This window comes from Erwinia wuhanensis (genome assembly GCF_030484085.1).
Taxonomy (GTDB): Bacteria; Pseudomonadota; Gammaproteobacteria; order Enterobacterales; family Enterobacteriaceae; genus Erwinia; species Erwinia aeris.
The window spans coordinates 228,919-343,464 of record NZ_JAUJUH010000003.1; the positions used below are offsets into that span (position 1 = coordinate 228,919).

107 protein-coding genes (2 of these 107 cut by a window edge) are annotated in these 114,546 nt (G+C 57.1%); 52 read left to right on the top strand and 55 right to left on the bottom strand.

What is annotated here, in order from left to right:
- The 3 genes in view from QZH36_RS08805 to QZH36_RS08815 are tightly spaced (at most 44 nt apart) and all read right to left on the bottom strand, a layout consistent with a single transcriptional unit that may run on beyond the window.
- Positions 1–366 carry the 5' end (the start) of a transketolase gene (locus QZH36_RS08805; RefSeq protein ID WP_253458242.1) on the bottom strand. Its footprint begins 468 nt before the window's first position, so the window shows 366 of its 834 coding nt (coding positions 1–366); it begins with the start codon at positions 364–366; the stop codon falls past the left edge of the window.
- A 12-nt stretch (positions 367–378) separates the two neighbouring features.
- Positions 379–1,677, bottom strand: a complete 1,299-nt coding sequence (locus QZH36_RS08810; protein WP_253458245.1) for an MFS transporter — start codon at positions 1,675–1,677, stop codon at positions 379–381.
- Between the two features lie 44 nt (positions 1,678–1,721).
- Positions 1,722–2,471 (bottom strand): SDR family NAD(P)-dependent oxidoreductase, encoded by a 750-nt coding sequence (locus tag QZH36_RS08815; protein WP_253458248.1) that lies wholly within the window; start codon positions 2,469–2,471, stop codon positions 1,722–1,724.
- A 195-nt stretch (positions 2,472–2,666) separates the two neighbouring features.
- Here QZH36_RS08815 and QZH36_RS08820 point away from each other — a divergent pair, with 195 nt between their 5' ends.
- Entirely contained in the window at positions 2,667–3,575 is a 909-nt protein-coding gene (locus QZH36_RS08820; protein WP_253458250.1) for a LysR substrate-binding domain-containing protein, read from the top strand.
- A gap of 368 nt (positions 3,576–3,943) precedes the next feature.
- On the opposite strand, the gene QZH36_RS08825 is transcribed toward QZH36_RS08820, so the two are convergent.
- Together QZH36_RS08825 and QZH36_RS08830 are read right to left on the bottom strand one after the other, a co-directional pair.
- On the bottom strand, positions 3,944–4,249 hold the full coding sequence (locus tag QZH36_RS08825) for a putative quinol monooxygenase (protein ID WP_253458253.1): 306 nt from the start codon (positions 4,247–4,249) through the stop codon (positions 3,944–3,946).
- A gap of 32 nt (positions 4,250–4,281) precedes the next feature.
- Positions 4,282–4,860, bottom strand: coding sequence for an NAD(P)H-dependent oxidoreductase (locus tag QZH36_RS08830; protein ID WP_125287216.1), 579 nt, complete (start codon positions 4,858–4,860; stop codon positions 4,282–4,284).
- Between the two features lie 228 nt (positions 4,861–5,088).
- On the opposite strand from QZH36_RS08830, the gene parC reads away from it, so the two are divergent.
- From parC to ftsP, 3 genes are all read left to right on the top strand, one after another.
- A complete protein-coding gene (gene parC / locus QZH36_RS08835) occupies positions 5,089–7,362 on the top strand; it encodes a DNA topoisomerase IV subunit A (RefSeq protein WP_253458256.1) in 2,274 nt (757 codons plus the stop codon).
- 135 nt (positions 7,363–7,497) lie between these two features.
- Entirely contained in the window at positions 7,498–8,235 is a 738-nt protein-coding gene (locus tag QZH36_RS08840) for a 1-acylglycerol-3-phosphate O-acyltransferase (RefSeq protein WP_253458259.1), read from the top strand.
- 88 nt (positions 8,236–8,323) lie between these two features.
- Complete coding sequence (gene ftsP, locus QZH36_RS08845) at positions 8,324–9,739, top strand: cell division protein FtsP (protein ID WP_253458262.1); 1,416 nt, start codon at positions 8,324–8,326, stop codon at positions 9,737–9,739.
- 123 nt (positions 9,740–9,862) lie between these two features.
- Here ftsP and QZH36_RS08850 read toward each other — a convergent pair whose 3' ends face one another.
- The gene (locus QZH36_RS08850; protein ID WP_301730004.1) at positions 9,863–10,132 is read right to left on the bottom strand and encodes a YdgH/BhsA/McbA family protein; all 270 of its coding nucleotides are present in this window, start codon (positions 10,130–10,132) and stop codon (positions 9,863–9,865) included.
- A 408-nt stretch (positions 10,133–10,540) separates the two neighbouring features.
- Positions 10,541–11,365 carry a 2,5-didehydrogluconate reductase DkgA gene (gene dkgA / locus QZH36_RS08855; protein ID WP_125287221.1) on the bottom strand — a complete coding sequence of 275 codons (825 nt, stop codon included), beginning with the start codon at positions 11,363–11,365 and terminating at the stop codon, positions 10,541–10,543.
- A 264-nt stretch (positions 11,366–11,629) separates the two neighbouring features.
- Here dkgA and QZH36_RS08860 point away from each other — a divergent pair, with 264 nt between their 5' ends.
- A complete protein-coding gene (locus QZH36_RS08860; RefSeq protein ID WP_125287222.1) occupies positions 11,630–12,523 on the top strand; it encodes an AraC family transcriptional regulator in 894 nt (297 codons plus the stop codon).
- A gap of 36 nt (positions 12,524–12,559) precedes the next feature.
- On the opposite strand, the gene QZH36_RS08865 is transcribed toward QZH36_RS08860, so the two are convergent.
- Positions 12,560–13,216 carry a DedA family protein gene (locus QZH36_RS08865; protein ID WP_253458269.1) on the bottom strand — a complete coding sequence of 219 codons (657 nt, stop codon included), beginning with the start codon at positions 13,214–13,216 and terminating at the stop codon, positions 12,560–12,562.
- 90 nt (positions 13,217–13,306) lie between these two features.
- Positions 13,307–14,509, bottom strand: a complete 1,203-nt coding sequence (metC, locus tag QZH36_RS08870; protein ID WP_301730005.1) for a cystathionine beta-lyase — start codon at positions 14,507–14,509, stop codon at positions 13,307–13,309.
- 243 nt (positions 14,510–14,752) lie between these two features.
- On the opposite strand from metC, the gene exbB reads away from it, so the two are divergent.
- Together exbB and exbD are read left to right on the top strand one after the other, a co-directional pair.
- Positions 14,753–15,478, top strand: coding sequence for a tol-pal system-associated acyl-CoA thioesterase (gene exbB / locus QZH36_RS08875; protein ID WP_253458276.1), 726 nt, complete (start codon positions 14,753–14,755; stop codon positions 15,476–15,478).
- A gap of 5 nt (positions 15,479–15,483) precedes the next feature.
- The gene (gene exbD, locus QZH36_RS08880; RefSeq protein WP_301250630.1) at positions 15,484–15,906 is read left to right on the top strand and encodes a TonB system transport protein ExbD; all 423 of its coding nucleotides are present in this window, start codon (positions 15,484–15,486) and stop codon (positions 15,904–15,906) included.
- A 105-nt stretch (positions 15,907–16,011) separates the two neighbouring features.
- On the opposite strand, the gene QZH36_RS08885 is transcribed toward exbD, so the two are convergent.
- The 6 genes from QZH36_RS08885 to QZH36_RS08910 all read right to left on the bottom strand — a co-directional run bounded on the left by QZH36_RS08885 (position 16,012) and on the right by QZH36_RS08910 (position 22,721).
- Positions 16,012–17,331, bottom strand: a complete 1,320-nt coding sequence (locus tag QZH36_RS08885) for an MFS transporter (RefSeq protein ID WP_253458282.1) — start codon at positions 17,329–17,331, stop codon at positions 16,012–16,014.
- A 139-nt stretch (positions 17,332–17,470) separates the two neighbouring features.
- Complete coding sequence (locus QZH36_RS08890) at positions 17,471–18,469, bottom strand: Csu type fimbrial protein (protein ID WP_301730006.1); 999 nt, start codon at positions 18,467–18,469, stop codon at positions 17,471–17,473.
- Positions 18,466–20,862, bottom strand: coding sequence for a fimbria/pilus outer membrane usher protein (locus QZH36_RS08895; protein ID WP_301730007.1), 2,397 nt, complete (start codon positions 20,860–20,862; stop codon positions 18,466–18,468). The genes QZH36_RS08890 and QZH36_RS08895 overlap by 4 nt, the downstream gene beginning before the upstream one ends.
- A 3-nt stretch (positions 20,863–20,865) precedes the next feature.
- The gene (locus tag QZH36_RS08900) at positions 20,866–21,582 is read right to left on the bottom strand and encodes a fimbrial biogenesis chaperone (protein WP_253458288.1); all 717 of its coding nucleotides are present in this window, start codon (positions 21,580–21,582) and stop codon (positions 20,866–20,868) included.
- Between the two features lie 18 nt (positions 21,583–21,600).
- Positions 21,601–22,080 (bottom strand): Csu type fimbrial protein, encoded by a 480-nt coding sequence (locus QZH36_RS08905; RefSeq protein ID WP_301730157.1) that lies wholly within the window; start codon positions 22,078–22,080, stop codon positions 21,601–21,603.
- 74 nt (positions 22,081–22,154) lie between these two features.
- Positions 22,155–22,721: a spore coat protein U domain-containing protein gene (locus QZH36_RS08910; RefSeq protein WP_125287232.1), complete on the bottom strand. Its 567-nt coding sequence runs from the start codon at positions 22,719–22,721 to the stop codon at positions 22,155–22,157.
- Positions 22,722–23,259: 538 nt separating this feature from the next.
- Here QZH36_RS08910 and QZH36_RS08915 point away from each other — a divergent pair.
- Both QZH36_RS08915 and QZH36_RS08920 read left to right on the top strand, forming a co-directional pair.
- Positions 23,260–25,392, top strand: coding sequence for a putative bifunctional diguanylate cyclase/phosphodiesterase (locus tag QZH36_RS08915; protein WP_301730008.1), 2,133 nt, complete (start codon positions 23,260–23,262; stop codon positions 25,390–25,392).
- 57 nt (positions 25,393–25,449) lie between these two features.
- Entirely contained in the window at positions 25,450–26,877 is a 1,428-nt protein-coding gene (locus QZH36_RS08920) for an aminotransferase-like domain-containing protein (protein WP_253458292.1), read from the top strand.
- Positions 26,878–26,881: 4 nt separating this feature from the next.
- Here the strand turns inward: QZH36_RS08920 and QZH36_RS08925 are convergent, their stop codons facing one another.
- Positions 26,882–27,364: a YlaC family protein gene (locus tag QZH36_RS08925; RefSeq protein WP_125287235.1), complete on the bottom strand. Its 483-nt coding sequence runs from the start codon at positions 27,362–27,364 to the stop codon at positions 26,882–26,884.
- A gap of 644 nt (positions 27,365–28,008) precedes the next feature.
- Between QZH36_RS08925 and QZH36_RS08930 the strand changes: the two genes are divergently transcribed.
- From QZH36_RS08930 to QZH36_RS08985, 12 genes are all read left to right on the top strand, one after another.
- Positions 28,009–28,911, top strand: coding sequence for a hypothetical protein (locus tag QZH36_RS08930; RefSeq protein WP_301730009.1), 903 nt, complete (start codon positions 28,009–28,011; stop codon positions 28,909–28,911).
- 682 nt (positions 28,912–29,593) lie between these two features.
- Entirely contained in the window at positions 29,594–30,178 is a 585-nt protein-coding gene (locus tag QZH36_RS08935; protein WP_253458298.1) for a cupin domain-containing protein, read from the top strand.
- Positions 30,179–30,531: 353 nt separating this feature from the next.
- Positions 30,532–32,187 carry a malonate decarboxylase subunit alpha gene (gene mdcA / locus QZH36_RS08940; RefSeq protein ID WP_253458301.1) on the top strand — a complete coding sequence of 552 codons (1,656 nt, stop codon included), beginning with the start codon at positions 30,532–30,534 and terminating at the stop codon, positions 32,185–32,187.
- Positions 32,187–33,044, top strand: a complete 858-nt coding sequence (locus QZH36_RS08945; RefSeq protein WP_253458304.1) for a triphosphoribosyl-dephospho-CoA synthase — start codon at positions 32,187–32,189, stop codon at positions 33,042–33,044. Before mdcA ends, QZH36_RS08945 begins: the two co-directional genes overlap by 1 nt.
- 9 nt (positions 33,045–33,053) lie before the next feature.
- The gene (gene mdcC / locus QZH36_RS08950) at positions 33,054–33,353 is read left to right on the top strand and encodes a malonate decarboxylase acyl carrier protein (protein ID WP_253458307.1); all 300 of its coding nucleotides are present in this window, start codon (positions 33,054–33,056) and stop codon (positions 33,351–33,353) included.
- Positions 33,346–34,182, top strand: a complete 837-nt coding sequence (locus QZH36_RS08955) for a biotin-independent malonate decarboxylase subunit beta (protein WP_253458311.1) — start codon at positions 33,346–33,348, stop codon at positions 34,180–34,182. Before mdcC ends, QZH36_RS08955 begins: the two co-directional genes overlap by 8 nt.
- A complete protein-coding gene (gene mdcE, locus QZH36_RS08960; RefSeq protein WP_253458315.1) occupies positions 34,179–34,970 on the top strand; it encodes a biotin-independent malonate decarboxylase subunit gamma in 792 nt (263 codons plus the stop codon). Before QZH36_RS08955 ends, mdcE begins: the two co-directional genes overlap by 4 nt.
- Before the next feature lie 57 nt (positions 34,971–35,027).
- A complete protein-coding gene (locus QZH36_RS08965; RefSeq protein WP_253458318.1) occupies positions 35,028–35,984 on the top strand; it encodes an AEC family transporter in 957 nt (318 codons plus the stop codon).
- A gap of 2 nt (positions 35,985–35,986) precedes the next feature.
- Entirely contained in the window at positions 35,987–36,589 is a 603-nt protein-coding gene (locus tag QZH36_RS08970) for a malonate decarboxylase holo-ACP synthase (RefSeq protein WP_301730011.1), read from the top strand.
- The gene (gene mdcH / locus QZH36_RS08975; RefSeq protein ID WP_301730012.1) at positions 36,586–37,491 is read left to right on the top strand and encodes a malonate decarboxylase subunit epsilon; all 906 of its coding nucleotides are present in this window, start codon (positions 36,586–36,588) and stop codon (positions 37,489–37,491) included. Before QZH36_RS08970 ends, mdcH begins: the two co-directional genes overlap by 4 nt.
- Positions 37,492–37,982: 491 nt before the next feature.
- On the top strand, positions 37,983–39,209 hold the full coding sequence (locus QZH36_RS08980) for a cupin domain-containing protein (protein WP_301730013.1): 1,227 nt from the start codon (positions 37,983–37,985) through the stop codon (positions 39,207–39,209).
- A gap of 137 nt (positions 39,210–39,346) precedes the next feature.
- Positions 39,347–40,618: an acid phosphatase gene (locus tag QZH36_RS08985; protein ID WP_301730014.1), complete on the top strand. Its 1,272-nt coding sequence runs from the start codon at positions 39,347–39,349 to the stop codon at positions 40,616–40,618.
- Between the two features lie 41 nt (positions 40,619–40,659).
- Here QZH36_RS08985 and QZH36_RS08990 read toward each other — a convergent pair whose 3' ends face one another.
- From QZH36_RS08990 to QZH36_RS09000, 3 genes are all read right to left on the bottom strand, one after another.
- Complete coding sequence (locus QZH36_RS08990; protein ID WP_253458326.1) at positions 40,660–41,187, bottom strand: OmpH/Skp family outer membrane protein; 528 nt, start codon at positions 41,185–41,187, stop codon at positions 40,660–40,662.
- 144 nt (positions 41,188–41,331) lie between these two features.
- Positions 41,332–42,858, bottom strand: a complete 1,527-nt coding sequence (gene abgT / locus QZH36_RS08995) for a p-aminobenzoyl-glutamate transporter (RefSeq protein ID WP_253458327.1) — start codon at positions 42,856–42,858, stop codon at positions 41,332–41,334.
- 264 nt (positions 42,859–43,122) lie between these two features.
- Positions 43,123–44,436, bottom strand: a complete 1,314-nt coding sequence (locus tag QZH36_RS09000) for a M20 family metallo-hydrolase (protein ID WP_253458329.1) — start codon at positions 44,434–44,436, stop codon at positions 43,123–43,125.
- 126 nt (positions 44,437–44,562) lie between these two features.
- On the opposite strand from QZH36_RS09000, the gene QZH36_RS09005 reads away from it, so the two are divergent.
- From QZH36_RS09005 to QZH36_RS09015, 3 genes are all read left to right on the top strand, one after another.
- Entirely contained in the window at positions 44,563–45,474 is a 912-nt protein-coding gene (locus QZH36_RS09005; RefSeq protein WP_301730015.1) for a LysR family transcriptional regulator, read from the top strand.
- 68 nt (positions 45,475–45,542) lie between these two features.
- Positions 45,543–45,977, top strand: coding sequence for an SRPBCC family protein (locus tag QZH36_RS09010; protein ID WP_253458333.1), 435 nt, complete (start codon positions 45,543–45,545; stop codon positions 45,975–45,977).
- A gap of 15 nt (positions 45,978–45,992) precedes the next feature.
- On the top strand, positions 45,993–46,484 hold the full coding sequence (locus QZH36_RS09015; protein ID WP_253458336.1) for a GNAT family N-acetyltransferase: 492 nt from the start codon (positions 45,993–45,995) through the stop codon (positions 46,482–46,484).
- A 106-nt stretch (positions 46,485–46,590) separates the two neighbouring features.
- Here QZH36_RS09015 and ftnA read toward each other — a convergent pair whose 3' ends face one another.
- Positions 46,591–47,097 (bottom strand): non-heme ferritin, encoded by a 507-nt coding sequence (gene ftnA / locus QZH36_RS09020; RefSeq protein WP_253458339.1) that lies wholly within the window; start codon positions 47,095–47,097, stop codon positions 46,591–46,593.
- A gap of 522 nt (positions 47,098–47,619) precedes the next feature.
- On the opposite strand from ftnA, the gene QZH36_RS09025 reads away from it, so the two are divergent.
- Positions 47,620–47,868, top strand: coding sequence for a helix-turn-helix domain-containing protein (locus tag QZH36_RS09025; protein WP_253458341.1), 249 nt, complete (start codon positions 47,620–47,622; stop codon positions 47,866–47,868).
- 18 nt (positions 47,869–47,886) lie between these two features.
- On the opposite strand, the gene QZH36_RS09030 is transcribed toward QZH36_RS09025, so the two are convergent.
- The 9 genes from QZH36_RS09030 to QZH36_RS09070 all read right to left on the bottom strand — a co-directional run bounded on the left by QZH36_RS09030 (position 47,887) and on the right by QZH36_RS09070 (position 57,926).
- A complete protein-coding gene (locus QZH36_RS09030; RefSeq protein ID WP_301730016.1) occupies positions 47,887–49,530 on the bottom strand; it encodes a methyl-accepting chemotaxis protein in 1,644 nt (547 codons plus the stop codon).
- A gap of 136 nt (positions 49,531–49,666) precedes the next feature.
- Complete coding sequence (locus tag QZH36_RS09035; RefSeq protein ID WP_301730017.1) at positions 49,667–52,135, bottom strand: insulinase family protein; 2,469 nt, start codon at positions 52,133–52,135, stop codon at positions 49,667–49,669.
- The gene (pqqE, locus tag QZH36_RS09040) at positions 52,132–53,265 is read right to left on the bottom strand and encodes a pyrroloquinoline quinone biosynthesis protein PqqE (RefSeq protein ID WP_253458351.1); all 1,134 of its coding nucleotides are present in this window, start codon (positions 53,263–53,265) and stop codon (positions 52,132–52,134) included. Before pqqE ends, QZH36_RS09035 begins: the two co-directional genes overlap by 4 nt.
- A complete protein-coding gene (pqqD, locus tag QZH36_RS09045) occupies positions 53,252–53,536 on the bottom strand; it encodes a pyrroloquinoline quinone biosynthesis peptide chaperone PqqD (protein ID WP_125287256.1) in 285 nt (94 codons plus the stop codon). The genes pqqE and pqqD overlap by 14 nt, the downstream gene beginning before the upstream one ends.
- Positions 53,536–54,288 carry a pyrroloquinoline-quinone synthase PqqC gene (pqqC, locus tag QZH36_RS09050; RefSeq protein WP_253458354.1) on the bottom strand — a complete coding sequence of 251 codons (753 nt, stop codon included), beginning with the start codon at positions 54,286–54,288 and terminating at the stop codon, positions 53,536–53,538. The genes pqqD and pqqC overlap by 1 nt, the downstream gene beginning before the upstream one ends.
- A 7-nt stretch (positions 54,289–54,295) precedes the next feature.
- On the bottom strand, positions 54,296–55,207 hold the full coding sequence (pqqB, locus tag QZH36_RS09055) for a pyrroloquinoline quinone biosynthesis protein PqqB (RefSeq protein WP_301730018.1): 912 nt from the start codon (positions 55,205–55,207) through the stop codon (positions 54,296–54,298).
- A gap of 52 nt (positions 55,208–55,259) precedes the next feature.
- Positions 55,260–55,331, bottom strand: coding sequence for a pyrroloquinoline quinone precursor peptide PqqA (pqqA, locus tag QZH36_RS09060; RefSeq protein WP_071789594.1), 72 nt, complete (start codon positions 55,329–55,331; stop codon positions 55,260–55,262).
- A 154-nt stretch (positions 55,332–55,485) separates the two neighbouring features.
- Positions 55,486–56,526 carry a dipeptidase gene (locus QZH36_RS09065; protein WP_301730019.1) on the bottom strand — a complete coding sequence of 347 codons (1,041 nt, stop codon included), beginning with the start codon at positions 56,524–56,526 and terminating at the stop codon, positions 55,486–55,488.
- A gap of 440 nt (positions 56,527–56,966) precedes the next feature.
- Positions 56,967–57,926, bottom strand: coding sequence for an AraC family transcriptional regulator (locus QZH36_RS09070; protein WP_301250612.1), 960 nt, complete (start codon positions 57,924–57,926; stop codon positions 56,967–56,969).
- A gap of 107 nt (positions 57,927–58,033) precedes the next feature.
- Here QZH36_RS09070 and QZH36_RS09075 point away from each other — a divergent pair, with 107 nt between their 5' ends.
- On the top strand, positions 58,034–59,209 hold the full coding sequence (locus QZH36_RS09075; RefSeq protein WP_301730020.1) for an MFS transporter: 1,176 nt from the start codon (positions 58,034–58,036) through the stop codon (positions 59,207–59,209).
- 117 nt (positions 59,210–59,326) lie between these two features.
- Here the strand turns inward: QZH36_RS09075 and QZH36_RS09080 are convergent, their stop codons facing one another.
- The 3 genes from QZH36_RS09080 to QZH36_RS09090 all read right to left on the bottom strand — a co-directional run bounded on the left by QZH36_RS09080 (position 59,327) and on the right by QZH36_RS09090 (position 60,762).
- The gene (locus QZH36_RS09080; protein WP_253458365.1) at positions 59,327–59,515 is read right to left on the bottom strand and encodes a YjfB family protein; all 189 of its coding nucleotides are present in this window, start codon (positions 59,513–59,515) and stop codon (positions 59,327–59,329) included.
- 450 nt (positions 59,516–59,965) lie between these two features.
- On the bottom strand, positions 59,966–60,403 hold the full coding sequence (locus tag QZH36_RS09085) for a Shiga toxin A subunit (protein WP_301730021.1): 438 nt from the start codon (positions 60,401–60,403) through the stop codon (positions 59,966–59,968).
- Positions 60,400–60,762 carry a tlde1 domain-containing protein gene (locus QZH36_RS09090; protein ID WP_301730022.1) on the bottom strand — a complete coding sequence of 121 codons (363 nt, stop codon included), beginning with the start codon at positions 60,760–60,762 and terminating at the stop codon, positions 60,400–60,402. Before QZH36_RS09090 ends, QZH36_RS09085 begins: the two co-directional genes overlap by 4 nt.
- 1,066 nt (positions 60,763–61,828) lie before the next feature.
- On the opposite strand from QZH36_RS09090, the gene QZH36_RS09095 reads away from it, so the two are divergent.
- A complete protein-coding gene (locus QZH36_RS09095) occupies positions 61,829–62,194 on the top strand; it encodes a phage holin family protein (RefSeq protein ID WP_301730023.1) in 366 nt (121 codons plus the stop codon).
- A 430-nt stretch (positions 62,195–62,624) separates the two neighbouring features.
- Here QZH36_RS09095 and QZH36_RS09100 read toward each other — a convergent pair whose 3' ends face one another.
- Positions 62,625–63,206 (bottom strand): DUF4142 domain-containing protein, encoded by a 582-nt coding sequence (locus QZH36_RS09100; RefSeq protein ID WP_301730024.1) that lies wholly within the window; start codon positions 63,204–63,206, stop codon positions 62,625–62,627.
- A gap of 609 nt (positions 63,207–63,815) precedes the next feature.
- Between QZH36_RS09100 and QZH36_RS09105 the strand changes: the two genes are divergently transcribed.
- Positions 63,816–64,859 carry an NAD-dependent epimerase/dehydratase family protein gene (locus QZH36_RS09105; RefSeq protein ID WP_253458375.1) on the top strand — a complete coding sequence of 348 codons (1,044 nt, stop codon included), beginning with the start codon at positions 63,816–63,818 and terminating at the stop codon, positions 64,857–64,859.
- 87 nt (positions 64,860–64,946) lie between these two features.
- On the opposite strand, the gene QZH36_RS09110 is transcribed toward QZH36_RS09105, so the two are convergent.
- The 3 genes from QZH36_RS09110 to QZH36_RS09120 all read right to left on the bottom strand — a co-directional run bounded on the left by QZH36_RS09110 (position 64,947) and on the right by QZH36_RS09120 (position 66,133).
- The gene (locus tag QZH36_RS09110; RefSeq protein ID WP_301730025.1) at positions 64,947–65,180 is read right to left on the bottom strand and encodes an ATP-binding cassette domain-containing protein; all 234 of its coding nucleotides are present in this window, start codon (positions 65,178–65,180) and stop codon (positions 64,947–64,949) included.
- Between the two features lie 202 nt (positions 65,181–65,382).
- A complete protein-coding gene (locus QZH36_RS09115) occupies positions 65,383–65,622 on the bottom strand; it encodes a hypothetical protein (RefSeq protein WP_253458380.1) in 240 nt (79 codons plus the stop codon).
- Positions 65,591–66,133 (bottom strand): hypothetical protein, encoded by a 543-nt coding sequence (locus tag QZH36_RS09120; protein WP_301730026.1) that lies wholly within the window; start codon positions 66,131–66,133, stop codon positions 65,591–65,593. Before QZH36_RS09120 ends, QZH36_RS09115 begins: the two co-directional genes overlap by 32 nt.
- Positions 66,134–66,414: 281 nt before the next feature.
- On the opposite strand from QZH36_RS09120, the gene QZH36_RS09125 reads away from it, so the two are divergent.
- Positions 66,415–66,729: a DUF6678 family protein gene (locus QZH36_RS09125; protein ID WP_301730027.1), complete on the top strand. Its 315-nt coding sequence runs from the start codon at positions 66,415–66,417 to the stop codon at positions 66,727–66,729.
- Between the two features lie 506 nt (positions 66,730–67,235).
- On the opposite strand, the gene QZH36_RS09130 is transcribed toward QZH36_RS09125, so the two are convergent.
- Positions 67,236–68,453: an MFS transporter gene (locus tag QZH36_RS09130; RefSeq protein WP_253458388.1), complete on the bottom strand. Its 1,218-nt coding sequence runs from the start codon at positions 68,451–68,453 to the stop codon at positions 67,236–67,238.
- A gap of 205 nt (positions 68,454–68,658) precedes the next feature.
- Entirely contained in the window at positions 68,659–68,934 is a 276-nt protein-coding gene (locus QZH36_RS09135) for an Rdx family protein (protein WP_253458390.1), read from the bottom strand.
- 245 nt (positions 68,935–69,179) lie between these two features.
- Here QZH36_RS09135 and QZH36_RS09140 point away from each other — a divergent pair, with 245 nt between their 5' ends.
- The 5 genes from QZH36_RS09140 (at position 69,180) to QZH36_RS09160 (ending at position 75,264) form a co-directional block, all read left to right on the top strand.
- Positions 69,180–71,552: a TonB-dependent receptor domain-containing protein gene (locus QZH36_RS09140; RefSeq protein WP_301730028.1), complete on the top strand. Its 2,373-nt coding sequence runs from the start codon at positions 69,180–69,182 to the stop codon at positions 71,550–71,552.
- Positions 71,553–71,659: 107 nt separating this feature from the next.
- Positions 71,660–72,688: a hemin-degrading factor gene (locus tag QZH36_RS09145; protein WP_301730029.1), complete on the top strand. Its 1,029-nt coding sequence runs from the start codon at positions 71,660–71,662 to the stop codon at positions 72,686–72,688.
- Positions 72,685–73,503, top strand: a complete 819-nt coding sequence (locus QZH36_RS09150; protein ID WP_253458396.1) for a heme/hemin ABC transporter substrate-binding protein — start codon at positions 72,685–72,687, stop codon at positions 73,501–73,503. The genes QZH36_RS09145 and QZH36_RS09150 overlap by 4 nt, the downstream gene beginning before the upstream one ends.
- Entirely contained in the window at positions 73,500–74,498 is a 999-nt protein-coding gene (locus QZH36_RS09155; RefSeq protein ID WP_301250606.1) for a FecCD family ABC transporter permease, read from the top strand. The genes QZH36_RS09150 and QZH36_RS09155 overlap by 4 nt, the downstream gene beginning before the upstream one ends.
- Positions 74,491–75,264: a heme ABC transporter ATP-binding protein gene (locus QZH36_RS09160; protein ID WP_301250605.1), complete on the top strand. Its 774-nt coding sequence runs from the start codon at positions 74,491–74,493 to the stop codon at positions 75,262–75,264. The genes QZH36_RS09155 and QZH36_RS09160 overlap by 8 nt, the downstream gene beginning before the upstream one ends.
- Before the next feature lie 8 nt (positions 75,265–75,272).
- On the opposite strand, the gene mrdA2 is transcribed toward QZH36_RS09160, so the two are convergent.
- Positions 75,273–77,168: a peptidoglycan DD-transpeptidase MrdA2 gene (gene mrdA2, locus QZH36_RS09165; protein ID WP_253458402.1), complete on the bottom strand. Its 1,896-nt coding sequence runs from the start codon at positions 77,166–77,168 to the stop codon at positions 75,273–75,275.
- Positions 77,169–77,764: 596 nt separating this feature from the next.
- Between mrdA2 and QZH36_RS09170 the strand changes: the two genes are divergently transcribed.
- On the top strand, positions 77,765–78,865 hold the full coding sequence (locus QZH36_RS09170; protein ID WP_253458406.1) for an NADH:flavin oxidoreductase/NADH oxidase: 1,101 nt from the start codon (positions 77,765–77,767) through the stop codon (positions 78,863–78,865).
- 37 nt (positions 78,866–78,902) lie between these two features.
- On the opposite strand, the gene QZH36_RS09175 is transcribed toward QZH36_RS09170, so the two are convergent.
- The 7 genes from QZH36_RS09175 to QZH36_RS09205 all read right to left on the bottom strand — a co-directional run bounded on the left by QZH36_RS09175 (position 78,903) and on the right by QZH36_RS09205 (position 87,011).
- A complete protein-coding gene (locus QZH36_RS09175) occupies positions 78,903–79,541 on the bottom strand; it encodes a helix-turn-helix domain-containing protein (protein ID WP_253458409.1) in 639 nt (212 codons plus the stop codon).
- A 52-nt stretch (positions 79,542–79,593) separates the two neighbouring features.
- A complete protein-coding gene (locus QZH36_RS09180; protein ID WP_301730030.1) occupies positions 79,594–80,736 on the bottom strand; it encodes a fimbrial protein in 1,143 nt (380 codons plus the stop codon).
- A 14-nt stretch (positions 80,737–80,750) separates the two neighbouring features.
- On the bottom strand, positions 80,751–83,381 hold the full coding sequence (locus QZH36_RS09185; protein ID WP_301730031.1) for a fimbria/pilus outer membrane usher protein: 2,631 nt from the start codon (positions 83,379–83,381) through the stop codon (positions 80,751–80,753).
- 71 nt (positions 83,382–83,452) lie between these two features.
- Positions 83,453–84,154, bottom strand: a complete 702-nt coding sequence (locus QZH36_RS09190; protein ID WP_301730033.1) for a fimbrial biogenesis chaperone — start codon at positions 84,152–84,154, stop codon at positions 83,453–83,455.
- Between the two features lie 50 nt (positions 84,155–84,204).
- On the bottom strand, positions 84,205–84,774 hold the full coding sequence (locus QZH36_RS09195; protein ID WP_301730034.1) for a fimbrial protein: 570 nt from the start codon (positions 84,772–84,774) through the stop codon (positions 84,205–84,207).
- Positions 84,775–84,869: 95 nt separating this feature from the next.
- Positions 84,870–85,277, bottom strand: coding sequence for a winged helix-turn-helix domain-containing protein (locus tag QZH36_RS09200; RefSeq protein ID WP_253458423.1), 408 nt, complete (start codon positions 85,275–85,277; stop codon positions 84,870–84,872).
- A 657-nt stretch (positions 85,278–85,934) separates the two neighbouring features.
- Positions 85,935–87,011, bottom strand: coding sequence for a tartrate dehydrogenase (locus QZH36_RS09205; RefSeq protein WP_301730035.1), 1,077 nt, complete (start codon positions 87,009–87,011; stop codon positions 85,935–85,937).
- 82 nt (positions 87,012–87,093) lie between these two features.
- Here QZH36_RS09205 and QZH36_RS09210 point away from each other — a divergent pair, with 82 nt between their 5' ends.
- A complete protein-coding gene (locus QZH36_RS09210; protein ID WP_301730036.1) occupies positions 87,094–88,026 on the top strand; it encodes a LysR family transcriptional regulator in 933 nt (310 codons plus the stop codon).
- Between the two features lie 710 nt (positions 88,027–88,736).
- Here the strand turns inward: QZH36_RS09210 and QZH36_RS09215 are convergent.
- Positions 88,737–89,078: a hypothetical protein gene (locus QZH36_RS09215; RefSeq protein ID WP_301730037.1), complete on the bottom strand. Its 342-nt coding sequence runs from the start codon at positions 89,076–89,078 to the stop codon at positions 88,737–88,739.
- A gap of 194 nt (positions 89,079–89,272) precedes the next feature.
- On the opposite strand from QZH36_RS09215, the gene QZH36_RS09220 reads away from it, so the two are divergent.
- Positions 89,273–90,070 (top strand): arylamine N-acetyltransferase family protein, encoded by a 798-nt coding sequence (locus tag QZH36_RS09220; RefSeq protein WP_301730038.1) that lies wholly within the window; start codon positions 89,273–89,275, stop codon positions 90,068–90,070.
- A 69-nt stretch (positions 90,071–90,139) separates the two neighbouring features.
- On the opposite strand, the gene QZH36_RS09225 is transcribed toward QZH36_RS09220, so the two are convergent.
- Together QZH36_RS09225 and pdxR are read right to left on the bottom strand one after the other, a co-directional pair.
- Positions 90,140–90,406, bottom strand: coding sequence for a hypothetical protein (locus QZH36_RS09225; protein ID WP_253458441.1), 267 nt, complete (start codon positions 90,404–90,406; stop codon positions 90,140–90,142).
- A gap of 393 nt (positions 90,407–90,799) precedes the next feature.
- Positions 90,800–92,272 (bottom strand): MocR-like pyridoxine biosynthesis transcription factor PdxR, encoded by a 1,473-nt coding sequence (pdxR, locus tag QZH36_RS09230; RefSeq protein WP_301730040.1) that lies wholly within the window; start codon positions 92,270–92,272, stop codon positions 90,800–90,802.
- Between the two features lie 109 nt (positions 92,273–92,381).
- Between pdxR and QZH36_RS09235 the strand changes: the two genes are divergently transcribed.
- The gene (locus QZH36_RS09235) at positions 92,382–93,641 is read left to right on the top strand and encodes a 4-aminobutyrate--2-oxoglutarate transaminase (protein ID WP_301730041.1); all 1,260 of its coding nucleotides are present in this window, start codon (positions 92,382–92,384) and stop codon (positions 93,639–93,641) included.
- Between the two features lie 100 nt (positions 93,642–93,741).
- Here QZH36_RS09235 and QZH36_RS09240 read toward each other — a convergent pair whose 3' ends face one another.
- Positions 93,742–95,118 carry an APC family permease gene (locus tag QZH36_RS09240; protein WP_301730042.1) on the bottom strand — a complete coding sequence of 459 codons (1,377 nt, stop codon included), beginning with the start codon at positions 95,116–95,118 and terminating at the stop codon, positions 93,742–93,744.
- 218 nt (positions 95,119–95,336) lie between these two features.
- Positions 95,337–96,752: a glutamine synthetase family protein gene (locus QZH36_RS09245; RefSeq protein ID WP_253458453.1), complete on the bottom strand. Its 1,416-nt coding sequence runs from the start codon at positions 96,750–96,752 to the stop codon at positions 95,337–95,339.
- A 218-nt stretch (positions 96,753–96,970) separates the two neighbouring features.
- Between QZH36_RS09245 and puuD the strand changes: the two genes are divergently transcribed.
- The 3 genes from puuD (at position 96,971) to QZH36_RS09260 (ending at position 99,745) form a co-directional block, all read left to right on the top strand.
- Positions 96,971–97,735 (top strand): gamma-glutamyl-gamma-aminobutyrate hydrolase, encoded by a 765-nt coding sequence (gene puuD, locus QZH36_RS09250; protein WP_301250593.1) that lies wholly within the window; start codon positions 96,971–96,973, stop codon positions 97,733–97,735.
- A gap of 23 nt (positions 97,736–97,758) precedes the next feature.
- Positions 97,759–98,316, top strand: coding sequence for an HTH-type transcriptional regulator PuuR (gene puuR, locus QZH36_RS09255; protein ID WP_253458460.1), 558 nt, complete (start codon positions 97,759–97,761; stop codon positions 98,314–98,316).
- A gap of 148 nt (positions 98,317–98,464) precedes the next feature.
- On the top strand, positions 98,465–99,745 hold the full coding sequence (locus QZH36_RS09260) for an NAD(P)/FAD-dependent oxidoreductase (protein ID WP_301730043.1): 1,281 nt from the start codon (positions 98,465–98,467) through the stop codon (positions 99,743–99,745).
- 51 nt (positions 99,746–99,796) lie between these two features.
- Here QZH36_RS09260 and queF read toward each other — a convergent pair whose 3' ends face one another.
- From queF to QZH36_RS09275, 3 genes are read right to left on the bottom strand one after another with little or no spacing between them, the layout of a single operon-like run.
- The gene (gene queF, locus QZH36_RS09265; protein ID WP_301250592.1) at positions 99,797–100,624 is read right to left on the bottom strand and encodes an NADPH-dependent 7-cyano-7-deazaguanine reductase QueF; all 828 of its coding nucleotides are present in this window, start codon (positions 100,622–100,624) and stop codon (positions 99,797–99,799) included.
- Complete coding sequence (locus QZH36_RS09270) at positions 100,621–101,508, bottom strand: queuosine precursor transporter (protein ID WP_253458470.1); 888 nt, start codon at positions 101,506–101,508, stop codon at positions 100,621–100,623. The genes queF and QZH36_RS09270 overlap by 4 nt, the downstream gene beginning before the upstream one ends.
- 18 nt (positions 101,509–101,526) lie before the next feature.
- Positions 101,527–102,123, bottom strand: a complete 597-nt coding sequence (locus tag QZH36_RS09275) for a helix-turn-helix domain-containing protein (protein ID WP_301730044.1) — start codon at positions 102,121–102,123, stop codon at positions 101,527–101,529.
- A 48-nt stretch (positions 102,124–102,171) separates the two neighbouring features.
- Here QZH36_RS09275 and QZH36_RS09280 point away from each other — a divergent pair, with 48 nt between their 5' ends.
- Complete coding sequence (locus tag QZH36_RS09280; RefSeq protein ID WP_301250590.1) at positions 102,172–102,489, top strand: hypothetical protein; 318 nt, start codon at positions 102,172–102,174, stop codon at positions 102,487–102,489.
- 563 nt (positions 102,490–103,052) lie between these two features.
- Positions 103,053–103,886 carry an alpha/beta hydrolase gene (locus QZH36_RS09285; protein ID WP_253458479.1) on the top strand — a complete coding sequence of 278 codons (834 nt, stop codon included), beginning with the start codon at positions 103,053–103,055 and terminating at the stop codon, positions 103,884–103,886.
- Between the two features lie 128 nt (positions 103,887–104,014).
- On the opposite strand, the gene QZH36_RS09290 is transcribed toward QZH36_RS09285, so the two are convergent.
- Positions 104,015–104,920 carry a LysR family transcriptional regulator gene (locus QZH36_RS09290; RefSeq protein WP_301730045.1) on the bottom strand — a complete coding sequence of 302 codons (906 nt, stop codon included), beginning with the start codon at positions 104,918–104,920 and terminating at the stop codon, positions 104,015–104,017.
- A 163-nt stretch (positions 104,921–105,083) separates the two neighbouring features.
- On the opposite strand from QZH36_RS09290, the gene QZH36_RS09295 reads away from it, so the two are divergent.
- The 9 genes from QZH36_RS09295 to QZH36_RS09335 all read left to right on the top strand — a co-directional run.
- Positions 105,084–105,647, top strand: a complete 564-nt coding sequence (locus QZH36_RS09295; protein ID WP_301250588.1) for an NAD(P)H-dependent oxidoreductase — start codon at positions 105,084–105,086, stop codon at positions 105,645–105,647.
- Between the two features lie 26 nt (positions 105,648–105,673).
- Positions 105,674–106,687: an aldo/keto reductase gene (locus tag QZH36_RS09300; RefSeq protein ID WP_253458495.1), complete on the top strand. Its 1,014-nt coding sequence runs from the start codon at positions 105,674–105,676 to the stop codon at positions 106,685–106,687.
- A 54-nt stretch (positions 106,688–106,741) separates the two neighbouring features.
- A complete protein-coding gene (locus QZH36_RS09305) occupies positions 106,742–107,482 on the top strand; it encodes a putative quinol monooxygenase (RefSeq protein WP_301730158.1) in 741 nt (246 codons plus the stop codon).
- Positions 107,483–107,522: 40 nt separating this feature from the next.
- A complete protein-coding gene (locus QZH36_RS09310) occupies positions 107,523–108,326 on the top strand; it encodes a carboxymuconolactone decarboxylase family protein (RefSeq protein WP_253458499.1) in 804 nt (267 codons plus the stop codon).
- 693 nt (positions 108,327–109,019) lie between these two features.
- Complete coding sequence (gene tssB, locus QZH36_RS09315) at positions 109,020–109,517, top strand: type VI secretion system contractile sheath small subunit (RefSeq protein WP_253458501.1); 498 nt, start codon at positions 109,020–109,022, stop codon at positions 109,515–109,517.
- A gap of 147 nt (positions 109,518–109,664) precedes the next feature.
- Positions 109,665–111,212 carry a type VI secretion system contractile sheath large subunit gene (gene tssC, locus QZH36_RS09320; protein ID WP_301250584.1) on the top strand — a complete coding sequence of 516 codons (1,548 nt, stop codon included), beginning with the start codon at positions 109,665–109,667 and terminating at the stop codon, positions 111,210–111,212.
- Positions 111,213–111,224: 12 nt separating this feature from the next.
- Positions 111,225–112,559, top strand: a complete 1,335-nt coding sequence (gene tssK / locus QZH36_RS09325) for a type VI secretion system baseplate subunit TssK (RefSeq protein ID WP_301730046.1) — start codon at positions 111,225–111,227, stop codon at positions 112,557–112,559.
- Positions 112,556–113,230, top strand: coding sequence for a type VI secretion system protein TssL, short form (tssL, locus tag QZH36_RS09330; protein WP_301730047.1), 675 nt, complete (start codon positions 112,556–112,558; stop codon positions 113,228–113,230). The genes tssK and tssL overlap by 4 nt, the downstream gene beginning before the upstream one ends.
- Positions 113,227–114,546: the 5' portion of an OmpA family protein gene (locus tag QZH36_RS09335; RefSeq protein WP_301730048.1), read on the top strand. 363 nt of this gene lie beyond the right edge of the window; only the first 1,320 of its 1,683 coding nucleotides appear in the window; its start codon is at positions 113,227–113,229; the stop codon falls past the right edge of the window. The genes tssL and QZH36_RS09335 overlap by 4 nt, the downstream gene beginning before the upstream one ends.

The following is a 114,546-nucleotide window of genomic DNA, read 5'->3' on the forward strand; positions in this document are numbered from 1 at the left end:
CCCAAGCGAGCCGCCGGTGATCTCCATACCGGGCGTATAAGCGGCCATGCCGGACATCGGCAGGCGGCTCTCGTCGCTGCCATAGGTTTCGCGCTCGGCCTCGGGCAGCACGCCCGCTTCCAGCAGCGCGGCGTACAGCGCAATAGCGTAGTGGCCGATAGAAAGGTAAAAACGGTCGCGCGCTTCCCATTCCGGCTCCTCAGGACGAAAATTGAGCGCGTGAAAATAGCTGACGGCCAGCAAATCGGCAGCGCCTAACGCCTGGCCGATATAGCCCTGACCCTGAACCTGTCCCATTAACAGCGCATGACGACGGATATTGTTTGCGCGCTGTTTGAGCGTAAGTGTGGCAGAAACGCTGTTCATCTTATCTCCTGATTAACGGTTAACGTCTGCTGCGCGAATACGCAGCACGCAGAGCGCGCCGAGCAGCAGAACAGCAGCAATAAAATAGATGCCCGAAGCGGGCGAACCGGTGGCGGTGGTGATAGAACCGATCAGCCACGGTGAAAAGAAGCCCGCCAGATTCGCGATACAGTTCACCGCGGCAATGCCTGCCGCCGCCGAGACGCCGCCGAGCAGGTTGGTCGGCAGCATCCAGAACAGGGAAGAGGCGGAAAGGATGCCGGCGGCGGCCACGCAGAGGAAAAACAGCGAGGCCGGTACGCTGTGACCCAGCGACGTCGCCAGCGTCAGCCCGACCACGCCGATCGCCATGGGCACGATCAGATGCCAGCGCCGCTCGCGATGCCGGTCGCCGCTGCGGCCCGCCATCAGCATAAAAACGATGGCGCAGAGATAGGGCAGGCTGGTCAGCAGGCCAATATGCAGCGGCTCGCGGATGCCGGAGTTTCTGACCAGCGTCGGCAGCCAGAAGGTCAGCGCATACTGGCCCATCACCACGCAAAAGTAGATCAGCGCCAGCAGCCACAGCCGCCTGTCGGCCACAAAAGCTTTCACCGTGCCGTGATGCGCTTTTTGCTGATTATCCTCATCCAAATCGGCACGCACCATGCGCTTTTCGCTCTCGTCCAGCCAGGGCGCCTGCTCAACGCGATCCTTGAGCACCATCAGCACCACAAAGCCCATCAGCATGGTCGGAATCGCTTCCAGTACGAACATCCACTGCCAGCCTGCCCAGCCGTGAAAACCGGCGAAGGCTTCCATAATCCAGCCGGAAAGCGGGCCGCCGATCATGCCGGAAAGCGGGATCGCCACAAACCACAGCACCGTCATGCGGGCGCGGCGATGCGAGGGGAACCAGTAGGTGAGATAAAGCAGCAGGCCCGGCGCCAGACCGGCTTCGGCCACGCCGAGAAAAAAGCGCAGCAGATAAAACTGCCAGGCCGTTTCCACAAAGGCGAACAGGCCGGAAATCAGCCCCCAGGTGATCATGATGCGGGCAATCCAGCGGCGTGCGCCGACGCGATGCAGGATGAGATTGCTGGGTACTTCAAAAAAGAAGTAGCCGATAAAGAAAATACCCGCCCCCAGGCCGTACACCGTTTCGCTCAGGGCCAGATCGTCCATCATTTGCAGCTTGGCGAAGCCGACGTTAACCCGGTCGAGATAGGCGCAAAGATAGCAAAGCATTAAAAACGGCATCAGCCGCCAGGCGATTTTGCGATAGGTCGCATCGCGCGCGACGGTCGTCGCGCTGAGATTAAGCGTTGTCATAATCTTCACTCCCGGAGTGAAAGAAGCCTGCTGGAAGGAGCCGATCAGTGGATCAACATGCCGCCGTTAACGTCCAGCGTGATGCCGGTCAGGTAGCTGGCGAGATCGCTGGCAAGGAACAGCGCGGCGTTAGCCACGTCGTCTGCCGCGCCCAGGCGGCCAAGCGGGATGCCGTCGATAATGGCGTGACGCCGCTCGTCCTGCAGCAGGCCGCCGGTAATATCGGTCTGGATCAGGCCCGGCGTCAGCGCGTTGACGCGGATCTGGTCCGGGCCAAACTCGCGCGCCATCGCTTTGGTTAAGCCCAGCACGCCCGCTTTCGCCGCGCTGTAGTGCGGGCCGCCGAAAATGCCGCCGCCGCGCTGGGCGGAAACGGAAGAGAGGCAAACAATACTGCCGCCGCCTTGCTGCTGCATGGTTGGGATCACCGCCTGTGACATCAGCAGCGTGCCGCGCAGATTGACGTCCAGGATACGGTTATAGTCTTCGATGCTGATTTCCAGCGTTTTTACCGGCTGCGTAATGCCTGCGTTATTTACCAGCACGTCGATGCGGCCAAACTCGCTGACCACGCGGGAAACGGCCTGGCGCACCGCAGCGGGATCGGTGACATTGGCCGCCAGGCCCAGATGACCGGCACCCAGCTCTTCAGCCGCATGTCGCGCCGCGTTCTCATCCAGATCCAGAATCACCACCTGCGCGCCGTGACGGGCGAAACAGGCGGCGGTGGCACGGCCAATACCGCGTTGAGAGGCGGCGCCCGTAATAATCGCAACTTTATTTTTCAGCAACATAATCCACTCCGTAATAATCTTTTTTAGTGGTTCGGTATCGCTACCGGCAGGGTCACATTCAGAATTGGAAATTACGGCTAAACTGGCAATGCAAAAAAATTCATTCGATGCTGAATAGAAAGATGGATTTGATGCAGTTAACATTTCTCGCGGAAAAAAGCGGGCATCTGTCACAAAATTCATTTAAGGAGCCGCATGGAAAAACACGCAGATTTTTGCCCTTCGATAAAATCGCTCAGGATTTTTGAAGAAGTTGCGCATTACGGCAATGTGGCGCGTGCGGCGGAAGAAGTGAATATTACCGCCTCTGCTGCCAGCCATCAGCTGGCAAAACTGGAAAAAGAGCTGGGCTGCCTGCTGTTCAACCGCTCGCCCAAAGGCATGACGTTAACGCTGGCCGGTGAAAACTATCTGAAAGAAATCAGCCCGTTGCTGCTGGGGCTGACCCAGGCCAGCACCCGTCTCGGTAATGAGAAAGCGCGCAGCGCGCTGCGCATTCACTGCGCGCCCAGTTTTGGTTTGCTCTGGCTGCTGCCGCGCCTGCATAAATTCCGCGAGCGCTATCCTGCAATACAGGTCACGCTTTCCTGTTCCTACGAAAATTTATCTTTCAGCCGTGACAATATTGATATTGCGGTGCGCCACGGCTTTCCCGACTGGAAATCACTGGAAGTTAAAACCATCCGCCATGAAAAAATGTCGGTATTAGCATCGCCCGATTATTTGATAAAGCATCCGGTCGCGACGCCGGCGGAATTAATTAATCATGCGCTAATCCTTTCCGAGTCGCCTTTAATTCAGTGGCCGCAGTGGTTTGCCGCGATGCAATTAGCGCAGCCGACCAAAGACTGGCTGTTTCGCTTCGATCGTTCTTATATGAGCCTGGAGGCGGCAAGGCTGGGGCACGGTGTGGTGTTTGAAAGCGAGCTGCTGGCGGCAGAATATTTGCGTAGCGGCACGCTGGTCAGGGTGTTTGGCGACGAATGCAGCCTGCCGGTGAACGCGCATCATCTGGTCTGGCCGCGCGGCTTTGCCCGCTTTCCCCGCGTAAGCCATTTCCTGCAGTGGAGCAGCGAGCAGCTGGAAGCATCGCCACCGGCGTGACCTTGCCGGGCAGCCCCCGAACGGTATCGATAATAGAGCGGACGGCGCGGCTATCGCTATGACGGCAAGCCACAAAAAAAGGGGGCGAACCCGGTTCGTCCCTTCAGACTGCTGACAAAGCCAGCGGGTTCGTGCGGACTGAATTTTTTTACAGCGAAACGGCAGCTTCGCAGCAGCAGTGGCTGAGCGGATAAGCGGACCGTTTTCGCGCATGGACGCGCGAAACGAGCCCCCACGGATGGGTTTACGGCGTGTCCGTGTTCCGATCTGCCTCTGCTGCTTTCCACCGACCCGCACGCGACTTGATGACAGTGGATGAGTTTGTCAGCAACCTCAAGGGACGAACTCGGTTCGTCCCTTCTTACTCTTTACGCCGGTTCCAGCACGAAAATCCTCACGTCCAGCACGTCATCTTTAATGCGGCCGCGGTGCTGCTCCATATGCGCGGCCTGCTGATGCCGTTCCAGATGCCGTAAGGAATCCCACTGCTCGACCATAAACACCGAGTCGGGCGAGTTCTGTTTCCACGGCACCTGCGCTTGGTGATCCACCAGCATCCGGTAGCTGCCGCAGCCTTCTTCCTCTAACACCGTCGGGATTACTTGTTCAATCGCCTGCATGACCGCACGGCGGCGGCCGGGCCTGACACAAATTTCAGCAATCACGGTGAGCATGGTCTTTCCTTTTAAGAGAACGGTCTTAACAGTTAAGCAAAGATCTGGCCCAGATGTGTCCGATAACGCTCGATATCGCGTGGGACATCCGGCTGCTTGATCACATCGTTGCAGATAAAGGTCGGCAGCGCTTCCATTCCCAGGAACTGATTCGCCTTGTGGAAGTGCAGGTAAAGCCCGTCCACGCCCACGCCTTCAAAGAACTGGTCGGGATCGGTAAAGGCTTCCAGCGGCGCGTTCCACGTCAGGGAAAGCATATATTTTTTACCCTGAACCAGCCCGCCGGAACCATACTTCTTCGAGGCGTCGGAGCGCGTGCGGCCGTCGCTGGCGTACAGGGTGCCGTGGCCTTCGGTAAAGACCTCATCGATATATTTTTTCAGGATCCACGGTTCGCCCATCCACCAGCCCGGCATCTGATAGATAACCGTGTCGGCGGCCAGATATTTTTGGATCTCGTCGGCCACCACGTAGCCGTTGTCCACCACGGTAACGTCAACCTGATGACCGGCTTCGCGCAGGTAAGTCGCGGCCACGTCGGTCAGCGTATGGTTCAGCTCGCCTTTGGAATGGGCAAAGGTTTTTCCGGCGTCAATAATAAAAATGCGCATCTTCTTCTCCAGTATTCAAAACTGGCCTCAGTGTACGCGCGAAGGCAGGGGTTAAAAATGAGTTTTTGATCACAATACTTTTGCGCTGTGAGCAATAATCACGCCACGCAGGAAAGCGTATGCCGTCACGGTTATCTGTGACAGAAGCGGCCCGGATAAGGTACTATTCCCGCCAAACGGCCCCGATGTGGCGTGCCCGTGACGCCATGATGTGAGGAACAAAAAGTAATGAGCGATTTGACTCAGGATGGGGCAGAGCGTCGCGCTCTGCATAAGTTTACGGAAGAGGCCTATCTCAACTATTCCATGTACGTCATCATGGATCGTGCGCTTCCGTATATCGGCGATGGCCTGAAGCCGGTGCAGCGCCGTATCGTCTACGCGATGTCGGAGCTGGGCCTGAACAACAGCGCCAAGTTTAAAAAATCGGCCCGTACCGTGGGCGACGTGCTGGGTAAATATCATCCGCACGGCGACAGCGCCTGTTATGAGGCGATGGTGCTGATGGCGCAGCCTTTCTCTTACCGCTATCCGCTGGTGGACGGTCAGGGAAACTGGGGCGCGCCGGACGATCCGAAATCCTTTGCGGCGATGCGTTACACCGAGTCACGCCTGTCAAAATATGCCGAGCTGCTGTTAGGCGAGCTGGGCCAGGGCACCGTGGATTACGTGCCGAACTTTGACGGCACCATGCAGGAGCCGGCAATGCTGCCCGCGCGCCTGCCGAATATCCTGCTTAACGGCACCACGGGGATTGCGGTGGGGATGGCGACGGATATTCCGCCGCACAACCTGCGCGAAGTCGCCAACGCGGCCATCAAGCTAATCGATGCGCCGAAAACCACGCTCGATGAGCTGCTGGATATCGTGCAGGGGCCGGACTATCCGACCGAAGCGGAAATCATCACGCCGCGCGCCGAGATCCGCAAAATCTATCAGAACGGCCGTGGCTCCGTGCGTATGCGCGCGGTGTGGAAGAAAGAAGAGGGCGACGTGGTTATTACCGCGCTGCCGCACCAGGTTTCCGGCGCGCGCGTGCTGGAGCAGATAGCCGCGCAGATGCGCAATAAAAAGCTGCCGATGGTGGAAGACTTGCGCGATGAGTCCGATCACGAAAGCCCGACGCGTCTGGTGATTGTGCCGCGCTCCAACCGGGTGGATATGGAACAGGTAATGAACCATCTGTTCGCCACCACCGATTTGGAAAAAAGCTATCGCATCAACCTGAATATGATCGGGCTGGATAACCGTCCGGCGGTAAAAAACCTGCTTGAAATCATCAGCGAATGGCTGGTTTATCGCCGCGACACCGTGCGTCGCCGCCTGAATTTCCGGCTGGAAAAAGTGCTGAAGCGCCTGCATATTCTGGAAGGCCTGCTGGTCGCCTTCCTCAATATCGATGAGGTGATCCACATTATCCGCAGCGAAGACGAGCCGAAGCAGGTGCTGGTTTCGCGCTTCGGCATCAGCGAAACCCAGGCGGAAGCGATCCTGGAACTGAAGCTGCGTCATCTTGCCAAACTGGAAGAGATGAAGATCCGCGGCGAGCAGGACGAGCTGGGCAAAGAGCGCGACCGTTTACAGGGCATTCTGGCTTCAGAACGTAAAATGAATACGCTGCTGAAAAAAGAGCTACAGGCCGACAGCGAAGCCTATGGCGACGATCGTCGTTCGCCGCTGCGCGAGCGCGAAGAGGCCAAAGCGATCAGCGAAAACGAGCTGGTGCCGTCCGAGCCGGTGACTATTGTGCTGTCGCAGATGGGCTGGGTGCGCAGCGCCAAGGGACACGATATCGATCCGGGCGGCCTGAGCTATAAGGCGGGCGACAGCTATCGCGCGGCGGCGCGCGGCAAGAGCAACCAGCCGGTGGCCTTTATCGACTCCACCGGTCGTAGCTATACGCTCGATCCGGTGACGCTGCCTTCCGCGCGCGGGCAGGGCGAGCCGTTGACCGGCAAGCTGACGCCGCCGCCGGGCGCGGTGGTGGAGCAGGTACTGATGGAGGCGGACGATCAGAAGCTGCTGCTGGCGTCGGATGCGGGCTACGGCTTCGTCTGCACCTTCAGCGATCTGGTGTCGCGCAACCGTGCCGGTAAAGCGCTGCTGACGCTACCGCAGAATGCCAAAGTGATGACGCCGCAGGCGATCCATCACGAGGACGACCTGCTGCTGGCGATCACCGCCGCAGGCAGGATGCTGATGTTCCCGGTGGCCGATCTGCCGCAGCTGTCCAAAGGCAAGGGCAACAAGATTGTCTCAATCCCGGCGGCGGAAGCGGCGGCGGGCGACGACAAGCTGGCCTGGCTGCTGCTGCTGACGCCGCAAACCGCCATCACGCTGCACGTCGGCAAACGCAAGCTGACGCTGCGACCGGAAGACCTGCAGAAGTTCCGTGCCGAGCGCGGCCGTCGCGGCACGCTGCTGCCGCGTGGCCTGCAGCGTATCGATCGGGTAGAGGTGGACGGGCCTGCACGGCCTGAGGCCAGTGAAAGCGAAGAGTGATCCGGGCCGCGCCGCGCGGTGAAAAGCAGCATAGCCTGCTGATTTCAGGATATACTTCACCCGGCGCGCCCGATAAGGCGTAATGCCGGAGCGCCTGCCTTAAGGCGTCTCCGGCCCGGCAATAATGAGGATGTGATGCTGTCAATTTTTCGGATCGTCGTGACGATCGTTTATTCAATCCTGGTGTGCATTTTCGGCTGCATCTGGTGTTTGTTCAGTCCCCGTAATCCCCGCCACGTGGCGACGTTTGGCCATCTGTTCGGTCGCCTGTCGCCGCTGTTTGGTCTGAAGGTGGAAATCCGCAAGCCGGCAGGGGCGGAAAACTATCCTAATGCGATCTACATCGCCAACCATCAGAACAACTACGATATGATCACGGCGGCAAAAGTCGTACAGCCAACCACGGTGACGGTAGGCAAAAAAACGCTGCTGTGGGTGCCGTTCTTTGGCCTGCTTTACTGGCTGACCGGCAACCTGTTGATCGACCGTGACAACCGCAACAAAGCGCACGGCACCATTAACCAGCTGATCGACCAGTTTAAAAAGAAGAAGATCTCCTTCTGGATGTTCCCGGAAGGGACGCGCAGCCGCGGACGCGGGCTGTTGCCGTTTAAAACCGGCGCGTTTCACGCCGCTATGGCCGCAGGCGTACCTATTATTCCTATCGTGGTCAGCAATACGCACGATAAAATCAAGCTGAACCGGCTGCATAACGGTCTGGTGATCATTGAGATGCTGCCGCCGATCGATACCGCCGCCTTCGCCGATCAATCCGTGCGCAAGCTGGCGACCCATTGCCGCGAGCTGATGATGGAGAAGCTGGCTGAACTCAACGCGGAAGTCGCCGCGCGGGAAGCCGCAGGCGAAAAGTAAACCGATCGCCTCGCGGTCGGCACACGGCAAACAATCATAAAAAATGGATAGCGGCCCGCCGGGCCGCATTTTGGGTTACGGAGTTTTTATGTCCTTCAGTCGACGTCAGTTTATTCAGGCATCGGGCATAGCGCTGTGCGCCAGTGCGCTGCCTGCACGCGTACACGCCGCAGGGCCGGGTAATCCTTTGCCGGTGCCGCCGCTTATCGAATCCCGCCGTGGACAGCCTATCTTTTTGACGCTGCAACGCAGCCACTGGTCGTTTACCAGCGGCAGCAAGGCGCAGGTGTGGGGCTTTAACGGGCTCTACCTGGGGCCGACGGTCAGGGTCTGGAGCGGCGATGACGTCAAGCTCATCTACAGCAACCGGCTGAACGAAGCGGTGGCGATGACCGTTGGCGGGCTTCAGGTGCCGGGCGCGCTCGCCGGCGGCGCGGCGCGCATGATGTCGCCTGGCGTCGACTGGGCGCCGGTGATCCCGGTGCGTCAGGCCGCCGCGACCTGCTGGTATCACGCCAACACGCCTGGTCATATGGCGGAGCACGTTTACAACGGCCTGGCGGGTATGTGGCTGGTAGAAGACGAGGTCAGCAAAACGCTGCCGCTGCCGAACCACTACGGCGTGGATGATTTTCCGCTGATTATTCAGGACAAGCGTATCGATAACTTCGGTTCGCCGGACTACAGCCCGCCAGCTAACGGCGGTTTTGTGGGCGATACCCTGCTGGTGAACGGCACGCAGAATCCCTATGTGGAAGTCTCTCGCGGCTGGGTACGCCTGCGGTTGCTTAACGCTTCAAACTCGCGTCGCTACCAGCTCGCCATGAGCGACAAGCGGCCTTTTAACGTCATCGCCAGCGATCAGGGCTTTTTGCCCGCGCCTGTGGCGGTGCAGCAGCTTTCTCTGGCGCCGGGCGAGCGCCGGGAAATCCTGGTGGATATGAGCCAGGGCGACGAGGTGTCGATCACGGCGGGTCAGGCGGCAGGCATTGTCGACAGGCTGCGCGGGCTGTTCGAGCCGTCGAGCATTCTGACCTCGACGCTGGTGCTGACGCTGCGTCCGACCGGCCTGCTGCCGCTGGTGACCGACACGCTGCCGATGCGTCTGCTGGCCGATCAGGTCATCGAAGGCGGCGTCAGCCGTACGCGCGAATTCCGTCTGGGCGACTCGGAGCCGGGCATCAACGGCGCGCTGTGGGATTTGGGCCGCATCGACGTCCAGGCGCAGCAGGGCAGCTTTGAACGCTGGATTATTCATGCCGACCTGCCGCAGGCGTTTCATATTCAGGGCGTGATGTTTTTGATTAAGAACGTCAACGGCGCACAGCCGATGGCGGAAGATCGCGGCTGGAAGGATACCGTCTGGGTTGACGGCAGCGTGGAGCTGTTTGTCTCCTTTACGCAGTCCTCTTCCGATCACTTCCCGTTTGTCTACTATAGCCAGACGCTGGAAATGGCCGATCGCGGAACGGCGGGCCAGCTGCAGGTACAGCCGGCGCCGTAGCGTAAAGCGCTGGTTGACCAGAGCGGCCAGCCAGCGAGGTTTTGCAAGGATCAAGTCAGTCGGCGCGCCCGACGGGAACCAAAGAAAGCGGGGCGAATTAAGGCAGGGAGGGCTGAGGAACGATTATTTCTTTTCCAGTACGATAGCCGTACCGCGCCAGTGGCTGGAATTGCCAGGACGGTCCAGCGAGGTAATATACATATATTCGCCGCCTTTTTTATCCACTTCCGTGCGCAGTGCCTCAAGCGCTTTTGATTTTCCACCCATCACGTTAGAAATGGATACGCGTTCTTTTTTAACGTAATTATCCAGTTCGTTACGCGGCACGATCTGTGCGGCAAAAGCGGAACCCGTCATCAGCAACAGCAGGACAGCCGAAATAATCTTTTTCATTAAGCTTCTCCAGTAAATTAATCAGAAATATTTTCGGATTCAGTATACTGATTTTGTGAGCAATATAATTCGGTTATTAATAATAAGAAATACCGGTTTGATTAGCTAAACCTATTATAAATACTACCAATGCATTATTTTTTAAATTTGGCGTAAACATTTATTAGCAAATTAAATTTACCTTGCTGTATTTGTTCGCTTTTCAGAGGAGGGTAAAGTCTTTGCCGCTGCCGGCGCTTAATAATAATATTAACATTATTCAGAAAAAATAATGGAGGTGGTTTATCTGAGGTTTAAATTAACAGGGCATTACGTAAACAGTTCTTGTTTCTTAATGCATGATAAAGGCAGGTCGCGCGTCAAAAAGGCGGCCGCCCGTCTGTTTTCTGTCAACGGGCGGCCGGGCGCTTAGTTCAGCTCGTCAGGGTTGGGGCCAAGACGGTTGCCGGCATCCAGCGAGGCGATTTCACTAATTTCCGGTTTTTCCAGGCGGAAATCGAACACTTTAAAGTTTTCTTCAATGCGGGAAGGCGTGACCGATTTCGGGATCACCACCAGGCCGCTGTCCAGGTGCCAGCGAATAACAATCTGCGCAGGCGTCTTGCCATATTTTTTCGCCAGCGTTTTGATCACGGCCTGATCGAACACGCCTTTACCACCCTGCGCCAGCGGGCTCCAGGATTCGGTCTGGATCTGATGCATGGCGTTCCAGGCGTGCAGCGTGCGCTGTTGCAGCATAGGGTGCAGCTCGATCTGGTTGATCACCGGACGCACGCCCGTTTCATCTATCAGCCGTTTCAGGTGCGCTTCCTGGAAGTTACAGACGCCGATGCTTTTAGTCAGCCCCTGTTTTTGCAGCTCGATCATCGCTTTCCAGGCGTCAACGTAGTTGTCCTTCGCCGGGCAAGGCCAGTGCATCAGATAGAGATCGACGCTTTCCAGCTGCAATTTCTTCAGGCTGGTTTCCAGCGCCTGCGGCGCGTTCAGCTGATCGTCATTCCACAGCTTGGTGGTCACGAAGATATCGTCGCGCGCGACCGACGTTTCCTGTAGCGCCTGACCGATGCCCTCTTCGTTTTTATAGATGGCGGCGGTATCGATCGAGCGATAGCCCACATCGAGCGCTTTCAGCGCAGCCTGACGCGCTTCGTCAATGCTTGCCTGCCAGACGCCCAGGCCGAGCTGGGGCATCATATTGCCATCGTGAAGCTTGATTACGGGTTGCTCTGCCATTGTTCTCTCCTTTGCAGCCAGGGGGGCCGACGCCTCTGCGCCGGCAAGTAACGCTAAGTCTGGTTAAGACTGCTGGTCTTAGTTTAGTTGAAATTATTAACCCTTTGCGCAATTCGGATTATTGAGCCAATAGCCAGCGTAGCGGCCAGTCCCGGTATATATCCTGCCCGTTTCTGCTTTCTTCTTGCCTGTTTCTCCAGGAGGCTGGACGATTACGCCAGGCTTCGGCATGATGCCAGCTCTGCTTTTTTTCAGGTGAACATCATGGATCGCACTATGCTGTGCGCCCGGCTTGCCCGCCAGGTCGTGCAACTGATCGACGCAAAACCGGATGTGCAGACGCTGCTGCCCGATATCCGGCTTTTCCACGCCAGCCAGCCCAGCGGGCGCACGCCGGTGCTCTATTCCTCCGGTATCGTGATCCTGTTTCAGGGCAGAAAAACCGGCTATCTGGGCAACCATGTTTTCCATTACGACGCCACGGAATACCTGATGCTGACCGTGCCGCTGGCGGTAGAGTGCGAGACGTTCGCCACGCCGGAAGCGCCGCTGGCGGGCATGCTGCTGAATGTCGATCCGGTTAAGCTTCAGGATCTGCTGATTGATATCGGCGATGACGACAGCTTTCAGCCGCAGCCGCAGACGCGCGGCATTCACTCGTCGCCGCTGACCGAGCCGATGCTTTGTGCGGCGGAACGTCTGCTGGATGCGATGGCGGATCCGCGCGACGCGCGCGTGCTTGGCCCGCAAATCGTGCGGGAAATTCTCTATCACGTGCTGCTGGGGCCGTGCGGCGGCGCGCTGATGGCGCTGGTCAGTCGGCACACGCAGTTCAGCCAGATAGCGCGGGCGCTGCGGCGCATCGAGCATCACTATACCGACAACCTGAGCGTGGAGCGGCTGGCGGCTGAGGTGAATATGAGCGTCTCCGCCTTTCATCACAACTTTAAAGCCGTCACCAGCACCTCGCCGTTGCAGTATCTGAAAAGCTATCGACTGCATCAGGCGCGAATGCTGATGCTGCATGAAGGCCTGAAGGCCAGCGCGGCGGCGATGCGGGTCGGCTATGAAAGTGCCTCGCAGTTTTCCCGCGAGTTTAAGCGCTATTTTGGCGTCACGCCGGGGGAAGAGATCGGCAGAATGCGTCAGATGGAATAAGAGGGCCGCCGGGCGACCCTCGGAAGGCGGGGTGCGCTAAGCGACTTTTTTCCGCTTAAAGAACAGCGCGAGGCTGCCAATCAGGCCGATGCAAAGCAGCGCCAGCGGCAGGATCATCAGAATGGACATCACCTGATCCTCATGGCGCTTGATAAAGGGCACCTGGCTTATCGCATAACCCAGCGAGACCAGGATGCCGACCCACAGCAGGCCGCTGAGCCAGTTAAAAAACTGGAAGCGCGTCTGCGTCAGGCCGGAAATGCCCGCCATGGTCGGCAGCAGCGTCCGCACGAAGGCCAGAAAGCGGCCAATCAGCAGCGCCATCAGCCCGTGCCGGTGAAACAGGCTCCAGGCGCGCTGGTGATACTGCGCGGGCAGGTGCATCAGCCAGCCTTTGACCAGGCGGGTATTGCCCAGCCAGCGGCCCTGCAGGTAGCTCAGCCAGCAGCCCAGGCTGGCCGCCAGCGTCAGGATGGCAACGGTAGGAATAAAGCCCATCACGCCCTTGGCGATCATCGCGCCGGCCAGCAGCAGTAAACTGTCGCCGGGCAGAAAGGCGGCGGGCAGCAAACCATTTTCCAGCAGCAGCGTGAGAAACATAATTCCGTAAACGATCCAGATTACATCGGGATTGGCGAGGGCAGCAAAATCCTGATGCCAAAGCGCCTGCACAATCTCATGGAGTACCGCCATTTTTTATCCTGTTTACCGCATCAATAGCACTAGTGTACTCGTAAATGGCCTGTCACAACGTGGTACAGGCCAGAGCTGTTGCCTTTTTGTTTAATTTTTTGACGATCCCGCGACGCGCGCGAAACCGGCGGCCAAATCCGCCAGCAAATCGTCAACATTTTCCAGCCCTATATGCAGCCGGATCAGCGTGCCGCTGAAGTCAACGCCGCCTGCCGGACGGATGGCGGCCAGCTCGTCGGGCTGGTTCGCCAGAATAAGCGATTCAAAACCGCCCCAGGAGTAGGCCATGCTGAAATGTTCAAAGTGGTCAAGGAAATCGGCCAGCTGCCGATCGCTCAGCCGCGCCTTCAGTACAAAGGAGAACAGGCCGCTGCTGCCGGTAAAATCCCGCCGCCAGAACTCGTGGCCCTTGCACTGCGGCAGCGCCGGATGGTTAACCACGGCCACTTCCGGGCGCTCGGCCAGCCAGCGCGCGACCCGCAGCCCGCTTTCTTCGTGCTGGCGCAGACGTACTGCCAGCGTGCGCAGGCCGCGGCTGGCCATATAGGCGGTGTCCGCGTCCACCATTTGCCCCATCAGATAAGAGTTTTCACGCAGCTGCGCCCAGCAGCGTTCGTTGGCGACGGCGGTGCCGATCATCGCGTCGGAATGACCAATCAGATATTTAGTCCCGGCCTGAATGGAAATATCGATACCAAAATCCAGCGCGCGGAACAGAATGCCCGCCGCCCAGGTGTTATCGATCATAATGACCGCTTCCGGCGCTTTGGCCCGCACGGCCGCCACGATGGCTGGAATGTCCTGCACTTCCATCGTAATGGAAGCCGGCGATTCCAGAAAAACGACCCGCGTTTCCGGCTTCACCAGGTCGCCGATTTCCGCGCCGGCGGTATGGCTGTACCAGGTGGTGGTCACGTTCATTTTACTGAGGATTTTGCTACAGAAATCCTGGGTCGGTTCATAGACGGAACCGGCCATCAGCACGTTATCCCCGGCGGAAACAAAAGCGAGAATGGCATTGGCGACCGCCGCCGCACCGCAGGGATAAAGCACGCAGCCCGCGCCGCCCTCCAGCTCGGTCATGGCTTCCTGCAGCGAGAAATGGGTCAGGGTGCCGCGACGACCATAAAACAGTTCGCCTTCCGCTCGCCCGGCCGTGGCGCGTTTCTTCTCGGCCACGCTGTCGAACACCAGCGAGGAGGCGCGCTGAATAACGCTGTTAACGGCACCCTGGGTATAGCGTTTACGGCGGCCGGCGCTGATTAACGCCGTTTCAATATGTTTACTGGTCATCGGTCTGCTCGGTTTAAGGATCTCGCTTAACGTTAACACGGCTGGCGGCGGGGCGAAATTCGTCATCCCGCTACGTGACAAAGTTTCAGGAAAAACCCTGGCGATAAAAAGGAGATGGCGGGAAAAGTGTAAAAAGTATTGCGTTAAGGGTAAATAGTAATGATAACTACTATCAATTCGGGTTCGATTTGGTATGATCCGACCTGTATTTTCGCTATCGGTAACTGACGTTGGAGAGACAGCGTGACGAATGATTTGATGCAGACGGACCTCTCCGTCTGGGGCATGTATCACCATGCGGACATCGTGGTAAAAGTGGTAATGATCGGTCTGCTGCTGGCTTCGGTCGTTACCTGGGCTATCTTCTTCAGCAAGAGCGCGGAGCTCAGCTCGGCGAAACGCCGCCTGAAGCGCGAGCAGCAGGCGCTGGCGGGCGTTCGTTCCCTGCAGGAAGCGAGCGATATCAGCGCCACGTTTAACGCTAACAGCCTGACCACGCAGCTGTTGAAAGAAGCCGAAAACGAACTGGAGCTGTCGCAGCAGTCCGCCGACAACGACGGCATTAAAGAGCGCACCTCGTTCCGTCTGGAGCGCCGCGTCGCCTTCTTCAGCCGCCACGCCGGTCGCGGCAATGGTTTTCTGGCTACTATCGGTGCTATCGCGCCGTTTGTCGGCCTGTTCGGCACCGTTTGGGGCATCATGAACAGCTTTATCGGTATCGCCCAGACGCAGACCACGAACCTTGCGGTAGTTGCGCCCGGCATCGCAGAAGCGCTGCTGGCCACGGCTGTCGGCCTGTTCGCTGCGATTCCGGCCGTAGTGATCTATAACGTCTTTGCCCGTACGATCGCCAGCTATAAAGCCTCGCTGGGCGACGTCGCCGCGCAGATTATGCTGCTGCAAAGCCGCGATCTGGATCTGGCCGCCAGCGCGCCGCAGCATCCAACGCAGAAGCTGCGGGTAGGGTAAGCGTCATGGCCATGCGATTAAATGAAGATCTCGATAGCAACGGCGAAATGCATGAAATCAACGTTACGCCGTTTATCGACGTGATGCTGGTGCTGCTGATTATCTTTATGGTCGCTGCGCCGCTGGCTACCGTTGACGTTCGCGTCAATCTGCCAGCCTCTACCAGCAAGCCTCAGCCGCGCCCGGAAAAACCGGTCTACCTCTCAATCAAAGCGGATAAACAGCTGTTTATCGGCAATGAGGCCGTGACGCAGGAAACGCTGCTGTCGGCGCTGGAAAGCCAGACGCAGGGCAATAAAGACGCCACTATCTTCTTCCAGGCGGATAAATCGGTGGATTACGAAACGCTGATGGGCGTGATGGACAAGCTGCGTCAGGCGGGCTATCTGAAGATTGGGCTGATGGGCATGGAAACCGTCGCGAAATAATCGGCATCAGAAAATAAAAAATCCGTAACGATCGTTGCGGATTTTTTTTGCTTAAAATTTGAGGCAGGCGGCCGCAGCCCTTGCGCCACGGCCGCACCTGCGGCGCTACATTTGCGCCACAGGCTCGCTGGTCTGGCGGGTTTGATACTGCTGCACCAGGCGTTTGATCAGCAGCGTGCCGAGCAGGCCGCAAACGGCAGCGAAGGTCAGCCAGACGCCGGGCATCGCCTTGTCGCCGGTGGCGTGGATCAGATAGCTGGACATCGCTGGCGTAAAGCCGCCGAACAGCGCCGTCGCCAGGCTGTAGGCCAGCGAAAAGCCGGTCGCGCGCACCTCTGCGGGCATCACTTCCGCCAGATAGACCACCATCGCACCGTTATAGCTGGCGTAGAGAAACGACAGCCACAGCTCGGCCTCCAGCAGATGAGAGAAGGTTGGCGAGCCGACCAGCCAGTGCAGCACCGGCCAGGCGGTGGCGATCATCAGTACGGTAAACAGGATCAGCAGCGGACGACGGCCGTAGCGATCGGAGACGGCGCCCATAATCGGCAGCCAGATCAGGTTTGACAGGCCAACGCACAGCGTCACCAAAAAGCTCTGCTTATCGCTCATCATCAGCACCGTTTTCCCAAAGGTCGGGGTAAACGCGGTGATCATATAAAACATCACGGTGGTGGTGACCACCATCAGCATCCCTGCCAGCACCAGCGCCCAGTTGCTGGCGACGCCGCGCACGATCTGACGCATGGAAGGGTGCACCTTACGCTGGCTGAAGGCTTCGGTCTCTTCCAGCATTCTCCTGACCCAGAACAGGAAAGGCACAATCAGGCAGCCGATGAAAAAGGGAATACGCCAGCCCCAGTCGGTCACCTGATCTTTCGCCAGCAGATGGTTCAGCCCCAGGCCCAGCAGCGCGGCGAAAATCACGGCGACCTGCTGGCTGCCGGACTGCCAGCTGACAAAAAAGCCCTTGCGGTTTTTCGGCGCGATCTCGCTAAGATAGACCGAAACGCCGCCCAGCTCCACGCCCGCCGAGAAGCCCTGCAACAGACGGCCCAGCAGGATCAGGATTGGCGCCGCCGCGCCCAGCGTGTTGTAGCCCGGCACGATAGCAATGGTTAAGGTGCCGATCGCCATCAGGCCCAGCGTCAGCAGCAGCCCTTTACGCCGTCCGTGATGGTCAATATAAGAGCCGAGGATAATCGCGCCCAGTGGCCTCATCAGGAAACCTGCGCCGAACGTCATCAGCGTTAACATTAGCGAGGCGAAAGGATCGTCACCCGGAAAAAAGGTTTTGGCAATCGCCGTGGCGTAGTAACCAAACACCATAAAGTCGTACATTTCCAGGAAGTTGCCGCTGGTCACATTGAAGATGGTGCGGGCGCTGCCCTGCGGCTTTTTCGCCGAAGAAGAAAAAGATGTCATAGCCTGTCCTTTCAGTTTTTCTTATCTTTTATCGCGCCCGCGCGGACATTAATGTGACAGGCATCACCGTTAAGGCGCCGGATGTATACGTATTGGTAACAAATAATTAACAATGCACTATCCGGGGGCAAACCGTGCCCTAAAAAGAGAGATCCACCACCACGCTGTCGCTATAGTTGCCCGCAGGCGGCGTGGCCTGCGAAGTCAGTATGCGCGCCGTATAATTAAAAGTGCGGGTCAGGCCGTCGGTGGTAATGCTGTTGGCCGCCGAGCTGGCGACGCGCTCCGTACCTGTCGGCCCCCAGCGCGAGGTCGTGGCGTTTTTATAAATTTCATAGGCGAGCCGGTTGTTGCCGCTGGCCATATAGCGCTGCGCGCCAACCGCATAGCCGCCGTTGCTCAGGCCAACCGTGTAGGTGCTGCCTTTAGTGCAGATCACATTAATGGACTGCGAAACCGCGTTAAAACTGCCGACCAGCGGCGCGCTGCCAAAGCTGACGTTAGGCGCGGTAATAGTGGTGCAGTCGTTGGTGACCACCAGCGTGGTGGTGATGGGCACCGTGCCGGAACCGGTCTGCTGACTGCCCAACAAACAGGCGCCCAGCGCGCCAATGCCGGTACAGATGTTATAGCTGACCAGAATATTCAGCGTCACCGTGTAGGTACCGGCGGCCACCACCTGGCCGGTCAGCGTCCTCAGATAAAGCGGGATAGCGAAGTTCTGTCCGCCGCCTGTTCCCAGCAAATTAAGCAGCTGCGCCTGGCTGAAGTTGACCGTAGTGCCGCCGATCAGCATCTCGGTGGCGCAGGCCGTGTCGCTGCATACGCGCAGCGGAATAAGATCCGTCCCGGCGCTGGAGGTTTTCAGCGCGCCGCGCGTGCTGCTGGTGTAGGTGGCGCTGGCCAGCTGAAACCGGATGTAATCGCTGGACAGCAGCGACAGCACGCTGCCCGAACCGCAGTTGACGTTAACGGTGGCGGTGGTGTTGCTCACCGTGGTGTTTACCGTAAAAGAGCTGACGCTGCCAAAGGTAGCCGTAGAGGTCGGCAGCGTGCAGGCCGCCCAGCCGGATAGCGAGCAGAGCATCAGCAGCGAAAACAGCGCCAGGTGAAAGATCGATCTTATTGGCAAAGTCATGGTGAGGTTCCTGAGGCAGCGGAAAGGGCGCAGGTCAGCGGCCCGTAAGTTTGTAGCGACGTCGGGCGACCGCCCGGCACGTCGAGCTTCGCTTCGCAATGGCGTCCGTCCGGCGTTTCCGCGCGGAAAGGGTTAACGGCAGCCAGGTTTTCCATCCAGACGATACCGTCCCAGCCGACATAGGTCGTCGCGGCGCCCGCGCGAATAATTTGGGTGGAAACGGGCAGCGGTTCGCCGTTCTGGTCGTGCAGGATCACGCTGGCCGCGCGCAGCGGTTCAATCGGGAAATGCAGCAGATAGCCGCTGTTGCGCTTGACGGCAAAACGCTGCTCGACGCTGGAGGTGGTCATATCGGCCGGCAGATCCAGCGTGTCGATATCATATTTGGCCGGATAATAGGAGCTGATGCCCGGCACCAGCAGATGGCCGCCGGCGTCCGTTTTGCCCATCAGCTGGTTTTCGTAGCGCACGTTGATATTGGGATAGTCGGTTTTCACCACCACAAAGGCATCGTTAACCTCATTGGCAGCAAAGTAGCTGCCGTCCATCAGCACCAGCGAGCCGCTCACGTCGGCCCATTCGGTGGTGTAATCGCCATCGCCGTAGAAGCCCGCTGAAGTCTCAATCTTCTGGTTGCGCCAGCTCAGGCTGGCCTGCTTATAGTCGCCGCCGCTGCTCTGGTTGGCCCAGGAGGCGTCGTAAGCCAGCCCGCCGTCGGTAGGCATGGAGCGCGAAACCGTTACGCGCTGCGAAGTGGTGCCCTGCTGGTCGCGATCCAGACTCAGGCTGGCGTTGCCGCGCTCGCTGAACGGGATCACCAGCGAAATGGTGCCCGTCCAGTCGCCCTGTCGCTGGTCGCGGCTGGCGGAAACGTAAAGGCTGCTGTTGCCCCAAATATTTTTGCTCCAGGAAAGGTTCCACAGCTGGGTGCGGTCGCCGCTGCCGCTGACGATGTCGATAAAGGCCGCGCCAAGGCTGCCGAAGCGATCGAGCGAGACGCTGGCGCTGTACTGGGCGCTGCGGCGGCTAAGGGTGTATTCCGTGCCCGCCAGGCCGCTGTTGCGATCGCCGTACAGCGCCAGGTTGCTGAAGCCCGCCGAGCGGATAATATGCTGCGTGCCGATGTTAAAGCGGCTGTTGCTGTACTGATAGCCCCAGCTGTATTGATTGCCATGTTCGCCGCTCATCTGGCTTTGCGCCAGCGCCGCATTGACCACGCCGAGCGACCCCAGCCTGACCTGGCCGCCCGCGCCGCCCAGCGCCAGCGCGTCCGCACCTTCGGCATGGCTTTCCAGCGTCAGCCAGTCGGTCAGGCCATAGCGCAAGGAGCCGCTGGCGGCGGCGGAGCCATAGTCAAAGCTTTTGATGCCGTAATTATTGCGCAGCGCCCCGGCGGAAAAAGAGAAGTCAGAGAGGCCGGGCTTCAGCAGGCTGCTGGAGACGTAAAAGGGCATGGTGGTGGAGACGCGTCGGCCTGCGGCGTCGGTCGTTACCACTACCGCTTCGCCCGCGCCGTTAACAAACGGCATATTGGTCATCGACCAGGGGCCGGGCTGTACGTCATTGCTGCTGTTCTTATAGCCGTTGACGAAGAGATCGACCGTGGAAGGTACCGCCGCCTGGCCGGAGAAAGAGGGCAGCGGATAGGTCACCAGATCCGGGCGCACGGAGAAGTCGCGCGCGATCTGAATGCCGCCCAGCCGCACGCTGCTGCTCCACGCCAGTGAATCGGTGATCAGATCGCCCACGCGCCAGCTCAGCGAACGGGTTTCATCCTGATTGCTCCAGTAAGTGTCATAGCGCAGATAGCCCTCGTTCTGCGAGCCTGCCGTCTGGCCGGAAAGCTGCTGCTGCCAGACGCCGTTGCTGGAAAACTGCCCCAGCGTGCCAAACAGGCGAAACTCGTTAAAGGCGGAAAGGCGGCTGCCGCTGGCAGAGGTACGGCTGGTGTAGAGATCGTAGTTAAACAGCGCGCCGGTAGAGGTTCTGCCAGGAAAGCGCGGGCCGTTCCGCTCCTCGTTATTCAGTTTCTGGCGCGGCAGCCAGCCGGGCGGCACCGTCAGCAAGAGGCGCTGGCGGGCCTGATCGTAGTCGGCTTTGACCTGCGGCATGGCGGAAACATCCATCATCGACGAGGTGATCAGCGCCGAAGGGATGCCGGCCCGCTGCAAATCGCCGGCGCGCAGATAGTAATGGTTATCACGGAATTCCACCGGCACGACCTGGCCGTTGTCCTGCTCGTTGATCACCAGCCCCAGCATATATTGCTGGCTGGCGCCCGGCGCGTTTGGCGACGGCGGCGGCGGCAATGTGGAATAGGTTTCCGCGCGACCGGCTGAAGAGAGCAGGTAGCTTAACAGGCAGAGGGCCAGGGAGCAGCGGCGCCCGTTCATCGGCTAGCGCGCAGAGCTGCCGCTGCGCCAGGTCTGGTTATTATCCAGTTCCGCGCTGAGCTGCGAGCGGTCAGACGCCGGGAAATTAAGCGGAAACGTATTGCTCGATCGCGCCAGCACGTAGCCGAACAGGCTGTTTGACAGCGTCCGGCCGCCCAGCGAAACGTTGCTTAGCCGCGCGTGGCCGCTGCCGTTATTGGTAATAAGCAGCGCTGACTTACCGTTCTGATTAACGAGGCGCCAGCTAAGGTCGGGGCGGGCCGTGTCGGCTGAAAGGCCTTCGCCATAGGTAAACAGCGGCACGGAATAGCGCATCTGGAAATTAAGGCCCGCCTGATTTTCGCCAGGCTGCTGCGGCGTAGGGATCTCATCCAGCAGCACCCGGTAAGCCCGCTCCTCGCCTTTGGGCGGCGGGGTCTGGTTAATCAGCCTGACCAGCTGCTTCTGGCCCGGCTCTATCCTTACCAGCGGCGGGCTGGCGACCACCGTTTGCTGCGTCTGATACTGTTCGTGTCCGTCCTGCTGCTGCCAGGTGAAAACCCTGACCTGCATCAGCGTGGTCGCTGCGCCGCGATTCTCCAGCCACAGCTCGGTGGCTTTATCGCCGCTGTGGATTTTCGGATCGATGGGCCAGATCAGCACCGAATTTCCTGCCCACGCGGGCAGCAGTGAGCTAACCGTCAGTCCGGCCAGCAGTGTGAAAATACGTAGCGTCTTCATGAAATACTTTCTCCCTGTTTACCAACTCAGCGTCACCGTCAGCGTGTCGCTGTAAGTCCCGGCCCGCCGAACGCCGCTCATCTGCAGCCGACCGTATATCGGCAGCGTGATGTTATTGGCGTTATTGTAGGTCAGCGCCACGTTCTGATTGACCGGGATCGCACTTGCCGCACTGGCGGTGGCGCTGGTGTAAAGCGCATAGGCCACTAAATCGGTGTTATTAGCAATTTTAAGATTACGCGTGCTGGAATAATTACTGCCGCCGTTAATGCTCATGCTTAGCGCAGTGCCCGGCGTACAGGCCAGCGTAATCGTGGAGCTTTGAACAAAGCTGGCGCTGGCAGAAGCCGAACCGACGCCGGGGCGGGTGCCGAAGTTCAGCGTGCCGAACACGCCGGTATTGGTGCCGGAAATCACGCAGCCGTTCACTACCGACGCCGTCACCTGAAAAGTCTGCGTCGGCAGCGCTCCGGCCGGAAAGCTGATACAGCAAACCACGACACAAAGCGGGCTAAGCCAGCCCGCCGATGTTCTTTCCTGCCCCGACACGACGTGCTCCCTGCCGCCGTCAATCAGTAGTTCACGGCAACGTTAATCGTATCGGTATAGGTACCTGCCGGGATCGCTGCGTTAAAACCGCCGCCGGTAATACGACCGTAAATCGGGTAGTTGTCGCCATTGGTCGGATCCGTGGTGCCCGTGCTGGTCAGGTTAGTGTTGTTAGCGATGGGCGTGGTATAGGAAGTGGAGTTATAGAGCGTATAGGCAATGCCCTGCGTGGCGTTGCTGCCCAGCACCAGATAGCGAGGCTGCGCGGTTACTTCGCCAAACACGGTAGCGGGCGCGGCGTTGCTGCTGGTGAGCTGCACGTTATAGGTTTGACCAGTGGTGCAGCGCACAAAGATGCCGTTGCCCAGCGCGCCAACTAAGGTGGCGTTCAGGGTATCAAAGGTCGCGGCGCTGCTACCAAAGTCTAAGGTACCGAAGTTAACACCGGTGGTGGCGGTCTGGCCATTGACCAGGCAACCCGTGGTCAGGACCAGCGTGGCGTTGATAGTTCCCGTCGTGGTGGCGGCAAAGCCGGAAGAGGCCACGCCGAGACCCAAGCCGCAGCCCAGCAAAAAAAGCTTCATTTTCATAATCATTCCTTACCGATCAGACCAATGGAAGTGCTTTTTCGCCCGGTGTAAAAGCGTAAAAAATGGCCGCGATGCAGGTAAAACGCAGAGCCGGAAAGAGCTATGTTGGCCGCTATCCACGATAAAAGCCAGATTGACCAATTTCTGTTATGTTTAAAACTATAGAACAGCCTTGAACGCTGAGCTAAGCGAAACGCAAAATTTTGTTAATGAGTTGAAACAAAAGCAGACCTGCTTGCTGTAGCATGAAAAAAGACGCCTGACAAAAAATAATCAGCGCTGGCCCTGGGTTTTGCTGGGCAAAAAAAAGAGCGGATGCTAAGGTCGTTAAGCAAAAAAAACAGATAATAAACCCGTTTAATTATAAGGGGATAGATGGGTTAAGCCCGAGTCCGCAGCCGGGCATGGCCGCTTTATGCCACCAGGGGTAAAGTTGACTACTCTTTAGCCGATACCGTAATTGTTGAAATCGATTTATCAGCTTTATTATTCCCTTACCCGGTGCCAGTAATCTGGCTTTTGCTTCAGAGATTTGCATATGCTTATGAGCTCCTACGACCAGCTACTGGTTATCGTCTCCATCTTTGTTGCCTTCCTGGCATCCTATACCGCGCTGGATATGGCGGGCAGGGTGGCAACCTCTACGGGGAAAGCGGCCCGCGTCTGGCTGGTTGGCGGTGGCTTTGCGATGGGCATCGGCATCTGGTCTATGCATTTTATCGGCATGCTGGCGATGAACCTGGCGATGGTGATGAGCTACGATCCGCTGCTCACGCTGATTTCCATGTTTGTAGCCGTAGTCGCCTCGATTTTTGCGCTGTGGATTGTCTGCTACGGTGAACTGGTCTTTGCCCGTCTGATGGTCGGCGCGCTGGCGATGGCCACCGGCGTGGTGGCGATGCACTATATCGGCATGGCCGCGCTGATGTTTGAACCGGGTATCGTCTGGGACTGGCGCTGGATTGCGGTGTCGATAGCGATCGCGCTGGGCGCCTCAACGGCCGCGCTGTGGCTGGCGTTTAAGCTACGTCAGGGCGAAGGGCATTTAGCGCTGCTGCGCGCCGGCGCGGCGCTGATTATGGGCGCCGCCATCGCCGGGATGCACTACAGCGGCATGGCGGCGGCCAGCTTCCCGATGGGCAGCCACGCCACGCAGATGGGCGTGAACAGCAGTTGGCTGGCGATGCTGGTCGTGGTGGTGACGCTCTCTATTTTGGGTATTACGCTGGTGGTTTCCACGCTCGACGCGCGCCTGCAGGCCAGAACGTCGGTACTGGCTTCTTCGCTGGCGGAAGCCAACCGCGAGCTGGCCCAGCTGGCGCTGCACGACAACTTAACCCGCCTGCCTAACCGTATTCTGCTGGAAGATCGCCTCGATCAGGCGCTGAGCAAGGCCGTGCGGGAAGAGACCGCTTTCGCGCTGATGTTTATGGATCTGGACGGTTTTAAGGCCGTTAACGATGCGTTTGGTCACCACGTTGGCGATAACCTGCTGGTCGCGGTCACCGAGCGGATGAAAAATTTACTGATCGGGCACCATACGCTGGCGCGACTGGGCGGCGACGAGTTTGTGCTGCTGGTGGAAATCAGCGAGCCGAACGATGCCGCCGCCGTGGCCGATATGCTGGTCAAGGCTATCGACGAGCCGTTTTTGATTTCGCGTTACGAGCTGGTGGTGTCGCTGAGCATCGGTATTGCGGTCTATCCGGGCGACGGCAACGACGAGCGGGAACTGATGTTCAACGCCGATGCCGCTATGTACCACACCAAAAACAACGGCCGTAACGGCTATAACTTCTTCCAGCCGTCGATGAACACCATCGCGCAAAACCAGCTACAGCTGATCAACGATCTCTGGCTGGCGCAGGAGCACGACGAGCTGCGCCTGTTCTACCAGCCGAAATTTTGCGCGCCGCAGGGCCCTATCGTCGGGTTTGAAGCGCTAATCCGCTGGCAGCATCCGCAGCGCGGGCTGCTGTCGCCCGACATTTTTCTGCCGCTGGCGGAAAAAACCGGGCTGATCGTCAGCATCGGCAACTGGGTGATTAACGAAGCCTGTCGCCAGCTGAGCGTCTGGCATCGAATGGGCAATACGCAATGGTCGATAGCGGTCAACCTGTCGTCGCTCCAGTTTGAGCAGGCCGGACTGGTGGAAACGGTGGTCGCCGCGCTGAAGAAACATCAGATTTCGCCAGAGCTGCTGACGCTGGAAGTGACCGAGACTACCGCCATGCGCGATCCCGACGAAAGCGTGCGTATTTTAACCGAGCTGACCGAACTGGGCGTGAAAGCCTCGATTGACGATTTCGGTACCGGCTATTCCAGCCTGCTTTATCTGAAACGTCTGCCCGCCAGCGAGCTGAAAATCGATCGCGCCTTCGTTAACGAGCTGAATACGCAGAGCGAAGACGCCACTATCGTTACCGCTATCGTGGCGCTGGCGCAGACGCTGAACCTGAAAGTGGTGGCGGAAGGCGTAGAGACGGAAGAGCAGCAGGCCTTTCTCACCGGCCTGGGCTGCAACTCGCTACAGGGCTATCTGCTGGGCAAACCGGTTCCCCCTGAGCAGGTGCCGCACCTGAAGCTGTATGCGGGCAACCACGAGTCCAACCGCACGCCGGAACAGAAAAAAGCGGCGGAGGAGAAGATCCCGGTGTCAAAAGCTGTTTAATCGCAGCCCGGCTAACTATAATAGTTGCTCATTCCTGAGCACGGGCCTGTAACAGTTTTGGCAAAATATCTGCAGTTAATCGACCAAATCCAGCAGCAGATCGCCAGTGAGATCTGGCTGCCGGGCGAAAAACTCCCCTCGCTGCGCGAGCAGGTGGCGCAGAGCGGGATGAGCCTGATGACCGTTATGCACGCCTATCAGGTGCTGGAGAGCCAGGGCTGGATCGTCTCCCGGCCGCAGTCCGGCTACTACGTAGCGCCACGGGCGGAATTTCTCAGCCAGCCCGCCAGCCACCAGAAGGTGCAGCTCACGGAATCGGTCGATATCAACGACTTTATTTTTGAGGTGTTACAGGCGTGTCGCGACCCGGACATCATGCCTTTCGGCTCCGCCTTTCCCGATCCTGAACTCTTTCCGCAGCGCCAGCTGATGCGCTCGCTTTCCGCCGTTTCGCACTCGTTAAAACCGGCGGACGCCTTAAACAACCTGCCGCCGGGCAACGAGGCGCTGCGCAAAACGCTATCCAAGCGCTATGCGTTACAGGGCATACAGGTTTCGCCAGAAGAGATCGTGATCACCAACGGCGCGATGGAGGCGTTGAACCTGAGCCTTCAGGCGGTCACCGCGCCCGGCGACTGGGTGGTGGTGGAAAACCCCTGTTTTTACGGCGCGCTACAGGCTATCGAGCGGCTTCAGCTCAAGGCTGTCGCTATCGCCTCGCATCCGCAGCACGGCATCGATCTGACGGAGCTGGCCGCCACGCTGGCGAAGCTGCCGGTTAAAGCGTGCTGGATGATGTCGAATCAGCAGAACCCGCTAGGCTGCACGCTAAGCCGCGAGAAAAAGCAGGAGCTGGTGGCGCTGCTGGAGGCGCATCAGGTGACGCTGATCGAGGACGATGTGTATAGCGAACTCTGGTTCGGCAGCGAAAAACCGCTGCCGGCAAAGGCGTTTGAGAAACAGGACAGCGTGCTGCACTGCTCTTCTTTTTCTAAAAATCTGGTGGCGGGGTTTCGCGTGGGCTGGGTGGCGGCGGGCAGACACGCGCAGCGCATCCAGCGACTGCAATTAATGAGCACTATCTCAACCAGCGCGCCGATGCAGCTGGCGCTGGTCGACTACCTGGGCAGCCGCAGCTACGACGTGCATTTACGCCGGCTGCGCCAGCGGCTGGAGCAGCGCAAAAGCCTGGCGCGGCAGTCGCTGCGGCGGCATCTGCCCGCCAGCGCCAAAATCAACGACTCCCAGGGCGGCTACTTTTTATGGATCGAGCTGCCGGAAGCGGTTAACACCACCGAGCTGTACTATCGGGCGCTGCGCGAGAAAATCAGTATCGCGCCCGGTAAAATGTTTTCTACCAGCGAGCAGTATGCCAACTATTTTCGTTTTAATACGGCCTGGGAATGGAATGACTCGCGGGAGGCGGCGGTAGCGACGCTGGGCAGGTTGATTGCGGAAATGCTTCAGGGCCAGCGCTGGCCCTGACATATCAGACGGCAGAGGCGCGTTTTTGGCCCCAGGTCAGATGATAAACGTCGTAAAAATCGACTTCGCCTTTCAGCTGCAGCAGCTTTTGAATGCCTTGCTTAACGTTGTCCGGCACCTGGCTGCTGGCAAGGATATCCTGGATCGCCTTGTCGGACAGGGTACGCACATAATACCATTCGCCGTTATAGCACACGCGCAGATCGAGCGTATCGATATCCTCAAAGCGGTAGCGCGGATTGACATCCAGCAGCATCAGGCCGCTCATCAGCAGCACGAAAAAAGTGGCGCCCCAGAACGCAGGCCAGCCCAGAAACTCCGTGGTAAAAATCAGCGCCACGGTCAGGGCGTAGCAGACATACATCGACGCCCATAAGCCGGGATGACTTTTCAGAAAATTGAAGCTGAAACGCGGTCGGTTATCGCGCTGTTCTTCACGATTAAGGGTGTCGATTTCGCGCAGCAGGATCTGTTTAACGTCTTCCACTCTGAACCTCCTCTTGGTACAGGCATCAGTAGACCACACCTGGCGCAAGAAGGGCAGACACAGTTAATGCGAATAAAGCTATAACAGTTGCCCATATAACAAAATTAACGTTCTTGTTACCAGAACGCGTCAGAACGGCCGCCGACTGCCGCAGGCGGAGCGCGCGGGGTGAAATGCCGATGGGATCGCCGCCGCAGCCGGAACAACAGCCTCTTTCAATTTATATACCTCTTTTTTTTCGGCATAAATAAGTTAATCGATAACGGGATCTATTATCACCAGGGGAAATAAATTGCCTGAAAGCGCAAGAAACATAATGAAAAAAGCGAGTGGCGCCTTGAAAAAGGCGGGCGACAGAAATCTGTCCGCGCCAGGTGCTAATACGCTTTTGTTTAATTTAATTACAGGTTTAGGCAATTAAAATGCGTGACGTGCCGATTTGTTATGGCCGCTGGCTTGTTATATGTTTGTACTCTCTTAATAACGGATGAAGCACCAGGTTAATTCTGTTTTTAAATATTAAGCTGCCTTCAAATAAACAGATAACAAGTTAAATCAGGTAAGGATTGCCAGGATGAAAATAGGGAAATATTGTTTTTTTGTTAATTATTTTGCTCAATCCAACCCGGGGCGGCGTGACAACGATGAAAAATAATTTTGCCAGCATCCATAGCAGAAAAGAAAATGGTACGGATAGCGCACGATCATTATTAACGGAAGGCGTGACGGCCAGCGTCTGGACGCCCGATTACGTTCTGCGCCTGCGGCAAAACATTCATCTCTGCGGCTGCTCTGGCTGCGACGGCGCCTCGCCGCTGCTGCAGTTTCGCTGGAATAACCACGTGCGCCACAGCGCGGATATCAGCTGCAACCGGGCGGCGGCGGAAATCCTGAGCCTGACGGCGTCCTGTACCCTGAGCGTCAGCGAAGACCTGGCCGAACATTTACCCGAACTCTCCGCAGAGCGTTTACAGATGAATCAGCACTGCCTGCGGCTGTTTGCCGCTTTCCGGACTGAGCCTGTGCTGTTGCTCTATGCGCTGTACGGTTTTATTCGCCAGTCTGGCCCGCTTGACCCGGAGCGGCGGGCCGCGCTGCTGGAGACGTGGCTACAGCCCGCTGGCCGCCAGCGGCTGGTGCAGGATTTTTGCCTGCAGCAGGATGAACACGGCTTTCCGCCGGTCGCCGGGCAACGTCTGGAGGCGCTGCCGATATGGTTACTGGTGGATAGCGACGCCAGACTGCACAAGCTGAAAGCGATGCGGAAAAAGGGTGAGGAGACGCTACGGCAGACGTGGCGCGGCCTGCAAAAAGCGAGCAGCGCGCGACGAAAGATCCTCGGTAATTTTCTGTTTTATGAACTCTGCCATAACTTTTTTCCCGGTCATCTCGTTACCGACTGGGAGAATAATTTTGCCGACCTTTGCCGGCGTGCCCTTAGCCTGCTCCTGCTGCTGACGGCGGTTTCACCTGAACTGGATAAAGAAAGCTTGAGCGCGCTTTTTGCCGCCAGCCATCGGGCTGCGCGCAGGGAAGCTTTTTCATAACAGGCGGCGGGCGGCCGTGAACAGGCGCCCGCTTCGGGCAGCTATAAACCGAGCCAGGCAATCAGGGTAAGCAGCATTATGTTCTGCATCAGGCACGGCGAGCGCCAGAGGCGGGCAATCGGTGGCTTCTGCGGTGGGTTTCCGCTTCTCTTTGCGGGAGCGCACAGGAGCAGTGGCCGTCACCGGCGCGTGCGTTTCCGGCAGCAGGATCGGACAGTATGCCAGAGTCATCGGCCGCTTTAACCGATATTGCCCAGCTTTCGCTGCTCGGCCGTTTCACAATGCAGCAGCGATGCTGAATCCGGATCAACCAGCCCGTGATGAATCAGATAGCGAGCAACCATGAACCACCCTCCTGGTTAGCCAGGGGCATTAGCGCGGTTTTCCCATTTTTCCGTTGATCAATCCCTTATGTTTATTAAGTGATTAAGCCGCCGTTTAATTTTATTTTCTTCTTTTTAAAACCAGCCTGTTTTTACTAAATCGTTTTTTTTGGCAGGCGCGTGGGCTATTTTCGGAATGCAAAATGGCCTTACATTTTGCCTCCGAGGCAGGCAGGCGAATAATTTGAGTTAAGTGGAGAAAAATTAAGAAGTTATGTGATCAAAAACCGATCGTAATGATTGCATCTTTGCCGCCAGGTGCCACAATTAATTAACACCGAAATTACAGGAGGCATCTTATGCTAACCCATGCTGGTAACCTGCTTGCGATGATGTCTTTTGCAGCCGGCACCTTTTCTGCGGGTATGTCGAACAATCCGCAATATATGACCTTTCAGCCAGCCAGCGGCGTGCCGAACAATCCGCTGCCGCTGATTATTTATCCGCGCGCGGTGCCGGGTGAGGTGGAAGATGTGGCGGCCTGGTTTGAAGAAACGTTCGCCAGCCATCGCTGGACGCCGCGCTGGCGCTATCCGATTTATCCCTATACCCACTATCATCCCAACACCCATGAGCTGCTGGGTATCGGCGCTGGCTGGGCGCAAATCCTTTTCGGCGGCGAAACGGGCAGGGCGGTCACCGTTCACGCGGGCGATGCGATCCTGATCCCGGCAGGCGTTGGCCATCAGCAGCTGGCGGCCAGCGAAGATTTTTTTGCCGTCGGCGCCTATCCACAGGGCATGGAGCCGGTGACGCGACGCAGCGATCTGGAAGATGTGGAAGCCTCGCTACTGGCTATTAAGCGCGTACCTGTACCGCAGCACGATCCCCTCACCGGCGGTGAAGGCGCGGTGACTGAAATCTGGCATCCTTTACAGAACTGATCCATTCCCTTCTTCTCAGCGCGTCTGCCCCGTCAGGCGCGCTTTGCCAAATATTTTTTTAATAATGTCTCTTTTTTAGACGGGTACTGGCGTACGCGTCTCTTTGCCGAAGCGGGCCGCATCCACAGCGCAGCACTGGCCCGGCGCCACAGGTTCTGCCGCTAAAACAGCGCCACGCCCGGCAGGGCCAGCGGCAAGCTGTGAAAAAAATATTTTGTCATCGCTGGTTACCCAATTGTTTTTTCATCGGTTTGCGCAATCTTTCACCGGCGGCTACCTTCAAATTCATCCGCCGGATCGGCGCTGTCGTCTGCATAAGCCGATCCCCCGCCTACTGCGTTACGGAGGTTTACATGCTGCCGGGACAAACGTCCAACCGCGTATGGGATACACGTCGAAGTGAAAAAAAACGCCGCATCGAGCAGCTCGGTATCAACGGCAAGGTGCTGCCGACCGACGATCTGGTCGATTTGCTACAGAGGCTGATCGCGCCGGGCGATCGCGTGGTGCTGGAAGGTAATAACCAGAAACAGGCGGACTTTTTGTCACGTAGCCTGGCCGAAGTTAATCCGGAGATCGTGCACGATCTGCATATGATCATGCCCAGCGTCGGACGCAGCGAGCATCTGGATCTGTTTGAAAAGGGGATCGCGCGCAAGCTGGATTTCTCTTTCTCCGGGCCGCAGAGCCTGCGTATTTCTCAGCTGCTGGAAGATGGCCAGCTGGAAATCGGCGCCATCCATACCTATGTCGAACTCTATGCGCGGCTTTATGTCGATCTCGCACCTAACGTGGCGCTGATTGCCGGCTATAAAGCCGATCGCAAGGGCAATCTCTACACCGGGCCGAGTACGGAAGACACGCCCGCGCTGGTGGAGGCCGCCGCTTTTCACGACGGCATCGTTATCGCTCAGGTCAACGAACTGGTCGATGACGAGTGCGATCTGCCGCGCGTCGATATTCCGGGATCCTGGATCGATTATGTCGTCGTCGCCGACAAACCCTTCTTTATCGAACCGCTGTTTACCCGCGATCCGCGCCTGATCAAACAGGAGCATATCCTGATGGCAATGCTGGCGATCAAGGGGATCTATGCCGAGCATCAGGTGCAGTCGCTGAACCACGGCATCGGGTTCAACACCGCCGCCATCGAGCTGCTGCTGCCGACCTATGGCGAAAAGCTGGGGCTGAAAGGCAAAATCTGCCGCCACTGGACGCTGAACCCGCATCCCACGCTGATCCCGGCAATAGAGAGCGGCTGGGTTGAAAGCGTGCACTGCTTTGGCGGCGAGCTGGGCATGGAAAACTATGTCGCGGCGCGTCCCGACGTTTTCTTTACCGGCGCCGACGGCTCAATGCGATCCAACCGCGCGTTTTGCCAGCTGGCGGGGCAGTACGCGGTCGATATGTTTATCGGCTCCACGCTCCAGGTCGACGGCCTGGCTAACTCCTCGACCGTGACGCGCAGTCGGCTTTCCGGCTTCGGCGGCGCGCCGAATATGGGGCACGATCCGCACGGCCGTCGCCACGCCACGCCTGCCTGGCTGGCGATGATTGACGAGCCGGATCCGCTGGCGCGCGGCCGCAAGCTGGTAGTGCAGATGGTGGAAACCTTCCAGGGCGGCGGCAAGCCGACCTTTGTTGAAAAGCTGGATGCGGTCGACGTGGCGAAAGCCTCAGGGATGCCGCTGGCGCCGGTGATGATTTACGGCGATGACGTCACCCACGTGTTGACCGAAGAGGGCATCGCCTATCTCTATCGCGCCAAATCGCTGGAGGAGCGCCGCGCAATGGTGGCGGCGGTGGCGGGCATTACCGATATCGGCCTGGGCGTGGACGCGAAAAGAGTGGCCGATCTACGCCGCGAGGGCAAAGTCGCCTTCCCGGAAGATTTAGGCATTCGCCGTACCGAAGCCACCCGTTCGCTGCTGGCGGCGGGCAGCGTGGCGGAGCTGGTCGAATGGTCGGACGGGCTTTATCAGCCGCCGGCTAAGTTCCGGAGCTGGTAATGAAACCTTCTTCATGTTCGCTGAGCGATATTGAGCGGCAGGCCGCGCGGCTGGCGGAGCTGGCCACGCGCTGCCTGATCGACGAAGCCCGGCTGACGCCCAAGCCCGGCCTGGTCGATGGCAGAGGCAGCGGCGCGCATCGGGATCTGACGCTGGCGCTGATGGAGGCCTCGGCGCGCAGCCTGACGCCCGCGTTTTATGCTCTGGCGCTGCACTGCTGGCAGCGTCCGGCGGATATCGCGCTGCGGCAGCAGGTAGGCAGGCTGGGGCGTGAAGGCGAACGGCAGATGATGCAGGCGACGCGCGGCGTCAACACCCATCGCGGCGCGCTCTGGGCAACCGGCCTGCTGGTCAGCGCCAGCGCCATGCTGGCAGGTGAGGGCAGCGAGCGTCAGGTCGCGCAGGCGGCGGCCAGTCTGGCACAGCTGCCGGATGACGAGGCACCGAAACTCTTCAGCAAAGGGCTGCGCGCGACGCGCCGTTATCAGGTGCCCGGCGCGCGCGAAGAGGCGCAGCAGGGCTTTCCCCACATTATGCAACTTGGGCTGCCGCAGCTAAGGCACAGCAGGCACGACGGGGCGACGGAAGCGCAGGCACAGCTGAACGCGCTGATGGCGATCATGAGTTCGCTCAGCGATACCTGCGTACTTTCCCGCGCCGGGCTTTACGGGCTGGTGGCGATGCAGAACGGCGCGCGCGCCGTGCTGGATGCCGGAGGGGCGCAAACGCCGCACGGGCAGCGCGCGCTGGCCAGGCTGGACGCACACATGCTGTCGCTGAACGCCTCGCCCGGCGGCGCCGCCGATTTACTTGCCGCCACGCTGTTTGTAGACAGGCTGGGCGACACCACTTTCTGAGAGGATTTTATGGAACAGATCACGTTTACCCTGTCGGCCACGCGACAGCTCAGCGGTAAAGCGCTGGCGGGCGTGGTGGGCTCGGGCGATATGGAAGTGCTGTTTGTGGCCGGAGCGGGCCAGCAGCTGACGGTCAACCTGACCACCTCCGTCGACAACAGCGGAACACGCTGGCGGGCGCTTTTCGATCGCCTGAGCGCGTTTTCCGGGCTGCCGGCGGGCGAGATGACCATTCACGATTTCGGTGCGACGCCTGGCGTGGCGCGTATTCGTATTGAGCAGGTTTTTGAGGAGGCCGCAGATGCGTGATGACAGCAGCTTTATCGAACTTAAGGCCCGCCAGCGCGCACGGCTGCTGCTGGACGAAGGCAGCGGACGCGAGCTGCTCGATCCTTTTGACGGCATTATGTCGCCCTGGCTGCCTGCGCAGGGCATCGTGCCGCAGGCCGATGACGGCATGGTGGTGATGAAAGGCACCATCGACGGTCAGCCAGCGGTGGTCGTCGCCATTGAAGGATCGTTTCAGGGCGGCAGCATGGGCGAAGTTTCCGGCGCGAAAATGGCGACGGCGCTGGAGCTGGCTGCCGAAGATAACCGCAAAGGTATCCCGACGCGGGCGGTGCTTTGCCTGGAAACCGGCGGCGTGCGCCTTCAGGAAGCCAACCTCGGCCTGGCGGCCATTGCGGATATCCACGCCGCTATCGTCGATCTGCGTCGCTATACGCCGGTGATCGGCATCATCGCTGGTACGGTCGGCTGCTTTGGCGGGATGTCTATTGCCGCCGGGCTGTGCAGCTCGCTGATCGTCACCCGTGAAGCGAGGCTCGGCCTCAACGGCCCGCAGGTTATCGAACAGGAGGCGGGTATTGCGGAATACGATTCCCGCGACCGGCCTTTTATCTGGAGCATGACCGGCGGCGAAGCGCGCTATCGCAGCGGGCTGGCCGACGTGCTGGTGCCCGACGGCGCCAATGCGGTGAAAAAAGCGATGAACGAAGCGATCGCGCGCGGCGTGCCCGCACAGCATCGTTCGGACGAGTACAGCTACTATCTGCCGCGCCTGAGCGAAATGAACACCGAGCGACAGGCCGATGCGCAGCAGGTTAACGAAGTCTATGCAAGGGAGGATCGCGGATGAGCGTCAGTCGTGGTGAAAAATGGCTCAGCCTGTTAACCAACGGGGCTGAAAGGCTGGGCGGGCTTTGCCCTTCGGTGCAGGCGGCCGATGCGGCGCTGGGCGAAGAAACCGCGCGTTATATTGCGGTGGTGCCGGACGAGCAAAACCACTTTCCGCGCGCCGCTAAAGGCGAGGTCGGCCTGCTGGAAGGCTGGACGCTGGCCAAAGTCATCGATGAAGCGATCGTGGCGGATGCGGATAAAGCGCAGAAGCGGGCGATTGTGGCGGTGATTGACGTACCAAGCCAGGCCTATGGCCGTCGCGAAGAGGCGTTCGGCATCCACCAGGCGCTGGCGGCGGCGGTAGGCGCCTATGCCAAAGCGAGGCTGGCCGGACACCCGGTGATCGGGCTGATCGTCGGTAAAGCGATGTCCGGCGCGTTTCTGGCGCACGGCTACCAGGCAAACCGGCTGATCGCCTTTAACGATCCGGGCGTGATGGTGCACGCAATGGGCAAAGCGGCGGCGGCGCGCATCACCTTACGCAGCATCGAGGCGCTGGAACAGCTGGCACAGACCATTGCGCCAATGGCTTACGACATCGGCAACTACCAGACGCTGGGTCTGCTGGAAGAGCTGCTGGATATCGCCTCGCCGGATGCGCCTGAAGATGACGATGTTCAGCGGGTTCGCGCATCGCTGGAGCAGGCGGTCAGCTCGGCGCGTAAAGATCCCGCTCTTCATCGCCTTAAGGGCGAAAACCGCCGCAGCTCCGCGCTGGTGCGCGAAAAAATGCGCGCGGCCTGGTAATCCAGCAAGACAGCGGGCAATCCTGCCCTGACGCGTTCAGCCTGCGAGGCGCAAGTTATGACTTACGTGATCGTTCATGCTCTGGCTCCAATTTTCGTCATTATGCTGTTGGGTTTTTACGCCGGTAAGGCAAAGAAGGTCGATAACCACAACGTTGCCCTGCTGAACGTTTTCGTCATGGACTTCGCCCTGCCGGCGGCGCTGTTTACCGCCACGGTGCAAACGCCCTGGGCAGGTATCGTCGGGCAGGCGCCGCTGGTAGTGGTGCTGGTGCTGGCGATGTGGATAGCCTACGCCGCCATCTATTTTCTCTGCACCCGCGTGTTTCACAAAGCGCCGCAGGATGCCGCCGTGCTGACGCTGACCGTCGCGCTGCCCAACTACGCCGCGCTGGGGTTGCCGATCCTCGGCAGCGTGCTCGGCTCAACGCCCGAAACCTCGCTGTCGGTCGCCGTGTCGATAGCCTGTGGCTCGGTGCTGATGACGCCGTTTTGCCTGCTGATCCTCGAGCGTGAAAAAGCGAAAACCGAGGGCACGCAGCACTCCAGCGCCGCGATGCTGCCAATACTGATGTGGCGATCCGTGATTAAGCCTATCGTCTGGTGTCCGCTGCTGGGCGTGGTGCTTTCCGCCTTTGGCTTTCATATGCCGGAGCTGCTGCTCTCTACCATCCGGCCGCTGGGACTGGCCGCTACCGCGACGGCGCTGTTTCTGACCGGGCTGATCCTCTCCGCACGTCAGATCAGGATCAATCAGGCGGTGATCGTCGCCAGCGTGACTAAACTGCTTATTCAGCCCTTTATCGCCTGGGGCATTGTGCTGGCGCTGGGGCTGCACGGCCCGCTGGCGATCACCTCGATCCTGATGATCGCGCTGGCGGCGGGTTTCTTCGGCGTGGTGTTCGGCAATCGCTTCGGCGTGGAGTCGCCGGATGCGGAAGCCACTCTGCTGATCACCTCCGTGCTGAGCATAGTGACGCTGCCGCTGTTTATTTCATTAACCGCAGGAATGTAGAGATGGATGTTCGGCCGCACGATCTGCTCTGGCTGAGCGATCGTGAAGCATTGCAGGGCGATTTGCCTGAATGGGTCGCCCACTGGCAGCCGGCTTTGCCGCTGGTGGTGCGACGCGACAGGGATGCGCAGGGACGTATTCCCGTCGGCGTACGCGGCCCGGCCCGTCATCAGCGCGCGGCGGGCTGGGTTGACGCTGCGGCTGTGGTGCGCGTGCTGTCGCCGGAAGCGCTTATCGATCGGCTGCCGCACACCCCTTTTCATACTTTGCCGCCCGTTCAGGCGGCGCTGCGGCTTGCGCAGAGAGACTGGCCGTGGGCATGGGGCGTCACCGGCAGCCTGGGCTATGCGCTGGCGACCGGCGAAGCCGTAATGCACGCGGGCAGCGATCTGGATTTACTGATCCGCGCGCCTGAGCCGCCCGCCGCATCGGCGTTGCAGCGCTGGCAAAGCCTTTGCGCCAGCCTGCCTTGCCGTGCCGATACGCAGCTGGAAACCAGGCTGGGCGGTTTTGCGCTGGCGGAGTGGCTGCGCGACGGCAAAGTGCTGTTGAAAACCGATGGCGGCCCTTTCCTGACCGCCGCGCCATGGGAGACGCCGCGATGAAAATCTTACTGACCTTTCCCGGACAGGGGCCGCAGCGGCCCGGCATGCTGCAAAATTTGCCTCAGGGCGAGGCAATCCTGAGAGAGGCCAGCGAAGCGCTGAATGAAGATGCCTCGGCGCTGGATTCGGCAGAGGCGCTACGGCATACGCGCGCGGTACAGCTGTGCCTGCTGATTGCGGGCGTGGCGCACGCGCGGGAGCTGGAGCGACAGGGCCTGGCGTTTGCGATGACCAGCGGTTTATCCATTGGCGCCTATCCTGCGGCGGTAGTCGCGGGCGCGCTGGCCTTCGACGACGCGTTACGGCTGGTGGCGCTGCGTGGGCAGCTGATGGAGCAGGCTTATCCGGCAGGCTACGGCCTGACCGCGATTATCGGCCTGACCCAGAGCGAGCTGGAGCCGCTGCTGGGAGAAGAGAGCTGGCTGGCCAATATCAACGCGGAACGGCAGCTGGTGATTGCGGGCAGCGAGGCGGCGATGCAGGCTACGGCGGAAAGGGCGAAAGCCGCAGGCGCGCAGAAAACGCACCGGCTGGCGGTCAGCGTGCCTTCGCACTGCGCGCTGCTGGCGGAACCGGCGGCAAAGCTGGCGGAGGCGTTTAAAGCGGTAAAGATTGTTCGCCCGCGTCGCGCCTGGCTGAGCAGCAGCAGCGGCCGCGTGCTCTGGCAGCCGGCGCAGATAGCGGATGACCTCGCGTATAATATGTCGCGCACGGTGCGCTGGCATGAGGCGATGATAGCGGCCAACGAGCGCGACGTCCGGCTGGCGATTGAGGTGCCGCCCGGCGCGGTGCTGACCGGCCTGACCCGGCAGGCTTTCAGCGAAGGCGAAGCGCTTTCCCTGGAGCAGGGCGGCTACGAGCTGGCGTTAACGCTGGCGAAGCGGTTGCAGGCGCGCGGCTGAGCGTTGCGCCCGGGGCAGGATGACCAGCTCTTACCGCCCGGTAAACAGCGACAAAGGCTGCGCGACAGGATGAGCGGTACTGATCATCCGGCAAACAGCGGTAAAGGTTGCGCCACAGGCCCGTGCGGTCGTGTCCGCAGCGTGATAATAGCGCCGCGATATTTTTCGTTCTGCGTAACCACGTAACCAGGTGTTGCGCTCTTCTCCTCCCTCTTAATAAAAATAATTGATGACGAAACGGTCAGGGCGGACATTGCTGCTGGCAAAAACGTTTAACAAAGCTGTAACGTCATGATTATGTTGTCGCGTAGACCAAATTTTATAAATTTATCTGAACTACTAACAAAATTATTTGATGTGTTATTGCTTACATTTCAGCATTTTTAAGCTTTTCCCCGGTTAGGTTCTGTTGATTTTTGTGTAGTTAAGCTTAAGTTCGCGTCCGCTATGCAGCGTGGCGCGTCTTAACCACTCGACACAAGGAAGCAGACATGAATCCTATTACTCGTCGCAGCTTTATGACCTTTGCCGCCGGCAGCACCGTTGCGTTGGCGGCTGGCTCCGTTCATGCTCACGATCGCACCGTGGCCGCGCAACCCTGGACAGGCCAGATGGGCGGCAGCGATCCCGGCCCGCACGATCCGCTGCGTCAGGGAGAAAATCCCGATATCGTCAATCCGCCCGCTACCGACAGTGGCACGCTGCCCAACCTGCGTTTTTCCTATAGCGATTCGCACGTGCGTAAAGGCAGCGGCGGCTGGACGCGACAGATCACCGAGCGCGAGCTGGGCGTTTCCAAAAGCATTGCCGGCGTTAATATGCGCCTTAACAGCGGCGGCATCCGCGAGCTGCACTGGCATAAAGAGGGCGAGTGGGCCTATATGCTGTACGGCAAGGCGCGCATCACCGCGCTGGACGTCGACGGCCACTGGTTTGTGGACGACGTCGGCGTGGGCGATCTCTGGTATTTCCCCTCCGGCGTGCCGCACTCGATACAGGGGCTTGGCCCGGACGGCTGCGAGTTCCTGCTGGCGTTTGATAACGGCGGCTTTGACGAAGACAGCACTTTTCTGCTCAGCGACTGGTTTAAGCACGTGCCGCCGGAAGTGCTGGCGAAAAACTTTGGCGTGCCGGTGGAAACCTTCAGCAAGCTTCCTTCACCGGCCGATGAGTATATCTTCGCCGCCACACCGCCGGGCGATCTGCAAAAGGACGCCATTGCGGGCGCGACCCGTTCCACCACCGCTTTCAGTCACCGGATGCTGGCGCAGCAGCCCATCACGCTAAAGGGCGGCACGGTGCGGATTACCGATTCCTCCCTTTTTAAGGTGTCAAAAACCATCGCGGCGGCGCTGGTGGAGCTGCAGCCGGGCGCGATGCGCGAGCTACACTGGCATCCCAATACCGACGAGTGGCAATACTACCTGGAAGGCGAAGGACGGATGGGCGTGTTTGCTTCTTCGGGCCAGGCACGCACCTTCGATTTTCGCGCGGGCGATGTCGGCTACGTGCCTTTTGCGATGGGCCACTATGTGGAAAACACCGGCGACAAGCCGCTGCGTTTTCTGGAGCTGTTTAAAAGCAGCTACTACGCGGATATCTCGCTGAATCAGTGGCTGGCCTCGACGCCGCCGCAGCTGGTACGCCAGCATCTGCATCTCGACGACGCTTTTATGCAGGCGCTGGATAAAAGCAAAAAGCCGGTGGTCGGCGGCTAAAGAACCCGGCAGGCCGCAGGGAGGCGGCCCGATCGCTGTGCCAATTCGTTTCAAAATATAAGTTGTCACTTTCCTGTCATCAACCTCTTCCAGCATAAAAGCCGATAAAGCTAACCGACGTAAATTAAGGAACTTTTATGCGCTTTCGTTATTCTCTGCTGGCCAGCGCGCTGCTGCTGGCGCAGGCTGCTCAGGCAAAAACCACGCCCGTTGACTTCGATAGCATCCAGAGGATTGTTGAAACCACCACGCCCGCCAGCAGCGATGCCCGGTTCGCGGCCTTTGACGCTCAAATCCAGCAAGATCTGATCGGCGCGTTGCAGGGCGATGCCGCGAAGCTGACGCGCGCGCAGCTGGAGAAAACCGCGCAGAGCGATAAGCTGGCGGATCGCGGCTGGCTGAAGGCGAGCGGCTACGACTTTGCTAAAAAAGCCAATCAGCAGGCGGGCATCGCGCTACTAAGCGCTTTCACCACGCTGCCGAAAAGCGAGCTGGACGCCAGCATGCAGCGCGTGGCGCAGGTTAACCTCGATGCGACCGACGGCCAGCGTCGCCAGGCGATTATTGATGCGGAAGGGCAAAACCATCTGTTTTTTCTGGCCGACGCGCTGGGGCCGAAGCTGGGTCAGGCCTTTCTGAACGCCTACACCAAAGGCGAGATGGGTAAGGCGGCGGCGCTGATCAAGGCCAGCGAAGTCAGCACCGGCGCGGCCAAAGCGCACTTTAACTATCCACGTCCTTTCCTGATGCCGGGCAACACTATCCATGCGGTGCCGGATACGGCAGTGGTGAAAGATAACCAGCCCTATCAGGCGAACGAAGGATCTTTCCCCAGCGGCCACACCAATACGGCATGGACCGATGCGCTGCTGCTGGGCGAAATGGTGCCGGAACGCTTTGTACCACTGATGGATCGCGCCGCGCGCTACGGCTATTCGCGCATGGTGCTGGGCGTGCACTATCCGATCGATCTGATTGGCTCCCGTATGGTGGCGCAGCGTAACGTGGCGCACTATCTCAACGATGCAAAGTATCGCCCGCTGTTTGCTGAAGCGAAGCAGCAGCTGCGCGACGCGCTGGAGAAAGAGTGCGGCACCTCGCTCGCCGAATGTGCGAAACCGGCTGGCGCGGCCGATCCTTACGCCGCGCCGCAGATGCAGCAGTTTGCACGCTTTGCCATGACCTGGGATCTGCCGCAGGAGAAAGTGAAGCAGGAAGCGGTTGTGGTGCCGGAAGGCGCTGAGGTGCTGCTGGAAGCGGCGCTGCCGCAGCTGAGCGCGCAGCAGCGTCGGCAAAGGATGGTGGCGACCGCTATCGCCGCAGGCTATCCGCTTTCCGGCACCACGCCGGAGCAGAACTTCTGGCAGCGGCTGGATCTGTCAGCGGCGGCTGATATGCATAAAGGATAAAAAAGGGGCGACCATCGCCCCGGTTCCTGTGTAATACGGCGCTATTTTTGCGTACTGGCTTCTGCCGCCGTTGGCTCCTCGCTTTTAACGCCGATTTTTGGCAGCGCGCCGAAATCGAGGGTTTTCCCTTTCAGCTCTTTCGCCAGCGCTTCGCTGATATCCGCCTCCGGCGCAAAGGCCAGTGCGGCCTGCGCAGGCAGGATCGCCAGCAGCTGGTGCTGCTTGCGGTACTTTCCGGCCGCCTCCGCTATCGCTTTCAGCGCGACGCCGTTAGCCCGGCGCTGCTCATGCTGCCACTCCAGATCCAGCAGCTGCCGATCGGCCAGCAGCGCGCTGCGTCGTTTCTCCTCCGGCAGCCTGGCGCCGTTTTCCTGCGCCATCTTCAGACCCTGTCGGAGCTGTTGATCGACCGTCTGCAGCCGCGTTTTCAGCTGCTCCGCCAGCCCTGAATCCTGCATGACTTTATCAGGATTAATAAATTTCACCGGCCGCGTCTCTTGCCGATCGCAGCCCGCGAGCAGCGTGATAATTGCAAGACTCAGAGCCAGCACACTGATTTTTGGCTTCATTTCCTCTCCTTGTAGCCAGTTTCGGCATTTCCCTGCACGGGTTCCTTCAAACGCTCCGACTATAAACGATAGCGCGTCCGGTAGCCGATATTTCCACCTTGTCCGTTGATTCACATCAACTTTATAGCTGTTGTTCCATCGGGATCAGGTCGGCATTGTCGGCCATACGCCGGGACCGATAGGCAGGCCGAGCGCGTACCACGCCAGCAGCAGCAGGATCCAGACGCAAAAAAACAGCAGCGGGTAGGGCGCAATCAGGACGTAATAGGTGCCCAGCTGCGCATCCTTGCGGTAGCGCTGCAAAAAGCCCAGAAACAGCGGCAGAAAAGGCGACATCGGCGCCAGCGGCAGCACGGCCGAATCCGCAATACGGAAAATCATCTGCGCAAAAGCGGGATGAAAGCCCAGCAGCATAAACATCGGCACGAAAATAGGCGCCAGAATCGACCAGATTGCCGAACCGCTGGCGATAAACATGCAGAGCAGCGCAGAGAGGAACATCAGGCCGATAAAGGCGGGCGCGCCGGTCATCTCTGCTTTTTCAAGCAGATCGGTCAGCCCCACGGCCATAAACTTGCCCATGTTGCTCCAGTTAAAAAAGGCTACAAACTGCGCCAGCGGAAAGACCATCACGATAAAACCGGCCATGCTTTTCATCGGCTCAATCAACAGCTGCGGGATGTCGTTGGGTCGCTGGATCTGCCTGGTCGCCACGCCGTAGGCTATCCCGGCCACAAAAAAGAACAGGATAATCAGCGGCACGATGCCCTGAATAAAAGGCGAGGGGATCACGCTGCCCGTCTGCGGATGACGCAGCGGTGCACCTTCCGGCACCACCAGCAGCGCCACCAGCGCGATAAACACCAGCGAAGCGATGCCGCTGATGCGCAGACCGCGATTTTGCAGCGGCGTCAGCTTCGCCAGTCCGTCCTGCGATTCGCCGCGCCAGGCGGGCAGGCGCGGCTCGATAAACTTGTCGGTCAGCAGACCGCCCGCCAGGGTTAAAGCCACCACCGAGCTGGCCATAAAAAACCAGTTATCCAGCACGCTGACGTGCACAGTATCGCTGACCGCCTTCGCCGCCTCGGTACTGATGCCGGAAAGCAGCACGTCGGTAGTGACGATCAGCAAATTGGCGGTAAAACCGGAACCGACGCCCGCAATAGCCGCCATCAGCCCGGCGACCGGATGACGGCCCACGGCGATAAACATCAGCGCCCCCAGCGGCGGCATCACCACCAGCGCGGCATCGGACGAGATATGGCTGAAAAAGGCGATAAACAGCACCATATAGCTGGCGTAGCGGGCGCTGACAAATGACGCCATTTTATGCATCAGCGCCTGAAGCAGGCCCACTTTTTCCGCCAGGCCCGCGCCGATCATCAGCGCCAGGATCGATCCCAGCGGTGTAAACCCGCTGAAATTTTTAATGATCCCCGGCAGGATCCATTGCAAACCCGCCACGCTCAGCAGGTTTTTAACGCGAATGACCTCGCCGTTGGCGGGATTGATCACCGAAACGTCCAGCCACGACAGCACGGCGGTTGCCGCCATCAGCACGATAATCAGATAAACGAACAGTAAGAACGGGTTGGGCACCTTGTTGCCGATGCGCTCAACCCAGCTGAAGACTCTGCCGGGACTTTTTCCTGGCGCGGTTGTATCACTCATGTTTTACCCTCTGTTGTGTTGGCTTTTTTATTGTCGGGCTGGGATCGGGCCCAGCCTCGGGCAGCGTCTGCGACGCCTTGCTGCAAAAGCACGTGCAAAAACCGTGCCTTACTGCCGGTGCGGTGCTATCTCCGCACGCGGCTTGTTACGTCATTAGTGCACCTGGCGATTAAAGCGGTGCGGTGCTGTCTCCGCGCGCGGCTTGTTACGCCGTTGGTGCGCCTGGCGATGAAAGCGGTGCGGTGCTGTCGCCATACGCGGTCGTTACTCGTTGGTAAAGCTGTCGATATGAAAGGCGAGGGCGGCCAACGTTTTGACCGCCGTCGCCATCACCGCCTCGTCAAAGTCGAATTTCTCATTGTGATGACCGGCGCTTAGCTGCGTGCCGAAAATGATGTAGGAAGCCTGGCCGCCGCGCGCCTTGACCCGCTCCATCATATAGGTGGCGTCTTCAGAACCGGCGGGCTGGCCCCGACTGTCGACCAGCGAGGTCAGCTCCGGAATGCGCGCGGCCTGCTGGCGGATATAGTTCACCCAGGGCCGGGTCGGCTGGCAGCTGCGCGCCGCGCCCATCAGCTTTACCTCGTGCTGCACGTCATACATCGCCGCCGCGCCCGCCACCACTCGCAGCGCCTGCTGATAGATAAAATCATTGATGTCGTTGGTGGCGCCGCGCGTTTCCACCTTCAGCAGCGCGCGATCGGCCACGACGTTGCGCCCGGTTCCCGCCTGCAGCACGCCTACGTTAATACGCGAGCTGCCGCCGCTGTGCTGCGGCAGGTTATGCAGCGCCAGCGTGGCCTGCGCCGCCGCCAGCAGCGCGTTTTTGCCTTCTTCCGGCCGCGCGCCCGCGTGCGAGGCTACGCCGCGAAAAGCGATATCCATTTTGGTGGTCGCCAGAAAGGTATCGCTACCGCACACCAGCTCTCCGGCCGGCACGCCGGTGCCGATATGAATGGCGGTAAAAAAATCCACGTCATCCAGCACGCCCGCTTCCACCATCGATTTTGCGCCGCGCGTGCCTTCTTCGGCCGGCTGGAAAATCAGTTTGACGGTGCCGCACAGCCGCGAGGAAAACTGCTTCAGCACCTGCGCCACGCCCAGCCCAATCGCGGTATGACCGTCATGGCCGCAGGCGTGCATCATGCCTTCGTTGCAGGAAGCGAATCCTTCAGCGAAAGGGCGATGCGCCTGCGCCTGCATTTCCACCACGTCCAGCGCGTCCATATCAACGCGAAACGCCATCACCGGGCCGGGACGCCCGGTCGCCAGCGTCGCGACGATGCCGCAAAAGCCGCCGGAAAAGTGCGGCAGCCACTGCGGCAGCGCGCCCTGGGCCAATGCCCGCTGCTCCTGCTGCGCCAGCACCTCCGCAGCAGGCACTCCCATGCGCGCCTCCGCTTTAATCACCTCTTTGCCCAGCTGTAGCGACCAGCCCAGGCGGTGCAGCTCTTCGGCCACCAGCGTGGCGGTGCGGAATTCAAGCCAGCCGGACTCGGCGAACTTATGCAAATCGCGACGCCAGTGTTGCAGGCGGGGAGAGATCTCTTTTACAAAATCGGTTACGGCTTGCTCCATTTCTGGTTCCTTTAATAGCAGTACAAAAAATGCTGGTTTATCGACTCTACACAGTGGTTTCGGCGCGCAGAAGATGACAATATCTTTTGACTGATAAACAACGGTTATCACCCACAAGGAGGTTTTATGCCCGCATCGATCAAGCTGCACCAGCTTCGTGCATTTGTGGAAGTGACGCGTCAGGGCAGTATCCGGGCGGCAAGCCGGGTGGCGAAGCTTTCGCAGCCCGCGCTCTCTAAATCGGTGCAGGAACTGGAAGAAGCGCTGGGTGCGCCGCTGTTTATCCGGCAGCGGCAGGGCGTTCAGCTTACGGCGACAGGCAAAGATTTTTTTCGTCACGCCAGCCTGATCCTGGAGGAGCTGCGGGTCGCGCAGGAAGAGGTCCAGCAGCGGCTGGGCCAGGCGGGCGGCTCGGTCAATATCGGCGTGGGCGGCAGCATCGCCCGCACGCTGATGCCAAAGGTGATAACTCAGTTTCATCACCTCTTTCCCGAAGTCAGCGTGCGCATCCTGGAGGGCCAGCTGGTGACCTTGCTGCCGGAGCTGCGTCAGGGCGAACTGGATTTCACCATCAATACCTGGTCTCCCGGCCATCAGGACAACGAGCTGAGCTACGAAACGCTGATGGAGCGCGACTACTGCGTGGTGGTACGCAAAGGCCATCCGCTGGCGAACGCCACCTCGCTGGAAGCGCTGCGCCACTGTAGCTGGACCATGCCTTCGCCCAACGGCAGCTACTATCAGCTGTTGCAGGATCTCTTCGCCGACAGCGGCCCGCCGCCCGCTATCACCATCACCTGCGAAACTTTTATGGCCTGCGCCAGCCTGCTGGCCCAGAGCGATTTCGTCAGCATCCTGTCGCAGGATTTTTTTACCGATCCGCTGGTCGGCCATCGGCTGGTGGCGCTAAAGCTGCGGGAAAAAATGCCCAGGGCGACCTTCTGCCTGATCCGACGTAAAGATACCGCGCTGACGCCGATGGGCGCGCAGCTGGCCAGGCTGTTTCGCCAGCAGAGCCAGGCGCTGGTGCTGGCTTAGCTCTGACGGTCAACGGGAAAGAGCAGCAACATGCTAAAGTTAAATTTTTACGCTAAGAGGTTTCTACTATGTCGCACTCGTCCTATACCAGCCGCATCATTACCGCCACGCCAGAACAAATCTGGCCGCTGATTGCCGATTTTAACGGCCTGCCGAAAATCCATCCGGCTATCTCCTCCAGCGAGCTGGAAGATGGCGCTACCGAAAGCAAGGTCGGCGTGGTCAGAAAGCTGACGCTGCCCGATGGCATAGTGCGCGAGCGCCTTGTAAAGCTGGATAAAGCCAATTGGGAGCTGCACTACGCGATTCTGGACGGCATCATGCCGGTCACGGATTACGTGGCGGTGGTGAAGCTGACGCCGAAAAACGACGGCACCACGCTGGCGGAATGGTGGGCGGATTTCAAGGTTGAGGCGGGCCATGATGAACAGGAAGTGGCGCAGAGCATCAGTGAAGGCGTCTTCGCCACCTGTCTGCAAAACGTCGCGCAACAGGCTGGCTGAGTAAGGATCTTCGCCATGACGACGCGATTTATCGTGCAGCGCTACCATCCTCGCTACCAGGCGGGGGTAAAAGATCTGATCCTGCCGATCCAGAATCACGAGTTCGGTATCGCGATTTCGGCAGAGCAGCAGCCGGATCTCAGCGATATCCCGACCTTTTATCAGCAGGGTGCGGGCGATTTCTGGCTGGCGACGGTCGACGATCGGGTTGTTGGCTGTATCGGCCTGAAGGATATCGGCGAGCAGCAGGCCGCGCTGCGGAAAATGTTCGTGGCGGAAGACTGGCGAGGCAGGGAGCACGGCGTGGCCAATAGCCTGCTGCAAACGCTGCTCGCGCACGCTCGCGAGCGGCAGCTCCGTGACGTCTGGCTGGGCACCACCGCGAAATTTCTGGCGGCGCATCGTTTTTACGAGAAGCACGGCTTTAGCGAAGTGGCGCAAGCCGCGCTACCGGCCGCTTTCCCCGTGATGAAGGTGGACACAAAGTTCTACCGGCTGGCGCTGTAGCAGAAAAGCAGCCGGTTTTTGCCGCCAGTCACCAGCTTGACTGCGCCCTGCTGACCGGGCACGGTTTTGTCAACATCCTCAGGGGCGAACGCTTCGCCCCTTTTACTCAGGCCTGCTCGCCTGAGGTGCTCATCTGCATCAGATCTTTATCAACAAAGAACAGCCCTTTACCGCTGGTGCCGACCAGTGCCAGCTTATCCAGCACGGATTTGAACAGCTTCTCTTCTTCATGCTGTTCGGCCACGTACCACTGCAGGAAGTTAAAGGTAGAGTAATCCTGCGACGTCATTGCCGCATGCGCCAGCTCGTTGATTTTTGCGGTAATCAGCTGCTCGTGCTCGTAGGCCTGTTCCAGCACGTTGTTCAGCGAGTCAAAGGTCACCGGCGGCGCGGCGATGCTGCCCAGCACCGGCATGGCGCCGGTATCGCTCAGGTAGTTGAACAGGCGCTGCATATGCTGCATCTCTTCGCGGGAGTGCTCGCGCAGAAAGGCGGCGGCCCCCTCAAACCCTTTGTCGGCGCACCAGGCGCTCATCTGCAAATAGAGGTTGGCGGAAAAGAATTCCAGGTTTAACTGATCGTTCAGGCGAGCGGTCATTTCGGCAGTCAGCATAGCGGCTCCAGATATTAACAGGCAAAATAATTATTTGCCGCATTATGCACGGGAAGCAGAGAAATAAAAACCGCAGAAAAATATATTTTATATTTATCTGCGGCGAAAAATAAGGAGTGATAATTATTATCATCCTTTCTCATGTTGGGGCCTGCTGTAATGGTTTTGATAATTATTCTTGTTAGCTATTCGTTTTAAAAAAGGCGTCCTTTTAAGAGTATGCATAAGCTATACGAATTACTTGTTTACTTAATGATTTGAAAGGGTTTTTCATTGGTTAAATTCGTTTTTTTGGCGGAATAAATATTTAAAAACGCGCTTTTTAGCTGTATAACAGGGAAAGAATAAACGCCGCTTTTTGCAAAAATATAATAGTGGCGGTTGCGTGCGTTATCGCTGCTGTCTGGCGCCCTGCCGACGTGGCTGGACATCGTCAACGGCCGATAACGACGTGAAGCAGATAAATGATATGACGGGCGGCTCAGCCGCGGACAACGGTTTAACTCATAAAAGGGATGCATAATGGAGCTAAAGGACTGGCATACCGCAGACATTATCGCTGCGTTAAAAAAAAGAGGCACAAACTTATCCGCGCTTTCACGGCAGGCGGGACTGGCGTCCTCGACGCTGGCTAACGCGCTGCGCCGTCCGTGGCCGAAAGGCGAGCGGCTGATTGCTGAAGCGCTGGACATCGCTCCCGAGAAAATATGGCCGACACGCTATCAGCATCCGGTGCGGCCACATAAGTATCACAATCAGAACGGCCGGTAAGCCGTCGGCGACGCTCGCTTAAAACGTTTCCCAGTTTCCTTCACCGGCTGCCGGCTGCGTTTTTTTCAGGGCTTTTTCGGCAGGTTTTGCGGCGCGCGCGCGCGCGTGGCCGGTCTGAAACACGGCAACGGCCTGAGCCAGACGGGTTGCCTGGTCCTCCAGCGACGCGGCGGCGGCGGCCGATTGCTGTACCAGCGAAGCGTTCTGCTGCGTGACCCGATCCATCTCCGTGACCGCCTGGCCAATTTGATCGATGCCGCGACTCTGTTCGTCAGAGGCGGAAGCGATCTCTGCCATAATGGCGGTGACGCGTCCCACGGCATCGACGATATCGTGCATGGTTTCTCCGGCGGTGGTGACCTGTAGCGAACCGGCGTCGACGCGGCTGACGGATGCTTCAATCAGCGTCTTGATCTCTTTCGCCGCCTGGGCGCTGCGCTGGGCCAGATTGCGCACTTCGCCCGCGACCACGGCAAAGCCACGGCCCTGTTCGCCCGCGCGGGCAGCTTCCACGGCGGCGTTAAGCGCCAGGATATTGGTCTGGAAAGCGATGCCGTCAATCACGCTGATGATATCGGCGATTTTCTTCGAGCTGCCGGCGATATCGCTCATGGTTTGCACCACGCCGTCCACCACCTTGCCGCCTTTGATTGCGGTTTGCGACGCGCTCGACGCCAGCTGTGAGGCCTGACGCGCGTTTTCTGCGTTCAGCTTCACCGTGGCGGTCAGCTCTTCCATGCTGGCTGCGGTCTGCTCCAGCGAGGCGGCCTGCTGCTCGGTACGGGCGGAGAGATCGTTGTTGCCCATCGAAATTTCGCTCGCGCCGGTGTAGATGGCGTCAGAGCTTTCCCGCACGTGGCTGACGGTAACGGTCAGCGCCTGCTGCATGGCGGAAAGATGGGCGGCCAGCCTAGCTATTTCGCTGCGGCCTTCCACCGTCAGCGTGCGGGTCAGCTCGCCTTCGGCAATGTGCTGAATATGCTCCTCAACCTGCTTCAGCGGCCGCAGCAGCACTTCCTTAATCACTTTCCAGATGACCAGCACCAGCACCAGCAGCAGCAGGATCACTGCCGCCAGCGTCCACATCATATTCGTAAAGCCCTGCTGATTGACCTCAATGCCCGTCGCCAGCAGCTTCGCGTTCTGTTCGCGCCACTGGTTATAGCTGGCTTTCAGGCCGTCCTGCGCCTGCTGCGCATCCAGATTGCCGTAAGCCTCGTAGTTATTCGCGCCGAGAAACTGGACAGACTGCTTCATGGTGTCATGCATCTGCTGATAGCTGCTGGCCACGCTGGCCGTTATCTCGCTGCTTTGTCCGGGCTGCGCAGGAGCACGCTGATAACGTTCAAAGTGCGCCTGCGCCTCGTTAAGCAGGGCAGTGGCGTTGGTCAGCAGCTTGTCGATGGCCGCCAGCGTGGCCGGATCGGTTTGCTTTTTCAGAATACGGATAGCGGCACGGTTAATGGTGACGCGCGTTTCAAGCAGCGTCTGCCAGGTGTCGCTGAGCTGGTTCTGCTGCTGCGTCAGCACGCTGGCGTGGTTGAAATTCTCTTTGTCCTGGCTAATAGCGTTAAATGAGAGCGCGCTGGAAACCAGCAGCAGCCCGCTGAAAATAACCAACATGATAACGATGCTGGTCACAACTTTAATATTTTTTAGCATACTGCGTACTCGGAAAGGGGAGTCGATAAAGGCTTATCGGTAGTCACGCAGGGAAACTTTATGGCGCGCGGGCGTCAGACGGTGAATAAAATATAAGCTGAATCGATTAGCGTGAGCGCCTGGCAAAAAATTTGCTTTAGGCGCTGTTGCTCAGCCGCCACCAGCGGGCGCAACTGGCGGTCAGCTGTCGATAAGCCTGACGTAGCCGATCGGGCGAGGGCCGGGCAAAACTGAACGGCAGGTTAAGCTGCTGATAGAGCCAGTGAGCGGTAATGTGCTCGCGGTTTTTCGGCACGCTTTCGGACAGGGCAGGCAGCAATGACAGCCAGCTGGCGGCAAGCGTTTCGGTGGTCTGGCTATCTACCGTTGCCGCCATATCGGCGATAAACCGATCGATATGTCCGAACAGTTCTGCCGTGCTTAAAGCGGGTGATTGCAGCGCAAACAGCAGGCCGGCCTGTCCGGCGGTCTGATGAAAACGGCAGCTGACCACGTAGCCGACGTTGGCCTCGACCCGCAGCCGTTGAAAAAAGCGCGGCTCAAACAGCGTGGCGAGCAGCTGCCAGCTGGCAAAGCAGACCGCGCTGGCCTCGGCGAGCGGGCAGAACACCAACACCGCCGCATCACGGCTTGCCGTCGGGCAGGAATAGTGCGGCTGCGTGGGGAAAACGTGCGGCGGTGACTGCGTCGGTTCGACCGCGCCCGGCAGTTTGGTCAGCAGCTGCGCCAGGCCTGCTGCGCTGTTGACCGCGCCGCCGTAAAGCGTGGCCTGCCAGCGTAGCGCCGACAGCGCATCCGCTGACGTGCTGTTCAGCAAATCGGGCAGGTGCGCCAGCAGACAGCGGATGGCGATATCGTCAGCCTGCTGCGCCTGATAAAAAAGCCGTTCGCCAAAAGCCTGGGTGGCGGCTGGCGGATCCGTCAGCGCCTGTATGGCCCGATCCAGCGTAGCGGCCAGTAATGCATCTTGACCGCTGAGCCGCAGCTGCCACAGACCGTGCTGGCGGGAAAAGGCCAGCTCGCCGCCGCCGTGCAGCGCATCGCCCATCGCGGGCTGAAGCGCGGCCTCGATCAGCGCGGCGGTACGTCGATCTGGCAGAAGGCCAGGCTGGACGCTAAGCAGCAGCGTTGGTTCGACCGGCGCGGCAACCAACGCCAGCGCGCTTTTCGCTACCGGTAACGCGGGCGTGACGGGCGTGGAGGCTGGCGAGTAGAAATGCAGGGCGGGCGGCGTTTCCGGCTCCGGCTCCGCCTGCGGCCAGTCGATAGCCGCCAGCCGTAGCGTAAAGCCCTGCGCGCGGACGGACGGCGCGCTGACCGCAGGCGATACCCACAGCCGGCTGAGGCTTTGCGGCAGGGGTAGCGGCGTGGTCGACTGCGCAGGCGGAAAACCCAGCGCCAGATCGCGTAGCTGGTCGAGAGGAGAAAGCTGGCTGAAACGCCGCTGCGTGAGGCTGGCATAGTGCGCCCGCTGCTGCTGCGTCAGGCCAGAAAGCTGCGCCAGCCAGCGGCGGAACAGCGCTTCTATACGGGCGCACTGCGCCAGCTGAAGGCCGCTCAGCTGAAAGCGCACGCTGGCTACCGACTGCCGCGCGCTGCGGTAAGGCTCCAGCAGCGAAATATCGTCGCACAGCCCCTGTTCGCGCAGCGTCGCCAGCAAACTGCCTGACGCTTTGTCGGTCAGCAGCTCGCGCAGCAGCGTCAGGCTGGCGGGCTGCGGGTCGTTGAGGAGAAAACTCAGCTGGAGATGCTGCGCTGCGGCGCTTTGCAGCGCAAAAGCCCGCTGTGGGGCCAGCCGTAACAGCGGCGGCGCGGCAGGCAAGGTTTCTGCGCGAGCAAAAGCCCTTGGTGCGGTCGGCCGTAACAGCGGCGGCGCGGCAGGCGCGGTTTCTGCGCGAGCAAAAGCCCTTGTTGCGGTCGGCTGTAACAGCGGCGGCGCGGCAGGCACGGTTTCTGCACGAGCAAAAGCCGCCGCGGCCTCTTCGGCCATGGCTTCCAGCTCCTGCAGCGGCTGCGGGCCGCTCAGCCAGAGTTCCAGATTGCCGGTATGGAACCAGCATTGATGCCAGTCCCGCAGCGCCTGCTGGAGCGCGACCGCGTCGTCGCCGAAATGGCGCTGGCTGCCGACGTGAAAATCGTGCAGGGGATGGGGCGCGGCGAAGGCCTGGCTCAGCGCCGCCTCGCACAGCGTCGGGCCATGGCTTTGCAGCATCCGATACTCCGCCTCGATCGCGGCCGCTTCTGCGGTAATCGCCTCGGTAGCCAGCAGCGGGCGCGCCAGCATATCAGACAGCCTGCACAGCGCCTGCCCCAGCCGCTCGGGAGCGATCTCCACAAACCAGGCGGTGAAATGTGCCTGAGTGGTGGCGTTAAGCCGCGCGCCGTGGGCGGGCGCCCAGGCCATCAGCCGCTGCTCCTGCTGATAACCGGCGCTGCCGGCGAACAGCACATGCTCCAGCAGATGCGCCAGGCCCGGCCAGCGTGCGGGTTCGTCAAGGCTACCGGCGGAAAGCCGGAACAGCGCCGCCGCCCGCGCGGCTTCCGGCTCGTGGATCAGCGTGATCCGCAGGCCGTTTGCTACGCGGGAAGAGGAATGACCGTTCACGCTTCGGTTTTAAAGATCAGCTGTGAATTGGTGCGGTTGCGGAACTGCAGCTGGCTGATTTGAATATTGCTGCAGTTGGCCTGCTCACGCGCCTCAAGGATCTGGCCATGATGCGGCGATTTGGCGCAGACGGGATCGGCATTGTCCGCGTTGCCGGTCAGCATAAAGGCCTGGCAGCGGCAGCCGCCGAAATCCTTCTCTTTTTCAGAGCACGAGCGGCAGGGTTCCGGCATCCAGTCGAAGCCGCGATATTTGTTAAAGCCGAACGAGTCGTACCAGATTTCCTGGAGCGTATGCTCCAGCACCGATGGGAAGGCGATCGGCAGCTGGCGCGCGCTGTGGCACGGCAGCGCCATGCCTTCCGGCGTCACGCTCAGGAAAATCGCGCCCCAGCCGCCCATACAGCCTTTCGGCCGCTCTTCATAGTAGTCGGGCGTCACGAACAGCAGGTTAGCGAAGTTGCTGTTGTCCTTCATTTTTTCGCGGTAGCGCTGCACCACAGCTTCGGCGCTGGCGATCTGCTCGCGGGTAGGCAGCAGGCCCTCGCGGTTCAGCTGCGCCCAGCCGTAAAACTGGCAGGTCGCCAGCTCGACGTCGTCGGCCTCCAGCTCGATCGCCAGTTCAATAATGCGATCGATCTGGTCGATGTTATGGCGATGCAGCACAAAGTTCAGCACCATCGGGTAGCCGTGCGCCTTGACCGCTTTCGCCATCGCCAGCTTTTGCTGGAAGGCTTTTTGCGATCCCGCCAGCGCCGCGTTCAGCGTCTCGTCGCTTGCCTGGAAGCTGATCTGGATATGATCGAGACCCGCTTCGGCAAAGGCGTCGATCTTTTTCTCGGTCAGGCCAATGCCGGAGGTGATCAGGTTGGTGTAAAAACCCAGATCCCGCGCGGCACGGATCAGCTCGGGCAGATCTTTACGCACCAGCGGCTCGCCGCCGGAAAAGCCCAGCTGGACGGCGCCCATCTGGCGGGCCTGTTTAAAAACTTCTATCCATTGCGCCGTGGTCAGCTCCTGCTCCTGCCGGGCGAAATCCAGCGGGTTTGAGCAGTAGGGGCACTGCAACGGACAGCGATAGGTCAGCTCCGCCAGCAGCCAGAGCGGCGGATTAGGCTTAAGCGAGTTCACGGAAAATTATCCACTTCTGTTCGACGGCCTGCATAAAAAACGCTTTGACGTCCTCATCCACGCCGCCCGCATCGGGAAAACGAGCGTTCAGTTCGGCAATCAGCGCGGCAAGCGGGCGTTTACCGTCCACCAGCTGCAAAATCGCGGTGGCGCTCTCGTTCAGCTTCGCCATGCCTTCCGGGTACAGGATCACGTGGCAATCCTGCGTCGGCTCCCACTGCAGGCGGTAGCCACGGCGAAACGCAGGTATCTGCTGGTCGTTAAGGGTCATTACAGCAATCTCTCTTTATGCCAGACGGGCTGGTCGGTCACGGTATGGTAAGGCGGACGATGCAGCGCGTAGGCCAGGGTCATAGCGTCCAGCATACTCCACAGAATATCCAGCTTGAACTGCAAAATAGACAGCATACGCTGCTGCTGTTCGGCCGTGGTGAAGTAGTCCAGCGCCAGCGCCAGCCCGTGCTCGACGTCGCGGTTAGCCTGGCTCAGGCGGCCGCGAAAATAGCCGTAGCCTTCGGCTTCGATCCACTTATAGTGCTGTGGCCAGCTGTCCAGGCGCGACTGGTGGATTTCCGGCGCAAACAGCTCGGTCAGCGAGCTACAGGCCGCTTCCTGCCATACCGCGCGGCGGGCGAAGTTAACGTAAGCATCCACGGCGAAACGCACGCCGGGCAGCACCATCTCTTCCGACAGCAGCGTCTCGCGCTTGAGGCCGACCGCTTCGCCCAGGCGCAGCCAGGCTTCAATCCCGCCTTCGCTGCCCTGATGACCGTCGTGATCCAGAATACGCTGTACCCACTTGCGGCGCGTCTGCGGATCCGGGCAGTTCGCCATAATGGCGGCGTCCTTCAGCGGAATACTGGTCTGGTAGTAAAAACGGTTCGCCACCCACCCCTGGATCTGCTCACGCGTCGCCTGGCCGTTGTGCATGGCGATATGGTAAGGATGATGGATATGGTAATAAGCGCCTTTGGCGCGTAGCGCCTGCTCGAACGCTTCGCGCGTCATGGGAGTCTGTTGCATGATTTTCTCACAGGTCGATACGCATACCGTCCCAGCTGACTTCGATGCCGTGCTGCGTCAGCGCCTGACGTTCAGCCGACTCTTCATCCAGGATCGGGTTAGTATTGTTGATATGAATAAGGATTTTGCGCTCGGCGGGCAGCGAAGCCAGCAGCGCTATCAGGCCCTGCTCTTCGGCCAGCGCCAGATGGCCCATATCCTTACCGGTATTGCGGCCCACGCCGGTTGTCGCCAGCTCGTTATCCTGCCACAGCGTGCCGTCGATCAGCAGGCAGTCGGCTTTTTGCAACCAGCCCAATAGCTCGCTGTCCGGCTCGCCCAGACCGGGCGCATACATCAGCGTTTTTCCGCTGCGGGTATCTTCAATAAACAGCGCGACATTGTGGCCGGGCAGCGGTCTGCCGCGATACTGCGAATAGGGCGGCGCGTTGCTGAGCAGCGGGATGGCGGTAAACCGCAGCGCCGGACAGACCGCCACGGAGAAAGGTTCGCCGGGCTGAATCGCGTGATGCACCAGGCCGCCGTTCCAGTGCGAAAGCATGGTAAAGATGGGGAAACCGGTGGTGAGATCGTCGTGTACTTCCGGCGTGCACCAGACCTGATGCGGACAGCCCTCGCGCAGGCTCAGCAGGCCGGTGGTGTGATCGATCTGACTGTCGGTCAGGATAATCGAGCCGATAACGGTGCCGCGCAGGACGTCTTTCTTATTCAGCGCGGGCGTGGCGGCGATCTGATGAGCGATATCCGGCGAGGCGTTGCACAGCACAAAATCGACGCCGTCGTCGCTGATGGCGATGGAAGATTGCGTACGCGCCGACGTTTTCAGCGTGCCGTTACGCACGCCCTGACAGTTTCGGCAGTTGCAGTTCCACTGGGGAAAACCGCCGCCGGCCGCAGAGCCAAGAACGTTAATTTGCATGTGTAGACCAGAAAAAAAGAGAGGAAATGCCCACCTGAGTGGGCATAAGGGCTTAGCGGTTGGAGATGTACAGCGTCACTTCCAGGCCTAAGCGTAAATCAACAAACGTTGGTTTAGTCCACATAGCGGAGCTCCTCATGGTGTTAAGGGAAAAATCTGCCCGTTAAGTTCGGCAGGTAAACAGCTTATTGTCAAATATCGCCCTGCGGCGGCGCAAATGTTGCACCTGTGTCACAGTGATATCAACCCTGTAAGCCGCAGGGATTAACGGGGGAGCGTTATTCTCCCCAGGTTTTCTTCAGCACACGTAGCCAGTTACGCCAGCAAATCTTATCGATCAGTTCGGGCGAATAGCCCGCCTGCTGCATTAAATCGACCAGCTTCGGCAGTCCGGCCGCGTCGCCCAGTTCGTCCGGCACGCTGATGCCGTCAAAGTCAGAACCGAAGCCGACGCGATCTTCGCCCAGCTTTTCCAACAGCGCATCAAGATGCTGCACAATCTGCGCCAGCGGCGTATCGCTGTCGCGCTTGCCGTCGGCGCGCAGAAACGCATTGCCAAAGTTGACGCCGACAAAGCCGTCGCTCTGCGCAATTGCGGCCAGCTGAGCGTCGGTTAAATTACGCGGCTGCGGGCAAAGCGCATGAACATTGGAATGGGTGGCGACCAGTGGCGCATCGCTGATCTCCGCCACCTGCCAGAAAGATTTCTCATTCATATGCGACAAATCGATCAGCAGCTTTTTCTGATTAAGCACGCGCAGCAGATTGATCCCGACAGGCGTCAGCCCGTCGCCGCTGTCCGGCGAGCCGGGAAAACCGCCGGTCACGCCGGTGCCGAAGCGATTTTGCAGATTCCACAGCGGGCCGACGCTGCGCAGGCCGGCAGCGACCCAGCGGTCAAGCTGGCTGCACTCGTCATCCAGCGCCTCTGCGCCTTCGATATGCAGCACCATCGCCAGCACGCCCTGCGCGATACAGCGCTCGATCTCGCTGGCGTTGCGGCAGATACGGGCCTGCCCGGCTGAGCGATCGGCAATCTGATGCAGCAGGGCTATCTGCGCTTCGGTAATCGCCAGCGGATCGTGATCCTCTTCCTGCCAGACCGTATTGCTTTGCTTCACGTACTGCGCTGGCGGCACAAACACCGCAAACAGGCCGCCGGCAAAGCCGCCCTGGCGCATTCGCGGCATATCCAGGTGACCGTGCATCGTGCCGTGCAGGAAATCCGCCACGGCATCGCCTGTTTCCTGCATCCACAGGCGCAGCAGAAGATCGTTATGGCCGTCAAAAACGGGTTGAGCAGAGGTCAATAGCGTCATTGTTATGAATCAGAAGGTACATTGTTAAATAAATGATACCTCAAAGCGCCGTGCCGGGCCTGCTGAAAAGTGCGGTTATGGCGCTAAAACGCATTAAACGGCAGGGAAAAGTGTAAAGAATTGCGGTAAGGGTAAAGAGGATGTTGGAGAGGACAGGGAAGAACAAAGCTGCCGATGAGTGCCGCCTACGGTGTTAAAGCTCTTGACGTATAAATCTCAGCAGTTGTTCATTCACTCCCTTCGGGCTTCTGGCGCGCTGATATGCCGCACGATAAGGCGGTGGCGGTTGAGCAAATCCGCCCTTCGCTGACCGGACGCGGCCTGACCCGCTCGCCAAAAGACAGTATGCAGCCGTCGGTTAAAAACCTGGGCGACAGCGTGATGGATAGGGTACGCCTCCTGTTTTTTGTAGTATGCAGGAAGGAGCCGCTTACAGGCCGTCAGGCCTGCTGCTCCGCTCTTCGGCTCTCTTCCGCCCGCAGGGCGCCCGGCGTGGTGCCGGTGGTGCGCTTAAACGCCCGGCTGAAAGCGGCCAGCGAGCCGTAGCCCAGCCGCCAGGCAACGCTCTCTATCGCTTCGCCGTCGCGGCCAATCCACTGCGCCGCCAGCTGCATACGCAAATTGGTCAGATAGCGTACCGGCGTCATGCCGGTGACCGCCAGAAAGCGTTCGGCAAAGACCGAGCGCGAGCTGCCCATCTCTGCCGCCAGCTGCGCAACCGTCCAGTTTTTGCCGGGATCGCGGTGTAGCGCCACCAGCGCTTTGCCTAACTTAGGATCGCGCAGCGCCTCCAGCCAGCCGCCCGCCGCGCCACAGCCCGATTCCACCCAGCCGCGTACGATAAACGCCGCGACCACATCCGCCAGCCGCGCCAGGATGCCCGCATAGCCCGCTCTTTTGCCCAGCGATTCCCGCTCCATCGCTTCCAGCATCGGCTGCACTTCCGGATATTTATGGATCAGCGTATCCGCCAGCAGCACTTCCGGCATCGAGCCGATCAGCATCTGCATACCGCCCAGGTCGAACTCCATACAGCCGCTGAATATCAGCGTGGTTTCTTCGGTGGACGCGCAGTCTTTAATACAGCAGACGTTGCCGCAAACCGGCGTGGTATTGAAAGCGCGGATGTCCTTGCAGGCCACATCGGGCGAGGAGAGCAGCACATGATCGCTGCCGTGCGGCAGCAGCAGCGCATCGCCCGTATTCAGGGTGCGCAGCTGGCCGTTCTGCGTCCGCAGCAGCACCGGGCCGCGGCTGACGAAGTGGAACTGCGCGCGGCCCGGCGCTTTAACAAAGCCAACGCCAAACGGCGCGGCGAGTTCGATACGCCGATACTGTAGCCCCAGCAGGCGCATCCCGTAGAGCAGCTCGCTGGTGAGATCGTGGCCTTCTGTGGTCATGGCAGCGCTTCCCGGACGATTAATCAATAATGACGGATTTTACATCATAGACCATCCGACACCAGCGCTTTAATCTTGCTGCCATCGAACGATTAAAGAGATTTTCTATGACAACACCAATAAAGCCTCAGTGGGGAGCCGTGTTCTCTATGGCGCTGGGCGTATTTGGCCTGGTAACCGCCGAGTTCCTGCCCGCCAGCCTGTTAACGCCGATGGCGGCCAGCCTGGGCGTGACGGAAGGCATGACCGGCCAGGCGGTGACCGTGACGGCCATTTTCGCGTTGGTAACCAGTTTCTTCAGCGCTTCCCTGACCAGCAAGCTGGATCGCCGTGGCGTGATGTTGCTGTTTTCCGTAATGCTGATCGTTTCTAACCTGCTGGTCGCCTTCGCGCCGAACCTGACCTTTATTCTGGCGGGACGAGTGATTTTAGGTATTGCCATCGGCGGCTTCTGGACGCTGGCGGCGGCAACCGCTATGCGGCTGGTGCCGGAAGCGATGATCCCGCGCGCGCTCTCCATTGTTTTTAGCGGCGTGTCGGTTGCTACCATCGTTGCGGCGCCGATGGGCAGCTATTTCGGTCATCTGATCGGCTGGCGTAACGTGTTTGTCGCTGCGGCGGCCATCGGCGTGCTGGCGCTGGGCTGGCAGCTGGCGGCATTGCCAAAAATGCCGCCTAATCCGCTGGCTAAAAACAGCTCGATCCTGTCGTTGATTAAGCGTCCGGGCATGCAGACCGCGCTGCTGGCGATTATTCTGGTTTTCTCCGGCCATTTCGCCTTCTTTACCTATCTGCGACCTTTCCTGGAGAGCGTAACCGGCGTGGACGTCAACGGGCTTTCCGCTATTCTGCTGGGCTTTGGCGTGGCGAACTTCGCCGGTACGCTGCTGGCGGGCCTGCTGCTGGAGCGTAATCTGCATCTGACGCTGATCGGCATGCCGCTGGCGATGGGGCTGATGGGCGTGGCGCTGGTGGGATTAGGTTCCGCGCCGGTGATGGACGCGCTGCTAGTCGCGCTGTGGGGCATGGCGTTTGGCGCCGTGCCGGTTGCCTGGTCAACGTGGATCACCCGCACCATGCCGGAAGAGGCGGAAAGCGGCGGCGGTTTGCTGGTGGCGGCTATTCAGCTGGCTATCACTATCGGCGCAGCGGCCGGCGGTATGATCTTTAACGTTACCGGCGCTAAAGGCGTGTTTATGGGTAGCGCGCTGCTGTTATTGCTGGCGACCATGACCATCTTTATGGCGCTGCGCGTGAAAGCACCCGTGCAGGACGGCGTATAAAACAAGCCGGTGCGGTAGCTGATGCCGATCGGTTAATGATGCTGTAGTGGTGCAGAAATCCGGAAACTTCCTGTTTCCGGATTTTTTTTACGTCGTGCTCAGGATTGTTGCCGCTAATCAGGCGGTGGTATTGATGTTGCGACCGACTGCGGGGTTGGCAGGTAACTGAGGGATGGAATCAATGATCCCGGCCGCCACAGACTGCTGATTATCCAGGGCTTTCTTTAGTACGAGCGTGCTTACTTTGTTACCGAGTTCCATGTTATCAAGGCCGGTAGCCAGTGATGCAATTTGTGATACATCCATCTTGCTCTCCTGATTAATATGACTGCCCAAAGGGTAAAAAAGGCTTTCAGAAGCCTGAAAAAGCTATCGGCATTTGAGCGCAAATCTTTAGCGATACCCTGCGGAGCAGGCATGGCGGCGTGGTGCGGGCGCGTCTTGTTTATAGCGGCCTGAAAGCGTTGCGTGGTGAGGTTTTGCTGGTTGTTAAGCCGCAGGCAGCCAGCTGGGTAAATGCCTGGTCGTGCTGTCGAAGTTGGCGTTTGAGGCGTATTGCCGTTCGGCGGCCACAACCGCCTGGTGCTCAAATGCTGGTATCAGAGCTGAACCAATCGTCCTGGCCACGCAACGGAAAGCCTTTTTTGAAAAGCTGGTGGCGAAATGTGAGATCAAAGAAAGCTATGCTGACACACAGTTCAGAAATGTGACGCGTTAATGGTAAAAAGCCCCTGCGCCAATACACAGGGGCAATAATCAAAACTCGCGCTTGACAATAATATAACCATTAAAATTGACAGAGCACTCGTCATCATTAATTAATAGCGAAGCTAAAGTGACAATGTGTTTATTTTTGTGGTTAATATAATCATACTTTACAATTATATTTTTAGCATTACTTTCCATAAACATTTGTTTTCCTTTATCGAGCGAAAAAAAATGTGTTGATTCTGTACTATAGTTCTTTCTTGCCAGAGTTTCAGCAAGCTCAGGCGTTACATTGTTAGTACTCAGGAGTGACAACTTTGTTTTATCAACTAAAATGTCACTTTCTTTGATATCTAAATCTGCAACAAGAGCATCGGTCATACTTACCCCGACGTTTCTGTTAATATCAAGGCATGATTCAGGTGTTACGCCCGCAGATGCATTAGCACAGATAATAAAGGTAAAAAGAGCGGAGTTTTTTATCATTTCACAATTAACTCCTGATCATGACTTTCAGCAATCTTTTTCCTGTCATATAACCTGGTAACAATACAACCGTTAGATGCTGTCCCTTTACCATTATCACCATGAATAAGGAAACCATCCCGGTCACACATGCTATTCCCTGGATGAGAAGTTAAACGTATGACATGTTTCCCCGCTTTTGGATGCGTGGCTTGCATTCGCCCAATATGGTATTTGCCTCGAGGCAGAGGGCCTTTAAATTTAACGCATTCAAATGCTACATCATCTTTATACCCCGGCGTACCAGCATACATAGCCTTAAACTGGAACTTACCATTCAGGTAAAAAGATTTAGTCATCACTTCATAAACCCATGTCATTGTTACTCTCCTTGTTTACACCAACTGTTGATTTACTCCTGCAACATGCATTTTAAACAGAATTCATTTACTGGTTTCTATAGCAGATAAAGAAAATTGAAGGATCTTATAACAATAATCAAAAGAGGGATTGATTTTGTCCGAAATTGGCATAGTATCTCTCCAAAGTAGGATTTCTGTGCATACGCCACTTACGAATTGCAAACCTCGCCACGGCGGGGTTTTTTGCTGTTAGCCCTGTGGCAAACGCGGCATACAATTATCACTGTGATGCTTCAGTCCACTTTTAACATTACTCTTTTAATTTGTGATGGTGCTCAACCTTTTTTGTTTTTTTATTTAATTGTCGCTCCAAAAATTTCTTAATTTATTTTTATTAAAAGTATAACTTTCTGTATATATTGTTTTTATTGTAGTTTTAGGTAAATGGTTACATAGATTGACGAATCCCTGACAAAAGAGTAAACCTGTTTATGCCTTATCAAGAAGCAAATGGTGGGGCATATATTTAGGTTGATAATTGGAGGGATGATAGCCGGATCATTGGGCGGTTTGGCTGGTATAGCCGTAGGGCTGGCTGGTGGCGTTATCTCTGGTGGATGTTTCAAGAATAGCGGCAACGGCGGAGGCGGTGGTTCCGGTTCAAACAATTCAAATTGTTTTGGCGACTCTTGTTCCTTTTAAGGGCGCTTAAAGTGAAAGTGAAAGAGAAATTGATTTACTGCCTCGCTATTTTTTTTGGGGTGCTTCTGGCATCATCGCTATTGAGTGGTGCAAAGGTAATGTTTACTAATTGGTATGCATTCCCTGAAGAAATATCACGCTTCAGTATAATGATGATTTGCTATATTGGTGTGGTTAAATTTATTCATTTTATTTTTTCTATCTTGATTAAGAAATAAATGTAATTCATATAACAAATTTCACTTTAAATATTATATTATATGGCCGCCAGGTGCGGCCTTTTCAATGCTTGTTAAAATGGCTATTTGTTTATAAAAGGAAAACTTTCCACGTATATATTGCAGGCTTACTTCGGCGGGCCTTTTTTATTTAAAGTTTTTATATGACAGAACAGTTAAGCACCGGTGCAACCTCCGGATCAGTCGCTGGCTGGGGGCTCATTACTTCCGCGCTGGCAGGTTTTATAACGTCAGTAGATTATTCAATCACATTCGGAGCACTTGCGGACGCGATCTGTTTTGTCGTCACCGGGCTAATCCTTTTTTATGGCAATTTTGCGCTGCTTTGGCTTTTCGGGCATTACAAGGCGTCGGCATGGCAGGCCACAGCCGTGAACCTAAGCAAATGGCGACGCAGCAAATATAAATACTCAATAGATTTACAGCGGCTTTTGCATATTTTTTCCACGAAAGGCCGGCCGCAAAATACGTTGGTAGCGTCAAATATGAAAAACCACACGCTTGCCTGAAAGCAGCTCTACGTCCAGGGCGGTTTTGTGATAAAAGAGGGCGCCTTTTGTAACCGCTTATACGGGGTTATGGTGACAGGCAGTAATATGAGCCGATCCCGGCTGTATTTACTGCTTCCAGGCTAGTCGGGGGAAGCTGCGCCAGGATAAGAATTGCTGTCCTGAGCGCATATTTTAGTGATGTCCGTTGGGAGCCAGAAGCGTTCCTTCGCCATGATTCCGTATATCCTGTCGAACAGCTGTCTGGTATTAACACATGCAGTGAACGTCCGTTTGCGACCACGCAGGTGCAAGCATTGAACGGCACGCTTAGAGTAAAGATGCCGCCCGTTCTGCGGCACCAGCAACAATGATGCCTCCGTGCCTTTCAGCGATATGTTGAACAAGGCCCGTGCCTGCTCGAAGGGCAGTCGCCCACTGAACAACCTGTTTACTTACCTGCCGACATCGACATCTGCTGGGCAGACTTCAGGTGCTGCTCAACAACCGGCGTATGCGCGTCGGCCAGGGCCTTCACATCCGCATCCTTAATCTGCATGGCGTCACTTTTTAGCTTCGCCAGCACCATCTTGTGGTCTTTAGTGCCGGCGTTTTCCATATACATCTTGTCAAATGCGTTGCCGCTCTGCTTTTCCAGTTTGGCGGCTATGGCCTTGTGGCTGGCGTCCGGCTCAGTCGGCAGCGTCACGCCCTTTTGCTGGGCGACGGCCTGTACTTTGGTCAAGGCGGCGCCGTGATCTTCGACCATCTGCTGAGCGAATGCTTTGACATCGCTGCTTTGGGCCTTGCTCAGCGCGAGCTTGGCAGCGGCGATTTCATTGATATTGGCCTGCGCCATGTCTTTCACCGCTTTTTCGTCGCCGGCACTGAGTTTGGCGCTCGATCCTGCCTGGCCCGCGGCGACATTCTGCGCGGCGCTCGTTGGCGTCTGGGCCTGCACGCCGACAGTGTTGAACATAGCGGCCACTGCCGATACGGCCAGCAGCATTTTCAGGGTTTTACTCTTTTGCATGTTGTTCTCCTGATGGTCGTGGGTAGGGTGGGTATTTGGGAACTAACCGTGCTCAGATTCGTAGGTAAATTACACCAGCAATGGTCAGTATAGTGGATCATCGGGGCGAGTCAGGGTCTGCAACGAGAACGGCAGCAAATGATGGAGGCAAAAAAGCGGGAATGGCACCTGTGTCACGCGCCAGAAGTTGATAGGGGCGTAGGCGGCAGGCCGGAAAATTCTGTGCTGTAAACGTGTACAGAGAGAAACGTTTCTGTGGCCCTGCGCCTGTTCATCATTGTTTGACTCATTCTGTTATATAGATCACTTTTTAATAACAGCGTTCGGGCACGGCGCCGTTTTCCGGCAGCGGTAAACCCTTTGTATGCTGCTGCCGGGTACCGGCAGGGCCAGAGGCCGAGAGCATAATAAATTTTTGATAAAAATCAGGGTCGTTTTTCGGAAGAGAAGAGCTGTATCGCCCGATTTTTTGCAGAAAAGCTGTCGGCTTTTGGCCTGAATGATGCGTCCGGGACGAGGAAAAGACGATCCGCTCAATTTTCTGCCTGGGCCTGCTGCGCCCGAAAAACGCAGCTACATTTTGTTATCTGAAACCAAGCGGAGAACTGTATGAATAACAAGCACGTATTGCTGGTCGGTGCAAGCGGCGTAGTTGGCTTTGCCGCTCATGATTCCTTCCATAAAGCGGGCTGGCAAATCACGACTCTTGGGCGTTCGCCGCACAGCCCTCATTCTTCTCCTCATATCAGCGCCGACCTGACCTCTTCAGAGGATCTTAAACAACACCGCGAAGCGTTTGAAACGGTGACGCATATCTTTTACGCGGCGTTGCGCCAGGATCCTAATCCGGGCGTGGAAGCGGATATTAATGCGCTGATGTTTGAAAACCTGATCGGCGCAGTGCGCTCGTCAGGCAATGCGTTGCAGCATATTATCTTTATTCAGGGCGGCAAGGTTTATGGCGCTCATCTGGGCGTTTACCGCACCCCGGCACGGGAAGAGGACAGCCGGCATTTTCCGCCTAACCTCTATTTCCGGCATGAAGACTATGCGAAGAAGATTGGCGAGGAAGGTATCGGCTGGACTGCGCTACGCCCGGATATTGTTATCGGCCACTCATTCGGATCGCCCATGAACCTGGGAAATCTGATCGGCGTGTACGGGACGATTTGCCGCGAAACGGGAACCGCTCTGCATTTCCCCGGCCCGGATGACGCCTATCGCAATACGCTGGTGAATATCACCGACAGCCGCATTCTGGGGCAAAGCGCTATCTGGGCTGCCGAAAACGCCAAATTCGGCGCGTTCAATATCACCAATGGCGACGTGTTTCGCTGGTGTCATGTCTGGCCAAAACTGGCTGACTGGTTCGGTGTGCCGGTCGGCGAGGCGCAGCCTGTCTCGCTTAGCGAACGTCTCAGCGGGCTTAAGCCTCTCTGGTCATCCATCGCCGATAAGGCGCAGCTGAAGGAGAAGAATATCGATAAGCTGGCGCTGGGCGGATTTGGTGATTTCATCTTCCATGTGCAGAAAGATGCCATATTTGACGTCACCAAAGCGCGCCGGGAAGGATTTGACGCCATGATCAGGCGCTCCGATGACGTGTTGATCGAGCATCTGGAAGCCATGCGCAGCAGTAAACTTATTCCCTGATATGCAAGGCAGCCCGCCGTCTGGCAGGCTGCCGATCCACTCTTGCGGCTGGCTTTGCAACGGCTGAGTTAATGCCCTGATAATCGCTCAGGAAACGATGCTTACAGAAATGCTGAGGTGTCTGAAAAAGTTGTCAGGTATCGCTTTCTCCAGAATCTGCGCCCAATCCATCAACCAGATAATATCAGCCATATCGCGCCACTTTATCGTGACATCTTCCTGCGCCAGACCGCGCATAACACTGAGCACCTTTCCGACTATCTCCGGAGCAAGCGCTGTGGTCTGGTCATCAAACCGCCTTACCGGTAGCTGCATCGCCACGCATTACTGCTGTCCGGCTGCTATCTGCGCCAGATAAGCGTCTAATCTCTGCCAGAAGCAGGCATTGCTTACAAATATATAGCAACCGGCAAAGTACAAATAACTGATGAGCCAAATGGCTAACTAAGTGCGCAGAATTTTTTTGAAAAAGATAAGTACAGGTTGGAATAGAGCGCATAAAAAAGCCCCTTTCGGGGCTCTTTTATGCGCTATACATCCCCTGCTTCTTTGGGCGACCCCCGCCAAAGACTGAGGAACGTTTAACTCGAAGGCTACTATCACTGGATGCCACATAGCGACCATTGACAATTTTAATCTCGCCGGAAGCAAGCTTCTCTCTCACATCTCGACCTGCTGCTGCCTGCAGACGTTTGCCCATTTCAAGAGTAAGGCGTTCCACTGCGGCGTTGTTAAGGCTGGTAACTTTGAGTTGTGACGACATAACTTCTTCCTCCTGCGTCTATATCGGTATATGCGTTCCAACCGATAAACGGGCTGAACAGCCTGCTTGTACGGTGCCCCTGAAGACCGAGTGCTCGCGAATAAATTACTGAAAGATCAGTGCCTCGCTCATGCTCTCTATCTTCCGCGGCGCTGAAAACATATGCACCTGCATCGCAAATATTATAATGGTCATAAATTATACTTGCAACGTTTTGGAGCACACGCCCACCCGCTAATCCGTCAAACTTAACATGCTTAAAGCCTAAAGGTGAGTCTGTTACCGGGTCAATAGTGTCAAATAGTACTGCCCAGACACTATTGTTCTGTGGGAAACGAAACTGTGGGAACGCATGATTCAACTTTATATGTTTTGATTCTAAATCTGCCAGCGTCGGCAATTCTTGAAAGCCGATCCCGTAGAGTTGCCCGCAATATAAAAACTTGCGATAGACCATCCCTCCCGCCAGAGAGTCATCGAAGGGATCTGGCCACTGTATCCGATTGTTCACCTGGCTTCTCCTTGCCGCAAACTGATAACTATTCAACCAAATGGCAGTAAATTAAACAAAATAAAAGTTACCTAACCCCAATTATTCAGATCCAAAGAAATTTGCTCTTTATAATCCTATGTTAACTATGTATGGAATCACAAATCTTCATTAAATGCTTCTAAATGTGCGCTTTTCGCTCGTAGCATACGGGGAGCGCCTGGCGCCTGTCCACTTAGAGCCAGGGCGTTGCTAACCGCGTAGTATAGTAATCTGTAGGAAGCTGGTGCCTGGAGGTTTAAATGCTTTATAGCTGCATGAATGATACAAAATGGAATGAAATCCGTCTGGCAATGGTGAACATGACATCGCCTCCTTTATGGAAAACAACCTCTCTCGATGGCTATGGATCCGCAGTGGATGGCGAATGGTTTTACCATTTCAACGTGGGCGGCTATTCGGATATCCACTATCTTGATATTTTGACAAATTCAGTTGAGCAGCACGCGGAAGTTGGCGTTATTCTTCGCGCTATTCATCTTCCCGGTATTGAAACTTCAACCGGCTACAGGATTTTTGGATACGCGGATCCGGCCAGCTATATAGGGTATCTTTAGTTGGGCAGCATCAATAAGCGGCCAACGGGATTATTAATAACAGGATGAAATTTGCATTCGGTTCTCACCAGAAAATGTTGGAAAATCAATTAAATATAATATTTACACTAAATTTCGATGGTCAATTGATAAGAGAAAAATTTTTTTGAGAACAAAATGATGAAACATGAACTTTGGACAAATGAAGAAGGGCTGAATTTTTTTGTCTTGCAGGCCCACAGGGGAATTCTGCTCGTCAATTACTGGAGCCAGGCTACAGATTAGTGTGGGCATGTGATGCAGATTCTCATCTTGAAGCAATGAAAAAATATTATGCGTTTCGTCGCTGGGGAAAATATCAGGCTGATTTCCCTGAACAGGATAGTAAGACCTATAAAGAAATGGGATGGGAATGAAAAATTATAACGGCCATAACAGAGCGACCCTGTATTTTGATTTTCCCATGACGTCCGCTCCCACAAAGCGGACGTCACTTAAACATTCAGGGAACCCGATCACGCCATCTTTTAAATCAAATCGGTGGCGCCAATCGCGCTTTTTTTACGGTCGGCCACTTCCTTCAGCAGGGCGAAAGCAAAGATCACCATCCCCATCAGCGGCAGAACGGCGCCATAGCTGGCGGTCTGCGTCATCGGATAGCCCTGCTGCACCACCCAGGCACCCAGAAACGCACCCAGCGCGTTGGCGATATTAAAGGCGGAGTGATTCAGCGTCGCGGCGAGCGTTTGCGCTTTTCCGGCCACCTGCATCAGACGCACCTGTAGCGGCGCGCACAGCGCCAGATTGGTGCCGATCAGGAAAGCCCCCAGCAGCAGGCCGCTGACGGAAGAGACCATCAGCGGGAACAGGGTCAGCACCAGCACGCTCCAGGCCAGAATACAAAAAATAGAGAGCATGATTTTGCGGTCGGCCAGCTTGCCGCCAGCCAGATTGCCCAACACCATGCCCAGACCAAAAGCGAACAGCACCACCGGCAGCCAGAGCGTAGAGAGGTGCGCGGCCAGCGTCAGGATCGGCGTGATATAGCTGATCACGGCAAACATGCCGCCAAAGCCGATAGCCGCGATGCCCAGCGTCAGCCAGATGCGGCTGTTCGCCAGCCCGCGGATCTCTTTCAGCGGCGAGCTTTGCGCTTCCTCATGCTGCTGTGGGAAAAGTTTAAAAATCAGCAGCGCATCGGCCAGCGACAGCAGCGACACGCAGGCAAAGGCCCAGCGCCAGTCCAGGTGTTCGCCCAGCAGCGTCGCCGCGGGATTCCCCAGCAATGAGGCCAGCGTCAGGCCGAGCATGACTTTGCCCACCGCCTGACCGCGCCGGTTTTCTTCCACCAGCGAAGCGGCCGCCAGCGCCGCCACGCCAAGAAAAGCGCCGTGCGGCAGGCCGCTAAGAAAACGGGAAATCACCAGCGCGTGGGCGCTGTCCGCCAGCATGCTGCTGACGTTGCCGCCTAAAAATAGCGTGATAAAAATCATCAGCTGATGCTTGCGGCTAAGGCGCGCGGTGCTCAGGGAAAACAGCGGCGCGCCGATCACCACGCCCAGCGCGTAGTAGCTGATAAAACGGCTGCCTTCGGCCAGGCTGACGTGCATCGCTGCGCTGACCTGCGGCAGCAGGCCCATGATCACAAATTCGCTCAGGCCGATGGCGAAGGCGCCCAGCGCCAGGGCAAACAGCAGCGGGCCGACGGCGCGCGCCGCAGGGGAAGTTGGGTTTTCAATAGTCATAAAAAGTCTTAATAAGAGAGGCTAAAACCTGTGCACAACGCGTGACGGGGACGATGAGGGCAGGGCAGGCAAGAGTAGTTATTATTGCCGGCTGGCAGCGTGCCGCCGGAAGGCGCTGAGTTTACCGTGTAGCGGCAGGGATAAACAAGCCGGGCCGCGTGGATGGCCCGTCAAAACGTTAGCGCAGGGCGCTTTATTCGGCTGGCTATCTGTCTATATGACCCAAATCCCGCTCGGGAAAACAGTAGTTCCGCACGCGCTGCTTCAGCTCTTTCACTTCCGGAAAGCCGCCATCCACTTTGCGATCCCACAGCAGATGACCGTCAACGGCAATTTGATAGATGCCGCCCGTGCCCGGCACCAGCGTGACCGAAGCTAAATCGGTGCCAAAAGTATGCAGTAGCTCCTGCGCCATCCAGCCCGCGCGCAGCAGCCAGTTGCATTGGGAGCAGTAGTGAATAGTGATGGCAGGCGTTGTCATTAGCGTAGTCCGGCAAAAAAGGGGAGCACCATCTTCTGGTCGGTGAGAGGCGCTGTCAAGCCCGCAACTGCTTGCCTTTTCCCGGATTGTGAATTCTTTATGGAGATTGTTGATAACATAAATCAATATGATTATCATTCGCATTTATTAAGGTCAGGGATCGACTATAACCAGGCGCGGCGGGCGTCAGTAACGCTTTTGGCAGTGATGTGAGTCGATACTAATAAAGAAAAAGGCTTACCAGCATGTACAAGAATCAGTGTTCTCAGGGAATTTTCCATCGATCCGTGCTGTTTACGGCACTGGCGGCGGCCGGTTTATCATCAGGTGCGCAGGCGGCGGACGCGCGTGCCGCAAATGAGCAGCTGACCGTTGCCGACACGCACAGCGAACCACAGATGGTGGTCACCGCGCCCCGACAGGTAAAAGAGGCGGGCAGCCAGACCACCCTCACCGCAGCGGAAATGCAAAAAAAAGGGGCTAACGACTTCGGCTCGGTAATGCGTTATGAACCGTTGATCGGCGCGACCGGTGCCAGCGGCGGATCGGGCGCGGGCAAAAGCGGTTTCGATCGCGGCGGCTATACCGGCTACAACATTCGCGGCCTGGAAAGCAACCGCGTGGGGCTGGAGGTGGACGGCATTCCGCAGCCGGAAGCGGCCGGGCGCAGCTACGCCAGCCGCGCAGGTCTGAACACCTTCGGCATTGGCCGCGATTATATCGATCCTTATCTCTACGGTCTGGTAGAGATAGAATCCGGCGCGACCTCTACGGAAAAAGCCAACAACGCCATTGGCGGCGCGGTCTCCTTCCTGCCGAAATCGGCAGATGACTACCTGTCGCCCTATAAATCGACTTATTTCGGCTATCAGTCCGACTACGACTCCGCCAACCGCAGCTGGCACAACGGCATAACCGCTGCGGCAGGTGATGCCACGCTGCGCGGCGTGTTCGTTTACAGCCGTCGCGACGGCCAGCAAACGCGCAATAACAGCGATACGCTGGCGGCTTATCCGGCCAACTGGCATTCAAACGCGCTGCTGGCTTCCGGCATCTGGCAGCCCAACGACGAGCACAAGCTGACCGGCACCGTCGATTATTATGACAAAACCAACCACACCCATTACGACTCGTGGGACAGCAGCGGCAACACCATCTGGGGAACCGCGCAGCAGCAAAGCAATACCCGCCGCTGGGGCATCAGCCTGAAGGATGAGTGGACGCCGACCAGCGATTTGCTCGACAGCCTGACCTCCCGACTTTATTACCAGCAGACGCAGGCGCACGACAATACCCTGATGCCTGCCAGCGCGACGGCGATGGAGCGGGTTTATTCCGATTACAATGTGGAGATCTGGGGCGTGGAAACCCGGCTGATAAAAACCTTGGGACGCCACGAGCTGAGCGGCGGCCTGAACGCGACCGTCACCGACACGCAGCGGCCGTTCCGCCAGACGCCTGCGCCCAGCCAGTACAGCGTCATCATGCAGCCGCAGGCCGACAGCCGCGGCTATCTGGCGGGCGGTTACCTTCAGGATAAAATCCACTTCGATCTGAACGGTCACGACTTCAGCGCGGTGCCGGGCGTGCGTATCGCTTACCAAAGCATCAGGCCGCAAAACCTGAGCAGCCTGGCCACCGGCAGCACGGCTATTACCGAAGCGGATCTGCAAAAGCTTTACGGGCAGAAAAATAGCGATACGCAGGTGCTGCCATCGCTGAGCCTGAACTACGATCTGACGCCGGATCTGATGACGTATGTGCTCTACAAGCGCGGCGCGCAGTTCCCCAACGCCAGCCAGCTGTACGGCTCCTGGAACCTCGGCTCCAGCTATGCGGGATCCGCGCAGTACGCGCTGATCGGCAACAGCGCGTTAAAAACGGAAACCAGCGATAACCTGGAGTGGGGGCTGAAAGGCGAGGCGGCGAAAGGCGTATCGCTGAATGCCGCCATGTTCTACAACACCTACGACAACTTTATTGCCTATACCCGCTACACGCGCGCCGGCAGTCCGGCGAAGTTCAGCCGGGTGCCGTCGAATATTTACACTATCTATCAGGCAGAAAACCGTGATAAAGCTTTTATCTGGGGCGGCCAGCTTAGCACCAGGCTTGATGTCGGCAGCTGGTTTAGCGAGGTTAACGGCCTGAGCGCCACCTTTGCGCTGGGCTACAGCGAAGGCAAATCAAAATCCAGCTACGCTGGCGACAGCTATGTCGATTTAGACAGCGTGGCGCCGGTCAAAGCGATAGTGGGCGTAGCCTGGGACGATCCGGCAAAAGTCTACGGCGCTGCGGTAACGGCGACCTTTGTTAAGGGCAAGCGGGCGACCGAAACCAATCGCGAAAGCTACAGCAACAGCGGCGCGGCGCTGGCCGGGTCGGACGAGGAATACAGCCGCGTGCCGGGTTACGGCATGGTGGATATGACCGCCTGGTGGCAGGCGGCGAAAAACGTGCGCGTCAGCGGCGGTATCTATAACCTGACCGATCGTAAATATTGGGATTATCTGAGCAGCCGCAACCTGACGGAAAGCACGCGACAGGATGCCTTTGATAAAGCGCTGGCGGTGATGCCGGGCCGCACCTTCCAGCTGGGCGTCAATGTGGATTTCTGACCGCCTTAACTTTGCCCCGAGCTCGAGGCTTAATGGCGTAGCGGTAATGCCGGTTTCACAGTTAAGGCAACTTTGCCCCGCGCGCGGGGCTTAATGGAGAACAAGCGATGAACCTTTTACAGCGTTACAGGCAGCTTAAAGCCGACCACCCAAAAAAATACGCCCGCGACCTGGCCGCGCTGCTGGACGTCAGCGAAGCCGAGCTGACCCATGCCCGCACCGCTTTCGACGCGGCGGCGCTGCGACCGGATTTCAGTGCGCTGCTGGCCGCGCTGGAAGCGGTGGGCGAAACCAAATCGATTACCCGCAACGCCTTTGCCGTGCATGAACAAATTGGCCGCTACGAGAATTTGCATCTGGGCGGCCACGCCGGGCTGGTTCTGAACCCGCGCGCGCTGGATCAGCGGATCTTTCCGCAGCGCTGGAAAAGCGCCTATGCGTTGCGTGAGGAGACGGCGCGCGGCGAACGTCACAGCATTCAGATTTTTGACGCGCACGGCGACGCGGTACTGAAAATTTACGCCACGCCCAACACCGATATGGCGGCCTGGCAGGCGCTGATCGCCGACTATCGCCTGACGGAAACGCCGGAGCTGGAGGTGATCCCGGTGATGCCCACCAGCATTAGTCCGCAGCCTGACAGCGCGGCTATTGAACAGCAATGGCGGGCGATGACTAACGTGCATCAGTTTTTCGGCCTGCTGAACCGGCACGGCGTTTCGCGCCAGCAGGCTTTCCGCGCCGTTCCCGACGATCTGGCGCAGCGGGTGGACAACAGCGCGCCCGGCGAGCTGCTACGGCAGGCCAGCCAGGACGGCAACGAGATCATGATTTTCGTCGGCAATCGCGGCTGCGTGCAGATCTTTACCGGCGTGGTGGAGAAGCCGGTGTGGAGGGAAAACTGGCTGAACATTTTCAATCCCACCTTTACGCTGCATCTGATGGCGGATCGCATAGCGGAAAGCTGGATCACCCGTAAGCCCACGGCTGACGGCTTTGTCACCAGCCTGGAGCTGTTTGCCGCCGACGGCACGCAGATCGCCCAGCTGTTTGGTCAGCGCACCGAGGGCCAGCCGGAACAGGCGCGCTGGCGCGAGCAGATCGCCGGGCTGACGAAGCAAGGAGCGACGGTATGAGGCTGTGGCTGATAGCGCTGCTGGCGCTGCCTTTTGCGCTGATGGCGGAAGAGCGAGTGGTAACGATCGGCGGCGACGTCACTGAGATTGTCTACGCGCTGGACGCCCAGCAAACTTTGGTAGCACGGGACTCCACCAGCCTGCGGCCCGCGCTGGCGACCAAACTGCCGGACGTGGGCTATATGCGTCAGCTGAATGCGGAAGGCATCCTGGCGATGCGGCCCACGCTGGTTATCGCCAGCGAGCTGGCTAAACCCTCGCTGGCCTTACAGCAGGTTGAGCAGGCCGGGGTCAGGGTGGTCACGGTAACGGGCGAGCCGACGCTCCAGGCGATCCATAAAAAAATCGCTACCGTTGCAGGCGCGCTGCATAAAGAAGAGGAAGGCAAAGCGCTGGACGCCAGGCTGGACAGCCAGCTGGCCGCAATGGCGAAAAAACCGCTGCCGGTCAAAGTGCTGTTTATCCTTAATCATAGCGGCATGAAGGCGATGGCGGCGGGAACGGAGACGGCGGCGGACAGCGCCATTCGCAGCGCGGGGCTGATTAACGCCATGGGGCAGGTGCCGCGCTACCAGCCGTTGACCCAGGAAGGTATCGTGGCCAGCGCGCCGCAGCTGGTGGTGATTGGCAAAGACGGCCTGAAGGCGATGGGCGATGAAGAGCGTATCTGGCAGCTGCCGGGACTGGCGCTGACGCCTGCGGGCAAGCAGCGCAACCTGCTGGTGGTGGACGATATGGCGCTGCTGGGCTTTGGTCTGCAAACGCCGGGCGCTATCGGCAAACTGCGTAAAGCGGCGGAAGCGACGCTGCCATGAGGAAAATGACGTCGCGCGGGCTGGGGATCATGCTTGCGCTGACGGTGGCGACGGCGCTGTTTGCTGCCAGCATGGGCGCGATGCGGCTGTCGCTGCCGATGGTCTGGCAGGCGTCCGCCGACAGCCTGGTCTGGCAGATTTGGTGGACTATCCGCCTGCCGCGCGTGCTGCTGGCGGTGCTGGTCGGCAGCGCGCTGGCGGTTTCCGGCGCGACCCTGCAGGGGCTGTTTCGCAATCCGCTGGCCGATCCCGGCCTGTTGGGGATCAGCAGCGGCGCGTCGCTGGCGCTGGCGCTGGCCGTAGTGATGCCGCTGACGCTGCCTGCCGTGCTGGCTTTATGGTGGCCGATGCTGGCCGCCTTTGTCGGCAGCCTGGCCGTGACCCTGATGATTTTTTTGCTCAGCCGTCACGGCCGCACCACGCTCTCTCGCCTGCTGCTGGCGGGCATCGCTATCAACGCGCTCTGCGGCGCAGCGGTCGGCTTGCTCTCCTGGATCGGCAACGATCAGCAGCTGCGTCAGCTTTCGCTGTGGGGTATGGGATCGCTGGGACAGGCGCAGTGGTCAACGGTGCTGGCCAGCGCCGCGTTGATCCTGCCGGCGCTGCTGGCGACGCAGTGGCAGGCAAAGCGGCTCAATCTGCTGCAGCTGGGTGATGAAGAGGCGCACTATCTGGGCGTCGATGTGCAACGCACGCAGCGCATCGTACTGGTGCTCAGCGCGCTGATGGTGGCCGCAGCGGTGGCGGTCAGCGGCGTGATCGGTTTTATCGGCCTGGTGGTGCCGCACCTGATCCGGCTGGGCACCGGCGGCGATCATCGCTGGCTGCTGCCCGCTTCGGCGCTGCTCGGCGCCATACTGCTGCTGATAGCCGATACGCTGGCGCGCACGCTGGTGGCGCCTGCCGAAATGCCGGTTGGCCTGCTGACCAGCCTGCTGGGCGCGCCGTGGTTCTTATGGCTGATTTTGCGTCGGCGGGAGGGCGAATATGACTGATGCTTTACAGGCGCTCGATCTTTCCTGCCGCTCAGGGGCGCGGCTGCTGATCGATCGGGTTTCGCTGACGCTGACGCCGGGCGAAATGGTCGCTCTGATTGGCCCGAACGGGGCGGGGAAATCCACGCTGCTGCGGCTGCTGACGGGCTATCTCTCGCCGGATTCAGGTCAGTGCCTGCTGAACGGCCAGGCGCTGGATAGCTGGCCGCGCGATCGGCTGGCGCGCGTCAGGGCGGTGATGAGGCAGCAAAGCCACGTCGAGTTTCCGCTCAGCGTGCGCGAGGTGGTGGCGATGGGACGTGCGCCCTGGCCTGGCCGAGCCAGTGCGTCGATGCTGGACGAAGTGATGCAGCTGACCGGCTGCGACGAGCTGGCCACGCGCGACTATCGACGGCTTTCCGGCGGCGAACAGCAGCGTGTGCAGCTGGCGAGGGCGCTGGCGCAGCTCTGGCACGACGATGGCCCGCGCGGCTGGTTATTTTTAGACGAGCCGACCTCGGCGCTGGATCTCTACCATCAGCAGCATGCGCTGCGTTTGCTGCATCGACTCAGCCGTAAAGGGCAGCTGGCGGTTTGCTGCGTGCTGCACGATCTGAACCTGGCGGCGCTGTGGTCCGACAGCATGCTGCTGCTGCACGAGGGCAGGCGAGTCGCCAGCGGCACGCCAGCGGAAGTGATGACCGAACCGACGCTGACGCGCTGGTATCGGGCCGAGCTACAGGTTTATCATCACGGCCCCACGCCGCAGCTTATGCTGCGGCGCTAGCGGCCGGGCTATTGCGCGGTCAGGTTGCTCTGTGGATCGGCGGTAGGGGCCATCGGTTTAACATCCGGCGGCAGGAAGATGTGGTCGAGAATATTTCTTACCAGCGGCGCGGCCGTGACGCCGTTGATGCCGCCGTTTTCCAGGATCAGCGCTATCGCCACTTTGGGCTTATCGAAAGGCGCAAAGGCGGTATAGAAAATATGGTCGCGCAGGCGGATCGGGATCGTTTTGGCGTTGTAGATCTGATTCTGCTTCAGGCCGAACACCTGCGAGGTGCCGCTTTTCGCCGCAATGCCGTAAGGCGCGGTATGGAAATATTTATAGCCGGTGCCGTTTGGCGCGTTGGCCATGCCGAACATGGCGCGGCGTACGATCCCCCAGTACGGCGAGTCAGGATCGCCGACCTGCTGAGCGGGCAGCGTCGGCTGCCAAAGGCTGACGTTTTTACCCTGTTTTTCCTCATACATCAGGTGAGGCTGGATAACGCGCCCGTTATTAATAAGCGTGGCCATCGCTTTCACCATCTGGATTGGCGTGGCAATCCAGTAGCCCTGGCCGATGCCGACGGAAACGGTATCGCCCTGATACCAGCTCTTTTTATGCACCTTTTGCTTCCATTCGCGGCCTGGCAGCAGGCCGTTGTACTCCTCGTTGAGATCGATGCCGGTGGATTTACCGTAGCCGAACTGGCTGAGCATGGTATGAATGCGATCGATACCCATCATAAAGGCCACCTGATAAAAGAAGGTGTCCGCCGACTCTTCTATCGCGCGGGTTACGTCCAGCATCCCGTGTCCGGTTTTTTTCCAGTCGCGGTATTTGCGCTCGGTGCCCGGTAGCGTCCAGGTCGGCGCGCCGTAGAAGCTGGTTTGCGGCGTAATGACGTGATTCAGCAGTGCCGACATCGCCATATAAGGCTTAACGGTGGAGGCTGGCGGATAAAGCCCTTGGGTTACGCGGTTGATAAGCGGCAGATCTTTATTAGCCAACAGCGACTTGTAGGCTTTATAGCTGATGCCCTTCACAAAAGGGTTGGGATCGTAGCTGGGACTGGACACCATCGCCAGCACCTCGCCGGTTTTGGGATTTTCAATCAGGACGGCGGCCCGCTGGCCTGGCAGCTGCGTCTCCACGTACTGCTGTAAAGGAAGATCCAGCGTCAAATAAATATTTTTACCGGCAACGGGCGGCACCTCTTTCAGCACGCGGATCACCCGGCCGTGGTTATCCACTTCCACTTCCTGATAGCCGGTTTTGCCATGCAGTACCGATTCGTAATAACCTTCAATCCCCTGTTTGCCAATATTATGGTCGGCGGCGTAGTTCTCGCTAATCCCTTCTTTATCCAGCCTTTTATAATCGCTGTCGTTTATTTTAGAGACGTACCCCACCACGTGTGCCAGATCCGGGCCGTAGGGGTACTGGCGATCTTCATAACTGTTGATATCGACGCCGGTATACTTGAATTGATTAACAGAGAAACGGGCCACTTCTTCCGCCGATAGCTCGGTTTTCAACACCACCGGCTTGTAGCGGCTGGCGTTGTGCAGATTATGGGTAAACGTCTCGATATCGTCGGCAGAAAGATCGACTATTGGCGTCAGTTCAGCCAGTAACGCCTTCATATCATGCACTTTATAAGGCACAACTTCGATGTCATACCAGGTAACATTTTTTACCAGCGGCGTACCGTTACGGTCGAAAATAATCCCACGCGTGGGCGCGATGGGGATCATCTTGATATCGTTTTGATTGGAGCGCGTTTGATAGTACTGATTTTGCTCAATCTGCAGATGCCAGAGATTGATGCCAAGCGTGACAAAACCCGCCAGCACAACGCCAAAGGCCACCAGTGCCCTGCGAACAAACAGCTTTTCTTCTTCTGCAAAATCTCTGAATTTCATTCACTGCCAATCAGGTAGTCTTTTATTTACCCGCTACATGATAGAGATTACGCAACAAATCACGACCTGAAAGATGCGTCCCGGCCAGGTAAAGTGTGACATTTGTTGAAGTTGTAACAGAATGGCTGCCTTTTTTAAAAGAGTGATGATTATTACCGCTGCCGCTGCTCATAAATAATATTTATTTTTTCCGCCTTCTGGCGAAAATTTATGACCATTAAACGAGAATGCTGTTTCTGCTGATAACGCGCCGTGACTATAAAATTCAAATTATTTTTCCGCTCTGTTTATTATTTTTGGCTATCAGCCATACGCGGCTAATTCGACGTGGGCGTTTTATATTTTTTACGAACAGGCCTCTTTGGAGCAGTCTGAGTCCGTTACCCAAATTTATTGCTGATTTTGCCTGGCCTGCGGAAAGCCGCCTGCGTTAAGCGGAAAAGATCGGCCTGTGACCACGGCTGACGCTGATACCCACCCTGCGTACAGCATCAGCATTAACCGCTTAGTGAAGTTGCCAGCATTGGCGTAATAATCGACCGACATGACGTTGTCATCAGGCAACCTGTTTTACCGCCATCCATTAAGAGGTTTTTATGTCAGGGTTATTTTCCCCTTTTACCTTAAAAGACGTGACGTTACGCAACCGTATCGCCGTACCGCCAATGTGTCAGTACAGCGCTGAAGATGGGCTGAGCAACGAGTGGCACCGCGTTCATTATGCCAGCCTGGCCCGTGGCGGCGCAGGTCTGGTGATTGTCGAGGCGACGGCGGTTGCGCCGGAAGGGCGTATCACGCCCGGCTGCCTCGGTATCTGGAACGACGAGCAGGCTGAGAAACTGGCGATCATCGCCCGTGATATCAAGGCGGCAGGCGCGGTGCCGGGTATTCAGATTGCCCATGCGGGCCGCAAAGCCAGCGCTAACCGTCCGTGGGAAGGCGACGATCATATCGCGAAAACCGACCCGCGCGGCTGGGAAACGCTGTCGCCGTCCGCTACCGCTTTCGGTGCTAACCTGCCGCAGGTGCCGCACGAAATGACGCTGGAAGAGATTGCCCGCGTTCGCGATGATTTTGCCGTGGCGGCACAGCGCGCGCGTGATGCCGGCTTCGAGTGGCTGGAGCTGCATTTCGCACATGGCTATCTGGCACAGAGCTTCTTCTCCGTGCACGCTAACCAGCGTCAGGATCAATATGGCGGCGATTTCGAAGGGCGCAGCCGCTTCCTGCTGGAAACGCTGGCTGCCGTACGTACACAGTGGCCGGATAACCTGCCGCTGACGGCGCGTTTCGGCGTGATTGAATACGACGGTCGTGACGAAGAGACGCTGACAGAGGCGATTACGCTGACGAAAAAATTCCGCGAAGGCGGCCTGGATCTGCTCAGCGTCAGCATCGGCTTCTCCACGCCGGACGCTAATATTCCGTGGGGCCCCGCTTTCCTGGCGCCAGTTGCCGAGCGCGTGCGCCGTGAAGCGGATATTCCGGTGGCTTCCGCGTGGGGTATTGATGCGCCGTTAATTGCTAACGAAGCCGTTGAGAAAGGTCAGCTGGATCTGGTCATGGTTGGTAAAGCACACCTGGCCAACCCTAACTGGTCCTATCAGGCCGCGCGGGCGCTGAAAAAAGAGCAGCCTTCATGGGTGCTGCCAGCGCCTTATGCACACTGGCTGGAGCGCTATCGCGTTAGCGAGTAAAACCCTGGCAGAAGGTCTGGCGACCTTCTGCCGCTTTCTACTGTAGCCGGGAAAGCGACGATGCTGCGCGCCACGATGGCGGATCCCGCAACCCCAGATAGCTCTTGTTGAAGCCGGAATAAAGATTAAGAATTTCTTTATAGCAGACCAGTGCCATATCGTTGATTTTCATCATCCCCAGTTTGCGTACCGCATTCTGCTTATGCGAGCTAATTGTTTTAACCGAAATATTAAGTTTTCGGGAAATAAAGATAGCCGAGTGGCCGGAAGCCAGCTCTTTCAGGATCAGCGTTTCCTTTCGGGAGAGCTGATTGTAGTGTGAAGCTTCATAGTTCGGGATAGCTTTTAATAAAGGAATGTATTTTTTAAAGGTGCTTTTCTTGGAGATAAGCCAGTAAGGATGAAAGCCTTTATGCTCATCCTGTAAGGGAAGGTCGACAATAAAAACAATATTGATACCGAAATAATCAATATTTTTCGCCATGCCCAGTTTGGTATGGCAATTAGTAAAGTTGATATCAATGATCACGGTATCTTCTTTTGTTAACTTACCGGGGCGGAATTGAGTTAGCCAGCCTTCATAGCTAAATCCTTGCATCGCTATGCCATTTGCCGCCAGAAAGTATTTTAGCCCGGCCACAAAGTACATATCGTCGGAAATAACATATATGCACATAAATCCCTCTTTATCCTGTCCCTGTTACAGCTGAAAAAAAACCTCGCTTTTTTCAGTAGTAGTTAATGGTAAATGTAACGGTCGCATCTGCTCTTCCTGCACTTACGGTCGATTCGGTCTGAATGTAACGAGCGACAAGCGGCATAGACTGCGTGGTCGCCGCACTGTTTTGCATGCTGTAATCCTTGCTGCTGGCAAAATCTACCAGCAAGGGAGAAGCATCAGATTTATTGCCATAAGCCATCTGAATGCCGACGCCTGTGGCGCTGCCGCTGCCCGTTTTTATGCCAAGAATACCGTTAGCGCTGTCAATAATGGCGGTATTAGGTGACAGCGTCAGATTTAAAATGTTGTTGGTGATAGCACCCATGCCGCTGGCGCCGTTGTCGGAAGTCCAGGTATTTCTGCCGTCGTTCAGCGTCCCGTAAAAGCGAGGGCAGTTAACTAAGTTAATGGTGGCATCTTTCCATTCGGTGGTTTTCCCTGTTCCCGTAAAATACTCAGCGATGTCATATTTTCCCATCTCGACGGTGACGTCCGGCGTTTGACAGGTTTGCGAAACGATATTTATCGCCCCGGAAAAGTTCAGGCTCCCTAAATTTATCGCCGAAATACCCGGCGCCTCAAAATCATATTTCACCGTAGGCAGCTGCGATCCGATAAGCGTGCCGGGTGTGATCGTGCCGGTTTTAATCAGCACCACGTCAAATTCAAAGCCGCCTTGCGCTTGCCAAACGTTACTGTCGTATTGAGTTTCTCCCTGCCATGGCTGATAGCTGAAAGGAACGGAATAGTAGGTCAGGTTATAGGTATAAATAGCTATGCCTATACCCGCTACGCCGGTTTCATACACTTTGCCGGCGCGAAACGAGCTGTCTGACCAGTCGGACGCATTGTTAGGCAGATCGCTGTAATACCAGTTAATAGTGGGTTGATAGCTCTGTGTATTATCGCAATAAATATTTGTAGGCCGGGAGGGCTTAAAATACTGGCGATAAATAACGGTGCCGTTACTGACCCCTGGCCCGATGGTCAGATTGCTGCTTTGTAAGGGCAGCGTAAAATTCATAACGCCATAGCCTTTTTGCAGGCTACAGCTCAAGGCAAAAGCCTGCTGGCTCCAGACCGTGGCCATAGCCAGCAGAGCGAGTAACGGGGCGGACCGGCAATATTTTTGTATTAAACGACTCTTCATGTCTTCAATCCGTATTAACTGTGACTTTGACGGGATGTCGGCGGCGCCTCTGCCATGGTTCCCTCTGGCTGCGCGGTTTTTTCAATGGCTTCGCAAACGCTTTCAAAACGCGGTATTTCACGCTGGCGGTCGGTTTCCGCCTGCGGCATCAGGATATAGCTCAGGCTGCATTGCATATCCGGCGCGTCTCCCCATTTAACACGCAGCTTGTCCCGCTGCGCCTGGACGCGTGCATAGACTTCGCCGCCCTGGCCGACGGTACCGACATGGTTGCCCTTGCTGTCCAGCACCTCGGCACCGAAGGCCACAGGCTCACCCTGGAAGGTGGCCGCAATCAGCACCGCTGTGCCGCTGCGCGTGCCGTATTTCAGCTTCACTACGGCGCCTGATAACGGCGCTACTTTCAGCGAGGTGGTATCCAGCTCCACATCGCTGGCGGCCCCGCCAGGATCCAGCGTGACTTCGTTCAGCTGATAGGGATCCAGATAGGGCACGGCAGCGTAGCCGTTCCAGTCAACGTGAACGCCAGGATAGGACGAAACGCTGGCGCCCTGGGCGCCTTTGGCCTCGACCAGCGCGAAGGTATCTGAGGTGTAAGGCGTTAGCGTCACGCCGCCGGAATGGCCAATAACGGTGCCGCTCATCCCGCCAGACGCGCTGTAATAGTTGCTGCCTTTGCCGTACGAAGCGCTCAAAGAAGAAACGGCGCTGCGCCATGTACCATTAACCGTGCCGCTGCTGCCCGTGCCCTGATTGGCGTTGGCGGCGCTGACGCCGTAAGAAAACTGGCCAAGCTTACCGCCCGTGCCGGATATGGCTGCCTGTTCTGAGGTTCGCCCGTTGCTGTTATGCGCTAAATCAACACGCAGCTGGGGCGTGTAGCTGCTGCTGTTGCCCAGCGGCAGGCTGAAGTTCAGCAGATAGTTGTTCTCGGCCTCGCCGTACAGCGTCCAGGTGCGGTTAACGCTAAGACCCCATGAGAGATTTTTATAGCGATTGTTGTAGCCCAGCTGGTACTGCTTGCTGTTGCCTTCGCGGTTCCAGTAATCCTGTAGCGAGCTGCTGGCGTAAAGGGTTCCCCAGCGTTCCGGCAGCCCTTGACTGACCGTAGCGATAAAACGGTTTTTGGCGCGCCAGATTGCGCTGGTTGACAGCCCGTCGGCAACCGCTTCCCGCGTCTGCATCGCCGTCATAAATCCCATATAGCCGCTGGTGGAAAAACGGTAGGCCGCCAGCGACACTTTGCTGCTGGTAGCGCTGACGGTTTTGCTGTAGCTGAGCTGAAAGCTCTGCCCGCTCATGGATGTCGTCGTATCTTCGGCGGTCCCGCCCAGATAGGTGCGGGCCTGAGTGGCATCCAGCGCAAAAGCGCCGATTTCGGTACCAAGCGCCAGGCCCGATTGCAGCGCATAGTAGTTCTGACTCGCCTGGAAACCGCCATAGGCGGTAAGCATATTGGTCAGGCCATATTGCAGCGTAGCCTGATAAAGGGCGGGCTTTTCCGACAGCGAGCTGCTGCGCAGCCTGCCGGCGGTAACGGAGTAGCGGCTGTTGCCCGGCCTGAGCAGCTGGGCGACAGAGGAGTAGGGCACTTCAAAATATTGTTCGCTGCCGTCAGACTCGCGAACGGTGACCGCTAAATTACCACCGTAGCCGGTGGGATAGAGGTCGTTAATCAAAAACTCGCCCGGCGGCACGGTGGTTTCGTAAATAACCTGGCTGCCCTGACGTACGGTCACCCTGGCGTTAGTGCGCGCCACGCCGTGGATCTCTGGCGCATAGCCGCGCAGCGAGTTCGGCAGCATTCTTTCATCACTTGCCAGCTGTACGCCGGAAAAAGGCAGCGTTTCAAACAGCAAGCCTGAGGTATTCGCCTGGCCAGCCAGCAGACGGCTTTCCAGGGCGGGAATATCCCGCTGCACATAGGTATTAAGGGCGCTATATTTTTTCTGGCCGTGCTCAACCCAGTTCCAGCTGCCGTTATGGCGCAGATACCAGCTGGCGATATTTAATCCCGCCCGGATGCTGGCATAGACGGATTGATAGCGGGTTCCCCCGCTTTCGCTGGTGTAGGCGCTGGCATTATAAGCCAGTAGCGCTGCCGGAATGCCGCTGTCCCAGCGGTCCTTGCTTATCGCTCCTCGCGCGTTTCGCGCCATATAAATTTGCGGAACGATAATATCAAGCCGCTGTTCGTTACTGTCGTAATTGACGGCGATCTCGGGAATTTTTTTCTTCAGATCGTAACAGCCCCGGCCGCGCTCATCCTGCTCAAAAAAATTTGCGGGTATCCGGCCTGCATCGAAGGCGATTCTTTTTATCAGCTCTTCTTTTAAGCAGGGCAGAACGTTTTTGTTCTTATCGGCGCTGAATTCAATATCGTAATTTCCCAGCAGGTCATTATTAACGTAAACCGCCGTTCGATAGATGCCGGGCAACGCCGCCGCACCGTTAGCGAAGCGGCCGAGATCGATAGCGCTGCCGTCGCTGACGTTAAGAAATGTAGGATCGAACTCAACATTTTTGGCAACTTCCTGCGGTGCAGAAGGGGAAGGTTCGATCGCATAGGCTGAAGAAATAAAAGGAAGGAGCAACACCAGCTGCGCTTGCTTCCATCTTTTTCCTTGTGGCGAGGCGTTTTCCATAAAAATCCTTTTTATAAAAAACCTGATTAAGCGTCATTAATCTGTCCCGATGACGTAGAGTAGAATATCCATTAATTGACTTGCGCATCGACGCTGATAGAGGCGCCATAATCATTGATATAATTTACCTTTATTTTTTCCCCAGGGTTTGCTGCGGCAGTAAAGCTGGCTTCAGAAAAAGGCGCGATCGTATCTGCCTCGGTATTTTTATCGTTAATAACTATATTGGTCAGCGAGATATAATAAGGCGTAGGATTATTGGCTATCAGCTGCTGCCCGTTTTTTTTCCAGACAATTTTTTGTGCGGCATCGTTAGCGTTTCCTTTCAAACCGACGGGACGGAAAAAGAATTTAATGCGCGAGCGAAAGGCCATTTGCAGCAGGTTGCTGTCTTTAAGCAACGGGTTTTTAGCCGGAATTTCCAAAACGTTCAGCCAGTAGATGCTTTCCCGATCGGCCGGCAGCGGCTTTCCCGTATAGCTGATACGCAGCGTCTGGCCTTTCTCCGGCTCCACGCGGTTGATAGGCGGCGTCAGGACAAAAGGCACATGGATAGTGTCCGGTTTGGCTTTTACATCGCCGTCATCGATCCAGCTCTGGATTAGCACCGGCTTTTTCCCTTTATTGGCTAATTTTACGCTGACTTCTCTGGCGTCTGAGGGATAAATAACCCGGGTGCCGGTAATCACTACGCTGGCAGAAGCCGTGTAGCTAAACGCCAGCAATAAAGAAGCGTTTAAACCGGACAAAAATAAGCGAGAAAATTTATTCATACTAACCTTCTGTAAAAAGCAGAGAGACGGCGTCTCTCTGCGGGGAGGTTTTATTTATACTGAAGAGCGTAAACCACGCTGCTGCTAACCATACCTGCGCTAGCAACACCCTCTTCTTCTGCATAGTAGCGAACAGAGTAATTTAACGTTGCAGCGTTATCTTTTACGGTTTCATAAATCGCATTACTTATTTGGCTGTTACTACCGATAGTAATAACGTTGGCATTACTCTGGGTACGATCTAACAGCTCCAGCGTAACGTTTGACTTTTCCGTGGCCGTACTTTGGTTTGTCAAACGACCGTAAGGATTAACTGTAACGCCATCCTGGAAGTAAGCCGATACTGCCGTCATGCCGTCTGCAAGCGTGCAGTCCGTCAATTGCATATTGAAAGCAGTATCACCTGCGGTAGCACCCTGTGAGGGCAGAGCAGTGTTTTGAAGCACCGGCAGGGTAACATCACCGTCTGAATTACCTGAACCGTTTACATTTACCTTACAGGTGGTGGCAGTGAGTTCACCATTAAAGGTAATGGTGCCCGAAGAGTCTGTAGAAGCCGCCTGGGCAGTCACGCCGGTAAACGCGGTTGCCAGCGCAGCAGCAATCAGCAATTTTTTCATTGAACATCCTTATTTTCATCATGTTAAAATAAATCCCATCTTGTCGTTGGGATTGTTATTTTTCCCTGAGGGGGAAGTATTTGCAGTGGTTTTATCTACAAATTCTTAGTATCGAAGTAGTAAATAGGCGTGACGCGCTCTTTATTAATGCAGAATCCCCTGACGTGATCCTCTTCTGTCCGGGTGATAAAATCTTCAGCAATACCAAGCGTTGAAAGTTTGTTTCTCAGGCAGTGCATGACCTGCCAGAGCCGCTGTGATGAAGAGCTCAGGCCATACTTGTCCCACACATTGGTTAATATTTCCTCATTGCCGATAACTTTACTGTCGGCATTTTCCAGCAGGTAAATAAAAAGGCGCATCATGGTTTTTCTTAATTTTATTGCGCTGGTGCCCTTTTCGTTTGCCAGTAGTTTGATATTAATGATCCGGCTCTGGTTAATATTAACCTGGATGTCGGGCTCAATCATGTAACCGTAGACTTTTGCGCTTTCCCAATCCATTACCTTTCCTCCATGAAAACCAGACAGACTTTTACAAGGCGTGTCAAACGGGAACTCTTTCCTGAGTGCGGCTATAGTAACTGTTGAGATAAATCCATCTCAACACTTACTTTATTCTTTTATAAAGGGGGTATTATTTGTTAATTAAAGGGGGGAATGGCTACTTAAGGTTTTTTTTGTGGTTTTTTATATCAATGCATGCAGATGTTTAAGGTTTTTGTTTCGTCAAAAGGGGTAAGTCGATCATCAAACGGAAAATCTATTTTAGCCTGATATTTTAGAATAAAATATTAGATGATTTCTGCCATTGCTGCTAATGATTCACAATCATAACGTCTTTTTTTAACACTTGTCGATTCCGGTAACTAAAAAAAATTAAATTTTTCCTTAGTTATTGTCATACGTTAGTGTCAGGCTCTGGTTAAAAATTAAAAATAACGTTTTTACTAATGGTTCAGGTAAGTGAAGTCATCTGGCCTGCCAGCCAGGATTATTCTCAGGCCTGAATTAATGGTTGATATTTTATAGCTCATAGTTGGTTGGTGTTTTTAATGGGAATAGTCTCATATTTTTTTATTTTTACAATAGTTGCACAGAATAATTTTCTTTCTTCAGTAAAATAGCAAAAAGGAGAAAATTATCTCTCTCCTCTGTTATTTACAGCGCGGCGGCGATAGCGGCGCCCAGATCCGTCGTTCTTCCCGAACCGCCAATGTCCGGGGTTAACCGTATTTTATTTTCACTGCTCAGCACGCGTTCAATGGCTGCTACCACCGCTTCCGCCGCCTCGCTATGGCCCAGATGCTCAAGCATCATCGCGCCGCACCAGATTTGACCTATCGGATTGGCGATGCCTTGACCAGCGATGTCCGGTGCAGAGCCATGTACGGGTTCGAATAAGCTGGGAAAGGTACGTTCAGGATTAATGTTAGCGGAAGGCGCAATACCGATGGTTCCGGTGCAGGCCGGCCCCAAATCGGAAAGAATATCGCCGAACAGATTGCTGGCGACAACCACATCGAACCTGTCCGGATGCAGGACAAAGTGCGCCGTCAGAATATCAATATGGTATTTATCCACCGCCAGGTCGGGATAATGCTCGTGCATCGCCGCTACGCGACTGTCCCACCACGGCATGGTGATGGCAATGCCGTTGGATTTGGTGGCGGAAGTCAGATGGCGGGCCGGACGCTTTTGCGCCAGCTCAAAGGCGAACTTTAAAATGCGGTCCACGCCGGTACGGGTCATTACCGTTTCCTGAATAACAATTTCTCTCTCCGTATTGGGAAACATCGTTCCGCCAACGCTGGAGTATTCACCTTCGGTATTCTCACGCACCACGTAGAAATCGATGTCACCAGGCTGGCGATCGGCCAGCGGGGATTTGATGCCGGCCAGCAGCCTCACCGGACGCAAATTAACATACTGATCGAACTGGCGGCGGAACTGGAGCAGCGAGCCCCACAGCGAGACGTGATCCGGCACGATTTCGGGCCAGCCGACGGCGCCAAAGTAGATAGCGTCAAACGACTTAAGTAAGGCAAACCAGTCGTCCGGCAACATTTTACCGTGCTGCTGATAATAGTCCGCGCTGGCAAAATCAAACCAGACCCACTCCAGCACGACGCCGAATTTCTCTGCGGCGGCGCTGATAACCTTTACGCCTTCCGGCATCACCTCTTTGCCGATCCCGTCACCGGGGATCACGGCAATTTTGTAGTTTGCTACGGACATTGCGCTTCTCCTGGAAAGTTAGCTTTTCGCCCTGAGTCTATTGCAGCATTATGGTTAAATAATTAGCCTGGAATTCAATGCAATGTTAACTAAAGGTAAAGAGTTGGCGACAACCAGCGAGGATCTGCGCTTTTTTACCCACGTAGCCAGACTGACCAGCCTGACGGAGGTCGCCCGGGAACTGGGATTAAGCCTGCCGGCCGTCAGTAAACGACTGACGCAGTTGGAAGAGAAGCTGGGCGTACAGCTGGTCAGACGAACTACCCGACGCCTGGAGCTGACGCCGGAAGGGCTGCTTTACGCCGAAGGCGCGGAGCCGATCCTCAGCCAGCTGGCGCAGCTGGAAGAGGAGCTGGGCGGCGAAAGCGCTATGCTACACGGCACCTTACATATCAACGCTTCCTTTGGTTTTGGACGTCGTTACGTTGCGCCTCTGGTTTCAGATTTTGCCGCGCAACATCCGGCGTTAACGCTTAATTTACAGCTATCCAGCCAGCCGCTGAACTTCCTTAATGCAGGTATAGATGTGGATATCCGCGTGGGCAGCGTGCCGGATTCCCGTTTGATTGCACGCCGTATAGCGGCTAATTATCGCGTGGTATGCGCCTCGCCGGACTATCTGGCCCGTTATGGTGTACCACAGCACGTTGAAGATCTGGCGCAGCATAACTGTATTGTGCTGCGCCAGCATGAGTCGGATGCCGCTATCTGGCGATTCAGCAAGGCGGGTAAAGAGCATCGGCAGAAAGTACAGGGAAGCCTGACCACAAATGATGGTGAGGTTGCCATGCGCCTGGCGCTGGATGGCCATGGTCTGATCCTGCGCTCGTGGTGGGATGCACGCGAAGCGATCCTGGCCGGCAAGCTGGTTCAGGTGCTCACTTCATATCAGCTGCCTTCAGCGGATATCTATGCGGTTTATGCTCATAGCCGACAGACGCCAAAAAGGATCCGCTGTTTTACCGACTATCTGCATGAGCGTTTCGAAGCGCTATTTACAGACGAGAAGAAATAAAAGGGGTTGCGCGCTCATGATGTTCCTGGCAGCAGAAGTAGCAGGCTTTTACGCGGTTGCCAAACCGGGCTTTGGCCACGGTTAATGCCTGGAGAGGGGCATAGCAGCTGCCGATAAACGCCAGCTTATTTTTCCCGGGCATTTTCTGGCAGCCTCGGCGGTGTAACAGATGAAAATCCATTTGTTCTGGTCGTTGGGTCACATAATAGTATTCAGCTTGCATTTTCCCTTTCACTCTTGGCAGGCGATAGCAGATGACTTTATGATAATTTTAATAAGATTATTTTAACGCGGAACTATCGGAAAATGTGCCGTCCCGTTGATTTACAGATAAATGCGTATAAGGCAAGTTAAGTGGCGTTAATTAATGGGCGCGGCGGGCACTTTTTTTTCTTATTAATAGCAGGTTCAGAGGTTACATGGTGTGTACAGATTTACAGAAAATCTTAATAAACGTGATTTATATTGGTAGTAAAAATATGCGCGTTTACCGAAACTGTGGGTAGCCGTTCCGCTGCAAAAAAGATGCAAATAAGAAGACACATTGCAGCGCCTTCAGATCCGTAACAAGCTGAGTCGATTGGCTGAATATGTAACAGCGCTCTGTTACCCGTTTGCCCTTGCTCCCTGAACGTAGTGAAAGATGCTGTAACAAAGATAATCCATAACCTGAGTGACTAACGGCCCGTCAGCGGCAGGCCGCCGGCCCTTTAGTCGGTTTTTTTCGGCAGCATGACGCTTAAACAGTCGTCGATGCTTTGGCGAGTTCGGTTTTTATCCTGCTCGCTGAGCTGCCGGTAACGCTGAATTGCGCCCTGTGTCGAATGCTTGTCGAAAGCTACTTTGTCCACCGCGTAGGAAGCGTTTTCGTTGGTAATCACCTCGCGCAATTTGTCAGGGAAATCTGCCGAGTCTGGCGTGTCATGCATATCCTTGATCGCCACGCAGGCGGCGGCATAATAGTGCGGATCCTGCTCCGGAGGGAGGAAGGTCAGATAAAGCCCGCCGACGATAGCCAGCAAAGTTACAATGGCGATAGTTTTGCGTTTCATACAGGTTGTTTTTACTGAAGTGGTGGCGGCGAGCTTAACGTTTCCGGCGCCTTTTCGCCAGGTTAACGCCTTTGCCGTTACAGGCGGACAAAAGAAAGAGGATTGAACGTTTTCCATCAACCCGGCGGCCTGCGAAAATAGCCGGCAGCGGCAAAACTGCTAACATGGTGGTTTAACATCATGAACGAGTTGCTATGAACAACTATCACTACTTTTCCCGCTTTGCGGCGCTGGCTGGTTTTCCCGCGTCGCCGTCTGCTGATTTCGCCACCCTTAGTGCACTACATCAGCGCTGGCCTGCTCTTATTCCCTTCGAAAACATAGAGGTTTTGCTGGGCAGGCCGGTCAGTATCGACGTAGAGAAGATTGCCGACAAGCTGCTGAGCAAACAGCGGGGAGGCTACTGCTTTGAGCATAATCTGCTGTTGCGACAAATCCTTGAAGAAATTGGCTTCAGGGTTACGCCGCACCTTGCACGCGTGCTGTGGGGACAGGATAAGCCGGACGCGACGCCGCAAACGCATATGCTGTTAACCGTGGCGCTCGACGGCGTGCGGTATCTGGCGGATGTCGGTTTTGGCGGCGTCAGCCTGACCGCGCCTTTACGGCTGGAGGCGGGCGAACAGCAGGGTTACCGTCTTGAGCGGTTCAGCCAGGAAGAGTGGCTGCTGTCGATGAAAAGCGGCGGCAGCTGGCGGTTGATGTATCGGTTTGCCGATGGCGCCTGCGAACAGGCGGATATTCTTGTCGCCAGCCACTTTGTTGCCACGTATGACGAGTCGCTGTTTCGCCATAATTTGATGATGGCGAAAATAATAAACGGGCAGCAAACCAATCTGTTCAACCGGCATCTTACCGTCTACGGAGAGGAGAAAAGGCAGCAGGAGGCCGCGTCCTTTACCGACTTTCGCGCGTTAATCCTCTCCTTTTTCACGGCGGACAACGTGTTGAGCGAGACGGAAATACGGGCAATTTACGAAAAAGTTGGCTGAAATCATATAGAGGCATAAAAGCATAAAGGCAGACCGATGGCCTGCCTTATTCAGATCCTTTACGCAAAACTACGCGGCAGACGAGCTGTCGGCTGGGGTAGTTAATCCGGTCAGGATATTCGACAGGAAGGAAAGCTTCGCATAGGTGCGAGACAATCCTATAGCCTGATGCGTCAGTTTTTTGATGCTCCAGCTATCCGTCGTGGTAGAAATAGCATCAACGGTGGTTTGCAGTTTGGTTGAGACATTTTCCATAGCCGAGTTCAGGCCGGTGATAACGTCAGTCAGACCAGCGCCGCTAACCATTTGTACTTCATTATGGCTGATTTCTCTCATTACTTTCTCCTTGTATATAAGGTTACTACAGCGGAGTTAATATATTTATCTCTGCCGCTTGCGTAAAGGGCGAAAATTCCTGAATAGAATATATCCGCACGAATAGCCTGGATATAAAGGGCGCATCCCTGTCAGTGCTTTCTTATTAATGAATTTAACAGGAGTTTATTGCGCGCTACAGGTGGTAAATATTGGAATGATTAATAACCGGGTGAGTTTGAATGGTGAGTATTATTTATTTGTGATTTAAATTATTTATTATCTATATATTTATTCCTTTTAAATAAATTACCGAAAAATGGCCGGAAGTCATTGACCATGCGCTGCCTGTCGCTCTCTTTTACCCTGCACCGGGCGGGCGTTTTTTCAGGCGGAAAAGCTTACCGACACCGATCATTTTGCTAACAGCGGCAGCAGGGCGTGGACGACAGGCACAAAGGTTTCCGTCATTGCTTCCGCCTCTACGCAGGCGTAGCCGAGGATCAGGCCGCGTCTTTTCGCCTCGCCCCTGTAGTAAACCGAAAGCGGGCGAGTCCAGATCCCCTGTTGCTCCAGCACGTAAGCGAGGGCGACGTCGTCAATTTCCGGCGGCAGCGCAAGGATCAGATGCAGGCCGGCATGGCTGTCCTGGCCGATAAATTCCGCGCCCAGCTCCCGGCGGATCGTCCCGACCAGCGCCTCGCGTCGCTGGCCGTAAAGCTGTCGCATACGGCGTACGTGCGCCGCATAGTGGCCTTCACGAATAAATTCCGCCAGCGCCAGCTGGGTCAGGCCGTAGCCGCCCCGGTAAAGTTCGGAATGGGCCACTTTCAGGCGGGCCGTCAGCGAGTCGGGCACCACCATATAGCTGGTGCGCAGCCCCGGATAGAGCGTTTTGCTGAAGGTGCCCAGATAGATGACGTTTTCATCCTGCGCCAGCCCCTGTAGCGCCGGTACCGGGCTTTCACCAAAGCGAAACTCGCTGTCGTAATCGTCCTCGATGATAATGCTGCCCCAGGCCTGCGCCTGGCGGAGCAGCGCCTGACGACGCGCCAGGCCCATCACGGCGCCGGTCGGATATTGATGGGAAGGCGTTACGCAAATCAGCCGTGGCGGCGCGACGCCTGCGGGCAGCGTCATGCCTTCGTCGTCTACCGCAATCGGCACTGTTTCCAGGCCGTTGATTTCCAGCACGCTGCGATGGCCCCAGTAGCCCGGCTCTTCTACCCAGACCCGATCGCCGGGATTGCAGAGCATTTTCGCCAGCAGATCCAGCGACTGATGCGTCCCGGAAGCGATCAGGATCTGCTCCGGCGTGCATTTAACCGAACGCGCCACGCGCAGGTAATCCGCCAGCGCATGTTGCAGCGGCGCGTAGCCGCCATGCTGCGAGTAACTCAACGTTTCTACCGGCAGCCGCAGGTTCAGGCGGCGCGTGATTTTATGCCAGGTTTTATGCGGAAAATGCCGTACGTCCGGCACGCCGGGCATAAAGGCTCCCCACTGACGCTGGCTGGCGCCGGCGCGGTTCAGCAGCTGCTCGCCCCGGCGGGAAAGCGCGATCTGCCCTGATGGCACGTCGGCGGAAACGATCCGTTCCACCGCCGAAAGATCGCTTTCCGGCAGACTGGCGCTGACAAAGGTGCCGCTGCCCGCGCGGGTGGTGAGATAGCCTTCCGACTGTAGCTGCTCATAAGCGGCCATCACCGTATTGCGCGATACGCCTAGTTCGGCGGCCAGATCGCGCGAGGCGGGCAGGCGAGTACCGGGCGCAAGCATCCCTTTCTGAATGGATTGCTGTAAGGCGTCGTAAAGACGCTTGCCCAGCGTGCCTGCGGCCGTCTGTCCAAGCCGGCAGGCGACCAGATCACCGACGAGTGTGCGCAAAGTGGCTCCCTAAAATAGTCAAAACTGGCTCTGGATAATAGCACCCCATCAGCGCTAAAAATCAAGGTAATTCAGGTACAACCCGGCTTCCCGTAACGAGGAGTAAAACATGAACGATTCCATCCGTCAGCGCCGTCTGGACGCCACACCGCGCGGTGTGGGCGTAATGTGCGATTTTCTGGTCGAGCAGGCTGAAAACGCCACGCTTATCGATACGCAGGGGCGTGAATACATCGACTTCGCGGCGGGGATCGCCGTGCTGAATACCGGCCACCGTCATCCGAAAGTGATCGCTGCCGTGCAGCAGCAGCTGACCCGTTTTACCCATACGGCTTTCCAGGTTATTCCTTATGAAAATTATATCGCGCTGGCGGAGCGCCTGAACGAGCTGGCGCCGATAGCGGGCAAAGCGAAAACCACTTTTTTCACCACGGGCGCGGAAGCGGTGGAAAACGCGGTGAAAATCGCTCGCGCCGCGACCGGGCGTCCCGGCGTCATTACCTTTACCGGCGCGTTTCATGGCCGCACCATGATGACGATGGCGCTGACCGGCAAGGTCGCGCCCTATAAAACCGGCTTTGGCCCTTTTCCCGGCTCGGTGTTCCACGCCCGCTATCCCAACGAGCTGCACGGCGTCAGCGTGGAGGATGCGCTGAAAAGCCTGGACGATATTTTCCATTGCGATATCGCGCCGCAGGAAGTCGCCGCCATTATCTTTGAGCCGATTCAGGGCGAGGGCGGTTTCAACGTCGCGCCGCCGGAATTTGTCAGCGCGCTGCGCCACCTGTGCGACGAGCACGGCATTCTGCTGGTGGCGGATGAGATCCAGACGGGCTTTGCACGTACCGGTAAGGTGTTCGCCAGCGAATACTACCCGGATGCGAAACCGGATCTGCTGACAATGGCGAAAAGCCTGGGCGGCGGTTTCCCGATTTCCGGCGTGGTTGGCCGCGCCGAAGTGATGGACGCGCCGGGTCCTGGCGGGCTGGGCGGCACCTATGCCGGTAACCCGATCGCGGTTGCGGCGGCCCACGCGGTGCTGGATATCATTGAGGAAGAGCAGCTGTGCCAGCGTGCCGACAGGCTCGGCGCGGCCCTCAGCGAAGCCCTTATCGGCACCCGCCATCCCGCCATCGCTCAGGTACGCGGACGCGGCTCGATGATTGCAGTGGAATTCAATCATCCTGAAACCGGCGCGCCGGACAGCGCTTTTGCCCGCGATATTCAGCAGCGAGCGCTGGCGCAGAACCTGATCCTGCTCACCTGCGGCGTGCACGGTAACGTGATCCGTTTCCTTTATCCGCTGACCATTCCGGACGAGCAGTTCAGCCGCTCGCTAACCATTCTGACCTCGATCCTGAAAGCTTAAGACATTCCCGGCTGCGTCACGCGGCCGGGCATATTTCGACAGACCTTTCATCTACTGACGCCCAAAGCGGGCTGCATCACGCGGCCATAAATGTTCTGCCTTATTTCCCGCCCGTTTCCGCTCGCAGCTTGTTAAACTGCGGCGGCGGCTGGCGAAAACGGCGGGTCAGCCAGGCCAGATAAAGCACGCCGAGCACTGCCCAAATCAGCCCCATCGTCAGCGATGTCGCCTCCAGGTTGATCCACAGTACCGCGACTGTGGCGGCGCCCACCATCGGCAACACCAGATAATGCAGCTTCTCCTTCCAGGTGCGATTGCGGCCTTCGCGGCGGTAAAAGTGGTTAAATACGGCGAGATTCACAAAGGTAAAGGCCACCAGCGCGCCGAAATTAATCAGCGCCGTCGCCGTTACCAGGTCGAAATACTGGGCGGAAAGCGCCACGATGCCGACCATAATCACGTTAAGCGCGGGCGTGCGCCATTTGGGATGCACGTAGCCGAACACCCTGGCCGGAAAGACGTTATCCCGACCCATCACGTACAGCAGACGGGAAACGCTGGCATGAGACGCCAGGCCGGAAGCCAGCGTATTGATAAAAGTGGTGCAGAGGAAAATCGACTGAAACAGCTTGCCGCCCACGTAGAGTGCGATTTCCGGCAGCGCCGCGTCGGGATTTTTAAAGCGGCTGATATCGGGGAAAAAGAGCTGCATAAAGAACGAGGCGGCAATAAAAATCAGTCCGCCGTAGAGCGCGGTCAGAAAGATGGCGCGCGGAATGGTTTTCCCGGCGTTGTGCGTCTCTTCGGAGAGCGTGGTAACGGCGTCAAAACCGAGAAACGAAAAGCAGACGATGGTCGCGCCGGTCATAATCGGCAGCAGGTGCGCGTTCTGGCTGATAAAAGGCTGTAGCGACCAGACCGTGCCGACGCCTTCACCGCGATACAGACCGTGGATCACCAGAAAAATAAATACGCTGATAATCGCGACCTGAACCAGCACAAACAGCGTATTGAAATTGGCTACCAGGCTGACGCTTTTCAGGTTGGCGGCGGTCATGATCGCCACAAAACCCACTACCCATATCCAGGGCGGCACTTCCGGAAACAGGACCGAAAGGTAAATCTTCGCCAGCAGCACGTTGATCATCGGCAGGAACAGATAGTCCAGCAGCGACGACCAGCCGACCAGAAAGCCGACGTGAGGATTGATCGCCTTCTGCGCATAGGTATAGGCGGAACCGGCTTCGGGAAACTGGCGCACCAGCTTGCCGTAGCTGACGGCGGTAAATAATACGCCGGCGAGCGCCAGCAGATAGGAAGCGGGAACGTGGCCGTTGCTGATACCGGAAACGATACCGAAGGTATCGAACACCGTCATCGGCGTCAGGTAGGCCAGCCCCATCATCACAATCTGCCAGAGCTTAAGGGATTTTCTCAGCCCCGGTTTGGCCAGGCTTTCTTCAGTGACGGCAGCCATTAGCAGCCCCCTTGCGGCGGCGCTGAGAGAACAGCCGTGGGCGGCTTAAGGGTATACGGGACGGGCAGATGCACCATTTCCGAACCTCATGATGTAGGGCGTTCCGCCGCCGCTTTTTTTCCTTCGGCGACAGGCGGTACGGGCCGGAAAACCGGCAGAGAGCGCGCTCGTTTCCAGACGGGGCGCATGGGCGAGGCTCTTCCTGAGGCCGGATGCCATCAGGCGTTTTTCAGCATCCAGTCAATTTCCGTATCTGTGATCAACCGCTCAAACTGCGTCAGCTCGTTGCTTTTGCAGGCGTGCCAGACGTGGCTGAAACGTTCGCCGAGCTGAGCACAGAGCGCCTCGTGCTGGGCGAATTCCCACAGCGCATCGCTCTGACGAATAGGGAATGGCAGCCCGTCCTGCTCCAGCCCGTTGCCCTCGACCTTCGGCGGCAGCGGCAAATCGTTATCCAGACCGTGCAGGATCCCGGCAAAAATGGCCGCCATTACCAGATAAGGGTTGGCATCCGCGCCCGCGACCCGATATTCCACGCGATGATTATCGCGATCGCCACAGGGAATGCGCAGGGCGACGGTGCGGTTATTGTGGCCCCAGGAAGCCTGCGTCGGCACATACATGCCGGCCTGAAAACGGCGATAGGAGTTGATATTAGGCGCCAGCAGCGCCATGGAGGCGGGCATCATCTCGATCATCCCGGCCAGCGAGCGTTGCAGAAGGGGGGAGTCGTTGCCGTGCCGGTCGGCCAGCACGTTCTCGCCCTGGTCGTTCAGCATACTGATATGAATATGCATGCCGCTGCCGGCGTATTCCTCGTAGGGCTTGGCCATAAACGTGGCGTGCATATGGTGTTTTTCTGCCACCAGCCGGATCAGGCGCTTCAGCGCCAGCGCATGGTCGCACGCCTCCAGCGCGTTGCGGGTATGGTGCAGGTTAACTTCGAACTGGCCTGGCGACGCCTCCGCCAGCGCGCCGTCCGCCGGGATCTTTTGCAGCTGCGCCAGCTCGTCGATATCGTTTAACACGTCGGCAAAGTGGTTGAGATTATCCACGGAGTAGACCTGGCTTTGCATATTGCGATCCTGGGTGCCGGGCGCGCAGGGCGGCTGAAGATAGCCTTCGGCGTCACGCTGCCGATCCAGTAAATAGAACTCCAGCTCTACCGCTACCACGGGATGCAGTCCACGCTGCTGTAGCTGCTGCCACAGGCGGTTAAGGACATTTCGCGGCTCAACGTCAAAGGGAGCGCCATCTTCGTCCAGCATCGTCAACAGCAGCTGGCCGATGGTCTGTGGATCGGCGGCGGAGGGCGTCAGCGTCCCGGCGATGGGCACACAGATGCGGTCGGGTTCGCCGGATGCCTGGCCCAGGCCCGCCGCCTCCACCACGTTGCCCAGAATATCCATCGCGAAAACGGAGGCGGGGAAATAGCAGCCTTTCTCCAGCTTACGCAGCGCCGCCACCGGGATGCGCTTGCCCCGGAAACAGCCGTTAAGATCGGTCAGCATCACATCGACGTAATGGGTATCCGGATAGCGGCTCAGATAGGCTTCGACCTCTCTGGCGAAGGCGCTGCTCCGTCTCTCTTCCGGCTGCTTAAAGTTTTCCACTGCTACAAGGTTAGTTTCCATGATTCACCGCTGTTGGCTTAGTAGGGGATGACAGGATCGCATTCACGTTGTTAAATATAATGCACACAAAAACAATCTGGACGGAAACAAATTGTTTGTCAAATGTTGCATTTGATTTAAAAAAGGGTTATCAAAATACCAGTCAGCGGAAATATTGCGCATTTCAGGTAATTTCAGACGCTTTTGTAAAAAATTTAGTCCGAAACAAGAGGTGAAGCATGGTCGATATATTTTACAGGCCGATTGTCGGGGTGGTGATGTGCAGCAACCCCGTCAAAGGCCAACAAAGTCATACCTTGCAAGATAAGTACCTGAATGCGGTTCTGGACGCGGGCGGTTTACCCATCGCCTTGCCGCACGCGCTGGCAGAGCCGGAATTGCTGGCAGGCGTGATGCCGCTGCTCGACGGCGTGTTGCTGCCGGGCAGCCCCAGTAATATGCAGCCGCACCATTATGGTGAAAACGGCGATGAGCCTGCCGCCGATCCCGGGCGAGATCTTCTGAGCATCGCGCTGATTGCGCAGGCGCTCGAAAGGCGCATCCCCATTTTTGCCATCTGTCGCGGTTTGCAGGAGCTGGTGGTCGCGACGGGCGGTACCCTCTACCGTCGCCTCTGCGACCATCCGCAGTTTCTTGAGCATCGTGAGGACCCGGATCTGCCAATAGATCAGCAATATGCGCCCTCGCATGAGATCAAAATCCAGCCGGACGGATTAATTTCGCAATTGATACCCGGAAGCAAAACATTCTGGGTAAACTCGTTGCACGGGCAGGGCGCAAAAACCCTTGGCCCGCGGCTTCGCGTGGAGGCGTACTCCCAGGACGGGCTGCCGGAGGCGGTCAGCGTGCTCGATCATCCCTACGCGCTGGGCGTACAGTGGCACCCGGAATGGAAAAGCAGCGAATATGCGCTGTCGCGCCTGTTGCTTGAAGGCTTTATCACGGCATGTCAGCAGCATCACGCTGAAAAGCAGCAGCTCTGACTCACATTGAAGGAAATGCGTTTATGAACAATGACGGCCTGGCACCAGGCAAGCGTTTGTCCGGGATCCGCCAGCAACTGGGTCTGTCACAGCGCCGGGTTGCCGAACTGTCTGGATTAACACACAGCGCCATCAGCACCATTGAACAGGACAAGGTCAGCCCGGCCATCAGCACGCTGCAAAAGCTGCTAAAAGTTTACGGGCTGTCGCTGTCCGAATTTTTTGCGGAGCCGGAGATCCCGGACGAGCCTCAGGTGGTGATTAATCCTGACGAGCTGATTGAGATCGGCAGTCAGGGCGTCTCCATGAAGCTTATCCATAACGGCGCGCCGAACCGCACGCTGGCGATGATGATTGAAACTTATCAGCCAGGCACCACCACAGGAGAGCGCATCAAGCATCAGGGGGAAGAGATAGGCACCTTGCTGGAAGGGGAAGTCGTGCTGAAATTCAACGGTCAGAGCTATCATTTGGTGGCGCAGCAAAGCTACGCCATTAACACCGGCATTCCGCACAGCTTCAGCAACACCTCGGCAAAAATTTGCCGCATTATCAGCGCCCATACGCCTACCACCTTCTGATGCCTGACGGCCGCTGCAGCGCGGACCTGTGAACCACGACGGTGCATTCCCGCGCCTTTTGACGCCATACAGAGCGGCAACGGGCGCGGGTCGCGCCGCAAATACTCACCGAACCGATATCCGTCTGGATCTCTCTGGAGCCGTAAGCATGACTGAACATACGCAAAGCTACTATGCCGCCAGCGCCAACGCCTACACGCCGTTTCCGCCGCTGGAGGAGCCGATCTCCTGCGACGTTTGCATCATTGGTGCAGGCTACACCGGGCTGTCTTCGGCGCTGCATCTGGCGGAAAACGGCTACCAGGTCGTGGTGCTGGAAGCGGCGAAGGTCGGTTTTGGTGCCAGCGGGCGCAACGGCGGTCAGGTGGTCAACTCCTACAGCCGCGACGTGGACGTGATTGAAAAAAGCTACGGCAAAGATGCCGCCAGAATGCTGGGCAGCATGATGTTTGAAGGCGGCGATATTATTCGCGAGCGCATTAAACGTTACGGCATCGCCTGCGACTATCAGCAGGGCGGCCTTTTCGTGGCGCTGAACGCCCGTCAGTTCGCCACGCTGGAGGAGCAGAAGCAGAACTGGGAACGCTACGGCAACGACCAGCTGGAGCTGCTGGACGCCGGGCAGATCCGCCAGGAGATCGACAGCGATCGCTACGTCGGCGCGCTGCTGGACAAGCGCGGCGGCCATCTGCATCCGCTAAATCTGGCGATTGGTGAAGCGCAGGCGATAGTCCTGAACGGCGGCCAGATTTTCGAGCAGTCGCCGGTAGTGGAGATCCAGCATGGCAGCCCGGCCGTGGTAAAAACGGCGAAAGGGCAGGTTACGGCGCGCTATGTTATCGTCGCGGGCAACGCCTATCTCGGCAGCAAACTGGAGCCGTCGCTGTCGAAACGCAGTATGCCGTGCGGCACGCAGGTGTTGACCACGGAGCCGCTTGGCGCAGAGCTGGCCGCGTCGCTGCTCGCCTCCAACTACTGCGTGGAGGACTGCAACTACCTGCTGGACTATTTCCGGCTGACGGCCGACCATCGCCTGCTGTACGGCGGCGGCGTGGTCTATGGCGCGCGGGATCCTGAGGATATCGATCGGCTGATCGTGCCGAAGCTGCTGAAAACCTTTCCGCAGCTGAAAGGGGTAAAAATCGACTACCGCTGGACAGGCAACTTCCTGCTTACGCTCTCAAGGATGCCGCAGTTCGGCCGCCTGGAAAACAACATCTACTATATGCAGGGTGATAGCGGGCACGGCGTTACCTGTACCCATCTGGCCGGTCGGCTGATTTCGGAAGTGCTGCGCGGCGACGCCGAACGTTTCGACGCCTTTGCCCGCTTGCCGCACTATCCGTTCCCCGGCGGCCGCAATATGCGTATTCCGCTTACGGCGATGGGCGCGGCTTATTACAGCATCCGCGACAGGCTGGGCGTGTAGAGAGACAGCCATTTTGCAGCGTAATAAACAGGAACGGGCGCCTGGCGGGCATTACTGACGGACGAGGCGGCCCGTGGTCGGCTGCGCTTCAAAATCGCTTCTGAACGGATTGATATCCAGCCCGCCCCGGCGGGTGTAGCGGCCGAACACGCTTAGCTTTTCCGGGCGGCAATAGTGTTTGATATCGTTAAAGATGCGCTCAATGCACTGCTCGTGGAACTCGTTGTGCATCCTGAACGAAATCAGATAGCGCAGCAGTTTTTCCCGCTCGATCCGCTTGCCTTCATAATGGATGACCACGCTGCCCCAGTCGGGCTGATTGGTCACCAGACAGTTAGACTTAAGCAGGTTTGAGGAGAGCGTTTCGGCCACAAAATCGCCGGAGGCGGCATCCTGCAGATGCTGCGGAGAAAAATCGTAGTCCTCCACGGCGATATCAAGATGGTCAATGCATTCGCCGGGCAGCGCTGCGGTAAAAGCGGCGTAGCCGTTTAAATCGGGATAGAGCTTGACCTTCACGCTGCCGTCGGCCGCCCGCGACAGATCGTTTTCCAGCGTGGTGGCGACCTCTTCCGGCGCGGCGAAGCGCGTCTGATTAAAGCTGTTCAGGTAAAGCTTAAAAGATTTTGATTCGATCAGATGCTGGCTGGTGGCCGGGATCCAGAATTCGGCGATAGCCACCACGGGTTTGCCCTTAGCGTTAAGCCAGGAAAGCTCGAAGCCCGTCCACAGGTCGAAGCCGGAAAAGGGCAGCTCCGCCGACGTCAGGCCGATTTCCTGGCGACCGCGCGACCGCGGCAGCGCCTCCAGCAGCTCCGGCGCATAATGCTGAACATAGCCGGTGCTTTTGCCCAGCAGCGTAATTTCCTCTGTTTTCATACTACTTCCTCTGCACGGTTAACCTGTTTTTCTTTATTGATATAGCGTCTGAACAGTTCACGGGTAGCGTAAATAGGGCCAACGCCCAGCAGCGCGTAGCCCAGCTTGATAATGAACTGCGAAATAATCATGGTTTTAATCGTCGCCATGCTGAGCACGTTGTGAAAAGCCAGCGTACAGAAAATCACGCTATCAAGAGCCGAAGCGATAACGTTGCTGGTCAGCACGCGCACAAAAAGAAAGCGCGAATTGGTCAGCTCTTTTATTTTGCACAGGATCAGCGAGTTAATATTTTCCGACACCAGATACGCGGCCGAAGAGGCGAACAGTACGGAGACAATGCTGTTAACAAAGGTGGCGTAGGAGATATTCAGCTCCCACTCTTTCAGACCGGGTAAAAGGCTGGTCAGCCACAGGCCCGCCACAAACAGCGTATTAGAAATAAATGAAATAAATATCGTTCTTCTTGCCATTCTCAGGCCGTAAAACTCGTTGATAATATCCACCAGGATAAACGAGAGCGGATAGAAAAAAATGGCGGGCGGCACCACGAAATTCACCACGGGGATCAGCACGGGTTTCACGCCGCTCACGGTGCTGAGCGTATAAATAACCGTCAGCGCAATGCTGATGATCAGATAGGCGTACCAGGAGCGTTCATGCCTGTCGCCAATATCGTAAGAGGTCACGGTGCTGTTATCGCCATAAAGGCGACGATAAAGCGATTTCAGTTCATGCCGGTTAAAATCATCCGTGATTTCGCTGCTTTCCAGCTCGGGCAGGCCGATGCTGATATGCTTGCCGGTCGCCAGCACCATGACGTTGGCCGTAATCACATCCGAGCGGGTAAAGCCCAACAGCTTGTATTTCTTGTTTTGTTCCATGCAGAACAGTCCTTAGGGTTATTGGATTCTTTCTTCGATAATGGCGCCCAGCAGGGAAGCTTCCTCAGCGCCGGAGTAGATATCACTGACAAATAGCGCCTGAGTCGGGGAGGAAAACAGCGCCAGCTGTTTCTCCTGTGGCGGCGTATGGCGTTTGATAATAAGCACATCGCCAGGAAAAAACAGGTTGCCCAGATTTCTTTCAACCTGTAGCGCGACCGTGTTAGCGACCTCGCCAAAAAACCAGGTAACGGGATAGTGCGCCACCAGCTGGCCCACTCTTTTGTCCGCGCAGCGTAAAAATGCCGATTGAGGAATAACCGGCACGGCAGCCGGGTTTTTATCGCCGTCGGGCGACAGCGTATTTTCGATCAGTTCGATAGATTGCAGATCGTGATTTTCAATAATCTCGCACGACACGCCAAAGAAATCCGCGATTCGCGTAATGGTCGAGCGCTGTACGTTATTGACTTTGCCATCCAGGATTTTATACAGCGTCGCGCGGGTGACGCCGGTACGGTTGGCGAAAGAGACTTTTGTCTCGCCCCGGCTTTTAATAATATAATCTATATTGTTGATTATATTGTTTTTTCTCTGCAATGCCGATGTTTTCATGATAAGCGTCCGGTTGCTGTCATATGTCGCATTTTATAAGCAAATTTAATGTTATTCAATAAATGTGAAGCAGGGAGTAGACAGGTCAGACCTGGTTTTGTCTGCTTTTTTGCTGTTGCATTAAGTGTTAATTTAAATAAAATCAATCATTTATACTTTTATGGCTGGTTTGGTATTCATTTTAGTGGAAGTTTTGTCTCTTTTTTTGTTGACTTCATTAAGGGTGTAAGATTAAGTTATCTGTACAAAGCAGCACATAATAAAAATATCTCCAGTATTCTTGCCAACGCCAGGGAATCCAGTTCACCGTGCGAACCTGATGCTTACCCATCAGGTTCGCCAGAGTTGTTACGCTTAAAGGCGTAGATCCAGCTACACAATAACCTCTGTCTTTCGCGCCCCTTCTGTTGCGAAGCATGAACCATGCCAAAAAAATAACCAGGGTATGGTCGCTGAACGCAGATTGTCGACCGCCGCATTTTTCACAAATCCTTATCGTCCCAGGGCTTCTCATATAAAAATTTAATTTTTTCCGGTTTGGTAAAATTAAACCCCATTACGCCTGGTATTTTTCGTATTACGTTTGCTGCAAAAAGTGTGGGTATTAAACCCGCCGTTAATTAATGCGCGTTTCGCGCGGGGATCCGACACCAGAAATAGCTTGCTGGGACGGCCCCTATTTGTAATTAATAATCATTCTCATTATAGTGGCGTTTTCCGCTTGTCGGCTATCACGCAGCCGGGCCTGCATTTTTGAGGAGAAACCGACAGACGCGACTTTTCCTCATCGCCTGCCTGTCCGGGTTTTTATTGAGAGCATGTAGATGAATATTAAGTTATTTTTCACCCGAAATGCGCGCGCGGCTTGCCGGCTGGGCGCGCTTTTTTTTACCTGTTTTTATACGACAGGCGCCTGGTGTCAGCCCGATATGCGGCCGTCTGGCCCGAATATTGCGGATAAGGGATCGGCTTTTTATCACTTTCGCGTCAGCACGCTTGATTCCGCCGATGGACAGCGACATTACAAAATATGGACGGGCATTCCCAATAAGAAAGCGCCGCCTGCCGGCTTTCCCGTGATGTATCTGCTCGACGGCAACGCCGTAATGGACAGGCTGTCGGAAGGGCTGCTGCAAACGCTGTCGGCGCAAAACCCGCCGGTGATTGTCGCCGTTGGCTATCAGACGACGCTGCCTTTTGACCTGGCCGCCAGAACCTATGATTACACGCCGCCGGACGGCGAAAAAAGCGCCCGGCCCGGAGGAAGAAAGGGCGGCGGCGACGCTATTTTTCGCCGTCTGCTTGAGGAAAAAATTGCGCCGCAGGCCGAAAGAGGGTTAAAGATAAACTCCGCCGGGCGTGGCCTCTGGGGCCATTCCTTAGGCGGGGTCTTTACGCTGAACGCCTGGCTCTCCTCGTCGTTCTTTCATTTTTACTATCCGACCAGCCCAACGCTGAACCGGCAGTACGACGGCGTGCTGGCTAAGTTGGCGAAGGTCGAAGCGTCGCGCTTCTGCGCGAAGTCGCTCTATGTCAGTGAAGGCGACGGCCAGCCGGGAAACAATCCGCATGCGCCGGCGGCGGAAGTGCAGGACAGGGTTCGCGCCACGCTGGCATCGCTGCGCCAGGCCGGTTTATCTGCCGCCTACTGGTCGTGGCCTGAACTTTCGCACGGTCAGACCTTTGATGCCGGTTTCCGGCAGGCCTTACGCCATCTGGCGCAGCATGGCGAAGAGCGGGGCGCGTGCCGACAGGCTGAATAGAGATAAAAGGCGTGCGCGGCGCAGGGATAAGCCATGCACGCGGGCGTCTTCCGCCAGCGAGCATGTGCTTGCCGCGCCGTAGCGCGGGTTTTACGGTTACTTTACCCAGCTAAAGACCGGTGTTTTTGTCAGCTATACCCAGGCCGGTTCTCCAGCAGAAAATCAATCAGCGCCTTTACTCTTTTCGTTTTACCCGCGCTTTTTGCGTAATAGAGATAAACCGGCGGATAGGTCTTCCAGAAAGCTTCCATCACCGGCAGAAACCTCTCTTTATCCGGCTGCAGCTGCAAAACCGGCTCGAACAGCCTGCCGATACCCAGCCCGCTGCGGATGCCGTCAGCCATCACGTCGATGTCGTTGCTGATAAGCTGGCCCGGCATATCCACGGTCAGCTGTTCGCCGTTGTGCTCCAGCATCAGCGGCAGGAGGCGGTGAGCGGTAATAAATCGGTAGCCGATAAGCTGGTGCTGCGGCAGATCGGCTGGCTTTGTCGGCGTACCGAACGCCTTCAGGTAGGCTGCCGAAGCGTACAGCCCTTCACGAAAGGGCTTCATCAACTGGCGCGCCACCACGCCGCCCTCAAGGATATCGCCAAAACGGATCCCCACATCGACCCGCTCATCAACAAGATGCACGGTGCCGTCGTACACGGACACTTCCAGCCGGATGCCCGGATAACGCTGGCAAAATGCCGCCATCACCGGTTTGAGGATCAGCAGATAAGCGAAGCGGGAAAGCGTGATCCTGACTAGCCCGGAAGGCGCCTGCTGCTGACCCCGGATATTTTCCAGCGAGTTTTCCAGCGATTCCACCGCGGATAAGGTTTGCTCTAACAGCTGCCGTCCGGCATCCGTTAACTCAATACGCCGGGTGGTGCGCACGAAAAGAGGATGGCCGATATGCTGCTCAAGCAGCTTAAGCGCCTTGCTGACCGAGGGCGGCGTGATTTCCAGTTTCCTGGCGGCGGCCGAAATAGAGCCTTCACGAGCGATGCTCTGAAAAATGCGGATCTGGTTGTATATCACGTTATTCATTACGTCGTCCTGATGCAGCCACGCCGCTGATTATTAGCCACAGGCTAATTATCCATAAGCCGATACTGTCCTAATTCTATCAGGATCGCGAGCCTATACTTTCCTTCGGCAACCTCCCGCCGGGTAAATCAGGGAAAATGAGAAAGGAGATTAACGGCTAAAAATGAATATAGTTATTATTTCCGGACACCCGGATCTGACGAAGTCAATCGGTAACGCAACCATTCTGAACGAGGTGGCTAAGGCGCTGCCAGATGCGGAAATCCGTCGTCTGGATGCCTGTTATCCGGGCCATCAAATTGACGTGCGGGCCGAGCAGGAGGCGTTGTTAAAAGCCGAGGCGATCGTCTGGCAGTTTCCGTTTTCCTGGTATTCGCTGCCGGGGATCATGAAAGTCTGGCTGGACGAGGTTTTTGTTCACGGGTTCGCACAGGGTTCAACGGCAAAACTCGGCGGCAAAAAACTTATCCTTTCCTTTACCACTGGTGCAGCACAGGCGCTTTATTCTGCTGAAGGTGCATTCGGGCATAGCCTTGATGATTATCTTATTCAGTTTGAAACGACGGCCAGGCTGTGCAATCTGGAGATGCAAACACCCGTGTACACCTGTGGCATAAGTTACGCGGAGCGGGATGAAAACATCGCACAGCAGAAAATGTTGGCCAAGGATCACGCCGCACGGCTCATTGCGCAGTTAAAAGCGTTAGCGTCGAAACCGGCGCTTTAGATCCTGTTAATAAAGGAGAAAAGGTAATGGACTATACGCAACTGGGGAAAAGCGACTTAACGGTTTCCCGTCTCTGTCTGGGCTGCATGGGATTTGGCGATGCGGCGACGGGCCAGCACAGCTGGACGCTGGCTGAAGCGGAAAGCCGTGAGATCATCCGTTACGGCCTGGAGCAGGGCGTGACTTTTTTCGATACGGCGATAGCCTATCAAAACGGTTCAAGCGAGCGCTATCTCGGCCGGGCGCTGCGGGATATGGCGAGGCGCGATGAGGTGGTGGTCGCCACCAAATTTCTGCCGCGCACGCCACAACAAATAGCCAGCGGCGTTACCGGCAAACAGGCTATTGCTCGATCGCTTAACCAAAGCCTGCAAAACCTGGGCATGGAACATATCGATCTCTATATCTGTCACGCCTGGGATCACCATACGCCAATACTTGAGGTGCTTGAGACGCTGCATCAGGCCGTTCAGGCGGGCAAAATCCGTGCTATCGGCATTTCTAACTGCTTCGCGTGGCAGCTGGCTAAAGCGAATGCGCTGGCCGAGCGGGAAGGTCTGACCGGTTTTGTTTCCGTACAGAGCCATTACAACCTGATTATGCGCGAGGACGAGCGCGAATTAGTCGGCTTATGCGCTGAAGATAATATTGCGATGACCCCTTACAGCGCGCTGGCCAGCGGTCGTCTTGCCCGGCTGGATAATCCGCCAACGCGGCGTGCCGCTGAAGATGCGTATGCGAAAGGAAAATACGATAAAACGGCGGCGCAGGACCGCATTATTATTGAACGCGTAGCGGAGCTTGCCCGTCGGTATCAGGTTTCCATGACCGAAATTTCACTCGCCTGGCTGTTAACTAAAGTCACCGCGCCGGTCGTCGGCGCCACCAAAAAGCAGCATCTCGACGGCGCGGTAAAAGCCGTGAAGTTGCAGCTCAGTCAGGAAGATATTCACTTTCTGGAGGCGTGCTATCAGCCGCACGCTCTGGTGGGGATGATGGCGCAAAAAACGCCTCAGACAGAGGATCGAAAGAAGGTATGAGCGCGTTAAGCATTGTCCTGCCCCGATAGCAAAGAAAGGAGACGGTAAATCATGATGAAAAGGCTCCTCGCGGCACAAATCCTGGCGGTAACGCTGTATCTGCCGATCGACAGCCCGGCGTTTGCCACTGACGCAACAGCGGCGAATAAACCGGCTATGAGTCTTGTCGAGCTGGAAGTTAAAGCGGGAAAAAGCGATCGCTACCGTGACATGATCAAAACGATCAGCCGTTCCGCTATAGAAAACGAGCCGGGAACCTTAGCGCTGTACGCTTTCAGGCATCAGGACAACCCTTATCTGACCTACAGAGTAGAAGTATATGCAGATGATGAAGCGTACAAAAAGCATTTAGCGTCCAGAGCGTATCAGGCTTTTATTCAGCAGGCGCCTGAGGTGGTCGCTAAGGAGAGAAAAACAGAACTTGTTCCGCAGTTCCTGGGCGATAAGCGCATTGTTCAGGATGAAAAAACGATCGATAACCTGGTGATTGTCGATGTGAAACCCGAGCATCAGCAGGCGTTTAAAAATATCGTGCTGCCGGAAATGGCGGAATCTTTAAAAGTTGAAGAGGGCGTCCTGGCAATGTATGCCGCGACGGATGCGCAAAATACCCGCCGCTGGTACTTCTACGAAATCTACGCCAGCGCCGCTGCGTATCAGCAACACCGGGCAACGCCGCACTTCAGAGCGTATATAGCGCAAACGGCACAAATGTCCGCCAGGAAAGAATCTGTCCCTGTCACGCCCGTCCTGCTCACAAACAAGGGCGGTATAAGGCCGGATAAAACACGTTAAGAATGCTGTCTTGCGTTTAATGGATCCTTGAGGCTAAACGATGAAAAAAGTGCTTGCCGCCGCCGCGATATCGCTGGTCCTTGCCGATGTCGCTTTTGCTGAAGAGAAAAGAGGTGAATTTATGTTGAAGGTTACTCCATCCGCCCTGTCGGTCGCGGATATCGAGTCGGTTTCTCCCGCGCTGGCCCGCTTTGGGCGTGAGGCTATAACGGACGATCTGTGGAAACGCGACGCGCTGTCGCTGCGCGATCGTAGCATCGTGACGGTGGCTATTCTGATCGCCAGAAATCAGCCTGCCGAGCTTGGCCATTACGTCGGCGTGGCGCTGGATAGCGGCGTTACGCCAGCGGAAGTATCAGAAATTATCACGCATCTCGCTTTCTATTCCGGCTGGCCAAATGCCATGGCCGCGATTGCCGCGACTAAAAGTGTGTTTCACGAGCGCGGCGTCAGCGCCGAACAGCTAGCCGAAGCCTCTCCAGCGCTGTTGCCGCTTAATCAGGAGGTGGAAAAACAGCGGGCGGAAACGGTGGAAAAAAACGTGGGGCCTGTTTCTCCCGGTCTGGTTAAGTTTACGGCCGAGCCTCTTTTTCTCGATCTGTGGCAGCGACCCGCGCTGGCGCCAAGGGATCGCAGCCTGGTCACCGTCAGCGCGCTGATTGCCTCGGGGCAGAGCGCGCAGATTGGTTATCACCTTAACCGCGCGATGGACAATGGCTTAACGGCTGAGGAGGCGGGTGAGATTGTAACCCAGGCAGCCTTCTACGCCGGCTGGCCAAATGCGTTTTCCGCCGCGCCAGTTGTAGGCGAAGTGCTGCGCGCTCGCGCGGCGAAAGAAGGCTAAACAGCCATCAGCACAACATGCCCGGCGTTTTTGCGCCGGCTCTTTATGCTTCATTCTGCCATTCTGCCATTCTGCCATTCTGCCATTCTGCCATTCTGTCATTCTGCCATTCTGTCATTCTGTCATTCTGTCATTCTGTCATTCTGTCATTCTGTCATTCTGCCTGACTGCCTGACTGCCTGACTGCCTGACTGCCTGACTGCCTGACTGCCTGACTGCCTGACTGCCTGACTGCCTGAGCATGCGCGCTTCCTTATTCACAAGAACGCGCTCTTCTTCAAAACAGTTCCTGACTGTCCTCTGTACGGCTGCACTGCCCGATGAGCTTCTGACGCGGTAGCACGCGCTAACCGGGCGTTCTTAACGTAGAGCACTTTGATGAAATTCATCATGATTAATAACTGCCGTTATGGTAATTATTGGAAATAATATTAATTAATTAACTAATTAAAAGGTTTTACTCTGAATTAGATCGAGATCAAAAAAAGAATAATTTTTAAGATGAATCCGATTCTTTTTTAGTTACCCTATTCAGTCACTTAACGCAAATTTTAATAAAATCCCTTATAAATCAGATCACAAATTATAAATCAGCATATTGCCTGTGGCGGGCAGGCTGCTATAGTCACGCCCGTACACAAGGAAAGTGTGCGCTCTGCCTGCTTTCCATGCTTATTTTTTACAGGAATAAATATGAGCAACTCTTATCAGAACGAAATCCCCAAAGCCCGCGTTAACATCACGTTGGATCTGCATACCGGCAACGCCCAAAAGAAAATGGAGCTGCCTTTGAAGCTGCTGGTCACCGGCGACTTCAGCCACGGTCAGGAGCAGCGCGCGCTGTCCGAGCGTGAAAAAGTCAACGTGAATAAAAACAACTTCGACAGCGTTCTGGCGGCGTTCTCCCCGGCTCTCAATATTTCCGTGGAAAACACGCTGGCCAACGACGGCAGTGAGGAAAACGTCCGGCTGACTTTCCGCGAGATGAAGGACTTCAAGCCGGAGCAGGTGGCGCGTCAAATCCCACAGCTTAAGGCGATGCTGGCGATGCGCAATCTTCTGCGCGACCTGAAGGCCAACCTGCTGGATAACGTCACCTTCCGCAAGGAGCTGGAAACCATCCTGAAAAACCCTGCCCTGAGTGACGAACTGCGCACCGAACTGTCCGCCCTGGCAACGGAAAAAGCCTGATTGCTGACGCCTGGTCCCGAACACTTCAGGTTGCAGCACGGCGGCAGACGGGCAGCTCCCGGCAGGCTTAGTTAAGCCGCCAGGCGAGCAGCTGACGCATTTGCAGCAGGAAGCGTGACGGAAATATTAATGGACTAATACAAGAGAATGCTGATGTCTGTACAAAATGAAACCTCCTCTGCCGGTACCGCTACCGTGCTCGATCGCCCTGCTACGGGCGGTGTTTACGCGTCACTGTTTGAAAAAATCAATCTGAGTCCGGTAACGCATCTCAGCGACCTGAACGTCTGGCAGGACAACCAGGCGATGTCCGATGCCAGCGTCGACGAACGCGTAACCGCCGCCATGAAGGTGCTGGTTGAATGTCTGAACCAGTCCGGTTCGCAGGTGGATAAACTGGATAAAACCCTGCTGGATCACCATATCGCGCAGCTGGATGAGCAGATCAGCCGCCAGCTTGATGCGGTGATGCACCATGACGAGTTCCAGAAAGTCGAATCCCTGTGGCGCGGCCTGAAGTCGCTGGTGGATAAAACCGACTTCCGTCAGAACGTGAAGATAGAAGTGCTCGATCTGTCGAAAGAGGATCTGCGTCAGGATTTCGAGGACGCGCCGGAAATTATCCAGAGCGGCCTGTACGCGCACACCTATATTGCCGAATACGACACGCCGGGCGGCGAACCGATTGGCGCGCTGATCTCCTCCTGGGAGTTTGACGCCTCGGCACAGGACGTGACGCTGCTGCGCAACATATCTAAAGTAGCCGCTTCCGCGCATATGCCGTTTATCGGTTCGGTCGGCCCGCAGTTTTTCCTGAAGGACAGCATGGAAGAGGTGGCGGCGATTAAAGATATCGGTAACTACTTCGACCGCGCGGAATACATCAAGTGGAAGTCGTTCCGCGAAAGCGATGACTCGCGCTACATCGGCCTGACCATGCCGCGCGTGCTCGGGCGTCTGCCGTACGGCCCGGATACCGTGCCGGTACGCAGCTTTAATTATGTCGAAGAAGTGAAAGGCCCGGATCACCACAAATATCTGTGGACCAACGCCTCATTCGCTTTTGCCGCCAACATGGTAAAAAGCTTTATCAACAACGGCTGGTGCGTGCAAATCCGCGGGCCGCAGGCGGGTGGCGCGGTGACCGATCTGCCGATCCACCTGTACGATCTCGGCACCGGCAATCAGGTGAAAATCCCTTCTGAGGTGATGATCCCGGAAACCCGCGAGTTTGAGTTTGCCAACCTTGGTTTTATCCCGCTGTCGTACTATAAAAACCGCGACTATTCATGCTTCTTCTCCGCCAACTCAACGCAAAAACCGACGCTGTACGACACCGCCGACGCCACGGCCAACAGCCGAATCAACGCGCGCCTGCCGTATATCTTCCTGCTGTCGCGCATTGCGCACTACCTGAAGCTGATCCAGCGCGAAAACATCGGCACCACTAAAGATCGTCGCCTGCTGGAGCTGGAGCTGAATACCTGGGTTCGCGGCCTGGTGACGGAAATGACCGATCCGGGCGACGAGTTGCAGGCTTCCCATCCGCTGCGCGATGCCAAAGTGATGGTTGAAGATATCGAAGACAATCCGGGTTTCTTCCGCGTCAGGCTGTTCGCGGTGCCACATTTCCAGGTGGAAGGCATGGACGTCAACCTGTCTCTGGTTTCCCAGATGCCAAAAGCGAAAGCGTAAGGCGGAGACGGGATGAAAACGCAACAGCCGCTGTGGGATCGGGGCGTCATGGTCTCGCCACAGCATTTCCAGCAGCAGGCCGCGTATGCGGCCTGGTCAGCGGAATGTATCGCACAGAGGGGACTGAATCATCCCTGGGGCGTAATCCGCGCCGAATTTGAACCCGAGATCCTGAAGCTGGGGCGGCTACAGGCGCGTCATCTTCACGTGCGCTTCCAGGACGGCACGCTTATCGATACCGACAACGGCGACGATCTGCCGCCGGCGATCGTGCCGGAAGGTCAGGAGGTCGTGGTCGTGCTTGCGCTGCCCTTGCTCAGGGCGAACGGCGGCAACTGCCTGCGTCCCGATGAGGTTGCCGAACGTCCGGTGCGCTATCGTCAGCGCTGGCGCGACATTCGTAACCAGTTTAGCGACGATACGCGCCAGATTGCGGTGATCAAGCCCGAGCTGACGCTGCGTTTTGCCCATCAGGACAACAGTGATTATCTGGTCTGTCCGGTAGCGCGTCTGAAGCAGGACAGCCAGAGCGGCTGGACGCAGGACGAGACTTTTCTGCCCGCGATACTTACGGTGCAGAGCAGCCCGTGGCTGCTGTCGCAGCTTGACCTGCTGATGACCCAGCTGCGCACCCGCCTTAACCGGCTGATGGCCATGCGCCGCGAAAGCAACGAGCGCATGGCGGATTTTGCCGTTGCCGATGTCTCGCTGTTCTGGCTGCTCAACGCGCTGAACAGCGCCGAACCGGTGCTGAGCCAGTTTCTGCGCTTTCCGCAAAGCGCGCCGGAGCGGCTTTATCCTGAGCTGGCGCGTCTGGCAGGCAGCCTGCTGACCTTTTCGCTGGCGCATCAGGTCAGCGCCATCCCGGCTTATCAGCATGCCCGGCTGAACGACGTTTACCCGCCGCTGTTCGCGCTGTTGGGCGATTTGCTGGAGGCCAGCCTGCCGTCGCGGGTGGTGCCTGTCGCTCTGGAGCAGGATAAGCGGCTGCGTCAGTGGCTGGCGCGCCTGCACGATCCCCGACTGCGCGAGGAGGCGGATTTCTATCTTTCCGTCCGTTCGCCTTTGCCTGCGGCACAGCTGCAGGAGCAGTTCCCGCGCCAGTGCAAAGTCGGCAGCCCGGATTACGTTACCGGGCTGGTAAACGCCTCGCAGCAGGGCATTCCGCTGAAGCCGCTGCATCACGTGCCTGCGGCCATTCCGCTGCGCCTGGAAAACCAATATTTCGCGCTCGATCTGTCGCATCCGGCCGCCGCAGAGATGCTGGCAAGCGGGAACTGCATGTTCTACGTGCCGGGCATGTTGGGCGAACCTGAACTTGAACTGTTTGCGGTGCTGAGAACATGAGCCAGAAAGAAGAGTGTGATATCGACGCGCTGCTGCAAAACACCTGGCTGCAGGTCATCAGTCTGCGCCATGGCCCGGTATTTGAGGAGGGGGAAGGGCGCGTACTGTGGGAGCGCTGCGTGGCAGAAGCGGAACAGGTGCAGCTGGCGCTTAGTGAAGCCGGCTACGACGAACAAAGCCGCGAGCATATTTTGTATGCGCAATGCGCCCTGATTGACGAGGTCGTTAAGGGGCGCGGCGTGCAGGATGACGCCTGCGTGCAGTGGTATCACATGCCGCTTCAGGGGCATTTCCTCGGCACGCTGGACGCTGGCGACAGGCTCTGTAACCGCATGAGAGAAGTTCTGCACGAGCCTGCGCCAAATCCTGCCGTTCTGACCTGCTTCCAGCGCGTGATGCTGCTGGGTTTCCTTGGCGGCTATCGTTCGCTGAACGACCCGGAACGGGAAAAGCTGGTGCAGGCGCTGAACGATCAGGTTGCACCATTCAGCGGGCCGCGGACGCAGAGCGTACTGGCAGAAAGTAAACCCGGTCGGGGGCTCGGCGGCTGGCTGGCCAGCTGGCCGCTGCGTATTGGCTTCTCGATCCTGCTACTGGCCGCCGTCTGGTGGGGGCTGGATCGCTGGCTGAGCAGCCTGGTGGCGTCGCTGCTGCCGGGAGTCGTGCCGTGAGTCCCGGACTGCAACGCACGCTGGCGTTCTGGGCCGCGCTGCTTGCTGCCGGGCTGTGTCTGCTTTTTCTGCCGGTTTCGCGGTCTGTTGCCGTGGTGCTGATGTTGTGCTGGTGGGCGCTGATTATCGTGGTGCTGGCCGGCCGGCCTCGTCCGGCGCAGGAAGACGCATTATGTGCCGACGATCTTCCTGATACCGCTTACCGGCAGCCGGTGGTGCTGGTCTGTGGCGACAGCGCGCAGGCGTGGCCGGATGACGCCTCGGTGTTGACCGTAGCGCACGGCTGCTGGGTGCGGGTGGCCAGGCATCAGGCGCTGGACGCGGTAGGCCGTCAGCTATTGTCCCTGCGGCCGGAGTGGGGCCGCCAGCTTTCGGTGACGATCGGTATTTCTCCTCAACAGCATCAGGACTATGAAGCCCTGACCAGCCAGCTGCTGACGCTGCGCTGGCAGCTCGAGCAGCTACGGCGCGAAACCGGCTATTCCGTGCCGCTGGTGCTGTGCGGTCAGGTAGGTAGCGCGATGATCGACGAGCCTCTCTGGCAGGCGGCGATGCCCGACGAATCGGTACGCGTCTGGCGCGACAGCATGGCTCCTTGCACGCTGAGCAGCTGGCTGGCGGCGGGCGGATACGCGGCCTGGCAGCAGCAGGTGCTGTTCAACAGCCTGACGACATGGCTTCAGCGACACGTTGAGGCGGTATTCGCCGACGGCGCGCGGCCAGTCTGCGTCGTCCGGGGGCTGAGCGCGGCGATTGACGGCGGCGCGTCACCTTCTTCCCTCTGGATCCGCTGGATGCAGCAGCATAGCGCGCTGAACCGCGTCAACGGGTGGCTTCCGGCAGGATCTTCCTCGTTATCTTCACCGCTGCCGGAATGCGTTCTGCCGCTGTTGCCGGAGGGCGGCGGCCTGACGCCACCCCAGCGCGCCTGCCGCTACGGCCTGGGACTGTTCGTTATCGTGGCGATTGTCGCGCTATGCAGCAGCGCCTGGAACAATCGCCAGCTGGTACAGCGCATCGCGTTCGATATCAATGATTACCAGCGTATCGCCATGGACGACTACGCGCCGAAAGCGGCGGCGGTCGAGGTGCTGCGTCAGGATGCCGCCGGGCTGGATAACTATGCCCGCAACGGCGTGCCGCTGCGCCTCGGGCTGGGGTTATATCAGGGCGGACGACTGCAACGGCCGCTGCTGGAAGCTATCCGCGCCTGGGTTCCGCCGCCGCCGCCACCGGCGCCCGTCGCGGAGAAAGTGCCGGAAACCGTCCGCCTCGACAGCCTTTCGCTGTTCGATACCGGCAAAGCGGTGCTTAAA

Coding starts and splice junctions, on each gene's coding strand:
- QZH36_RS09305 (WP_301730158.1), top strand. CDS start 106,742: ATGAAAAGGCTCCTCGCGGCACAAATCCTGGCGGTAACGCTGTATCTG.
- QZH36_RS09005 (WP_301730015.1), top strand. CDS start 44,563: ATGCCCGCATCGATCAAGCTGCACCAGCTTCGTGCATTTGTGGAAGTG.
- mdcH (WP_301730012.1), top strand. CDS start 36,586: ATGAAAATCTTACTGACCTTTCCCGGACAGGGGCCGCAGCGGCCCGGC.
- QZH36_RS08820 (WP_253458250.1), top strand. CDS start 2,667: ATGGAAAAACACGCAGATTTTTGCCCTTCGATAAAATCGCTCAGGATT.
- pqqD (WP_125287256.1), bottom strand. CDS start 53,536: ATGACCCTTAACGACCAGCAGATACCTGCGTTTCGCCGTGGCTACCGC.
- tssK (WP_301730046.1), top strand. CDS start 111,225: ATGAAAACGCAACAGCCGCTGTGGGATCGGGGCGTCATGGTCTCGCCA.
- QZH36_RS08900 (WP_253458288.1), bottom strand. CDS start 21,582: ATGAAGACGCTACGTATTTTCACACTGCTGGCCGGACTGACGGTTAGC.
- ftsP (WP_253458262.1), top strand. CDS start 8,324: ATGTCCTTCAGTCGACGTCAGTTTATTCAGGCATCGGGCATAGCGCTG.
- ftnA (WP_253458339.1), bottom strand. CDS start 47,097: ATGCTGACTGCCGAAATGACCGCTCGCCTGAACGATCAGTTAAACCTG.
- QZH36_RS09130 (WP_253458388.1), bottom strand. CDS start 68,453: ATGACTATTGAAAACCCAACTTCCCCTGCGGCGCGCGCCGTCGGCCCG.
- QZH36_RS09275 (WP_301730044.1), bottom strand. CDS start 102,123: ATGAAAACATCGGCATTGCAGAGAAAAAACAATATAATCAACAATATA.
- QZH36_RS09240 (WP_301730042.1), bottom strand. CDS start 95,118: ATGGCTGCCGTCACTGAAGAAAGCCTGGCCAAACCGGGGCTGAGAAAA.
- QZH36_RS09085 (WP_301730021.1), bottom strand. CDS start 60,403: ATGATAAAAAACTCCGCTCTTTTTACCTTTATTATCTGTGCTAATGCA.
- mdcE (WP_253458315.1), top strand. CDS start 34,179: ATGAGCGTCAGTCGTGGTGAAAAATGGCTCAGCCTGTTAACCAACGGG.
- QZH36_RS09220 (WP_301730038.1), top strand. CDS start 89,273: ATGAACAACTATCACTACTTTTCCCGCTTTGCGGCGCTGGCTGGTTTT.
- QZH36_RS09030 (WP_301730016.1), bottom strand. CDS start 49,530: ATGCTAAAAAATATTAAAGTTGTGACCAGCATCGTTATCATGTTGGTT.
- pqqB (WP_301730018.1), bottom strand. CDS start 55,207: ATGCAAATTAACGTTCTTGGCTCTGCGGCCGGCGGCGGTTTTCCCCAG.
- QZH36_RS09095 (WP_301730023.1), top strand. CDS start 61,829: ATGACAGAACAGTTAAGCACCGGTGCAACCTCCGGATCAGTCGCTGGC.
- QZH36_RS09075 (WP_301730020.1), top strand. CDS start 58,034: ATGACAACACCAATAAAGCCTCAGTGGGGAGCCGTGTTCTCTATGGCG.
- tssL (WP_301730047.1), top strand. CDS start 112,556: ATGAGCCAGAAAGAAGAGTGTGATATCGACGCGCTGCTGCAAAACACC.
- tssC (WP_301250584.1), top strand. CDS start 109,665: ATGCTGATGTCTGTACAAAATGAAACCTCCTCTGCCGGTACCGCTACC.
- abgT (WP_253458327.1), bottom strand. CDS start 42,858: ATGAGTGATACAACCGCGCCAGGAAAAAGTCCCGGCAGAGTCTTCAGC.
- QZH36_RS09300 (WP_253458495.1), top strand. CDS start 105,674: ATGGACTATACGCAACTGGGGAAAAGCGACTTAACGGTTTCCCGTCTC.
- QZH36_RS09270 (WP_253458470.1), bottom strand. CDS start 101,508: ATGGAACAAAACAAGAAATACAAGCTGTTGGGCTTTACCCGCTCGGAT.
- QZH36_RS09295 (WP_301250588.1), top strand. CDS start 105,084: ATGAATATAGTTATTATTTCCGGACACCCGGATCTGACGAAGTCAATC.
- queF (WP_301250592.1), bottom strand. CDS start 100,624: ATGAAAACAGAGGAAATTACGCTGCTGGGCAAAAGCACCGGCTATGTT.
- QZH36_RS09210 (WP_301730036.1), top strand. CDS start 87,094: ATGTTAACTAAAGGTAAAGAGTTGGCGACAACCAGCGAGGATCTGCGC.
- QZH36_RS09025 (WP_253458341.1), top strand. CDS start 47,620: ATGGAGCTAAAGGACTGGCATACCGCAGACATTATCGCTGCGTTAAAA.
- QZH36_RS09260 (WP_301730043.1), top strand. CDS start 98,465: ATGACTGAACATACGCAAAGCTACTATGCCGCCAGCGCCAACGCCTAC.
- dkgA (WP_125287221.1), bottom strand. CDS start 11,365: ATGGCAGAGCAACCCGTAATCAAGCTTCACGATGGCAATATGATGCCC.
- QZH36_RS08895 (WP_301730007.1), bottom strand. CDS start 20,862: ATGAACGGGCGCCGCTGCTCCCTGGCCCTCTGCCTGTTAAGCTACCTG.
- QZH36_RS08860 (WP_125287222.1), top strand. CDS start 11,630: ATGGATCGCACTATGCTGTGCGCCCGGCTTGCCCGCCAGGTCGTGCAA.
- mdcC (WP_253458307.1), top strand. CDS start 33,054: ATGGAACAGATCACGTTTACCCTGTCGGCCACGCGACAGCTCAGCGGT.
- QZH36_RS08955 (WP_253458311.1), top strand. CDS start 33,346: ATGCGTGATGACAGCAGCTTTATCGAACTTAAGGCCCGCCAGCGCGCA.
- QZH36_RS08910 (WP_125287232.1), bottom strand. CDS start 22,721: ATGAAAATGAAGCTTTTTTTGCTGGGCTGCGGCTTGGGTCTCGGCGTG.
- mrdA2 (WP_253458402.1), bottom strand. CDS start 77,168: ATGAAATTCAGAGATTTTGCAGAAGAAGAAAAGCTGTTTGTTCGCAGG.
- QZH36_RS09100 (WP_301730024.1), bottom strand. CDS start 63,206: ATGCAAAAGAGTAAAACCCTGAAAATGCTGCTGGCCGTATCGGCAGTG.
- mdcA (WP_253458301.1), top strand. CDS start 30,532: ATGCTGCCGGGACAAACGTCCAACCGCGTATGGGATACACGTCGAAGT.
- QZH36_RS08865 (WP_253458269.1), bottom strand. CDS start 13,216: ATGGCGGTACTCCATGAGATTGTGCAGGCGCTTTGGCATCAGGATTTT.
- QZH36_RS08930 (WP_301730009.1), top strand. CDS start 28,009: ATGAAAAATAATTTTGCCAGCATCCATAGCAGAAAAGAAAATGGTACG.
- QZH36_RS08840 (WP_253458259.1), top strand. CDS start 7,498: ATGCTGTCAATTTTTCGGATCGTCGTGACGATCGTTTATTCAATCCTG.
- QZH36_RS09115 (WP_253458380.1), bottom strand. CDS start 65,622: ATGTCGTCACAACTCAAAGTTACCAGCCTTAACAACGCCGCAGTGGAA.
- QZH36_RS09155 (WP_301250606.1), top strand. CDS start 73,500: ATGAGGAAAATGACGTCGCGCGGGCTGGGGATCATGCTTGCGCTGACG.
- QZH36_RS09195 (WP_301730034.1), bottom strand. CDS start 84,774: ATGAAAAAATTGCTGATTGCTGCTGCGCTGGCAACCGCGTTTACCGGC.
- exbD (WP_301250630.1), top strand. CDS start 15,484: ATGGCCATGCGATTAAATGAAGATCTCGATAGCAACGGCGAAATGCAT.
- QZH36_RS09245 (WP_253458453.1), bottom strand. CDS start 96,752: ATGGAAACTAACCTTGTAGCAGTGGAAAACTTTAAGCAGCCGGAAGAG.
- QZH36_RS09125 (WP_301730027.1), top strand. CDS start 66,415: ATGCTTTATAGCTGCATGAATGATACAAAATGGAATGAAATCCGTCTG.
- QZH36_RS09105 (WP_253458375.1), top strand. CDS start 63,816: ATGAATAACAAGCACGTATTGCTGGTCGGTGCAAGCGGCGTAGTTGGC.
- QZH36_RS09280 (WP_301250590.1), top strand. CDS start 102,172: ATGTTATTCAATAAATGTGAAGCAGGGAGTAGACAGGTCAGACCTGGT.
- QZH36_RS08890 (WP_301730006.1), bottom strand. CDS start 18,469: ATGACTTTGCCAATAAGATCGATCTTTCACCTGGCGCTGTTTTCGCTG.
- QZH36_RS09140 (WP_301730028.1), top strand. CDS start 69,180: ATGTACAAGAATCAGTGTTCTCAGGGAATTTTCCATCGATCCGTGCTG.
- QZH36_RS09170 (WP_253458406.1), top strand. CDS start 77,765: ATGTCAGGGTTATTTTCCCCTTTTACCTTAAAAGACGTGACGTTACGC.
- QZH36_RS09090 (WP_301730022.1), bottom strand. CDS start 60,762: ATGACATGGGTTTATGAAGTGATGACTAAATCTTTTTACCTGAATGGT.
- parC (WP_253458256.1), top strand. CDS start 5,089: ATGAGCGATTTGACTCAGGATGGGGCAGAGCGTCGCGCTCTGCATAAG.
- puuD (WP_301250593.1), top strand. CDS start 96,971: ATGGTCGATATATTTTACAGGCCGATTGTCGGGGTGGTGATGTGCAGC.
- QZH36_RS09180 (WP_301730030.1), bottom strand. CDS start 80,736: ATGAAGAGTCGTTTAATACAAAAATATTGCCGGTCCGCCCCGTTACTC.
- QZH36_RS09015 (WP_253458336.1), top strand. CDS start 45,993: ATGACGACGCGATTTATCGTGCAGCGCTACCATCCTCGCTACCAGGCG.
- QZH36_RS08985 (WP_301730014.1), top strand. CDS start 39,347: ATGCGCTTTCGTTATTCTCTGCTGGCCAGCGCGCTGCTGCTGGCGCAG.
- QZH36_RS08980 (WP_301730013.1), top strand. CDS start 37,983: ATGAATCCTATTACTCGTCGCAGCTTTATGACCTTTGCCGCCGGCAGC.
- QZH36_RS08915 (WP_301730008.1), top strand. CDS start 23,260: ATGCTTATGAGCTCCTACGACCAGCTACTGGTTATCGTCTCCATCTTT.
- QZH36_RS09310 (WP_253458499.1), top strand. CDS start 107,523: ATGAAAAAAGTGCTTGCCGCCGCCGCGATATCGCTGGTCCTTGCCGAT.
- QZH36_RS09080 (WP_253458365.1), bottom strand. CDS start 59,515: ATGGATGTATCACAAATTGCATCACTGGCTACCGGCCTTGATAACATG.
- QZH36_RS08935 (WP_253458298.1), top strand. CDS start 29,594: ATGCTAACCCATGCTGGTAACCTGCTTGCGATGATGTCTTTTGCAGCC.
- QZH36_RS09150 (WP_253458396.1), top strand. CDS start 72,685: ATGAGGCTGTGGCTGATAGCGCTGCTGGCGCTGCCTTTTGCGCTGATG.
- QZH36_RS08885 (WP_253458282.1), bottom strand. CDS start 17,331: ATGACATCTTTTTCTTCTTCGGCGAAAAAGCCGCAGGGCAGCGCCCGC.
- QZH36_RS08990 (WP_253458326.1), bottom strand. CDS start 41,187: ATGAAGCCAAAAATCAGTGTGCTGGCTCTGAGTCTTGCAATTATCACG.
- QZH36_RS09190 (WP_301730033.1), bottom strand. CDS start 84,154: ATGAATAAATTTTCTCGCTTATTTTTGTCCGGTTTAAACGCTTCTTTA.
- QZH36_RS09145 (WP_301730029.1), top strand. CDS start 71,660: ATGAACCTTTTACAGCGTTACAGGCAGCTTAAAGCCGACCACCCAAAA.
- pqqC (WP_253458354.1), bottom strand. CDS start 54,288: ATGCAACAGACTCCCATGACGCGCGAAGCGTTCGAGCAGGCGCTACGC.
- QZH36_RS09215 (WP_301730037.1), bottom strand. CDS start 89,078: ATGAAACGCAAAACTATCGCCATTGTAACTTTGCTGGCTATCGTCGGC.
- QZH36_RS08830 (WP_125287216.1), bottom strand. CDS start 4,860: ATGCGCATTTTTATTATTGACGCCGGAAAAACCTTTGCCCATTCCAAA.
- QZH36_RS08850 (WP_301730004.1), bottom strand. CDS start 10,132: ATGAAAAAGATTATTTCGGCTGTCCTGCTGTTGCTGATGACGGGTTCC.
- QZH36_RS09010 (WP_253458333.1), top strand. CDS start 45,543: ATGTCGCACTCGTCCTATACCAGCCGCATCATTACCGCCACGCCAGAA.
- QZH36_RS09235 (WP_301730041.1), top strand. CDS start 92,382: ATGAACGATTCCATCCGTCAGCGCCGTCTGGACGCCACACCGCGCGGT.
- QZH36_RS09000 (WP_253458329.1), bottom strand. CDS start 44,436: ATGGAGCAAGCCGTAACCGATTTTGTAAAAGAGATCTCTCCCCGCCTG.
- QZH36_RS09160 (WP_301250605.1), top strand. CDS start 74,491: ATGACTGATGCTTTACAGGCGCTCGATCTTTCCTGCCGCTCAGGGGCG.
- QZH36_RS09070 (WP_301250612.1), bottom strand. CDS start 57,926: ATGACCACAGAAGGCCACGATCTCACCAGCGAGCTGCTCTACGGGATG.
- QZH36_RS08965 (WP_253458318.1), top strand. CDS start 35,028: ATGACTTACGTGATCGTTCATGCTCTGGCTCCAATTTTCGTCATTATG.
- QZH36_RS09290 (WP_301730045.1), bottom strand. CDS start 104,920: ATGAATAACGTGATATACAACCAGATCCGCATTTTTCAGAGCATCGCT.
- QZH36_RS08825 (WP_253458253.1), bottom strand. CDS start 4,249: ATGCTCACCGTGATTGCTGAAATTTGTGTCAGGCCCGGCCGCCGCCGT.
- QZH36_RS09285 (WP_253458479.1), top strand. CDS start 103,053: ATGCGGCCGTCTGGCCCGAATATTGCGGATAAGGGATCGGCTTTTTAT.
- metC (WP_301730005.1), bottom strand. CDS start 14,509: ATGACCAGTAAACATATTGAAACGGCGTTAATCAGCGCCGGCCGCCGT.
- QZH36_RS09135 (WP_253458390.1), bottom strand. CDS start 68,934: ATGACAACGCCTGCCATCACTATTCACTACTGCTCCCAATGCAACTGG.
- QZH36_RS08815 (WP_253458248.1), bottom strand. CDS start 2,471: ATGTTGCTGAAAAATAAAGTTGCGATTATTACGGGCGCCGCCTCTCAA.
- QZH36_RS08810 (WP_253458245.1), bottom strand. CDS start 1,677: ATGACAACGCTTAATCTCAGCGCGACGACCGTCGCGCGCGATGCGACC.
- QZH36_RS09200 (WP_253458423.1), bottom strand. CDS start 85,277: ATGGATTGGGAAAGCGCAAAAGTCTACGGTTACATGATTGAGCCCGAC.
- puuR (WP_253458460.1), top strand. CDS start 97,759: ATGAACAATGACGGCCTGGCACCAGGCAAGCGTTTGTCCGGGATCCGC.
- QZH36_RS08945 (WP_253458304.1), top strand. CDS start 32,187: ATGAAACCTTCTTCATGTTCGCTGAGCGATATTGAGCGGCAGGCCGCG.
- QZH36_RS09225 (WP_253458441.1), bottom strand. CDS start 90,406: ATGAGAGAAATCAGCCATAATGAAGTACAAATGGTTAGCGGCGCTGGT.
- QZH36_RS09185 (WP_301730031.1), bottom strand. CDS start 83,381: ATGGAAAACGCCTCGCCACAAGGAAAAAGATGGAAGCAAGCGCAGCTG.
- QZH36_RS09205 (WP_301730035.1), bottom strand. CDS start 87,011: ATGTCCGTAGCAAACTACAAAATTGCCGTGATCCCCGGTGACGGGATC.
- tssB (WP_253458501.1), top strand. CDS start 109,020: ATGAGCAACTCTTATCAGAACGAAATCCCCAAAGCCCGCGTTAACATC.
- QZH36_RS09065 (WP_301730019.1), bottom strand. CDS start 56,526: ATGACGCTATTGACCTCTGCTCAACCCGTTTTTGACGGCCATAACGAT.
- QZH36_RS08970 (WP_301730011.1), top strand. CDS start 35,987: ATGGATGTTCGGCCGCACGATCTGCTCTGGCTGAGCGATCGTGAAGCA.
- QZH36_RS09175 (WP_253458409.1), bottom strand. CDS start 79,541: ATGTGCATATATGTTATTTCCGACGATATGTACTTTGTGGCCGGGCTA.